This is a genomic window from Candidatus Poriferisodalis sp. (genome assembly GCF_965208555.1).
Lineage (GTDB): Bacteria > Actinomycetota > Acidimicrobiia > Acidimicrobiales > Poriferisodalaceae > Poriferisodalis.
This window is the reverse complement of record NZ_OZ242342.1, coordinates 2,399,761-2,515,103: the sequence shown is the minus strand read 5'-3', so window position 1 is coordinate 2,515,103 and position 115,343 is coordinate 2,399,761. Positions and strand designations below refer to the sequence as shown.

Here is a 115,343-nt window from a genome sequence, read left to right as displayed (position 1 = left end):
CCGTTGCTGATGCGAAACGCGAACCCGCCGATGCCGCCGAGCGGGCACGTGTCTCGATGGAAACGGGCACAACGATGTTCGTCGAAGCCGGGGCGGGCACCGGCAAGACCCGCGCGCTGGTGGAGCGCGTCGTCGCGCTCGTCAGCGGATCCGATCCGGTCTCGGTTGACGAACTCGCAGCGATCACGTTCACCGACAAGGCAGCAGCAGAACTGCGCAATCGCATCCGGGCAGGGCTCGGCGCACAGCTCGCCGACACCCCCGACGGTCCGGATGCGGACCTGCTGCGCAACGCACTCGACGGGCTCGACGCCGCGGCGATCTCCACCCTGCACGGCTTCGCTCGCCGCATCCTTGCCGAGCACGCCATCGAGGCGGGTCTGCCGCCCAGGTTCGAGGCGCTTGACCAGATCGCCAGCGAAGTCGACTTCGCCGATCGCTGGGATCGGTTTACCGACGAGCTGTTCGACGACCCCGCCGCGCGTTGGTCCCTCGAGATGCTCGATGCCGCGGGCGTCGACCTCTCGCAGCTCAACGAGGTCGGCGTGGCGTTCAACGCCAACTGGGACCGCATTCGCTGCGCTGACGAGGTTCCGCAGGCAGGCACGGTGGACGCCATCGACGTGGTGGCGAAAGGGCGCACGCTGTACGACAGGCGTGTCGAGTGCAGCGCGGATGACGACCGAGCCCTAGCCCGCTTTGGTCAGCTCTACGAATTCGTGGCGCGGCTTGCCGCCGCGCGCGACGACGCTCAACGCATCGCTGTCCTGACCGATGCCGAGGACTCCGCGGCGGGCGTGCCGAAGATCGGCAACGTCGGCAGCAGCAAGAACTGGTTCAACCTGTCCAGCATCCGGACAGGCTTCGTCGAGCTACGCGAGCTGTGCTCGCAGATCGCCGCAGCCGCGCTCAGCGATGCCATCGCGCTGATCTGTGATCGGATTGCCCGCTTCACGCTCGAAGCAGCAGGACAGCGTCACGCAGCAGGTCGGCTCGAATTCCACGACTTGCTGGTGCGGGCACGCGATCTGCTGCGGAACTCGCCGACCGCCCGTGCCTCGCTGCATCGGCGCTACGGGCAGATCCTGCTCGACGAATCCCAGGACACCGATCCGATCCAGGTCGAGATCGCAACGCTCATCGCCGGCGATGTCGGCGACAGCGGCGAATCCGGCGGCGTGAGCGGCGCCGACGGTGAGCGCGTCGTGCCCGACTCGTGGTCTGACGTGGGCGTCGCGCCGGGCCGGCTGTTCCTCGTGGGCGACCCAAAGCAGTCCATCTACCGCTTCCGCCGGGCCGACATTGGGCTGTATCTCAATGCACGCACCCGCTTCGGCACCGAGGTTGGCTCGCTGACGAAGCTGCAAGTCAATTTTCGTTCGGCTGAACCGATCATCGACTGGGTCAACGCGGTCTTCGGTGATCTGATCGACGGCGACGAGTCCGGTTCGGGCACGGGCTTGCAGCCCGCGTACACACCGTTGATGTGCTGGCGACCGGCCGTCAGGCCGGGACCGGCGGTGGTGACGCTCGGTCAGATCCCGCACAGCACCAAGCAACAGGGCGGTGATCACACCGCCGCAAGCATCCGTGAGGCCGAAGCCGCCGACATTGCTGCGCTCGTCGGCGAGATGCTCGTCGACGGCTGGCAGGTGGAGGACCGCCACGCCGAGCAGTTGCGGCCCGCGACGCTTGCCGACATCGCCATCTTGGTGCCGACCCGCACCGGCCTCCCCCAGCTCACCCAGGGACTCGCCGATGCCCAGATCCCCTACCGGCTCGAAGCATCCGAGTTCGTGTGGCGCAGCCGCACCGTGCGAGACCTCATGATGTGCTTACGTGCCATCGCCGACCCCGACGACGAACTTGCCGTGGTCAGTGCGTTGCGCACGCCGATCTACGGATGCGGCGACGACGATCTCTACTGCTACCACCGAGCTGTCCGGTCGTGGAGCTGCTTCGCATCGGATCATTCGAAACTTGCGGAGGGCCGCGCCCACCCTGTCGCGCGCGGCCTGGCTCATCTCCGTGAGCTCTACGAGCAGCACACCGAGGTGTCTCCCGCGACCCTGCTCGATCGCCTCGTGCGCGACCGGCGGCTGCTCGAACAGGCCGCAGCCGGATCGCCTCAGCGTGAGGTGTGGCGCCACGTCCGGTACGTGATCGATCAGGCGCGCGCCTGGTCGGAGAGTCAGCAGGGCGGGTTGCGTGGCTTCCTGCGCTGGGCCGAGACCCAAGCATCCGACCGAGCCAAGGTGACCGAGGCAATCCTGCCCGAGTCCGACGACGATTCGGTCAGGGTGCTGACGATCCACGCGGCAAAGGGGCTCGAGTTTCCCATTGTGATCCTGGCGGGACTGGGCGGTGGCAATCGCGCTCGCTCGCCGTCGGTGCAGATCGGCTTCGGGGACAGCGCCTGGGAACGACAGATCGCCGACGGGGATAACGCCGCACGCTGGTCAGGAGCGGCGGCGGTTCGACTGCACAGCGGCGTCGAGACCGGCGGGTTCGAGGCGTGGCGCGAACGGGAGCGTCGCGCCGAGCACTTCGAGCGGATCCGGTTGCTCTACGTCGGCTGCACTCGCGCACGAGACCACTTGGTGGTGTCGCTGCATCGGCCTCAGCCCTCCGACGCTTCGCGCGCGGCGGGCGCCGAGCATCTGCGCACCAGCGCGCAACTCATCGCAGACGTGCTCCCGCCGGCGTCCGCCAGCATCGCCGACTTGTGGGACTACCGGGAAGATCCGACCGTTCGCCTCGAATCGGGGCTGAGCACGGAGCCCGCGGCCGCGCTGCCGCGGGACGCGCTGCCGGACCGCTCGGCGTGGCTCGAGCGTCGCGACCGAGCCGCGTTGGCATCGCAGATCCGTTCGTCGATCAGCGCCAGCCACATCGCCCGTCACCGCCACCCGGAGGATCGCCTGCAACCGGACAAGGACGCCGCCGACAACTCTCTCAGCGCGCGGCAACGACCGCAACGCCGCGGCCGGGGCGGGACCGCCGTCGGAACTGCCACCCACGGTGTGCTGCAGGTCATCGACCTGAGCACCGGCGCCGACCTCGAGCGTCACGTCGCAGCCCAGGCCTATGCGGCGAACGTGCCTCGCTCACAGCACGCTGACATCGACCGTTTCGTGCGATCGGCGCTGGCCAGCGATGAAGTCGACCGAGCACTGGGTGGCCGCATCTGGCGAGAGCTGTATGCCGCGGCGCCTCTGCCGGACTCCGGCGAACCGGGCACCCTTGTCGAAGGCATCATCGACTTGCTCTACGAGGACAGCGACACAGGCAGTCTCGTCGTGGTCGACTTCAAGACCGACGCGCTCGGCGTGATGCCGGATTCTGACGGCGCTACCCCAGGACGAGCCGATGCCTACCGAAGCCAGGTCGCGACCTACGCATGGTGTGTCGAACGCTCAACCGGCCGCCCCGTCGGACGAGTAGCGCTGCTGTACCTCCGTGCGGACGGAACACCGGCCACACCTGACGTGCTTGACGGCGAGGCGTTGCGGCAGGCCGTCGATGCTGTGCCCGCCGAGGCTCTCGATGTTCTGGCTTCGCTGTGACAGCCAGCCAACTCCGAGGCCGCCAGTCGCTCAGAGGGCGCGGGGTGGGGGCTGGTAGCCGCCGGTGAGCTCGCCGATGCGGCGGGCCAGCGCCATGGTGGTGCGGTCGCCGCCGTAGGGGCCGACCACCTGGAAGCCGACCGGCAGGCCCTGAGATGTGAGACCCAGCGGCGGCACGGTTGCGGGCAGGTAGGACATGCCGGTCAGGATCGTCCAGCGGGTCATCTCGATGTAGGGCCGCTCGATGCCGTTTGCTGGGATGCGGCGCTCGGCGAACGTTCCTTCCTGCATGTGATCGAAGGGCGGGTGGAAGCTCACCGGCATGAGGATCGCGTCGTAGCGGGTGAAGAACTCCGCCCACTTGCGGCGGCACTCCTCGCGCGTCATGTGGTGTTCCAGCCAGTCACGATGGCTCGGACCCTCGCCACGACTCGCCAGCGTCATGGCGGCTCGCACCAGCCACAGCCCGGTCTCCCATGCAGGCAACGGATCGATGGCGGGCCGCGCTTCGTGGTCGACGTTCACACCGCTCGCCTCGAGCGCCGCGACAGCCGCGTTCATGACCTCCAGCACATCGCCGTCGACCGGGCAGTAGGGATCGTCGAGCCACGCTGCGACACGCAGGCCGTTCACATCACCAGGTGCCGGCGGCAACTGGGGCACCCACGGCCCTTCGGTGCGCAACAGCACGTCGAACAGCAGCTCCAAGTCGTCACAGCTGCGGGTCAGCGGGCCGAACACGTTGATGTCCGGCTCGGTGGTACCGCCGCGCACGTGATCCAGGTAGCCCGTCGTCGGGATCACGCCGAAGCTCGGCTTGTGGCCCCAGATGCCGTTGTACGAGGCCGGAAAGCGAATCGAGCCGCCGATGTCGGTGCCGATCTCGAAGCCGGTGAAGCCCATCGCCGTCGCAGCCGCAGCCCCACCGGACGAGCCGCCGGGAACCTTGGACAGGTCCCAAGGATTGCTGGTGGTTCCGAACAGGTCATTGAAGGACTGGTTGTCGGCCGACCAGCGCGGCAGGTTGGTCTTGCCGATCACGATCGCCCCGGCAGCGCGGCAGGCCGCCACAACAGCCGCATCAGCGTCGGGAACGTTGTCGGCCAGCTCCCTTGCCCCGCCGGTCGAGCGGATGCCCGCCGTCATCAGGGCGTCCTTCGCGGTGAACGGCACACCGTGCAGCGGCCCGAGTGGCCCGCCGCCCGCCTGCGCGGCATCGGCCGCGCCGGCCCGTTCGAGCGCTGCCTCGAAGTCCCGGGTGACGACTGAGTTGACCTCGCCGTCGAGCCGTTCGATGCGTTCGATGACGTGAGCAGTCAGCTCCCGGCTCGACAGCTCGCCCGCGGCGATGGCCGCCGCCTGTTCGGTCGCGCTCAGCAGTCCCAGATCATGTGCCATGCGCCCATTCCAGCAGTTCGACGGGCGCTGTGTTTCAGGAGTGAGCGGCAAGGTGCCGCGCCATCATCCCGATCCGGCGGTCGCAGTGATCTGCCGGTAGGCATCGATGACCGACGCCAGCTCGGCCGGCGTTGCACCGTGCATGAGCACGGCGTCGCAGCCGAGGTCGATCTGGCGTCTCACGGCGGCGGCGCATTCGGCAGGAGTGCCCGCCCCCATCGGGGCCAGCCACTCATCGGGCAGCAGCGTGCCGATGTGCTCGAGCTCGGCGACTGAGGCCGTGCCGTCGATCGGCGCCAGGAACCTGGCAACCACCTCGTCAGCTCGGAACCGCGCCAGCACGTCAGGGTCCCAGCGATTCACACCGACCAGCACGTCGCCGTAGTACTGCAGGTACGTGGCGAGGCGTCCCACCGTCTTGCGCAGCGCCAGCTCAGCCGGCACCTCGTCGCTCACCACAACAAAGCAGGACCACACCGCCGCGTCGCTCGGATCGCGCCCCGCCTGCTCGGCAGCCGTCTTCACGGCATGCACCGATCGCACCACGGTCTCGTCGGAATAGAACGGGTGCAGGATGACATCGTCGAAACAGCGACCGCCGAGTGCCAGCGTCCGGGGTCCCATCGCCCCGAGCGCCATCGGCAGGTGCTCATCGAGCGTCATGTCGAGCAGCAGGATCGGAACGCGCCCGGTCGGACCGTCGAAATCCGAGATGATCTCGCCCCGGAACAGCCGGCGCATGATCAGGGCGAACTCCTCCAGCTCGGCTGTGGTGACGGGCTTGAGGCCCATGATCTCCTGTGCCACGGCGACGCCGCGCCCGAAGCCCATCGTGAATCGCCCGCCGGCCAAGCTCTGCACCGTCAGCGCGAGCCCTGCGGTGAGCGTCGGGTGGCGGGTGTTGATGTTCGTCACTCCCAGCGTGATGCCGATGGAATCAGTGACCGCGGCAGCGGCACCGCACACCGCACCCGCTTCCTTGCGATTGGGCCGTTCCCCGAGAAACGCCTGGCCGATGCCCATCGCTTCTGCTGCCTGGATCTCGGCGAGGGCATCGCAGGAGTCCAGGGCGTCACCAGGCAGCATGTAGAAGCCCAGCTCCGGAAATTCCTGTTTGGCGCGTGTGTCCTGAGGCATCCGGTCACACTAGGACCGGCCGTCGGCAGCGAGCAGCTACTTGGTGCGCTCGACGATGAACAGCGTCTGCTCGGGTTTGCCGACGACGACTGCCAGGTGCTCGCCGGCCCTGCCGATCTCCCCGTTCACCTGGTCCAATTCCTCATCGGGGATCGGGCACACCTCCCACGTCTGGTCGCCGCGCTTGAGCATCGCCATGCCGTCGCTGACATGCACCGTCGTGGCGACATCCATGATGGTGGTCTCGTGCAGCGCCACAGCCTCGCCGCTGCCGTCGTTCGGGCGACTCCGGGTCAGCTTCACCGCGGGGGTCGTGAGCTTGGGCGGACTGGTGGCCGTCCAGTCCAAGTCGGCGCTGGACGTGGCGGCGGCATGCGCGTCGTGGCGAGCCACGTCCGACCAGTGCGCCGCGAAGCCGCCCTCCAGCGGCGCGTATGGCCAGCTCTCGCGGCGGAGCTCGCCCAGCAGCTCCAGATCGGCGACGAGACTCGCTGCCCGCTCGGTCAGCGTCTCGGGCGCGGAGGCATCGGCGCACTGGTCATCCAGCCACAGGCGCTCGACGCGCTCGAGTTCGACAGCGGTATCGGTGACATGGATCCGGGCATCGAGCAGTTCCCAGCCCACCGCCGGCGGCGTGTCGTCATCAACGCGGACGTAGCTCCAGCTGTCGCCCGTGCGGACCGCCACCACCTGCCTACGGGTGCATTCGAGCGGCCGGACCACCCCAAGCACCGCGATGCGGCCCGATCCGGAGAGATCGACTGCCACCACCTCCATGTCGTCGGGCAAGCCCACCGACTGCCAGTCGACACCGTTGTAGGAGTACCAGTTGTCGGCTGCTCGGGCGACCGCGTGTGCGCCGCTGAACGAGTAGCGCATGTCTGCGCCCTCGACCTCTGCAGGCGGCTTGACGATCGACACCGTCGTGGCGAACACGGCAGCTTCCGGATCGCTCCGGCCGGGCGACGTGGTCTCCCAGTTCTCCGAGTCGCCTGCCGCCTCTTCTTCGAGCACTTCGCTGTCGGCGAGCGTGACTCCCGCCTCTGCGGCCTCCATCTGTTCTGGTGCGTCCTGCAGGGACTCGTCGTCGTCCGGAGCAGCCGCAGCGGCGAGCTCGACTTCGGCCTCGTCGGTCATGTCCTCGTCGGCCATCTCCTCTTCGACGGCGCTCGCTGCGATGCCGGCGGTCGTCGCGGGCATGGCGGCGGCCTCTGCAGCGTCGTCTGAGTCGGACATCGTCGTCGAGAACTCGTCGATGCCGCCGTCGCGCAGCGAAATCACGCCGACCAACGCCACTGCCACGAGAGCGAACGCCCCGATTCCGCCACGCGCAGCAGTGCGCCAGCGTTGCAGCTGAGCAGCCCGCGCCTGGACACCCGCAAGCGAGCCCGAGCCCACCGGCATCGACGACGCTGCGCCTCGCAACCGGTCGCGGAGACGATCCTCGGGGGTCACGACCCGTCCTGGGGGTCGGGTGCTGCCTCCAGCACGTCGCGCAGCTGCTCCAGACCTCGGCTGAGCCGGCTCTTCACGGTCCCGGCCGCGATGCCGAGCGCCTCTGCCGTCTCGGCCACCGACCAGTCCAGGTAGAAGCGAGCCACGATCACCGCGCGGTGCGCGTCATTGAGCGTCGCCAGCGCCCGATCGAGGTCCACATCGCGCGCCCGGTCCTCAGTGGCATGCGGCTGAGCCAGCAATGGCCGCCGTTCGCGTTCCCGCCGGACCCGTCGCAGCCACGACCGTGCCCAGTTCAGTCCGACACGGAAGACCCAGCCCTGCGGGTTCGCGTAGGCACTGACCTGTCCCCAGCGCTGACAGGCCCGCGCGAATGCCTCGTCTGCTGCTTCGGTGCCGAGCGCGCTGTCACGCAGCGCCATCCCGAGCGCCCGCGCCAACTCGTCGCGATGGGCCGCATAGAAGTCCTCGAACCGCATCGCAACCGCATCGAGGGGAGCTGCACCGGTCCCCGATACGCCCTCAGCGGCGCTCACCGTCAGTCCCGTGCGGATCGTGCCCGAACCCATGAGCTCTGAGCCCACGAGCCCTGAATCCATTGGCACTGAACCGATGAGCCCCGAGCCCATCAGCGCCGAGTCGAGCCGCGAGGCAGTGAACGGCAGACCTGCGTCCATCAGTGCCAGATTCATTGCTGCTATGGGCGCGCCAGCCATGCCAAGTCCCCGCGAAGACTGCCTGCCCTCTCAGACTCCCGCCGGACTGTTTCGGTTCCATGAAGATCGTTGCGCCAAGGGGATGGTCGACGCTCACCGTCGCCCGTGTGATCGCTCTTCGGCAGCGAACGCGTCCTCGATCAGCACGCCCGCTCGGCGAAGCGCATCGATCTCGGCACGCCCGGCGCCCAGCCACTCGGCCAGCACTTCGCCGTTGTGCTCACCGAGGTGAGGTGCCAGCGCCGCGGTCGTGATGCCGGAGGTTGCCGATGTCGCTGCGGAAGAGCCCGCGAACCGGTAGGGCGTCTGGGTGACCCGGCGCGTGCCGCCGTCGCGAGCGTCGATCTCGACCGAGGAGCCACGATGGACCGCTGTGGGCGATTCGTGCGCTTCCGCAGTCGTCCGAATGTCACCCCACGCCAGATTCGCAGCGTCGAGGGCCGCCAGCATCTCCGCCCGCGTCGCGAACGAACTCAGGAACGCGTTGATCGCATCGGTCCGGCGCGCCCGCTTGGTCGGGATGTCGGCGTCCGGGGGAGACGGGTCAGCGAGCCCGTGTGTCTGGCTGAGCTGTCGCCAGATCCAGCGGAAGTCGCCGGCAGTGAGGATCGGGCCATCGACGCCTTCCCATACGAGTCCGCCTTGAGATGTGTAGTTGCCGCCATCCAACCCGGCCTGGCTGCCTTCATCGGTTGCCAGGAAGGACTCCAGCATGGCGATGTCGATGTGCTGGCCATGGCCCGTCTGCTCGGCGACACGCAAGGCCGCGAGGACACCGATCGACCCGTGGAGCGAGGCATTCGTGTCGGCTACCGCCAGATAGGGCTCTTGAATCGGTTGCTGATGAATCCGCGCTGTCCGTGCCATCCAGCCCGATTCGCCGTGCAGTACCGCTGCGTACGCCGCTCGCTGCGAGTCGGGACCCTCCTGGCCGAATCCGCTGATCGACAGCATGACCAATGCCGGATTGATCTCAGCCAGCTCTGCGAATGACAGGCCGTGGCGTGCCATGACGCCAGGTCGGAAGTTCTCGATGAGCACATGGGCCTCAGCAGCCAGACGCCTGACCGTCTCGGGCCCGCCCTCGGCGCGCAGGTCGATGCAGACGTTGCGCTTGCCCACGTTCTGCTGTGTGTAGAAGCCGGCGAGCCCGGCACGGTTCACGCCCCACAGGCGCGAGATGTCGCCTTCGGGCGGTTCCACCTTCACGACGTCGGCTCCCAGATCGCTGAGGATGCGGCCGGCGAACGGTCCCGCCAAAACACGGCTCATGTCGACCACGCGGATGCCTGCCAGCGGTCTCATCGACATCTGTTCCTTTCAGCGGTGAGGCTGCTCAGCGAGGCCGGTCGCCGGCGATCGTCACCCGGAGCATGTGCCTGCGCTGGCCGTGGTAGTCGTTCAGCGCGTAGTGCTGGACGCTGCGGTTGTCCCACATGGTCAGCGTTCCCGGTTCCCACCGCACCCGGCACGTGAACTGCTCGCCGACCGCGTGGCTCCACAGCATCTCCAGCAACGCCTTCGACTCGTGCCGGCGCATGCCCGAAATGGCTTCGGTGAACGCCCGATTCACATACAGCGCTTTGGCGCCAGTCTCGGGATGGGTCCGCACCACCGGATGCGTCAGCTGCGCGTGCGCTGCGTCGGACACGTTGACGGTCATCGAACTGCGCTGGCCGGCGTACCGGTCCGAATCGCCTCGCCGCCCGTACTGACGGGCCGCTGAGTGCACCGCGCCGAGACTCTCGGCGAAGCGCTTCATGGTGTCGGACAGCCCCGTGTAGGCCGCCTGCTGGTTGGCGAACAGCGTGTCCCCGCCGAAGCTCGGCACCTCCACCGCGTACAGCGCAGTAGCCATCGGGGGGCATTCCAGGAACGACATCTCCGAGTGCCAGCCGCCGCCGAAGTTGACGGTCTCGTGGGGCTCCTTGATGACCGGCACCACCTCGGGCTCTTCGGAGGTGCCGCCGAGGTAGGGGTGGCGCTCCAGCTCGCCGAACCGGCGGCCGAAGCTCGCAATATCCGCGGCATCCATCTGCTGCTCGCGGATCACCACCACGTGGTAGGCGCACAGCGCTTCCCGGACTGCCGCCGCGCCGGCGGCGTCGAGCCGGTTGACGTCGAGCGCCGTCCCGCCGGCAGCCCACAGCTCGGCGCCCAGCGCGCCGGCGAGCGGCCGGATCTCCATCGGTTCTGGGTTCATCGCATCGTCCTCAGCGGATCGGCCTCCCGCAGGCGCCGTGCCACTTCCCCTGCTGCAAGTATCGCCTCGTTGGGGTCACGACCGCACGGGGTCATGTTCACGTGCCGGCAGCCCGCCTCGAGGTACGGCATGAAGAACTCCACGATGTCGTCCACGGTGCCATAGGGCGTGTATTTCTCGAATGCCTTGAACGGCACGCGATAGAAGCGCTCCAGCTCGGGCGCTACGCATGCCGCCGCCTCTTGGGGGCTGTCGCCGATGCCCACCCACAGCTGGATGCCGTGATCGGGAACCTCGGCCACGGCGTGCGCGACGGCACGCTCCGTCTCGGCGGTCTGTGCAAAGAGGCTCAGTGCCGCCTCGTAGTGCTCCACGGTGCACCAGATGCCCAGCCACCCGTCGGCGAATCGGCCGGCCCGGCGGATAGCGGCATCTGATCGTCCGCCGACATAGGTGGGGATGGGCGGATCGGGCACCGGAATGATCCGGGCCTGCGACAGCGAGAAGAACTCGCCCTGATGATCGACGGTCTCGCCGGACAGCAGTCGCAGCACGATCTCCAGCGATTCATCGGTGCGTCGCCCGCGCGTGCGCGGATCGACGCCGCACAGCTCGACCTCGTGACGGTCATCGCCGCCGATGCCGACGCCGAAGCTGATGCGCCCGGGCGCCATTTCGGCCAGATTCGCGAGCTGTCGGGCGACGGGAACCGGGTGCCGCAACGGCAACAGGTACACGCCGAGGTACACCCCCAGCTCGGGATGCAGGTTGGCAAGCGCCGCAGCAGTCACCATGCCGTCGTTGCCGTGCCCGATGCGGAAGCTGACATGGTCGGCGAAGAACATGCAGTCGATGCCGGCATCGGCGACCAGTTCCACCAAGTGCCGACGTTCGGCCCACGGCCGTGACCAGAGCTTGACGTCGGGCGTGACGCCGACCCGGATGGGCGGCACGTTCATGGCATCGGTCACAGCGATGCTGCCTCCCGGCCTGCGGGCACGTCCCACTGCACCGGCAAGTGCTTGAAGCCGTGCTGGAAGTTCGACAGCAGGCGCTCCGGACTCCTGGCCGGGTCCAGGCGCAGGTTCGGCATGCGCCAGAGCGACTCAGTGAAGATCGCCGACATCTGGCGACGGGCCAGGTGAGCGCCCAGGCAGAAGTGCGGGCCCGCCCCGAAAGTGAGATGGTCGTTCGGGCTGCGTCCGATGTCGAACCGGTCGGGTTCGGCGAAGACGGCCGGATCCCGGTTGGCTGCGACATGGAAGACCACCACCTTGTCGCCCGCTCGCACGGAACGGCCGCCGAGTTCGGCATCGCGTGAGGCGGTGCGGCGGAAGTGCACGACCGGCGGCATGAACCTCAGCATCTCCTCGATGGCGCCGGGCAGCAGTTCAGGGTCGGCGAGCAGCTTGTCGAGCTGCTCGGGATGCTGCAGCAGCGCCCACAGGCCGCCGGGTATGCCATTTCGCAGCGTCTCGTTGCCCGCCACGGCGAACAGGAAGAACATGGTCTCGAACTCTTCGTTGGTGATGCCGCCCTCCGCGTCGTCGGCGGCCAGCAGGATCGACACCACATCGGAGCCGGGGTTCGCCCGCTTGTAGGTCGCGAGATCGTGCGCGTAGGCATACATGTCGGCGAGGCCTTCGCGTGAGCGGGGGTCGGGCAGGCGACCGTCGGGACCAGGGCGGATCTGGGCTCGCACCTCGCACGCCCGCCGCGCCATCTCGGTTCCTGTTGCCGGATCGAAGGCGTCGGAGACCGCGTATTCGGCGTCCTGGTAGCCGATGACCCGATTGGACCAGTCGAACAGCAGCATCCTGTCCACTGAGGGCACGCCCATGATGTCGGCCAGCGTCAGCAGCGGCAGCTCGGCCGAGACCTCCTTGGCGAAGTCGGCACCGCCGCGGTCGACTACCGCGCTCACGAGCCGCTCCGCGCGGGCCGAGATGGTGGCCTCCAGCTCGGCCACTGCGCTCGGCGTGAACGAGCGCATGAGCAGGCGCCGCAGCCGTGTGTGCTGAGGAGGATCCTGGTTGAGCATCATCCGCTGGACAAACTCGAGCATCGCGGCAGTTTGAGGATCGCGGATCTGCGTCCCGCCGAGGTGGGACGAGAACGTCCCCGGGTCGCGCAGCACCCGATTCATCAGCTCGTGGGTGAGCACCGCCCAGAAGCCGGGTCCTGCCTCCCATCCCATGAGCTCCGGCTCGGGCACCCAATGGATCGCCGCGTGTGCTCGCAGCTCGGCGATCAGGTCGTGCGGCACGCCGTCCAGGTAGGTGCGCGGGTCGAACAACGGCGACGGGTCGGGCCCAGCATCGCACCTCGATGCAAGCTCAGTGTCCGAGCGGACGGCATCCATGGCGCTCAGCGTGCCACTTCTTGTTGTCGCTGTGGGCCGCTGGCGGTTCCGGTCGTGCGCTGCGGCGGGCTCGGGGGTTTGGTGATCACGAAGAACAGCATCCCGGCAGCGGTTATGGCAGCGAGCGCGACAAATGCGGTGACGTAGCTGCCGGTCGTGTCGGCCACCCAACCTGCGGCGAGCGGGCCGACGATCGGCCCGATCATCACGATGAGCGAACTCACGCCCATGATCGCAGCGAAGGCTGAAGAGCCGAAATAGTCGGCCCGCATGGCTTGCATGAGCGGTCCGCGCGCACCCCAAGCCAGCCCATGAAAGACGACGGACAGCACCACCACGAACGCGTTGGGAGCCCACGCCAGCAGCAAAATGCCACCGGCGTGCCCGAACATGGCGACCGACGCGATGAGCCGCTTGTTGACCCGGTCGCCGAGGTAGCCGCCCACCGCCATGCCGGCAAGCTGCATCAGCGGCAGCGCCGCCGCGAACAAGCTGGCGTGCTGCAGCGAGTAGCCCCGTTCGGATGTCAGGTACAGCTGCAGGTGCGCCATCACCGCGCCGACCACGATCAGGGCGCTCAGGTGGCCGAACGAGATGGTCCAGAACGCTCTCGTGCGCATCGCCTCCTTCGCCGTGAAATGGACGTCGGTGAGGCCTTCCGCGCGGACCGTCCTCCCATTGGCGACGATCCTGGCCCCGCCGTCGACCTCCTCGCCGAATTCAGCAGGGCTGCCGTCGAGGTACTTGGCCAGCCACCAGGCGACAGCAGCTCCCCCGACGCCGGTGACCGCAGCGGTCGTGCGCCAGCCGAACCACGTGAACAGCAGCACCACGAGCGGGACGCACACGCCGCCCACAGCGAGGCCCATGCCGCCGAGCGCCAGAGCGCGAGCCCGCAGCCGCTCGAACCATCGCACGATCGCAACGGTGACTGTCAGGAAACCGCAGAACGCGCTGCCGACGGCCATGACGAAGAAGGCACCGTAGAACTGCCACAACGAGTGCAGTTGGCTGAACCACACGAAGCCGGCGGCCATGCACACCGCGCCTGCTCGGGTAATGGTCTTGGGCCCGAACCGGTCGATCAGCCAGCCCTGCACCGGCCCCAGCAGCGCCGTCTCGGCGCGATTCACCGCGAACGCGCCCGACAGGGCCGTCTTGCTCCAGCCGTACTCCCGATCGAGCTCCACCAGGTAGGCGCCCAGCGAGTGCATGACGAAGGCACTCTGCAGCCCCTGAATCACTGCCCCTGCACCCACCACCCTCCATCCGCGGAAGGTGGTGCTGCGTTTGGACATCGTTACATCCTGCCTGATGAGGCGGTTGCTGCGTCGGTTCAGACCCCCTCTACAGGCTGATCTAGACTCGTTTTTTCCTCCAGCCACGCACAAGGGACTCCCAAGAGAGCGAGGAGGGCACAACATGGCACGCATGGTGACGGCCGCAATCGTGCAGACGGCCTGGACCGGCGACAAGGAGTCGATGATCGAGCTCCACGAGAAGTACGTGGCCGAAGCGGCCGCCGCCGGCGCCCGGGTGATGTGCTTCCAGGAACTCTTCTACGGGCCGTACTTCTGCCAGGTGCAGGACGCCGAGTACTACTCCTACGCCGAAGCGATTCCCGACGGCCCGACCACCAAGCGCTTCTGCGAGCTCGCCGCCCAGCACGAGATGGTGCTGGTCGTGCCGATGTACGAGCGGGAGCAGGCCGGGCTGCTCTACAACACCGCAGCCGTCATCGACGCCGACGGGACCTACCTGGGCAAGTACCGCAAGAACCACATCCCGCAGGTCAAGGGGTTCTGGGAGAAGTTCTACTTCCGGCCGGGCAATCTGGGCTATCCCGTCTTCGAGACCGCCGTCGGCACGGTCGGCGTCTATATCTGCTACGACCGCCACTTCCCGGAGGGTTGGCGGGCCCTCGGGCTGGCCGGCGCAGAGATCGTGTTCAACCCCTCAGCGACCAGCCGGGGGCTGTCCGCGTACCTGTGGCAGCTCGAACAGACGTCGTCGGCGGCAGCGAACATGTACTTCGTCGGGGCCATCAACCGGGTCGGCGTCGAGCCGCTGGGCGACAACGACTTCTACGGCACGTCGTACTTCGCGAACCCCCGGGGGCAGATCGTCGACGGGGCCGCGTCTGACCACGCTGAGGAATTGGTTGTGCGTGAGCTGGACCTCGAGATGCTCGATGAGGTCCGCAATCAGTGGGCCTTCTACCGAGACCGCCGGCCCGATTCGTACGAACCGCTCGTAGCGCCCTGAGGAGGCGGACTCAGACTGGTTCGGCTTCACAGATCGCGATCTAGGGGGGACACGAAGATGGCGACGCTCATCAAGGGAGGCACCGTTGTCAGCTCGACCGGAGCCGATCCGGCCGAGGTGCTCATCGACGGCGAGCAGATCGTGGCGGTGCTGCAGCCTGGCAGCGACATTGCCGTGGCAGCCGAACGGGGCGCTGAGGTGGTCGATGCCACCGGACGGCTGGTGGTGCCCGGCGGTGTGGACGTGCATACCCACATGGAGCTGCCCTTCGGCGGCACCTACGCCTCTGACACCTTCGAGACTGGGACACGGGCCGCCGCCTGGGGCGGCACGACGACCATCGTGGATTTCGCCGTTCAGAAGTACGGCGAGAACGTGCGCGAATGCCTCGACGAATGGATGGCCAAGGCCGAAGGCAACTGCGCCGTCGACTTCGGCTTTCACATGATCATCGGGGGCGTCGACAACGACTCGCTCAAAGAGATGGACCTGCTGGTCAACGAGGGCATCACCAGCTTCAAGCTGTTCATGGCCTACCCGGGCGTCTTCTACGCCGACGACGGACAGATCCTGCGGGCCATGCAGCAGGCTGCCGGCAACGGCGGGCTGATCATGATGCACGCCGAGAACGGCCTGGCCATCGACGTGCTGGCCGCGCAGGCCTTCGAACGAGGCGAGACTGCGCCGGTCACTCACGGCTACGTGCGGCGCAAGGAGCTGGAGTCCGAGGCCACCCACCGGGCGATCCAGCTGGCCAAGGTGGGCGCCGCACCGCTGTACATCGTGCACCTCTCGGCCGCTGAGGCTCTCGAGCAGGTGGCGCTGGCGCGTGACGCCGGCATGAACGTGTTCGCAGAGACCTGCCCGCAGTACCTGCACTTCAGCTTGGAAGAGCACCTCAACCTGCCCGGTTTCGGGGGTGCCGCCTACGTGTGCTCGACGCCGATCCGCTCCCGGGAGGAAGGCCACCAGGATGCGCTGTGGAAGGGCTTGCGGACCAACGACCTCGCCGTCGTGTCCACCGACCACTGCCCCTTCTGCATGAAGGAGCAGAAGGAGCTCGGACTCAACGACTTCCGGGCCATCCCCAACGGCATCGGCGGTGTCGAGCACCGCATGGACATGATCTTCCAAGGCGTCGTGACCGGAGAGATCGGCTTGGCACGGTGGGTCGAGCTGTGCGCTACCACTCCCGCCCGGATGATGGGCCTGTACCCACGCAAGGGAATCATCGCAGCAGGTTCGGATGCCGACGTGGTGATCTATGACCCCGACCACCGCTGGACCATCAGCGTGGACAACCACCACATGAATATCGACCACTCGGCTTATGAGGGTGTCGAGGTGACAGGTCACGTCGACACGGTGTATTCCCGGGGTCGCAAGATCATTGACGACGGCCAGTACCTGGGTCGCGCCGGCGACGGCCAGTACCTGCCTCGCGGACTCTGCCAGTACCTGCAGTAAGGGGCGGCGTTATCTCCCGGCGCAACGGCGCGTCGGGGCAGCAGATCGGATCGGAGGACTGAGAACATGGATTTTGGCGTCGTTCTCCAGACCGATCCGCCTGCCTGGCGAGTGGTCGACTTGGCCCAGCGGGCCGAGACGCTGGGGTTCACTTACGGGTGGACCTTCGACAGCCATGTGCTGTGGCAGGAGCCGTACGTGATCTACAGCCAGATGCTGTCGGCCACGAATCGCATGATCGTCGGCCCGATGGTCACCAATCCGGGCACCCGGAACTGGACGGTGACCGCCTCGCTGTTCGCCACGCTCAACGACATGTTCGGCAATCGCACGGTCTGCGGCATCGGGCGCGGCGACTCCGCCATGCGGGTGCTGCGCCACGCCCCCACGAGCCTGGCCACGCTGTCTGAGTCGATGACCGTCATCAAGGGCCTGGCCGAAGGCTGCGAGGTGGAATACAACGGCACCCGCCAGCAGCTCCCGTGGTCGTCGGGCAGCCGGCTGGACATCTGGATGGCCGCGTACGGGCCACGAGCGCTGCAGATCTGCGGCCAGCAGGCCGACGGGTTCATCCTGCAGCTCGCAGACCCCCAGATCACCGAGTGGACCGTTGCCGCCGTGCGCAACGCAGCCGCCGATGCGGGGCGCAATCCCGATGACCTCTACATCTGCGTCGCCGCACCGGCCTACGTCGGTGACAATCTCGCCCACCAGCGCGACCAGTGCCGCTGGTTCGGCGGCATGGTCGGCAACCACGTGGCCGATCTAGTCGAGCGGTACGGCGACACCGGCGGCGGGGTGCCCCAAGCCCTCACCGACTACATCGCCGGGCGCGAGAGCTACGACTACGCCTCCCACGGCAAGGCCGGCAACGTCCACACCGACTTCGTCCCTGACGAGGTGATCGACCGGTTCTGCATCCTCGGCGACGCAGACCACCACATCGCCCGCCTTGAGCAGCTGCGTGACCTAGGAGTCGATCAGTTCGCCATCTACCTCATGCACGACGCCAAGGACGAGACGCTCAACGCCTACGGCCAGCGCATCATCCCGGCGCTCAGAGACTGACCGGCCCGTCGTGCAAGCAGCAACTGCTCCAGAGTCGCATTCATCGGCGCATTCATTGGGGGCCGATCCCTCAGCGATCGACGACCCGATTGTCCGGGAGCAGTTCATCAGGCTGCAGGCCGCCCGCGAGCGCCGCCGGGCACGCACCCGCAGCACGGTCCGCCAAGCGATCGTGCTCGTGGTGTTCGTGCTGCTGCTGTGCGTTGCCTACACCGCCTACAAGGCGGTCGGAGCCGCCATCGACGACGCACAGTCGGAGTGGCCGCTGATCGGCTCGTTCCTACCCGAGTCGGGCGACCTGAAGATGCCGCCGGTACTGGACATCGTCTCGGGCATCTTCGCCGAGCCGAGGGGAGCCGGCGAGCCCTTCTGGGCGATCGTGGGCAAGGAAGCCGCCTTCACGCTGCGGGAAGCCGCGGTCGGGTTCGCCATCGGAGTCATCGTCGGTTTGGGCATCGCCATCGTGCTGACGACATCGGGCCGCCTCGAGCGAGCGCTCGTGCCGCACGTCATCGCCAGCCAAACCATCCCGCTGATCGCCATCGCCCCGATCATCGTGATCTGGGGCCGCAAGAGCTTCGACTTCCTGCCCTTCGAGTGGCAGGACTGGATGTCGGTCTCCATCATCGCCACCTACCTGACATTCTTTCCGGTGACCATCAACGGCCTGCGGGGGCTGCAGTCGCCGCGGCCGGAGAACTTGGAGCTGATGGACTCGTACGCGGCGCGCTGGGGGCAGACGCTGTGGCGGCTGCGCCTGCCGGCGTCGCTGCCCTACCTGTTCGCGGCGTTCAAGATCGCAGCGACGGCGAGCGTCGTGGGCGCCATCGTGGGCGAGATCTCGGCCGGCGTCAAAGGCGGCCTGGGCCGCCGCGTGCTGCTCGAGGCGCAGCGCTACACGACCGGGCCCGAGCGCCTGTATGTGGCGGTGCTGGGCGCCGCGGCCCTGGGGATCTTCGTGTTTGCCGTGATCTCGTCGTTCGAGTACGTACTCGTGCGGCGCAAGGGTCAAGAGGCCGTGACATGAGCAGCGCCCAGCCGCACCCTGACGGCAACGGCACCCCTGGCAACGCACCTGCCGCAGTGGACATGGCGGGCGTGTCCAAGGTGTTCAACCCGGGACGCTCCAACGAGATCAAGGCCCTCACCGGCATCGACCTGCGCATCGACCCAGGCGAGTTCGTCACGCTGATCGGGCCGTCGGGCTGCGGCAAGAGCACGCTGCTGCGGCTGATCGCCGCACTGACAGGCGTCACCGAGGGATCGGTTGCCGTGAATGGCAAGGCGGCCGATCAGGCCCGCCTCGACCGCGACTACTCGATGGTGTTCCAGCGGGCAGGCCTGTTCGACTGGCGCAACGTGTCACGCAACATCGAGCTGCCGCTCGAGCTCATGGGCTGGAAGGCGGCCGAGCGCCGGGAGCGCTCAGCCGAGATGCTCGAACTGGTGAAGCTCAGCGAGTTCGCCCGGCACCACCCGGCCGAGCTCTCCGGCGGCATGCAGCAGCGTGTGGCCATCGCTCGGGCGATGTCGTTCCATCCCCAGCTCTTGCTGATGGACGAGCCGTTCGGAGCGCTCGACGAGATGACTCGCGAGCACATGCAGAACGAGCTGCTGCGGATCTGGGCCGAGACGCAGATCACCGTGATCTTCGTGACCCACTCCATCAGCGAGGCCGTGTTCCTGTCCACCAGGGTCGTGGTGATGTCGCCCCGGCCCGGCCGCATCTCGGCGGTCATCGACGTCGATCTGGGCGAGCGCAACGAGGCGACGCGTGACGATCCGGCCTATTTCGCCTGCGTGACTGCGGTGCGCGATGCGCTGCGGGACGGTGACGAGTCGTGAACGCGGCGAAGTCGCTGGGGCGCGCGTGGCTGCCGCCGGTCGTGGCTGCGGCGGCGATGTTCGGCGGCTGGGAGCTGCTGCTGGCGCTGCTCCGCCCCGACGGCTTCGTACTGCCGCCGCCGTCGAGCATCGTCGGCGCGGTGGTCGAGAAGTTCGACGTCATCGTCACTGCCACCGGCGTCACCGGCTTCATCATCGTGACCGGGTTGATCGCCGGAGTGGCAGTCGGAGCGCTCGCCGCGGTGCTGGTCACGGCATTCCGTGCGGCCAACGAGACGCTCACACCGCTGGCCGTCGCCGTGAACGCCGTGCCGATCATCGCCCTGGCGCCCATCTTCAATGCCTGGTTCGGCATCCTGTCGCCCCGCTCCAACCAAGCTGTGGTGGTGGTGCTGGTCTTCTTCCCGGTCTTCATCAACACGGCCCGCGGGCTGGGACAGGTGGAACCCAGCCAGATCGAGCTGATGGAGTCCTACGGCGCCGGGAAATGGCGGATCATGCGCGAGGTGCGCATCCCGAATGCGATGCCGTACTTCTTCACTGCGCTGAAGCTGGGCACCTCGCTGGCGGTGATCGCGGCCATCGTGGCCGAGTATTTCGGCGGTCGTCAGGATGCGCTGGGCAATCTCATCACGAACTCGGCCGGCTTGACCCGTTACGACGATGCGTGGGCCGCGGTGCTGGCAGGTTCATTGGTGGGCATCTGCCTGTACGCGATCGCCGTCGCGCTCGAGCGGCTGGTCATGCCGTGGTACTTCGCAATGCGGAAGGCGGAATGACGCCTCTGTTCGACAAGCGAGGACAACAGAGCCTTTGTTGCATGCCTACAAAGGGGGGGAAACATGCAGGTAAGGAAAACCTTGATACGGACGCTGGCGCCGCTGTTGGCGCTCGGCCTACTAGCCGCGGCTTGCACCGGCGGCGACGACGCGGATGAGCCCGAATTCGAGCCCATCAGCGAGGTGTCGCTGCAGCTGCAGTGGTTCACGCAGGCACAGTTCGCCGGCTACTACGCGGCGCAGGCACTCGGCTTCTACGACGACGTCGGGCTCAGTGTGGAGATCCTCGAAGGCGGCGTGGACATCGTTCCCGCCTCCGTCCTGGATTCCGGCGCTGCTGACTTTGCCGTCTCGTGGGTGCCTCGCGGCCTCGTGCCACGAGAGGAAGGCACCAACATCACCAACATCGCGCAGGTGTTCCAGCGGAGCGCCACGTTGCAGGTGTCGTTCGCTGATGCGGGCATCGGTGCGGTGACAGACCTTGAAGGCCGCACGGTCGGCAACTGGGGATTCGGCAACGAATTCGAGCTGCTCGCCGGGTTGCGCAAGAACGGTCTGGACCCGGACTCCGATGTTCAGCTGGTGCAGCAGAACTTCGACATGCTGGCACTGATCTCCGGAGAGATCGACGCCGCGCAGGCGATGATCTACAACGAGTACGCGCAAGTGCTCGAGACGGTCAATCCCGACACCGGCGAGCTGTACCAGCCCGAAGATCTGCACATCATCGACTGGAACGATGTGGGCACGGCGATGCTCCAGGACGCCCTGTGGGCAGACGCCGACCGGCTCGACGACGACCCGGCGTACTACGACGCGGCGGTCCGGTTCGTGGAGGCATCGCTGCGCGGTTGGATCCACTGCCGGGACAACACCGAAGAGTGCGTGCAGATCGTGCTCGACAATGTCCCGACGCTGGGCCAGTCGCACCAGACCTGGCAGATGAACGAGATCAGCGCGCTGATCTGGCCGTCGCCGCTGGGTGCCGGCATCATGGATCCTGATCTGTGGGCGCAGACCGTCGAGGTGGCCACCAGCGAGGGCATCCTGGCCGCCGAGCCCGACGACGGCGCCTACCGCACCGACATCGCCGAAGCGGCGGTGGCGAACCTGCGGGACGCCGGCGTTGATGTCGTGGGCAATGACTGGGAGCGGATCCCGGTCGTGCTGCTGGAGGGCGGCGAGTAGCCGCTCGCACGCTCAACAGACCGAAGCGGGGTGGCGGCGGTTCGCCCGCCGCCACCCCGCTCGGCCGCGCCTTCGGGAATGCGACCAAAAACCACCGCTCGTGCATGTCCCTTCAAGATGAGCCTCGGCGATTGGCCCACAGGGGCGAAAGCACCGCAAGCTGACCGTCGCAGCGATCCCACAGGTACTCGACGGCAACGTCACGCTGCCAGTTCGGGGTGAGCCGGGGTGCGCGATGTAATGTGCCGCGCACCACGTTGGTCGGACGGCTGATGCCGATACGAGAGTGCCCCATGAGCGACAAGCCGCAACAGTCCAGCGAAGGGCGTTCAAGGTGGTTTCCCGAGCCGGTTCGTCGCGGCCCAAAGTGCGTCGCCGCTGTGATGCATCTGACACCATCGGATAGCGGTCGGCACTACCAGATCGGGCGCTGAGCCGATGCCTGCAAGTACCCCCCCCCCCCCCCCCGTCCGAACTGGGCGAATCAGACCATATGGACCGGTGACTGCCTCGACGTGATGCGCGGCATGAACAGTGCCAGCGTCGATTTGATCTATCTCGATCCGCCGTTCAACTCGAATGCCGACTACTCGGCTCCTATTGGCTCGCAGGCCGCGGGGGCGGCTTTCAAGGACACTTGGGGACTGGACGACATCAACCTCGCATGGCACGGCGAGATCAAGCACGAACAGCCTGGTCTGTATGACCTCTTGAACGCCACGCGTCGAATCCACGGCGACTCGATGATGAGCTACCTGATCTACATGGCGATCCGCGTCATGGAGATGCGTCGGCTCATCGCACCGACAGGCAGCCTCTACCTGCACTGCGATCCGACCGCAAGCCACTACCTGAAGCTGATGCTGGACGACGTGTTCGGTGGGCCGAACTTCCGCAACGAGATCATCTGGAAGCGGACTACGGGGCGCTCCGACGCGCAACGCTTCGGCCGCGTCCACGACGTGATCCTCTACTACTCCAGCGGTGCGGGCACTACTTGGAACAAGCAGTACCAGCCATACGACGCCGAGTACATCTCCGCCAAGTATCGGCACGACGACAGTGACGGCCGAGGCCCGTACCGCACCGGCGACTTGACGGGGCCCGGTGTGAATCCGAACGACGCGCCCCTAGGGGAATGGCATCCCGCCAATATCGGACGATGCTGGTCAGTACCGAGGACGGGCGCGTATGCGGAGTGGATCGACACGAATCTCATTCCTGGCTACCGGAGCATCGATGACGCCGAAGCACGGCTCGCCGCACTGGAAGCCGCGGACATGATCTACTGGTCGAAGAAGGGAACGCCAGAACTCAGGCGTTACCTTGCCGGAGGGCTCGGTACGGCGGCCGGCGATGTCATTACCGACACCCCGCCAGTGAACTCACAGGCGGCGGAACGTGTCGGTTATCCCACTCAGAAGCCGCTCGCACTGCTGCGACGCATTATTGACGCCAGCTCCAACCCCGACGATGTTGTGCTCGACCCGTTCTGTGGTTGCGCGACTGCGTGCATTGCTGCCGAACAGCTGGGCCGTCAATGGGTTGGCATCGACATTTCGCCCAAGGCGGCCGAGTTGGTTGCCATGCGAATGCACAAGGAGATCGGGCTGTTCTATGACGGAGATCACCGCGAGGACATTCCGAAGAGAACCGATCTCGGCAAGCTGCCGAAGTACAACTGCGTTGCCAACAAGAAATGGCTCTACGGAGAACAGGGCGGTTACTGCAACGGCTGCTCCACCCACTTCAAGGCTCAGAATCTGACCGTCGATCACATCATCCCCCGCGCCAAAGGCGGGACTGATCACATTTCGAATCTGCAACTGCTGTGCGGGCACTGCAACAGCGTGAAGGGCGATCGTCCGATGGACTACCTGATCGCGTGCCTCACCGACAAGGGATGGATCAAGCGGCAGTTCGACTACACCGAACTTGGGGAAGCAGCCACTTGACCGTCAACGAAGGGAGGGAGGAATCCTCCCCCTCCAAATGAGCCCGTACGCGCCCGAGGACTACGACTAGAACGACGCCAAGCGAAGGGCGGGCGAACACTCCCCCGCCCATGAACTGACGAACAAGTCACGGCACAGTGGTTCCTGGACGCTCAGCTATGGGAGGGGACGGTTCCCGTCCAAGTGGAACTATCCGCCGCCCTACACAGTCACCGAGACCGCTCAACGAAGGGCGAAGGAGTAGTCCTCCGCCGAGGACCGGGATCGAAGCCCATCGACTCGCCGTTGGCGAACGCTCAACGAAGGGCGGAGAGATATTCCCCGCCGCGGCCTCGCACGCAGACTCCGGGACTCAATCTCACGCAAACTCAGCAGCGGTCAGTGACGGGCTCAATTCCACATGGGCTCGTCGGCTTGGAACTCGGCCGTCCGTACGTTGTCCATGCTGGCACTCGCGGTCTCGTTCCCCACGGAGCAGTGAAGTAACGCCGCGGGCATCTAGTTCTAGCTAAGAGGGACCTCAGCCCGTGAAGCCATCGCCACCCATGTCAGCGACATCTAGCTTGGATCGCGCCAGAGGGCCCGTACTATCGCCTCGGCTGAGCAGGTGCAATGCCGGGGTGGGCGGTGGCAAACGTTGCACAGCGTCACATCTGCGGGCCATCCGTCGTGAATCGCGTACTCGCTGCGGTCGGCTGGATCGGGCCCGTAGAAGCGAGTCGCCCAATACGTGACCTTGCAGAAGCCGGGCAAGTCATTGTCCCGGACCACAGTGTCACTGACCCTCGTGAAGTCGAGCAGTGCCCCGTTGGCGACAGTCATTGCCGGGCCAAGCTTGCTGGCGAAGTAGTCCGCTGCCTGGTGTGCGATCGCCACCATCTCGTCCCAGTCGGGCAGCCGAGACCACCTCGGCACGTACCCCCCGGTCATCGCTGTAAACACCGTGTCCCCTGCGGCCAGCTCGGGCGTCAGGTTGTGCGCGTCGCCGGTGTCGTCGGAGTCGATCCAGCCGTCGTCGTTGATCTTGGGCAAGGTGAGCGTGACTCTGAGACACGGTGTGCTCATGCTCTCACCCCTCGCGGCTGAGGTAGGTGCCGGAACAGCCACGGTGCTCGACGGCAGCGAGCAAACGGTAGCCATCTTCGCCTCCGACCCGGGCACCAAGGCTGCGAAACCCCCATGTCCGATTGCTCTTGTGGACCGCGAACGCGGCAGCCCAGTTTCCGAGGATCCCGCGTAAGCACGCACAGGCACAGCACGGGCGTGGATGTCACACCCCACTCGTACGTTTGTTCACATGACGGGCACCGGCGAATCGGCCTTCAGAGACAGTGCACTGGGCACGTCTGCGCCGGGTGGCGGCAACGGAGCGGGCGGATCTGCATCTGGCGGGGTACGGGTGGATGCTGTGGATGTCGCCGGACTGTGCGGGGAGGGCCTGCGGGCCCGGCTGGGTGAGATCGCTCGGGCCGAGTCGCGGCTGGCGGCGATGAAGGCCGACACGTTGGGCGAGATTGCCCGTCGCAGCGGCGACGGTGCCGCGGCGCACGCTGCGACCAATGCGATGTCGGTCTCGGGCCGCAAAGCGCGCGGCGAGGTGCGTGACGCGGTGAGGCTCGGCGAGCTGGAAGCGACCCGGGAGGGGCTCGCTGCGGGCTCGGTTCCGGTGGGCCATGCGCAGCTGATCGCCCGTGCCGCTGGCGACGCACCGGTCGACGAGGCGTTCCTCGCGGAACGGTCACAGCATGAGGGCCACGACGAGTTCCGTCGCACGGTTGCTCGCCACGTCGCCGAGGTCAGCCGCGACGACGGCACGTCGGTGCTCGAGCGGCAGCGCCAAGCGAGGACCGCCACGATCTTCACCCGCAGCAGCGACGGCATGACGGTGCTGCGCCTTGAGGTCGACCCGGTCACCGGGGCCCGGCTGGGCACGGTGATCGCGGCTGCCGAGCGACGGCTGTTCAAGCACGAAGACCCATCTGCGTCGCGCACTCCCCCACAGCGCACCGCCGATGCTGTCGTAGAGCTCCTCCTCGAGCCCGATGCCAAGCGCCCCACGGGCGCATCGCTGATCGTCGTCGCCGACTACGACACCCTCAACCACCAGCTCACCAACGCACGCCTCACGGATGGCACACCCATCCCCATCGGAGAGATCGCCAAGCTCGCCGTCGACGCCGAAGTGCTTCCCGCGATATTCGAAACCACCAACGGCGACCTGCGCATGGGACGCAGCCGCCGCACCGCCACCGACCTCCAACGCGCCGCCCTTGCACTGCGCGACAAGGGCTGCGTGGGGTGCGGCATCGCGCCCGAGCGCTGCCAGCACCACCACATCGACCACTGGCAGCACGGCGGACACACCGACTACGCGAACCTCCTCACCGTCTGCCACAACTGCCACAACGCCAAAATCCACCAACAAGGCCACACCCCCCGCTGGCACCCCGGCGGCGCCACAGTCCCCGGCCAAGCACCGAACCCCGGCCACTACACACTCGAGCCACCCACCACGCCGCTCAGCGGCTCCATCACCGGCCCCAAGGGCCAACCTGAGCCGCCAGAACCGCGAGCACCCCCGCGCTGACCGTGGGGGACGCCGCCCCGGCCGCAGGAAGCATCGGACAGCTACGAAGCCCCCCCCCCCCCAACCGAGTCCTGCCGGGCAGGCCGCAGCCGGCAAGTCAGTTTGCGGACAGCAAACGCCCTGACCCGAACCTGGGAAGGATGCCGGAGTAGACGCGGCCTCGCGGGTTGCAGAGAAGCGCTTCGGCGGCGAGGCACTGCCTAGCTGGCTGCGGTGAGGACGGCGTGGCAGTCGCGGACGTGGGCGGGAAGGATTGAGGCCGGGCCTACTGGCGCAGGATTGTGTTCGAACCTGCCGCTCTGTCGCCCAGTTGCAGCACATCGAACAAGAGTTGGGCGTGCGCGCTGAGCAACGTAAGGCGACAAGTCCTCGGTTCCCGTGCTCCGGCTCGCTGCACGTACGTGATCCTCAGGGCAGTTTGACCGGAGCCCCCCAACAGACGGTTACTGCGCAGGCCCCTGTCCCACCAGCCGCCGAACTCGCTGAACGGCTGCACATCGACGAGTTCCGCGTGCTCGACCGAGTCCGCATCCACACGCACGCTGCGAAACGGTCTCACGCGAGCCGAGAAACCGCGATCGTCAATCTCGAGCTCCAATCGCATGCGACTGAACATCCACGATGCCGCCACGAACACTGCTGCCAAGGAAATCGAGACCCACAACTGGACTGAGGCAGAGACATCGTCATCAGGCGCCACTGAGCCAAGGACGCCCAAGCCCGCTGCCAGGACCAGCAGAACCGCCACCAGAATCCGCTGGGCGGTGCGGCTGCTGCCGTCGAATTGCTCCACGATGTGGGCGGGCATCGCCGGCCGGTGTTGCGACTTCATCGTCATATGGTGCCGCGGAGGACACATTGCCGTGGCACTTGCTGGCCGCGTACCGTCCCAAGATGAAGTTCGGCGCGCGACCCACAGCGCGGCAGGTGGACCTGCTGCTGGCTGGTGCCGCCACGGTGGCGGTCGGTACAGGCCTGGCGTCGTGGGCGGTGGGCACCGGCTGGGGCCGCTGGCTCACGGTCACGCACGCTCTTGCAGGACTCAGCTTGCTGGCGCTGGCACCGGCCAAGCTGCGGGGTTCTGTGCGCACTGGGCTGAAGCGCCGTCGGGCGACACGGTGGCTGTCGATATTGCTGGGACTCCTGGTGACGGGCACCGTCGTGCTCGGGGTGCTGCACGCCACCGGTGTGTGGCACGGGGTGGGCTATTGGTCGGCATTGTGGACCCATGTCCTGCTGGTGGCGTTGGTGGCACCGCTGTTGGTGTGGCACATCGTCAGCCGGCCGGGTCGGCCCGGAATCGCCGATCTCGACCGCAGGGCCTTCGTCGGCGGAGGCGTTGCGCTCGCAGCAGCGGGCGCCGCTTACTGGGTCCAGCAGTTGGCAGTAGGCGACAACCGGCGCTTCACCGGCTCGCACGAGATCGGCTCGTTCAACCCTGCGGCAATGCCGACAACCATGTGGCTCAACGATCGGTCGCCCAGGGTGGCCGCTTCAGACTGGGAGCTCACGGTCGCAGGCGAGCCGCTGAGTCTTGAGACACTGCACGCTCAGGCGGCGCCGCTGCAGGCAGACCTCGACTGCACCGGAGGATGGTGGAGCCGCCAATCGTGGGACGCGGTACCGCTGGCTGCGCTGGTGCCAGACAGCGACGCGCCCACGCTGGAAGTCACCTCGCTGACCGGCTACAGCCGCCTGTTTCCTGCCCGCGACGCCGCCGACCTGTACCTGGCTGTCGGGTATGGCGGCGAGCCGCTGCGCCGCGGCCATGGTGCCCCCGTACGGCTGGTGGCGCCGGGACGGCGGGGCTTCTGGTGGGTCAAGTGGGTGAGCCGGGTCGATGCCATCGACCGGCCGTGGTGGCTGCAGCTTCCCTTCCCAGCGGAATAGCCGGCCCGATGTCAGGCCGGCAACTCAGATGCCGACGCGGATCATCAGGTTGCGGGGGCCCCGAATCTGGTAGCCGCCCCATTCGGCCACGTCGGGACCGAGCTCGGACGCCAGCTCGAAGTTGGGAAAGCGCGCGAGCCACTCTTCGAGCGCGACCTTGAGCTCCATACGGGCGAGGTTTGAGCCAATGCAGCGATGGATGCCGATGCCGAACGCGAAGTGCCGGTTGTGGGCACGGTCGATGATGACCTCGTTGGGCCGGTCGAACTTGGCGGGGTCGCGGTTGCCTGCGCCGAACGGCAGGTACACCTTGTCGCCGTGGGGAACCGGGCAGCCGCCGATATCGGCGTCGTCGGTGGCGACGATCCGTGCCATGGTCACCGGTGCGTACGCCCGCAGGAACTCCTCGATGGCCGAGTCGAGGAGCTGCGGCTCGGCCAGCAGACGCTCGCGGTCGTCTGGGTCGGTCGCGAGGTGCAGGAGGCTGGCCGAGATCGAACTCCACGTCGTGTCGATGCCGGCCAGCAGCAGCAGGAAGCCGACCCCGGTGATGTGGCGATTGGTGAGCGGGTCGCCATTCGGCAGCCGCATGTCGATGAGCTTCGACGGCAGGTCGTCCGCACGTTCCTGGCGGCGTGCGTCCACGAGGTCACCGAAGTAGCGAAGCACTTCGCGAGTGGCGACGGCGCGGTGGTCGTGCTCTTCGGGCGTGGCCTGCAGCACGGCGACCGCCCAGCGGGTGAACATCGGCTCGTCCGACTCAGGCAGCCCCAGGATGCGGGCAATCACCCGCACCGGGATGTACCTCGAGAAGGCATCTGCAGCATCGACCACGCCGGTGCCGCCCCGGTCCGCCCCTGTCTCGGCTGCTATGACGTCGAGGCGCTCCCGGGCGATGCTGCGTGTGACCTCGACGAGGTCCTCCACCGCCGGGGGCGCGAAGAACGGCAGCAGCATCCGGCGAGCGTCGGCATGGAACGGCGGATCGGAGGTGATCGGCGGCGCCGAGATGAACGAAGCACCCTCGGGCGTCTGCGCTACGGAGCTGTCGCGTGAGCTGAAGCTGTCGGTGTCGTACGCGACCGCCGCAATGTCGTCCCAGGTGGTGGGCAGCCAGCCGCCGCCGTTGCGGTCGCTGTGCGCGACGGGGCATTCAGTACGCAGCTCGTCCCAGACCACTGATGGGTCGGCGATGTACTCATCGCTGAAGATGTCGAAGTCGCGCTCGACGTCACTGCTGTCGGCATCGGTTGTCGTGCTCACGGCAGCCTCCTCGCCCGAGACTCGACAAACCCGGACGGTGCCAGCGTAAGTCAGAGGCGCACCCCGATTTGCATGCTCGCCTTCATGGTGGCCATGACTGCTGCACATTCGGCGGTGCAGTGAGCGAGTTCTAGTCTGAGCGCATGCACTTCAGCCGACCGTCCGAGCCGCGCTTGGAGCCCTTGGAGTGGGCCGCGACGCTTGCACGCGAGGCCATGAAGGACTCGCCCGCATACGTGGTGAACATGCGGGCGACGATGGCACACAACAAGCTCGTGTCCAAGGCCATGGGCATGTTCTCCCAGACCATCCTGCTGAAGTTCGAAGGCGAACTCACCCGGCGGGACGTGGAGATTGCGGTGCTGCGCACCTGCTGGAACTGCGGCTCGGCGTACACGTTCGGCCAGCACGGCCTAGTGGCGCTGGTCGACGGCGTGACCGAGTCCGAGCTGTACGACGCCACCCGGCCCATCTCCCAAGGCAACTGGACGCCTGCCGAGGCCGCCATGCTGCAGCTCGTCGACGACCTGTGCGCCGACGACTGCGTTTCCGACAGCGCCTGGGCCGAAGCAGCGCAGCACTACAGCGCCGCCGACCTGTGCCAGCTGCTCGCCGTGTCGGGCTGCTACCGCATGGTCTGCGGCTTCAACAACAGCGCCGGCGTGCAGCTCGAGGACGGCGTTCCCGGCTGGCCGGCACCGCTTGAAGCGGCCGACTCCTAGGCACCTGCCCGCCCGACCAGCCATGCCGCCGGGCGGTCGCAGCTAGCGTCCGCGCCATGAACTCCGAAACGGGCGCTGCCGGATCCGACGGAGCCTCCGGAGCTGACTCGGGAAACAGCGCCGCCGAGCCGGCGGTGCTCTACGACGAAGACGACACCATTGCCTTCATCACGCTGAATCGACCCGAGCGCATGAACACGTTGACTGAGGGTGTCATCGCCGGGGTGGCGGACGGCATCGACCAGGCGACCGCGTCGAGGAATGTCCGCTCGATCGTCATCCGGGGCAACGGGCCCACCCTCACCGCCGGCTACGACCTCAATCCTGGCGGCGGCAGCGGCTCGACCGGGGATGAGCTGTACGACTCGTGGGGCAGCCCGTACGGCGCCCCAGGCCCCAAGCCGCGTGAAGGCGCCTGGGACCCGGTGCGGGACTGGCAGTTCATGGGCCACAACGTGAAGCGGTTCATGAAGATCTGGGAATGCCCCAAGCCGGTGCTCGGGCAGATCCACGGCTGGGCGATCGGCGGGGCCACCGACATGATCCTGTGCTGCGACCTGCTGTTCATGGCCTCCGACGCCCACATCGGCTACGCCCCGTCACGCATCTACGGCACCCCCACCACGATGATGTGGGTCTACCGGCTGGGCCTCGAGCACGCCAAGCAGTTCCTGCTGTCGGGCGACGCGATCGACGCCGCAACCGCGCACCGCATCGGGCTCGTCGCCTACGTGCACCCGCCCGACGAGCTCGACGAACGAGTCGAGGCGTTCGCCCGGCGCCTCGCCCACATCCCCGCCAACCAGCTCGCGCTCAACAAGCTGCTGATCAATCAGGCTTTCGAGAACATGGGCCTGCGCACGAGCCAGCTGCTGGGAACCTTCTTCGACGGGGTGACGCGGCACACCGAGGAGGCGTACCGCTGGGTCGAGGACTTCGAGACCAAGGGATTCCGCCAGGTCATCGCCGAGCGCGACGCTCCCCATAGTGACTACGGCGAGCGGCCCCGATGAACACGGCAGCAGATGCTCCGGTGCTGGTCCTACTGCACGGCTTGGGCGCCAACCGGCACGTGTGGGACGGCATGGCCCAGATCATCGAGTCAGCGGGCGGCACCGTGTATGCGCCCGATATTCGCGGGCACGGCGAGGAATCTTGGCGCCGTCCCTACACGTTTGGGGCCATGGCGGCAGACGCGGCGGAGGTGCTGCAGCGGGACTTCGGTGGGAGGCGCTACGCCGTCGTCGGGCATTCGATGGGCGGCGCCGTCGCGCTGGCGCTGGCCTCGGGCTGGTTCGGACCGCCGCCTGTTTGGGCAGCGACCATCGGAGTGAAGCTGCGCTGGTCGGACGAGGAGCTGGCTCGCATACCGGATCTCGCAGCGCGACCCCCTCGGCTGTTCGACGACCGTGCCGGTGCAGTCGACTGGTTCGTAAAGCTGTCCGGACTGTTCGGCGTCGTCGAGGCTGACGACGAACGCATCGCCGCTGCAGTCGCGGCTGGCGTGATGCCGGACCCAGACAGCCCAGGCCGCTGGCGGACGGCGCAGGACCCCGCCACCATCGGCGTCGGCCCGCCCGACATGACGGGCCTGCTGCCAGCAGCGAAGTGCGCGGTCGCCATGGCGATCGGCGAGCACGACCCGCTCGTCGCGCCGGACCATCACGCTGACTTGGCCGCGGTCGCAGCGACCAACCCTCACGCAACCGGCGTCACCGCGCCACACGTCTTCGACAGCCTCGGCCACAACGCGATGGTCGAAGACCCCCAAGCGGTCGTCGACTGGCTTGCTGAGATCGGGGCGATCTAGCCCTCTTCGAGCGGCAGCTCTCCGGAGATCTTGACGCACTCGCCGCCGTCGATGTCCATGACGTGCCCGGTCATCCACGTCGCGGCAGCCGAGAGGAACAGGGCCGCCTCGCCGATGTCGGACGGCTCGCCGAGCCGCTTCATGGGCAGCTGGTCGGCGATCATCTGGCCACGCGGCCCATCCCACAGCACCCGCGCAAAATCAGTGCGGATCAGACCCGGCGCGATGCAGTTCACGCGCATCTTGGGCCCCAGCTCGGCGGCGAGCTGACGGGTCATGTGCATGAGCGCATCCTTGAACATGCAGTAGACGCCCAGCGCTTCGGACGTGTGATGGCCGCCGACCGATGCGATGTTGATCACCGAGCCGCCGTGTTCGCCCATCCACATCTGCCTCGCGATCTGCGTCCACTGCAGCGGCGCCCGCAGGTTCACCTCGTAGGTCTTGTCGAGGCGCGGGATGTCGCAGTCCACCATGGGTCCAGCCCAGGGGTTGGTGGCAGCGTTGTTGACCAGGATGTCCAGCGATCCGAAGCGCTCGATGGTTTCGCCCATCACCCGCTCGGCCTGATCGAGGTGGCCGATGTGCGCGGCGACGTAGCTCACCTCACCGCTGGCGGTCTCGGCCAGATCGGCCACGGCTGCCTCGCACTTGTCGGCCTTGCGGCTCGTGATCATCACGTTCGCGCCTGCGTCGGCGAACGACTTCGCGATGCCCTTGCCGATGCCGGCCGAGCCGCCGGTCACGAGCGCGGTCTTGCCATCCAGTCGCAGTTCCATGGTGGACTCCCCTAGTTCTTGCCGATCTCGTTCCACGGGCCGCCGTCGGCACGCGGCTCACGCGGCAGCCCCAGCACCCGGTCACCGATGATGTTGCGCTGGATCTCCGACGTGCCCGCGTAGATCGTGCCCGGCCGGGCGCCCATGAAGGTCTGCACCCACGCCAGCGACGAGAACTCGACGCCGACCGCGTCGGTGTTGATGCCATGCGCTGCGGGATGCCCGCTGGGCGCGGTCGCCTCCATGCCCAGCAATTCCATCGACAGCTCGGTCACCCACTTGTGGTACTCGCTCCACAGCAGCTTGTGCAGCGACGACTCGGGCCCGGGCGCGTTGCCGGCCAGCACGTTGGTGACGTTGCGCTGGCCCATCCACCGCATGATCTCCACCTTGGTGTGCGCCCGGGCGAGGTCCTGGCGCATGAGCGGATCGGCGGCGGCGCCCCGCTCGACGGCCTCAGCGGTGATCCGGTCGAGTTCGTCGCGGAAGCGCAGCGCATCGGTGGTGGCGCCGTGGCCGCGCTCGAAGCCGAGCAGCACGTTGGCCACCCGCCAGCCGTCGTTCACGTCGCCGACCACGTTCTCCTTCGCTGTCTTGGCGTCAGTGAAGAACACCTCGTTGAAGTCGTGGCGGTTGTTGATGTTGATGATCGGGCGCATCTCGACGCCGGGCTGATCGACCGGCACCAGCAGGAACGAGATGCCCCGGTGCTTGGCCTCGGTGGGGTTGGTGCGGCACAGCACGAAGATCCAGTTGGCGGTGTGGCCGCTGGAGGTCCAGATCTTCTGACCGTTGATCACCCACTCGTCGCCGTCCAGCACCGCACGGGTGCCCAGGTTGGCGAGGTCTGAGCCGCTGTCGGGCTCGCTGTAGCCCTGGCACCAGCGGTGCTCGCCCGAGATGATCTTGGGCAGGAAGTGGCGCTTCTGCTCCTCGCTGCCGCACTCGATGATGGCGTTGCCGACCATCGTGATGCTGAAGCCGTCGTTGTTGCCGCCGGTGGGCACACCGGCCTTGGCGAACTCCTCGGCCAGCACGATCCGCTCGACCTCGCTGAGCCCCGCGCCGCCGTACTCGACCGGCCACGACACCGCGAGAAGCTGATTCTCCGCCAGCAGCGCACGCCACTCCTCGACGAACGTTTCGCTCGCCTCCTCGGAGAGCCGGCCCATGCCGCCCCAGTTCTCCGGGAGGTGCTCGGCCAGGAATGCCTGGATCTTCTCCCGGTAGTCCTCGGCCTCGTCGGTATAGGTGGGATCCATCGTTGCGCTCCCCTGTTATCCGCCGCTGAGTCTGCCACGCGACCGGTTGGATAGCTCAGGGGCGCGCCGCGACGGAGGCGGCAGTGCCCTCAGGGCCGGTAGCCGAAGGAACTCGGCCCGGGCCGCAGGATGCGGCGGGCGAGGTCCACCCACTCGCACAGCACCGGACGTGTGTCGCGTGGGTCGATGATCTCCTCGATCTCGAAGAACTCGGCCGAGCGGTGCGGCGAGCGGACGCTGTTGAGCCGCTCCCGGATCTCGGCCAGCAACTCGTCGGGGGTGTCGCTGTCGACAAGATCCTGCTTGTAGGCCACTTCGAGGCCGCCCTCGATGGGCAATGACCCCCAGTCGCCCGATGGCCATGCCACCCGGAAACTGCGGGCACCCGGCTTGTTGTTGGCCGCACCTGCGACGCCGAACGCCTTGCGTATGACGACGCAGGCAAACGGCGCCGTGAGCTGACCCAGCGCCGCGAGGGCAGCCGATCCGAACCGGATCGTCCCGCTCTCCTCGGATTCCTTGCCGATCAGGAAGCCCGGGCAGTCCGCCAGATGCACGACCGGCAGATGGAACGTCGAAGCAGTGTCGAGCAGGCGGATGAGCTTGCGGCAACTGTCCGCAGTCCACCCGCCGCCATAGACGTAGGGATCCTCGCCGAAGATCGCCACTGGCCACCCGTCGAGGCGCGCCAGCCCGGTGACGATCGAGCGCCCCCAGCGACTGCCGATCTCGAAGAAACTGCCCTGGTCGCAGACCGACTCGATGATCGAACGCATCTTGTACACCCGGCGGGGCTCGCGAGGCACGATCGACATCAGCTCTTCGTCGCGGCGTTGCGGGCTGTCACCGGTGAGCACCCGCTCAGGCAGTTCGTCGATGTTCGAAGGCAAGTACGACAGGAACTGTCGTACGCGCTCGAAGGCCTCGGCCTCGCTGTCGACCACATCGTCTATTGCGCCATTGGCCGTGTGAATGTCTGCGTGGCCCAGCTCTTCCTTGCCGTGATCGCCGAGCGACGCCTGCTCGACCAATGCCGGCCCGGCGATCATCATCTGCGCGGTGTCGCGCACGATGACCGAGTAGTGCGCTGTCGCGACCCGGGCCGCGCCGATGCCGGCCACCGAGCCCAGCGCCAGCGACACCGACGGCGCCACCGAGAGGTGGTTCACGATGACATCCCAGCCAGCCAGTTCGGGAATGTACGTGCGGCCCGCCATCTCGATGGACTTGACCGATCCGCCGCCGCCCATGCCGTCCACCAACCGGATGTGCGGCAGCCGCATCTCATAGGCCATCGACTCGGCAGCGTCTCTCTTTGCCGGGATAGTGGCGTCCGATGAGCCGCCCCGCACCGTGAAGTCATCGCCCGACAGGATCACTGGACGGTCGTCGATACGGGCGAGGCCGAAGATGAAGTTCGACGGCGTCAGATGTACCAGGTGGCCGTGATCGTCGTATTCGGCAACGCCCGCCGTCTTGCCGATCTCATGGAACGAGCCCTTGTCCGCCATGGCGTCGATGCGTTCGCGCACGGTCATCTTGCCGAAGAAGTGCTGCCGCTCGACCTTGTCAGGTCCGCCGAGTGCCTCGGCGAACGCTTCGCGGCGGCGCAGTTCGGCGATCTCAGGCTCCCAGCTCATGCGACCCCCGTTCTGGCTGCCCGCCTCTGGTCAGCAGTTCCGCACAGAGCGTACGGCGACGCTACGGGTGCCTGCCGGTGACGCCGAAGGAACTTCGCTCAGCCGGCTGTCGGATCGACCAGCAGCTTGATCGACGTGTTGCGCCTGGTGGCGAGATCGTCGATCGTCTGAGGCAGCTCGTCGAGCGTCACTGTGCCCTGCACCAGCGGGGCCACGCTGATGCGGCCGTCAGCGATGAAGCCGGCCGCGGCGCGCATCTCGTCGAGGGCGAATGCCAGCGATGTGTCCACCGAGATTTCCTTGAACAGCCAGCGGTTGGGGCGGATGGTTGCGTCGCTGCCAGTCACGCCAACGATGCACACCGAGCCGCCGAAACGCACCATGTCGGCTGATTGCTGGATGGTCTGAGGGATGCCGGCGCAGTCGAAGGCGATGTCAGCGCGAAGACCCTCTGTGGCCTCATTCACCGCCTCCCGCATCTCTGTGCCGGGTGCGACGGCCGCATCGGCCCCGAGTCTGAGCGCGAGGTCGCGGCGCTCGGCGTCAGGTTCCACCGCGATCACCGTGCCGGCGCCCGCGAGACGGGCGCACTGGGCGACCAGCAGACCGATCGGGCCGCAGCCGACGACACATGCCACGTCGCCTGCTTGCAGGCGACTGCGACGTATCGCGTGCAGCGCCACCGAAGCGGGCTCGATAACTGCGGCGTCGTCATCGCTGAGCCCCTCGGGCACACGCACCAGCCGGTCCGCGCTCGCTGCCATGAAGGGCGCAAAGCCGCCCGAGGCCGGCGCGTTCTCTCCTATGTAGTACGAGCGCGCCACCGAGCAATAGGCGGAGTGGCCAGCCCGGCATTCAGGGCATCGGCCGCAGCCCGGTGCCAGTCCGCCCGTGACGCGATCACCTGTGCCCACCACGCGAACCTCGTCGTCCACGGCGACGACAGTGCCGACCCACTCGTGGCCGCAGATGCCCGGCGCATAGGGCCAGCCCTCGGCATATGCATGCACATCGCTGCCGCAGATCCCGCAGAGCGAGATCTCCACCAGCGCCTCGCCCGACCCGGGCGTCGGCTCGTCGACCTCCCGCAGCTCGAACTGCTCCTTGCCGGTCACCAGTCCCGTGCGCATGCCACATGGTCGCGCACCGGCCGCATCGAGGCGTCGGCCCATATTGTTCGGCCATGGAATTGAGACTTGACGGGCGCACGGCGCTGATCACCGGGGGCAGCCGCGGCCTTGGCCGAACGATGGCCGAGACATTCGCTGCTGCTGGTGCCTCAGTAGCGGTGGTGGCCCGCGATCAGGCCGTGCTCGACGACACCCTCGGGGCGCTTGAGGCTGCGAACCCGAGCGCTGCTCACACAGCGATCTCGGCGGATGTCCGCATGGCCGACGAGATCGCCCGGGCTCACGCTCAAGCGGTCGCGACGTGCGGGCCCATCGACATCCTGGTCAACAACTCCGGCACATCCAATGCGCGTCCGTTTCTCGAGATCACCGACGAGGACTGGCAGGAGGACCTCGATCTGAAGCTGTTCTCGGCGATCCGGCTGTGCCGCTTATGCATCCCTCACATGCGGAGCCAAGGCTGGGGCCGCATCATCAACACGCTCAACGTCGGCGCCAAGGCGGCGAGCGCGCGGACATGTCCGACATCGGCGAGCCGTGCCGCCGGATTGGCGATGACGAAGGCCCTGGCGTCGGAGTTCGCGCCTGACGGCGTGCTGGTGAATGCGCTCGTCACCGGCCTGCTGGTCACGCACCAATGGCGCACCCGCTGGGAGCGGGAAGGCGGCTACGACACCTTCGACGACTTCGTTGCCGCCACGGGCGAGCGCATCCCCGCCGGACGCATGGGCGAGGCCCAGGAATTCGCCAATCTGGCACTGTTCCTGGCCAGCGATGCCGCCAGCTACGTCACCGGCACAGCAATCAACATCGACGGCGGCCTGACCCCCGTCGTCTAGTTGGGGGCGAGCGCGTCGAACTTGTCCATCAAGCCGGGCGGCGGGCGCCGGGGCTTGCCGCTGTTGTCGCAGATGGCCGCTGTCAGTTGACCCTCCACGAGCACCGCATCGTCGGACTCGCGGATGATCCGCTGCTGCCAGCGCGTGCTGGCGCGCCGACGCTCGACCAGCTCGGTCTCGATGCGCAGCGTGTCTCGGGCCGTCGCCGGAGCGCGGAAACGCACTTCCAGGTTCGTCACCACGATCTGGACGTCTTGATCCGACAGGTCGGGCAAGGCGAGATCGGCAGATTCCAGCGCCAGACAGCGGGCGGCCTCGAAGTACGACACATACACCGCGTGGTTGACGTGGTTGTACGGGTCCAGCTCGCCGAATCGGGGCACGACCTGGGTCGCGTGCGTCGCCATCGGCGGAACGCTAGTGGGGCATCACCACAGGCCGGCTGAGCCGACATCATCGGGGTCGCTCGGTGCTGCCTCTAGCGTTGCGGTGCGTGAGCGTCATCGCAGCGATCGACGTGGGAACCAACTCGTTCCACCTCGTCGTTGCTTCGGTCGACGCCGACGGTCATTTCGAGGTGCTCACACGCGAACGCGAGCCAGTCCGGTTGGGTTCGGGCGGCGAGGACATGAAGCGTCTCGAGCCCGATGCGATGGATCGCGGCATCTCGGCACTCGGCCGCATGCGGCGCATCGCCGATCACGCAGGCGCCGTCAGCGTCACGGCCGTCGCCACCAGCGCGGTGCGCGAGGCCGACAATCGTGCGGAGTTCACCGAGCGCGCCCACCTCGAGGCCGGCGTGGACATCGAGGTGGTCTCCGGAGTCGAGGAGGCCCGCTTGATCCACCTCGGCGTGCTGGCGGCTGTCCCGCTGCTCGACAAACGGCACCTGGTCATCGACATCGGCGGCGGCTCCACCGAGTTCATCGTCGGCGACGGTGCCGAGCCGTTGCTGCTGCGCAGCGTCAAGCTCGGCTCGATCAGGCTCACCGATCGCTTCTTTCCCAAGGGACGAACGCGCAAGCGCGCCGTTCGCGAGTGCCGCATCTACGTCGAGTCGTTCCTCGGCCGCCTGCCGGCCGAGATCGGCGAACTCGGTTTCGAGACTGCTGTCGGTTCCTCGGGAACCATCATGGCCTTGGCACGGATGTGCGCTCTGCGGCGCGGCGATCGCGACAGCCGCACCGGGCGGCTGTCGTTCACTGCAAAAGAGCTGCGTTCGCTGGCGGCGGATCTCGCCGGTGCGACCACACCGGGACGCCGGCTCGACATCGAGGGGCTGGAGGAACGCCGGGCCGACATCATCGTGGGCGGTGCGCTGCTGCTGTCCGAGACCTTCAAGCTGCTCGGCATCAAGCGCATGGAGGTCTCCGACTACGCCCTGCGGGAGGGGATCCTGTTCGAGCAGATGCGGCGAGCGGCTGCGCCGGGGCTGGACCCGTTCCACCGGCTGGAGGATCTGCGGCGCTCGGGCGTGATGTATGTGGCGAACAGCTATCACGAGGACCTCGGCCACGCCGAACACATCACGGATTTGGCGCTGGAGTTATTCGACGGCTTGAGCCCGCTGCACGGGCTAGGCGAGGAAGACCGGGAGCTGTTCGAGGCCGCCGCGCTGCTGCACAACGTGGGGATCTTCATCTCCCACAGTGCCCACCATCGCCACAGCTACTACATCATCCGCAACAGCGAGCACCTCACCGGCTTCACCGAACGCGAGATCGAGATCATCGCCCAGGTCGCCCGCTACCACCGCAAGAGCGCACCCAAATCCAAGCATCCTGAGTTCGCGTCTCTGGGCTCGGCGGACAAGAACAAGGTGCGGTGGATGGCGGCGATGCTGCGCGTGGCGATCGGTCTGGACCGCTCCAACCGTCAGGTCGTGACGCGGGTCCGCGTCACGAACGAGCCTGGGGAGCCCGGCACACACCCCGACGGCGAGCTCCAGCTGGTCGCACGGGTGTCACCCGGCGTCGACACCTCCGTCGAGCTCTTCACGGCTCGGGCCCGCAGCGATCTGCTCGAAGCGGTCACCGGACGCACCGTGGTGATCGAATCCGAGGTCGCGGAAACCGGAAGGGCCACTCATCCCACCAACGGGATGCAGAGCTGCCAGCCGACCAAGATCAGGTCCGGGTCGGTCAGCATCCCGCCGTAGGGCTGCTGGTGGCCCTTGCTGGCCTCGAAGATCTCCGGCCAGCGGCTGCCGTGCCCCAAATGCGCCGCCGCGATCTTCCTGAGCGTGTCGCCAGGCTGCACGATGTACAGGACCAAGTCGCTCTCGGCGGCGGCACCGTCACCGGAAGCTTCATCGCCGTCTTCGGCCTCCAGCGCCGACACACGACCGCCGCCGTCGACGGGATACTGCTCGGCAGTGATCTCGCCGCCGAGGTCCTCAGCGATGTAGTCCGCCAGCGCCTGTTGGTAGGTGACGCCGAGACGGGTGAAGGCGAGGTCACCGAGCGGGTAGCAGTCGCCACCGTTCGCGAGGAAGTCGACCGTCGCCAGCACGACGGGATCACCCTCGGTGACCTCGCCGTCCCGGACGATCTCGGTGCCGTCATCCAATGTGACGCTTCGCAACCGTGTGCCGCTGGGCTCGATGAGCTCGCAGTCGTTCTCGCGATCGACACCTTGAGCGGTGCCGTCAGGGTCGTAGGTCACCGTCATGCCCGAGACGTGCGGGAACTGGCCCGACGAGCGCGGCAACGCGCTCAGCGCTCGTTCGAGCAGCTCTGCCAAGGTGGCACGCGGCACCGATCCACTCACCAGCACGTTGTTGAACGGGGCGATATCCCACGTGGTGCCCACGGTCACCGCGCCTGGGGCGATGACCGAGTCATTGCGCAGCCCGCCGCCGTTCGTGACCGCCACCTGCGGGGCCGGTACGCCAAAGCCCGGGGCGAGATGTGTGCCGCGCACTCGCAGCGCGTCCGCCATCAAGCTGCCGACGTTGGTCGACTGGGAGCGCAAAATCGGCTTGCGGCCCTCCAGCTCGACATCGCTTGTGCCGAGGGGAGTGCTGTCGACCAGCGCCACCTCGGCCGTCAGCGGTTCAACCACGTCGGCCTGCACCATGGCGTCGGGATCGCGGTCGAGTGCGACGCCGATCGAGGAACCCGCAGCCGCGGTGACGTTCCCGTCCGCGTCGAAGGTCACTTCCAGCTTCCCGATGCAGTGGTACGCACCAGGTGCCGTCACCACCGGCACCCGACTGCCTTCTGCGTCGTCGACCCACATCGGGTACGGCGCAACCGGCTCCTCACCGGGCTGGCAGGAGTCGCCCGGATTCGCGAGCAGATCATCGCCGCCGCCCGCAATCACCACGTCCACACCCGTGAGCTCGGCAACCAGCTCCACTTCTTCATTGACGTCTTGCAGGTGGCTGACGAGGATGATCTTGTTGACACCATCCGCCTCGAGCCGATCGGCCTCGGCCTGCACGGCATCGAGGACGGCGCTGACGACCACCTTGCGCGGACTCGAGATGTTCGACAGCCACGGCGTGACCGCACCGATGACGCCGATGCGCTCGCCGCCTGTCTCGATCACCGTCGACGGCGCCACCAGTCCCCGCTCGGCCAACGCAGCCAAGGCGGGCTCTGCCGAGACGTCGAGGTTGGCGCTCAGGAACGGGATGGGCGGGTCGAATCCCTCGATGAAGCGAGCCGTCACATCGGGCCCGAAATCGAAGTCGTGGTTGCCGAGCGCCATCGCGTCGTAGATGCCGCTGAGCGCGACCGAGTCATACATCGGGCCCTCACGGTCGAGCGACACGCCCAGCTCCAGCGAGGCGAGGAAGTTGTCGCCGGACGTCAGCGTCACTACCGGCCCAGCCTCGGCGGCTGCAGCCTGCAGCTCGCGCATCGCAGCAACGAATCTCGCTACTCCCGGGAAACCGGACTCGACGTCGGGCAGCAGCTTCGACTCGCCGTCGTTGTTGTGCAGGATCGTCACCGTCACTGAGCCCGCTGAGATGAGCGTCGGTTCAGCACTCTCCCCTTCGGTCTGGGCACCCGACGGCACTGCGGCCAGCGGCACCGCCAGCAGCACGGCGACGGCCGCCGTCGCCCACCGGATGAGTCCGACGCGGTGCTGGCGCGGTCCTGCATGGTTCAAGTTGCTCACAGCCACCTGCTGCCTCCCCAGTTCATCGGCCGCAAAGTGTCGCAGCTCGGTGTGACAGCGATGCCACGGGCGGGAAACGTAGAGGCAAATGCTCATGGCGCGCGCCGCACAGCCAGCCGCGGCGGTAGCTTGCCGGGCTGACCCGCTCCGGGCGCTCGGTGCCGGGCACCAGACATCACGCTGGGCCACGCCATCGCTCACCGTCTCGAAAGGACGCCGCCGATGTACACCGCGCTCGGCCAGTGGTGCTTCCGCAACCCGTGGCGTGTCTTGGCGGGATGGCTGGGCTTCGCCGTCACCGCAGCGCTGCTCGCCGCCATCATCGGAGCGTCCTACGGCGCAGCGCTGAGCACGCCTGACTCCGAGAGCGACCGCGCCGCCGATGTGCTGGACGCACACTTCGGCGACCTCGGCTCCAACATCGGCGGCTCGATCGTCGTCAAGTCCAGTTCCGGGGTTGACGACCCGGCCGTGCGGTCGACGCTCGCCGAGCTGTTTGTCGCAGTGGATGCCCTCGACGATGTGACCGTCAACTCGCCGTACGACCCTGGCGGCCGCCAGTTCATCGCGCAGCATGGTCCCCATGCGGGCCAGATCGCCGTCGCCGAGGTTCAGATCAGCCGCTCGTTCAACGTCGACGAGGCGGGTGGGCTCGGCGAGCACATCGACGAGCTCATCGAGCGCAGCGGCGTGCGCAAGATCCCCGGTGTGCAAGTGGAAGTCGGCGGTGCGTGGCTCTCCGGACAGGAACCCCCCGAGACCGAGGCCATCGGGCTGGCGTTCGCTGTGTTCGTGCTGATCGCGGCCGTCGGCTCGGTGGTCGCCATGGGCGTGACCGTCGGGACGGCGATCATCGGCGTCGGCATCGGCGCGCTCGGCATCACCGTCCTCAGCAATGTGTTCACGGTGCCCGACGTCGCGCCGACCCTCGGTGTGATGATCGGGCTCGGCGTCGGCATCGACTACGCGCTGATCATCCTCAACCGCTACCGCGAGTGGGTTCGCAGCGGCTTCGGACCGCTGGACGCCGTGGGTGCAGCGCTGGATTCCGCAGGCCGTTCGGTGGTCTTCGCCGGTGCAACCGTGGTGGTATCGCTGCTGGGACTGCTGCTCATGGGCCTGCCCTTTGTCGCCGGAATGGGGCTGTCTGCAGCGATCACCGTCGCGATCGTGATGGCGGGATCGATGACCCTGCTGCCCGCCGTGCTGGGGCTGATGCGGAACCGCATGACCACCACCAGGGTCCGCGGCATCCTCGCAGCGTCGCTGGTGTCGGTGGCGCTGCTGGGATTCGGACTCGGCATCCGGCCCCTGCTGGCGGCGATTCCCGTCGCGGTCGCCGTACTCGTGGCGGGGGCCGTCGGCGGCCCTCGCAACCCATTGAGGCGGATCCTGCATCACCGGCAGCCCAAGCCGCTGCGTGCCACCGCCTGGTACCGGCTCAGCCGGGTCGTGCAGCGCCGGGCCTGGCTGTTCGCGCTCGGCGGAACCGCCGTGCTGGTGCTGGCCGCCGCCCCGGTGTTCGCCTTGCGTCTCGGTTTCTCCGACGAGGGCAATTTCCCGCCCGACAGCACCACGCGCCAGGCCTACGACCTCATCGCTGACGGCTTCGGCCCGGGCGCGAACGGCCCGCTGCTGATCGTGGCCGAGACATCCGGCAACCAGGACCTCCTCGCGCTGTTGGAGCTGACCGATGCGCTGAACCGCACCGAAGGCGTCGTGGCTGCCTCGCCCCCGTTCCCGAGCCCCGACGGTCAGGCGGCGATGATCCGGGTGCTGCCCGCAACCGGTCCCCAGGACGCCGACACCGAGACGCTCGTCCACACGCTGCGCGACCAAGTCATCCCGACGGCGATGGGCGGAACCGGCGTCGATGCGCTGGTCGGCGGCTCGGTGGCCTTCCAGATCGACTTCAGCGACTATCTGGCCGGACGCATGCTGATCTTCTTCGGAGCGGTGCTGGGGGCGTCGTTCCTGCTGCTGATGGCCGTGTTCCGCTCGCTGGTGGTGCCGCTCAAGGCGGTCATCATGAACATGCTGTCCATCGGCGCGTCCTACGGCGTGCTGGTGGCCATCTTCCAGTGGGGCTGGTTCGGCAGCGTGCTCGGCATCCAGCCGGCGCCGATCGAGCCGTTCATCCCCATGATGCTGTTCGCCGTGCTGTTCGGGCTGTCGATGGACTACGAGGTCTTCCTGCTGTCTCGCATGAAGGAGGAGTACGAGCGCACGGGCGATCCGGTCAACTCTGTCGCCGATGGGTTGGCTGCGACCGCCAGGGTCATCACGGCAGCGGCAGCGATCATGATCGTCGTGTTCGGCAGCTTCGTGCTGGAGGAGGAGCGTGTCGTCAAGCTGTTCGGCCTGGGTCTCGCGACGGCGATCGCCATCGACGCCACCCTCGTGCGGATGCTCATCGTGCCGTCCACGATGGAGTTGCTCGGCGCCCGCAACTGGTGGCTGCCGGCCTGGCTCGACCGCATCATCCCCAACCTTCGTGTCGAAGGCGAATTGCCCGATATCGGGCATGCCGACGACGAGGATCTTGAACCCGAGCACGTCGAGCACGTCGAGCAGCTCGAACACGGCGAAGAGCCCGAGCACGCGGGCTGAGCGCGCCGGCTGGACGCATCGCAGTCAGTCGGTGGCGAAGCCGGCGACCTCGGCGCCGCTGGCGCGCACCAGCTCGTCGGGCGTCAGTTCGAACACCGTGTCGGGTGTGCCCGCTGCAGCCCACACGGTGTCGTAGCTCAGCAGCGCAGGATCTACGACCGCCCGCAGCGGCCTCGCATGTCCGAATGGCGGCGTGCCGCCGATCGCGTAGCCGGTGGACTCTCGCACGCCGTCAGCGTCAGCCCGCGAGATCTTGCCGCCGAGCACGGTGCCGAGCCGCTTGGTGTCCACCCGGTTGGCGCCCGAGGTGAGCGCCAGCACCGGCCGACCCTCGCAGAGGAACACGAGCGACTTGACAATCTGGCCAAGCTCGCATCCCACCGCAGCGGCCGCCTGTTCAGCAGTGCGGGTACCTTCGGGAAAGCGCAGGATCTCCGGCGTTATCCCCACGAGGGACGCGCCCGCGAGGAAGCGCTCGCGGGCACTCGAACGACCGGGGCTTGCGTCAGGACCCCTATCGGCTGGCGACACCGGTCCGGCTACTCGGCCCAAGCCTTTACCTGCGAGATCACGTCCAGGGGATTCTCGGTCTCAGGCGGGATGGTGATGTCCAGGTAGCTCACGCCGACCGAGCGGTACACCTCGACTCGTTCCTTCACACGTTCGGGATCTCCCGTGAGACTGGCACGGTCCACGTAGTCGTCGGGCACTGCGGCGAATGCCTCGTCACGCTTGCCGGTCAGGAACAGGTCTTGGATCTTGGTGGCCTCGTCGACATAGCCGTACCGCTTGAACAGGTCGTTGTAGAAGTTCTTGTCGCGAGCGCCCATGCCGCCGACGTAGAAGCCGACGTTGTCGCGCACTCCCTTGCGCACCGAATCGACCATCGCGCCATCACCCAGCGCCACAGTGCCCCCCGCCACGATCTGCAGGTCGGCCAGGTCGTCGGAACGCTTGGCGCCGCCAGCAGCGAGCGACTCTCCCCACACGTCGTTGAACTTCTCGGGAAGGAAATGGATGGGCTGCCAGACCTCGGCCAGCTCGGCGGTCATCTCCACGTTGCGGGGTCCGATCGACGCCACCGCTATCGGGATGTCCCTGCGGAAAGGTTTGGCCATGAGCTTGAGCGGCTTGCCCAGGCCGGTGCCCCCGTCATAGGGCAGGCTGACGGCGCTGCCCTCATGAACGACCTTGTCACCAGACCAGACCTTGCGGCAGATCTCGATGACATCGCGAGTCCGTCCCATCGGTTTGCTGAACGGCACCCCGTGCCAGCCCTCGATCACCTGGGGTCCCGAGGTTCCCAGGCCCAGGATGAAGCGACCCTCTGACAGCGTGTCGATGGTCATCGCGGTCTGAGCGATGATGGCGGGGCTGCGTGAATAGATAGGCAGGATTCCGGTCATGAGCTGGATGCGCTCGGTCTTGGCGGCGACATACGCCAGCGTCGACACCAGGTCGAAGCCGTAGATCTCGCCGCCCCAGATCATGTCGACGCCTGCGGCTTCGAGATCGGCCACGTGCTGGGTGAGCCGCTTGGGATCCAAGCTCGCACCTGCGCCGATTGCCATGGATATCTTCATCGTCGTACCCCTTTTGTCAACGGCGCGCATGCTAGGAGCAACTGCGTTGCTCCGACAGCGCAGGCAACGCCGCTGCCATGACGGGGCAAGAACTTGGAGGATCGGTGCAGCACGACGACGAAGCCGCTGACGAGGTTGCCGACGAGATCATCGACACGCTGCGCCGCTGGGTGGACGACGTCGTCGTGCCCGGGTCGTCCGCGCTGGAGCTGGCGGACGAGTACCCGACCGAGATGGCCGAACAGATGGAGGACTTCGGCCTGTTCGGCGCCACCATTCCCGAATCGCACGGCGGGCTCGACCTCGACCATGTGACCTACGCCCGGGTGATCGAGGAGCTCTCGCGGGGATGGATGTCGCTGGCGGGCATCGTCAACAGTCATCTCATCTGCGCCAAGCTGATCGACCGGTTCGGGACCGCTGAGCAGCGGGACAGATCACTCCCCCAGATGGCCACCGGCAAGCTGCGCGGCTGTTTCTCGCTGTCGGAACCTGACAGCGGCTCCGACGCGGGCGCTCTGCGCTGCCGTGCGGTGCGCGACGGCGACGAGTTCGTCATCAACGGCACCAAGATGTGGGTCACCAACGGCGAGCGCGCGGGCATCGTGGCACTGCTGGCTCGGGTTCCCGAAGGCGACCCGTCGGGCAGCTCGGGCATCACCTGCTTCCTGGTGGACAAGACGCCGGGCAAGCACTCGGGCGGCATCACGGTGAGCCGCAAGATCGACAAGATCGGCTACCGCGGCCTCGAAACTGTCGAGATGTCCTACGTGGACCACCGGATCCCTGCCGACCGTGTGCTCGGCGGCGATGAGGGCATCGGGAATGGCCTGCGCTGGGCGCTCGCTGCATTGGAGCTGGGGCGCATCAACGTGGCAGCCCGAGGGGTGGGCGTCGCGCAGGCTGCCTACGACGCCGCGGTGGCCTACGCGAAGCAGCGAGAGGCCTTCGGCAAGCCCATCGCCAAGCATCAGGCCATCGCCTTCAAGATCGCCGAGATGGCCACCAAGCTGCACGCTGCGCGGCTGATGACCTACGACGCGGCTCGCAAGGCCGATGCCGGCGAGCGGGTCGACTTGGCCGCAGGCATGGCCAAGCTGTTCGCCTCGGAGACCGCTGCAGAGCTGTCGCTGGATGCGATGCGCATCCACGGCGGGAACGGCTTCTCCACCGAGTACCCGGTGGAGCGCTACTACCGGGACGCGCCGCTGATGATCATCGGCGAGGGAACGAGCGAGATCCAGAAACTCGTCATCAGCCGCGCACTGCTTGCCGACGACTGACGCGGCCGAAACATCTAGCTTGACGGGCACGCACGTGGAGGCATGAGCAATGGCTGATCGCAAGTCGTTCTGGGCGTGGTGCCTGGAATCGGAAGAACCCACCGACGCCGACCGGGCGGAGCTGGCCAAGAAGCTCTCGGCCCAGTACGGCACCGAGATCGTAGCCAAGCCGGTCCCGTCAGTGGATGACGCGGATCTGCGCCCGTCGCGCATCACGATTCCCGACTCGGTGGCCGGCTGGTGCTCGACCAGCACCTACGACCGGGCCCGGTACGCCTACGGCGCCCACTTCACCGAACGGGTCCGGGCGTTCAACCTGGACTTCCCGAACCCGCCCGACGTGGTGACGCACCCGCGCAACGAGACCGAAGTGGAAGCGACACTCGACTGGTGCGACGCCCAGGGTCATATCGCCGTGCCCTACGGCGGCGGTTCGTCGGTGGTGTGGGGCCTGACGCCACCGGAAGATCGCGGACCCACCGTGGTGATCTCCTTGGACCAGCTCGATCAGGTCCTCGAGATCGACGACGTGTCGCGGGCTGCGCGCATCCAGGCCGGCGTGTTCGGCCCACACCTCGAGGATCAGCTGCGGCCCAGCGGGCACACCCTGCGTCACTTCCCCCAGTCGTTCCGGTTCTCGACGCTGGGCGGCTGGATAGCGACCCGCTCGGGCGGCCACTACGCCACCAATCACACCCACATCGACGACTTCGTGGAGTCGACCCGGATGATCACGCCGTCGGGCTGGTGGGAGTCGCGCCGGCTGCCCGGCTCGGGCGCAGGCCCCAGCCCCGACCGCATGGTGATCGGCTCGGAAGGCATCTACGGCATCATCACCGAAGCGTGGATGCGCATCCAGAAGCGCCCCACCTTCCGCGCCACGGCCGGCATCACGTTCCCGTCATGGGAAGCGGGCTACACCGCGGTGCGGCACTTGGTCCAGGCAAAGCTGTGGCCCGCGAACCTGCGCATCCTCGACCCGGCCGAAGCCGGTCGGGCCGCGGGCATGGACGGTGAGCACGCGCTGGTCATCGTGTCGTTCGAATCGGCCGAGCTGACCCAGCGTCACAACATCGCCCAAGCGGTCGAGATCGCACGTGAATGTGATGGGCACGTACCGGATGACGAGATCCAGATCGACGACGGGACGGGAACGCCGACCGGGCGCGGCGGCGCGGTCGGTGCCTGGCGCAACGCGTTCATCGGCGTCGGCAACGGCGTGGAGACCTCGCTGGGCCTGATCAATGACACGTTCGAGACTGCCATCACCTGGGACCAGTGGCCTGAATTCGATGCGGTGGTGCGTGAGAAAGTCGGTGCAGTGCTGGCAGAAGTCTTCGGGCCGCACCATTCGCTGTCGTGCCGGTTCACCCACGTCTACACAGACGGACCGGCGCCGTACTACACGTGGTCGGGCATGGGCACCCAGGGCGGCGAGATCGAGCAGTGGCAGATCGTCAAGGACGCTGCCAACGAAGCACTCGAAGCTGCTGGCGGCACCTGCACACACCACCATGCGGTGGGCCGGATGCACCGCCCCAACGCGTACGACCGCCAGCGCCCGGAGTTGTTTGCCGAAGCGATCCGGGCCGCCAAGAAGCGGCTCGACCCCAACGGCATCCTCAACCCCGGCGTCCTCATCGATCCCTAGATCAACAGCAGCTCAGCGAACGCGACGAGCGGCCGCCGCTGCCGGATCATTCCGGCGGCGACGGCCGCTCGCTGTCGCTAGATCAACTGCAGCTGTGAATCAGCGGCAGCCCTGATCCTGATGCGGCGCCTGCCTAGCGGCAGCCGCCGTTGTCCTTGTCCCAGGCGCAGTTCGGAGAGCCGCCGTTCACGTCCACGATGTCGCCGACGATGTCCCACGTCTGCTCCGCCGCGTCGTACTGGCTGAAGTCCGAGCCTTCCACGTAGTACCCATCCACAGCGCCGTCGGCAGCGAAGTTGATGCCGTCGAGCAGCAGCGGGTGGTAGATGTCCAGCGACCGCGCCGCCAGGATGAAGTTGGTCCTGGTCAGGCCGCCCGGCAGCTCCGCAGCCACCCGGATCGCCTCCGTGTGCGGGTAGGCGAAGTAGTAGCCGGTGCCGAGCAGCGAGATCTCGGGATCGAGCCCGCGATCGGCCAACTCGCTCCGCAGGAACGAGATGAACGGCTCGTCAACGTGCTTCGGATCAGTGGAGTCCTTGACACCGCCGCCCACGATCCACCAGTCGTCAGCCGAATCGCCCGCCGGCGCCATGTAGGCCGCCACGGCCTTGCAGACCGACGGCGTGAAAGCCACGGACAGGTCGTCGAGCAGGCCCGAGGCGTCGACCTCTTGAATCGCAAGCAGGCACGGGTTGCCGGCAGTCATCGAGATGAACACGTTCGGGCTCGCTGCCGCGATGGTCGTGACCTCGTTGGTCAGCGTGGGAGCGGCCGGGTCGTGGCGCACCGGGATGAACTCGCTCACGACGTCGGGGTTCGCATGCGCATAGGCCTCGAAGCCCAGCTCATAGGCCAACCCGAAGTCGTTGTCCATCACCAAGCCGGCCACCTTCACCGGCAGCTCGTCGGCGAGATTCTCCTTGATCCAGTTGCCCCACAGGATCGCCTCAGTCGAGTACGACATCTGCAGGCCTGTGGTCCACGGATGGTTCACCGGGTCGCCCCAGGCCGGGTGACCCGTTGCCACCATGACCTGCGGGATGCACTCGTCGTTGATCTGGTCGTACACGGCCAGCGTGTTCGGCGAGCCGAGCGTGTGCAGCGCGAAGACGTTCTCCGACTCGATCAGCTCGTCGATGAACTCGATGGTCTGGGCTGCCACATAACCGTCGTCACGGGAGATCAGCACCATGTCCTTGCCGGCTACGCCGCCGGTCGCGTTGACGTACTCGTAGTAGTTCTCCCAGCCAACAGTGATGTCGCCGTATGCAGCCAGATTGCCCGACTTCACCGTCGTCTGACCGATGCGAATCGTGTCCTCGGTGATGCCGGTGGTATCGGACCAGTCCGCCGGGCACTCGTTCATGTCGATCTCGAAGCCCGACGGCCCCCGCAGGATGCCGTCGTCGCCGACGCCCCACTCTCCGGACTCGATGCCGGCAGTGAGCTTGTCGACGATGGCCTGACGCTGTGCAGCGGCCAGCTCCCAGATTCCGTCGATCGTGGACAGGTCGAAATCGTCAGGGTTGACGGCCGTCATGTCGTCAGCCATCTCCTCGTCGGCCATCTCCTCGTCTTCGGCGGCGTCTTCCTCCAACGCCTCCTGGGTGATGCCGCCGCCGATGGAGCCTTCGTCCTCCGGCTCAGCCTCGTCGGCCATCTCCTCGTCGGCCATGTCCTCATCGGCCATGTCCTCATCGGCTGTCTGCGTGCCGGCGTCCGTGGTGCCGTCGCCCGCATCGTCGTCGTCACCGCCGCCGCACGCAGCGGCGAGAAGCGAGAACGCGAACAGCAGCGCCAGCAGGCGCCATAGCCGTCGGTGTGATCCGGTCATATGAGACTCCTTGATGTGTCCCCGCACCAGCGACCGAACGGCCCACTGACGCCCAATAGTCCCGCCGAAGCTAATCGCTTGCCGCATGTCGTGTTGCCGCGACGAGCGGCCGCCGCTGCCGAGATCAGATCCCGGCAGCGACGACCGCTGCGTCGATGTCAGTCAGGAAGGACTAGCTACAGCCCTAGATCAGCGGCAGCCGCCGTTGTCCTTGTCCCAGACACAGTTGCCTGAAGCGCCATTCACGTCAATGACGTTCGAGACAACCCAGGAGTGGTTGGACGAGTCGTACTGGCTGATATCCGTGCCCTCGATCGGGAAAGCATCGGCGTTGCCGTTCATGGCGAACGTGATGCCGTCCAGGAAGATCGGGTGGTGGATGTCGATCGCCCGCACCGCCAGGATGAAGTTCGCCCGGTTCAGGCCTGCGGGGTTGTTCGCACTTGCAGGCAGCTCGGCTGCGATGCGCAGCGCCTCCACGTACGGGTAGCCCAGCATGTAGCCGTTGCCGAACATTGAGATGGTGGGATCGAGGTCATTGGCCTCGAGGCTCTCGATGATGAAGTCGATGAATGCATCGCTGCCGATGAGCGCCGGGTCGGTGGTGTCCTTCACACCGCCGCCCACGATGTACCAGCCATGGCCGTCATCGCCTGCCGGGGCAATCCAGCTAGCCGGGGCCTTGCACACCGACGGCGTGAACGCCGCCGAGATCTCGTCCTTCAAGCCGGACGCCGCAACTTCCTGGACGGCCAGCAGACACGCATTGCCTGCGGTCATCGAGATGTAGACGTCCGGATCGCTTGCGGCGATGGTCGTGATCTCATTGGTGATCGTCGGCGAGGCCGGGTCGTGGCGCACCGGCACGAACTCCGACACCACGTCGGGGTTGTTGTGCGCGTACTCCTCGAAGCCCAGCTCATATGCGAGGCCGAAGTCGTTGTCCATCACCAGACCGGCCACCACGACCGGCAGCTGGTCGGCAAGGTTCTCCTTGATCCAGTTGCCCCACAGCACGGACTCGGTCGAGTACGACAGGATGCTGCCCGTGGTCCACGGGTGCACCTCGGGGTCGCCCCACGCGGGGTGCCCGGTCCACACGAACGGCTGCGGGATGCACTCGGCGTTCAGCGTGTCGTACACCGCCAGCGTGTTCGGCGAGCCCAGCGTGTGGATCGCGAACACATTGTCGTTCTCGATCAGCTCATCCACGAACTCGATGGTCTGTGCCGCCACGTACGCGTCGTCGTAGGACTTCATGACCACATCGCGGCCGGCGATGCCGCCTTCGGCATTCACATGCAGGAGATAGGTCTGCCAGCCCAGGCGGGCGTTGCCGTACAGCGCGAGGGTGCCTGACTGCGGACCGGTCTGGCCGAGACGGATCTCCGTGTCGGTGATGCCCTCGGTGTTGGACCAGTCTTCGGGACACTCGTTGAGGTCGATGACGAAGCCTTCCGGGCCGCGGAGGACGTTGTCCTCGCCGACGCCCCACTCGCCGGACTCGATGTGAGCGGTGATCCGCTCGACGACCCTCGCACGGCGATACTCGGCCTCTTCGAAGATGCCCTCGATGGTGGAGCGGTCAAACTCCATCATCATCTCCTCGTCGTCCATCATTTCGTCGTCGTCGGCCATCTCCTCTTCTTCAGAGGCTTGCTCGATGACGTCCTGGCTGAGGCCGCCGGCTTCTTCCTCCGGCTCGTCGGAGGCCATTTCCTCCTCTTCGGCCATCTCCTCTTCGTCGGCCATCTCCTCTTCTTCGGCCATGGCCTCGGTGGTCTGGGTCTCGCCGGCGTCGTCATCGCCGTCGTCGCCACCGCAAGCGGCCGCTACGAGCGAGAACGCGAAGAGCAGCGCTAGCAAGCGCAAAAGGCGGTTCTTGGAAAGTTGCATGGGTTCCCTCCTCGGTGGAACATCAGCCACCGCGGCATCGCAAGTTGACGGCGAGCAACCGGAGCCCCTGTCACAAGGACCGCTGTGGCGGTGCGCGCGAGAGTAATCGCGTACAGCAAGGCGTTTCCCGCCGGGGTGCGACGATCCCGTGACAATCCCCCACTGCGTCTTCTGTCGCCTCCGCAGCGGGCGCAGGCAGGCGTGCACGGCATAGCGTGTCGCCCCATGGAATGGGGAGTCACTCTGCCGCACTTGGGCCGCGTCGGTACTCGCGACGGGCTCACATCGTTCGCCTCGGAAGTCGACCGGCTCGGCTTCGCCTCGGGCTGGGCATCCGATCATGTCTGCTGGCCCGCCGAGCTGGTGTCGAAGTACCCGTACTCCGACGACGGCTCGTTCCCGGCACCACCGAAGACGGGCTGGCTCGACCCCATCGGCACACTGCTGTTCGTCGCGGCGGTCACCGAGAACCTGCGGCTGGGCTTCAGCGTGCTGATTTTGCCGTACCGGCCGCCGGTGGAGACGGCGAAGCGTCTGGCGACCATCGACGTGCTGTCGAACGGCCGGCTCATTCTGGGCGTGGGCGTGGGCTGGATGCGCGAGGAAGCCGAAGTGCTGGGCATGCCGTGGGATCGCCGTGGCAAACGCTCAGACGAGCAGCTGGAGGTGTTCCGCACGCTGTTCGCCGAGGACGATCCGAGCTTCGACGGCGAGTTTTATTCGTTCCCCGCTGTCGGCTTCGAACCCAAGCCCGTGCAGGATCCGGTGCCGGTGTGGGTCGGCGGCAACACCGCCGCTGCCTACCGGCGCGTGGCACGCCATGGGCATGGCTTCCATGCAGCGTTCGAGACCCTCGACGACGTCGCTGCAGGCTGGAGCCAGGTGGGTGACGCGTGCGATGCGGTGGGCCGCGACCGCAGCGAGATCACGCTGTCGCTGCGCTACTACCTCGATCCTGCGTCGGCGATGAAGCCAGCAGTGTCGGTCGCAGGCAGCACCGAGCAGATGATCGACATGGTCGGCCAAGTCGCAGAAACTGGAGTGACGCACTTCGTGCTCGACCCGGTGGCGCGAGGCGGTATCGAGGGCCGCCTGGATGCGCTGCGGGCCTTCATGGCCGACGTCGCGCCTCACTTCTCGTAGCTCGGGACGTCCACGCGCGTCCCGCCGTCGGCCCACGGGCAGACTCTCGCCGTGCTGTGGGGTTCGGGGCTGGGCAAGTCGTACCCGCCGCGGCGGCTGTTTGCCGGCGTGGACGTACAGCTCGCGGCCGGTCGACGCATCGCCTTGGTGGGCGGCAACGGCGTCGGCAAGACGACCCTGCTGGAGATCCTGACCGGCATCAACGAGCCCGACGAGGGCGAGGTCCACCGCCAGAGCGGGCTGACACTCGGCTACCTGCCCCAAGAACTCGACGAGATCACCGAGGGCACCGTGCTCGACGCGACGATGGCCGGAACGGGCGACGTCACCGCGATGACGGCTGAACTTCGATCGCTGGAAGCGCGCCTGGCCGATGTCGACGCGCCGGATCACGACGAGGTGCTCGCGCGCTACGGCGAGCTCGAGGCCCACTTTCGCCAGATCGGCGGCTACGGCTTCGAAGCAGAGGCTCACCGGGTGCTCGCCGGCCTGGGCTTTGCAGCCGACGATGCGCAGCGCCCGGTAGCGCAGCTCTCGGGTGGCTGGCGGATGCGGGTGGCGCTCGCCCAACTGCTGCTGGCGAAGCCCGACGTGCTGCTCGCTGATGAGCCCACGAATCATCTCGACGTGGACTCGGTGGCGTGGTTGGAGGATCAACTCGCCGCCTGGGAGGGCGGGCTGCTGTTTGTGAGTCATGACCGTGACTTCATTGACGCCGTCGCCAACCGTGTGATCGAGATGGACGGCACGACCGCATACGAGCACGTCGGCGGCTTCGCCGAGTTCGTCGTGGCCCGCGAGGAGCGGATTGCGGCCGCTGAGGCAGCTGCGGCGCAACAGGCTCGCCGGCGCGCTCACACCGAGCGATTCATCGAGCGGTTCCGTTACAAGGCCACGAAGGCTCGGCAGGTGCAGAGCCGGATCAAGGCACTGGCGAAGCTCGAACCAGTCGAGGTCCCGACCCGCAAGGAGCTGGCGGCCCGCTTCGGTTTCGGCACGCCGCGGCGCTCGTCGCGGGTGGTCGTCGAGATGATCGGCGCTTCGGTGGGCTATGCCGACGGCGACGCGCCGGTGCTCGAAGAAGTGGACCTCGTCATCGAACGCGGCACCAAGGTGGGGGTCGTCGGTCCGAATGGCGCAGGCAAGACGACACTGCTGCGGGTGCTGCAGGGCGAATTGGGCGTCCTCGGCGGCGAACTGCACCGCGGCCGCAACGTGGACATGGCCACGTTCGCTCAGCACCTCGCCGAGGTCATGGATCCTCGACGGTCAGTCGTGGAGGAGTTCACCGCCTCGGTGGGCGATCAGCCCGGACGGAATGTCCGCACGATGCTCGGCGGGTTCGGGTTTCCGGGCGACGCGGCGGACCGCAAGGTGGCGGATCTCTCCGGCGGCGAGCGCACCCGACTGGCGCTCGGCATCACGATGGCGAACCCGGTGAACCTGCTCGTGCTCGACGAGCCGACGAATCATCTCGATCTGCCGAGCTGCGATCTGCTGGAGGATGCGCTGTCGGTGTACCCGGGCACGGTGCTGCTCGTCACTCATGACCGCCACCTCATCCGCAGCGTCGCCGACTCGCTGATCGTGGTGCGCGACGGCACCGCCACCCTGCACCCTGGCGTCGACGAAGATCTGCTGCGGCCGCCGGGGCTGAGCACAAGGCGGACCGCTGGCGGCAGCACCGGCGGCCGGACCGGCGGGGATCAGGCCGAAGGCGCACCTGAAGCACTGACATCCCGGTCGGCCGCGGCCGAGCGCCGCCGTGCAGGAGCCAGCAGGCGTCAGGCGGCCCACGATGCGACTGCGGACCTGCGCAAGGAGCTGGCCGCGGCCGAGCGAGCCTGGGAATCCGCCGAGCACCGTGTCGCCGAGCTGCAGGCGCTGCTCGGCGAGCCGGCTACCTATGACGACCCCGAGCGTGCGCGCCAGGTCGCCGAGGACTACGGCACTGCCAAGTCCGAGGCCATGCGACACATGAGCGAGTGCGAGTCACTCCAGCGACGCATCGACCGCACCGCGGCGGAGCTGTAGTCACCGGAGTTCGTGAGCGGCTCTCGGCGCGCGCTCAGCGCCGCTCGGGGCGCGCCGGTTCAGGGTCGTTGCGCGCAACCATCGAGAGGAGGGGCGACGGCCACATGGTCAACGGCCACGGCACCAGCGCTGCCGTCGGCGTGCTGCGAGAACGTGACCAAGCAGGCCGTCTCGTTCGACGGCGTGCCCATGGGAGCACCCGGATACCAAGCGAGGACATCGCCGACCGAGACATCGGTGGTGACATGCCAGTGGCCGAGCGCCACATAGTCGGCCCCCGTGGCCTCGATCTCTTCGGCGGTGATCGGCGATGACCGGTGCGCGTCGTCAGCGTTGCGCTGGAAGTGCCCGTGCCCTGCAGCGATGAACCAGCCATCGTCAGGGCGCGCCGGCACGCCTGCAAGGGGCCGGTACTCGGAGTGGTGGGCGTCCATCGCCCGACCCCACAGCGTCAGGTCGTGCTCGCCGAAGTGCAACACCGCGCCCTCGGGGTCGTCAAGAAAGATCACCCCGGCACCGGTGACTTCGAGCCGGTGCTCATGATCCGCATGTGTCCCCCACAGCGACTGCTCGTCATGGACGTCGTGGTTGCCGGGGATGATGACCACTGACGCATCGACGCGACCGAGCAGCTCCATCGTGTGTGCGACGTCGGAACGCTTCAGCCGGGCGTGGTCGAACAGATCTCCCGCGATCAGCAGGACATCGGCTGCATGTGCCACGGCAGTCGCGGCGATGGCATGGATCGGGCACTGGCACACGTCGCGGTGGCTGCCATGCGGCCCGCGCACGTGCCCGATGTGCACGTCAGAGGTGTGCAGGACGCGCAACTGGCGCCCGGTGCCGGCCTCAGTCGCCGACGGCTCGGTCAGCTCCCTCACAGCGAGACAGCTTGCCACGGAGGCGACACATCCCGTTTGGCAGCTATACGTCGATACGTCACCGGCGGGCGGTACCTTCGACACGGTGCGGATCCTGGTGACCAACGATGACGGAATCTCCTCCGAGGGATTGCACGTGCTGGCGAGCGCAATGACTGCGCACGGCGATGTCGTCGTGGTCGCACCCGATTCCGAGTACTCGGGCGCCGGCGCCGCGATCGGTCCGCTGCATCTGATGGACCCTCAGGTGCACAAAGTGCGCTTCGACGGCGTCGCCGATGCTTGGGCGGTCTCAGGGGCGCCGGCACTGTGCGTGATGTTCGCCCGGCTGGGTGCCTTCGGTCCGGTGGACCTGGTCGTGTCAGGGATCAACCCGGGCGCCAACGTCGGCCGTTCCGTGTACCACTCCGGCACCGTCGGCGCGGTGCTGACGGGCCGCAACGGCAATATCCCGGGCTTGGCGGTGAGTCAGACCGTTGAGGGATTCGGGGTTGAGGGCCAAGGCTGGGAAGACGCCATCGCAGACCAGAAGTGGCATGCGGCGGCCGAGGTTGCCAGCGTTGTGCTCAGCGGGCTGCTCGCGGATGAACACGAATCGGCGTGGGCAGTCAACCTCAATGTGCCGAATCGTGAGGTCGCCGACATGAAAGGCTGGCGGTTCACCGAAGTGGGCACCCTGCCGCCGCGTTCGATCACGTCGGTGAGCCTGGAGCCGCATCCCGACAACGCAGACGCGTTCCGAGTCGCCATGGAGTGGGGCGACGCAGTCGACATGCCAGCCGAAGTCGACACCGGCGCCGTCATGGGCGATTTCGTCTCGGTGTCGTTCCTGTCGCGTCTCACTGCCCTGCCGGCGGCGGCTGACTCAAAGCTCGCCGCCTGCCTCGACGGCCTGTTCTGAACATCCAGCCGAGCGGCTGATCAGGCCGTGAAGCGCCGGGTCACCCGGAAGTTCCGCACCAGCATCACGACGGCCGCGATGCCGAGCGCTACGGCTACCCACGCTCCCCAGGTCGCGAGATCGGCATAGGAGCGGTGCTCTACCGCCAGGCCTGAGCTCACGCCGGCGGCCGCGCCGAGTGCCGTCATCAGCACGTCGGCGGTGGCTTGCACGCTGACGCGGCGCTCCAGCGGAAACGACGCCGTCAGCAGCGCACTGGCGGACACCACGCAGCAGCTCCAGCCGATGCCGATGAGGAACAGCCCCAACAGCAGCCCCGTCGCGTGAGAGGCATCGGTGTTTGCGGCCAGTGCAGCGCCGACGGTGAGCACGAGCGCACCCGCAACGATGATGACCTGACCGCCGACACGGTCCACCAGCCAGCCCACATACGGCGAGAACGCAAACATGCCGGCGATGTGCAGCGAGAGCATGACGCCGATGATCAGCGGGTTCTGGCCGCCCTGGGACATGTGGATCGGCGACACGGTCATGACGCCGATCATCACCGCCTGCGACAGCATCATTCCGATCAGCGCAATGGACGCCACGGGATGGGCCAGGATGCGGCCGGCCTCGGCCAAGCTCGGCAGCTTGACGCTTGTCGAGCCTGCGTCTGCAGCCACGACGTGCAACGGATCTGGGCGCAGACGGCGCCAGATGTTGACTGCTGCGAGACCGAAGAGACCCAGCGTCATGGCGTACGGCAGTGCGAAGCCGCTCAACCCCTCGGTGTCGGCGAAGAGGCTCTTGAGGCCGAGCGCGACGGTGGGCCCCAGCACCGAGCCGACCGTGCTGGCCCACAGCACGAGGCTGATGGAGCGGGCCCGGTTCTCGTCGGTCGCGAGGTCAGCACCGGCGTAGCGCGCGGCCAGATTGGCGGCTTGGCCGGTGCCGATCAGCACCATGCCGGCCACCAGCATCGAGTAGCGGCCGGTGAACGCCGACAGCAGCGCCAGCGTGCCGCCGATGGCGCCGGTGGAGTAGCCGGCGGCGAGTCCGGCGCGGCGGCCGTGCCGGGCCATCAGCGCGGCGAGCGGGATGCCCGCGAGCGTGCCGCCGATGCTGAGGCACACGGCGGCCAGCGAGGCCTTCGTCTCACTGCCCGTCATCTGGTCGGCGAGCAGGGTGGCCGCGGCGAACGACGCCGTCATGGCCAGCCCGCCGGGGATCACCCCGAGCTGCAGCACCCGGATGGTGCGGCGTGCCAGCTCGTCGCGTTCGGGCGAGCCGGGGAGGTATGCAGCCCCGTCGCTGCCCCCCGACAAACTCTGCACCATCGACCTAGCCTCCGGATCGGCCGGCCGGTGTCACGGCGAGGCCGATTGCGAACGCTACTGCGGGTCACCGAAGCGCGTCGGGATGAACTGGCAGGAGAGGAGTGCGAGATGCGAGACATCACCGGTTGCGTGGCGATGATCAGCGGTGCGAATCGCGGCATCGGCGAAGCCATCGCCGCGGCACTGCACGCGGACGGCTGGGCGCTGGCGCTGGCTGCACGCGATCTCGCTTCGCTCGAAGCCTCGGTATCCCGGTACCGCAGAGATCAAGGACCGGCCGTGACGCTGCACCGCTACGACGCCATCGAGGACGGCGCCGCCGAGCGATGGGCTGCAGAGACGATGTCGGCGCACAGCCGGATCGACTGCCTCGTGAACAACGCGGGCGTCGCACATCCCGATGCCCTCGAAGAGCTGACTGAGGACACGTTGGACGAGATGTGGGAGGTCAACGCGAAGGGGCCGTTCCGCATGATCCGTGCCACGCTCGACCACCTGCGCAGCAGCGGAGAGGGCCGCATCGTGAACGTGATCTCGATGTCGGGCAAGCGAGTGCGCGGCACGTTCGCACCGGGGTACGCCATGAGCAAGCACGCCGCGATGGCGCTGCACCACTCAGTGCGTCACCTGACGTTTCCCGATGGGATTCGCTGCACGGCCGTGTGCCCGGGCTATGTGCAGACCGACATGACCTCGGGCTTCGGCGTGGACCCGTCGATCATGATCCAAGCCGACGACTTGGCCCAGGCCCTCGCGGCCATCCTGCGGCTGCCCAACACCGCATCGGTCGCCGAGCTGCTCGTCACCACCGAGCCTGAGACGATCGCCTAGCGGGCTGCCTGAGGGCGGCGGTTGATCTTCAAGATGGCTTCGTCGCTGCCGTCGTGGAACGTGCCGAGCCACTTGTCGAGCGGCACGATCGCCGTTCCGTAGTTGCAGTCGAAGTACCGGTGGTGGAGTGTGTGGAAGCGGTCGCCGCCGGCCACGGTGCGACCGCCGGCCACGACGAAGCGGTCGAATCCGGAGTGCGACGCTGCCGGTGACAGCAGGAAGTACGTGGCGGTCAGCGTGATCACGTAGGGGTTCGCCGGGATCAGCAGGAACATGAGCGGCGCCGAGAGGTACAGCACGTGCTCGAGCGGGTGCATCGACACGCCCGACCACGGGCCGATGTTCACGTTGCGGTGGTGAAGCGAATGAGCCCAGCGGTACAGGTGCTTGGTGTGGAGCAGCCGGTGGTTGGCGTAGAAGTGCACCGAGCCCAGCGGGAAGATCAGCAGCGTCAGCGCCGCGGTGTAGCCCAGTGCCAGCAGGCTTCCGCTTGCCGGAACGGTCCAGATGAGATCGTTGGCGTACAGCCACAGCATCAGCGACTCGTACAGCGCCGCGACGGAGCAGGCGCTGGCCAGCGACCAGAAGACGTTGTCACGCGTCTGGTTGCGGAACAGGAACGGGCGGCGACCCACCGACAGCCATCGCTCGTCGTACTTGTGCTGGGTGTCCTGGCTGCGCCGGATGAACAGCCACCAGTGCAGACCGCCTGCCACCGCGATCATCAGCGCCACGTTGCGCAGGTACACCAGTGCGACGGCCCACGCCGCTGGTGTCGCAAAGTTCTCGAGCGACGGCGTGAGCCAGTTCCACGCCGCCACGCCCACCGCGATCCACAGACCGCCCTGCCACCACAGGAGCTTGGTGACCGTCCAGCGCGCCATGGCCAGCGGTCGAGGCGGCCGGTCGTACAGCGGCGGGAGCGTCACCTCCCCGATCCCCACGACGCGAAGTGTACGACTGCCTCCCGCCGGGTCCAGCGCTGCAGCGTGATGAGCAGCGCGGAGGCTGTTTTGCGGCTCAGTCCCAGATTGCTTCGTGGCTGTCGAGGTCGAAGAAGTGGAGGTTCTCGACGGTGACTGCGATCTCGACGGGCCCCCCGGCGCGGCAGGCACTGCGAGGGTCGAAGCGTGCCACGGCGTCAGCATCAGACACATCGTCAGCAGCGTCAGGATTGCCTGGATCCACACGGGCGGCGTCGAGCGCGAAGTGAATCACGATCTCGCTGCCGAGCGACTCGGTGAGCTCGACGGTTGAAGAGATCGTCGCGCCGTCGGCCGTGCCGGCAGCCAAGGACGCGTCCTCGAGGTCCTCGGGGCGGATGCCGACGACGATCTTGCGGCCCTCGTAGCTCGCCAGCGCAGGGCGCTGATCGAACGTGGCCTCGGGGAGCGTCAGGGACTCGTCTCCCAGCTGCAGCTCCCGGCCCTTGAGCGTGGCTTCGTACAGGTTCATCGACGGCGAGCCGATGAAGGCAGCCACGAAGACGTTGTCGGGGCGGTCGTAGAGATGCTGCGGTGTGTCGACCTGCTGGAGACAGCCGTCCTTGAGCACGGCCACCCGGTCGCCCATTGTCATGGCCTCGACCTGGTCGTGGGTCACGTAGATGGTGGTCACTCCCAGCTGGCGCTGGAGCCGTGAGATGTCGGCTCGCATCTGCACACGTAGCTTCGCGTCGAGGTTGGACAGCGGCTCGTCCATGAGGAATGCCGCCGGCTCGCGCACGATGGCACGTCCCATCGCGACGCGTTGACGCTGGCCGCCCGAGAGCTGCGAGGGCCTGCTCGCGAGCTGATCGGTGAGCTCGAGCATCTGGGCTGCCTCAGCGACGCGTGCAGCGACCTCGGCCTTGGGGACTTTGGCCAGCTTGAGCGCGAAGCCGATGTTCTCGGCCACCGTCATGTGGGGGTACAGGGCGTAGTTCTGGAACACCATCGCGATGTCCCGGTTCTTGGGCTCGACGTCATTGACGACGCGCTCGCCGATCCGCAGTTCGCCGTTCGTTATCTCCTCGAGACCCGCAACCATCCGCAGGGCGGTGGATTTTCCGCAGCCGGACGGACCGACGAGCACGACGAACTCGCCGTCTGCGACTTCCAAGGCGAGCTCGTGGATCGCCTGAAAGCCGTTCGGATAAACCTTGTCAATCTGGTCGATGGTGATCGATGCCACGGTGCTGACTCCTCGTCGGCGTGGGTGATCAGGGGATGCGGGTGGGTGAGGCGGCAGCTCGCGACTCCGCAGACCGATGCGGCCACAGCTCGACGCTGGCCTCAATGCTGGCGATCGCTGCCGAACGGCTGAACAACAACTCGCTCGTGTCGGCATCGAGCTCGTCGCCAGCCACCACCGAAGCACCTTCGCCCGCCGTCACCACCAGCGACGGGCGGCCCTCAGCCAGCCGATAGATCACTGGCACGCCGCAGTAGGTGAACCCCAACGTGCCGGCGCCGAGCTGCCCGTCGGGCCCAAGCGGCGTCCACGGTGTCGAAGCTTGCAGGAATTCGTCGGGATCGAGCAGCAACGGACGGAAGCGCACCCGCCCATTGCGCACTTGCACCCCGAGCTCCCCCCAACGAAGCAGGATCCCGTCCTTGGCGGCGCCAGTCATCCCAGGCTGCTGTGCACCCGCACCCGCAGGCGTGTGCGAGTACGGCTCGAGCGGGAAAGCGCCGTGCTCACTGGCCGACTTCAGGAAGCCGAGACCGGCCCGGATTCGGCGGTAGTGGTCGATGAGCCGGTCGATGAGGTCGCCGTCGGCGCCGCTGTCGACTGCGACGGTGATCTGACGCTGGGTTGCGACCAGCAATTTCATGACCATGTGCCAGTAGATCGAGCCGAGGCCCTCGTAGCGGTACATCGTCTGCGCACGTCCGATGAACGACTGGTGGCCGAACACTGCTTCGTATGCCGAGGCGATCTCCGCGCGCTCTGCTGCGCTGATGCGTGACGCCGACTGCAGCTCGTCGAGCGCACCGCCGAGCTCCCGGCTGCTGGTCAGCCAGCTCGCGAACCGGATGCTGCCCTCCGCGTCTTGCTCGAGCAGCTCGGTGCGGCCGTTGAGCACACCCCGCAGCTCGGGTGTGATCCGCTCCGGCGGCACACGATTGCGCTCCATGAAACCCGGTCGCGTGTCACCGGGATGGAGCAGAAACGATCGCCGGTCGGTCTGATACAGGTCGCTGGCAAACAGCGAGTCGAGAATGCCGGCAGCCGCCGCGGGGCTCGTCGTGTCCGATCCCATCACGGCTACCTGCCCTTCGAGCATGAGCGGCAGCGACTCCACACGGGCAACCCCGGAATCGAAGGTCACCAGGCGGTATGCGTCGACGAGGTCGTCGGGCCGGCGAGCAGCCTCGGTGACCGCGTCGAGGTGGGGGTGCACTGCGGACACCAGACGGCGCAGGCGAGCCAACGGGGTGGGCAGCGGCGGCTCGGGCAGTTGGTCGTAGATGCGGGCGCGGAATTCCTCGAACGCCGTGCCCAGCCGATTCGAGAACGATCGGCGACTGCTGTCGTCGAGCTGTTCGGGATCGGCGAGATCGGCGTGCTCCTCGCAGATTCGCAGTATCTCCTCGAGCCATATGGCTACCGACGGGCTCAGAGGAACAGTCTCGGCGTCGCAGTCGGCGAACAGGCTGTCTATGAAGGCGAGGTAGTCGCTCAGGTGAAAGACGGTGACCACTGACAGGCCGATGCCCGCGAGCGCGTTGTTCGCGTCGTTCCACTCGGGCCGTTGCGCGTTCAGCCAGATGCCGCCGCCGGGCACCAGGCTGGAGATCTTCGCCAATGCCGGCAGCAGCAGCTTCTCCGCGAGCGATACGTGATGCACACGTCCGCCTTCGTCGAGCACGAGCTTGCCGTCGGCGCCGAGCCGCCGGGTCCGTTCGTCAATCTGGGCTTGGGCATCCGCGTCGAAGCGCAGCGTGCGTTTGGGGTCCGCGACCATGGCCCGGTACGGGAGCATGCGGTACGGGACGTTCGCCGACGCGTAGCCGACCCACCCGAGCAGCGATTCGAGCAGACCGGGTACGTGGCGGCGAGCGAGCTCCAGCAGGCGGTGCAGGTAGACGATCTGGTGATCGCCCCAGTAGCCGAAGTTCGACCAGTAGCCCTCGTCGGGCATCTCCCAGTCGACGCCGTCGCTGGTGATCCGGTACGGGTTGTGGCCGTCGCAGGTCGAGGCATTCAGGAACTTGGCCACGACTGCATGGGCCAGCATGGGAAAGCTGGTGACCAACGCCTCCCAGTTCTGGAAGATGTCACGCCAATTGCCCTCGTAGGCGAAGTTGGACGACTCGCCGTCAGCACCGATGCGGAATTCGTTCCATGGCCTGCTCGGATCGCCGTGGCGGCGGCTGAACGACAGCGGCAGGTACTCGTCCACCAGCCGAAACAGATCCGTGTCGTCGACGACGGCCCGATGCAGCTCGCCCAGGCCGACTGTCGTATCCCCTCCAGCGGTCTTGGCCGCGAACCGTTGCGCCGCATCGGTGTTCCGTGCGGTCACGAACTTGCCGACGTCGGCGACCTCGACGCGGTAGTCGTCGAGCGGCACTCCCCCGCGCATGCAGTTGTAGAGAACGTTCGAGTAGTGGTTGATGTCGACGCGGCGATCTGCGGTGCGCTGCAGCCCGTCGGCGGAGGCCACGAGCCGCACGAGTTCGCCTCGCATTCGATCGACCGAGGCCCCGAGTTCCGGCCGAGGATCGGGTGTCTCCCCCAGCCAGCGGCGGAGCTGTGCGACATCGGCATGGGATCGGGAGGTATCGGCGACCGTGACCCATTCCAGAGGTGTGCCGGGCTCGAGCCGCGCAGCTCCGGCGAGCAGGAACGACCCCTTGCGGCCGGTCACCAGGTGCTCGGGCTCGAGCGCGTGGCCTGAGCGGAACAGTCTCACCTGCCGATCGGAAAGGACGACTTGGGCGCCGCCGAGTCCGCGTGACCACACCACCGCGGCGTGCAGCGACTCAGCCGGGTCGGGACGGTCGCTGATCAGCGCCTCGAGCGTGAAGAGTGCGAGTTCCGTTTCGCCGTCGTACTCACTGCGACGGTAGGCATCCACCAGCGTGCTCGACTGCTGCTGCACCGCCAGCTCGACGCCTGAGGGAAGCACGTCGATCAGCCCGTCGAGCACTTCCACATCGATGGCGGCGCGGTCTGGCGAGCGGGTGAGCTCGCAGCTGCGCACGAAGCCGTACTCCGGCGTAGCGGACCATGTGTAGCTGAAGGTGAGTCCGAGATCGTCGTGCTGCTCGGTGAAGCGGAGCTGGTCTCCTTCCACGGTCTTGGCGATGGTGCGACGCACCGAACCCATCGGCGCGTGCGGTGCGAACGGCTCCCAGAGATGACCAGCACCTCGTATCAGGGTGAGGGGACCCGTCCGGCCGCCGCTGCGATGCAGCCGGTCATCGGTCTCATAGGGAAACAGCGCCAGATCTGCGCTGTAGCGGCCTGCGGTCAGCGCTCCGCTCGATGACACGAACAGCCACAGGTCGCCGAGCGTGACCACGTTGATGAGAAACGGCTCAGCGTGGTCGTAGTCGGTGATCCGGTACCACTCGCGCCCGTCTTCGGTGCAGATCTCGCCGGAGGGCTCGACGATGGCGGGTGCATGAGTCATTCGGTTACGCCCCCGCCCCTGAATCTCGCTGGTAGACGCGCACGTAGTCCACATACATCTGCACGGGGAACTCCAGGTCGAGGGCGATGGGGCCCGGGAACAGCCCGCCGACGGCCAAGTTGAGGATCAGGAAGAAGTCGCCGTCGAAGACCCACTCCCGGTTGCCCACCCCGGTGCGCGGCAGGTCGTAGTACATCTGGTCGTCGTAGAACCATCGGATGCCGTCGTAGTCCCATTCGATTGCGTAGGTGTGGAATTCGTCGGCGATCGGGTAGTCCTGGCGGAACCACTTGGACAGCCCGAGTGCCCCTGCATAGCCGGGTCCATGCACGGTGCCCAGAATCAGATCGGGCTCGCGGCCGACGTACTCCATGATGTCGATCTCGCCGACGAAGGGCCAGCGGTGCGCTTCGTCCTCGGCCCGGTGAATGAAGTCCGAGCCGAGCATCCAGAACGCCGGCCACAGCCCGGCCCCGGCCGGCACTTTGATCCGCGCTTCCATGCGCCCGTAGGAGAACTCACGCAGCCCCTGGGTGAGCATCCGGGCCGAGGTGTAGTAGGAGTTCTCGTACTTCTCCTGGTGGGCTTCGATCATCAGCAGCCCGTTCGAGACGCGGGCGTTTCGGGGGCGCGAGGTGTAGTACTGCGCTTCGCCGTTGCCCCAGCCCCAGCCCCCGATGTCATAGGTCCAATTCGACAGGTCGATCTCGTCGCCGTCGAACTCGTCGTGCCACACCAGTTCCCAGCCCGGCTCGTCGCGGATCGGGATGGGGGGCGGGGCCTCGATGGCCGGTGTGAATGCCTCGGTGGTAGTTGTGGGCGCGGCCGTGGTCGCGGCAGCGGTGGTGGTTGCTGCTGCCGTGTCCGGTGCGGCGGTGGGGGGCGTTGCCTCCGATTCCGCTGTCGTCGAGCCAGCGCAGGCGCTTGCGACGAAGGCCACGCACAGCGCAGCGCTGACCCAACGGCCGGCGGAGCCCAAGCAGTTCCGGCGTTTCGACATCAGCCCTTGACCGCCCGCGCCCAGAAGCGTCTTGCGTCGCACCATCAGCCCTTGACCGCGCCTGCGGTGAGTCCCGAGATGATGTAGCGCTGGAGGAACAGGAACAGCACCAGCATCGGCGTCATCAGGATGAGCACGGCAGCGGCCAGCGCGGGCCAGTTGCTGCCGTACAGGCCCTCGAACACGATGAGGCCTCGTGTCACGGGGTACAGGTCCTCGCTGGTCAGGTAGATGGTGGGCAGCACCAGCTCGTTCCAGATGCCGATCGCATGCAGCACCGTGACCGTCGCGATGGCGGGACGGATCAGCGGCATGACGATCTTGAAGATGAAGCGGTAGTAGCCGCAGCCGTCCACGGCCGCCGATTCGTCGAGTTCCCGCGGGATCGACTTGATGTAGTTCACGAGGATGATCAGGCCGATGGGGTTGACCAGGAACAGCAGGATGAACCCGGTCCGGGTGTTGAACAGGCCGAGGTTCAAGATGAGCTGGAACTGCGGGATCAACGCAGGCGGCAGGAACAGCGCCACGAGATACAGCAGCAAGACGTACTTGGCGCCCTTGAAGTAGCCGCGGGCAATCGGGAAGGCCACCAGTACCGAGGTGAAGACGCAGATCGCCGTCGCCACCGCGGTGTAGAAAACCGAGTTCACCAGGTAGCGGGCAATGTTGGCCTGCTCCCACGCCTCGACGAAGTTGTCGAACCCGAAGGACTCCGGCAATCCCGTCGGGTTCTTGAAGAACTCGGGCAGCGTCTTGAACGACGTGAGCACCAGCATCAGCATCGGCCCGACATAGAGCGCGGTGAACGCCAGCAGGATCGCGTAGGAGAAGATCTTGCGCCTGCGGGCGGCAGTGCGGCCGCTGCGATCCACCTGGGGCCCCTCGCCCGGTTCCGTCCCGCCGGCGCCGACGCTGGGACTGGTTTGGCTGACGACCGTCATGACAGGTACTTCTTCTCACGCCGGCTGACGAAGGCATTGGCGGCCAGCGCGATGATCAGCACCAGCATGAACAGCGCGATCGAGGCCGCTGCCGCATAGCCCTGCCTGAACGCACTGCTCACCGAGCCCGAGGTCTGCCCGAACCCTTCCGCGAAGACGAGGTAGCCGAGCACCTGGGTGCCCGGCCGGTAGCCGATCAGCACCAGGAACAGCTGCCACGCCTGCAAGGAGCCGACGATGTTCAGCAGGAAGTTCGTGTTGACCGCCGGCGTGAGCAGCGGCCAGGTCACGTTGCGGAAGAGCTGCCAGCCGCTCGCCCCGTCGATGCGCGCTGCCTCATAGAGGCTCTCGGGGATGGTCTGCATGCCGGCCAGGAAGATCACCATCGTGATGCCGACATTGGCCCAGATCTGCACCACGATGACCCAGGCGAACGCTTGGCGGGGCTGCCCTCCGAGGAACTCCGAGCTCCAGCCGATCCACGAGAACATCTCCGCCACCGGTCCGCCCCCCGGCAGCAGGAACAGCTTCCAGATGAGGCCTTGGATGGCCACGCCCAGGATGACCGGCATGAAGAAGATCGTGCGGAAGATCGTCCTGCCGCGCAGCCGGGTGTTCAGCAGCACCGCGAGCAGCAACCCGAGACAGAACTGGATCGTGGTGACGAAGAAGCAGAAGATCAGCGTGCGCCGCAGCGCGGCGATGTTGTCGCGGGATGCGGCGCCCCGGAAGAGGAACTCGTCGTAGTTCTCGAACCCGAGCCAGTTGATGGCGATGCCACGGATGCCGGTGGCATCGGTGAACGAGTACACCGCTGTCGCCAGCGACGGGCCGACCGCGATGAGCAGGTACAGCCCGAACCCGGGCAGCAGCAGCAGGATCGGGGCCGCGCTCTTCCATCCACGGGCAAACAGGTAGTCGCGTGTGACGATCTTCATGCGACCCGTCGCCTCCGATCAAGGGAGGGGGTGCGGGCATCCTGCCTATCCGGACAGGACGGACAGGATGCCCGCACCGCTGTAGGGAGGGCTCTTGAACTCCTCGGCAGAACTAGTTGGCGTCGAGACCGGCCTGCAGGTCGGCTTGGGCCTGGGAAGCCAGTGCGACGTGGTCTGTCCACTCGTTGAAGGGTGAGAACCACGCAGCTGCCTGTGAGCCGTTCGCCCACTGGCCTGCGCCGGCCGGTGCTACCCAGTACTGCTCGAAGCCGACCCGGTAGTTCGCCAGGAACGGAGCGACCTCGCGGCCCAGGTGGGTGTCGAGCACGGCGGTCGGCTGGGTCGGGATGAACCCGACGGCATTGGCGAACGCCTGGTAGTTGTCAGGCGCGGAGAAGGCCTCGAGGTAGGCGAGTGCTGCTTCGGGGTGCGGCGTGTCGGCCGCAATGGCCCAGCCCTGGTCGTACTTGCCGAACAGGTACTGGTTGTCCTCGGCATTGTCGCTGCCCGGGAACGGGACATAGGTCCAGTCGAAGTCGGGCTCCGCGCTCTCGAGGGCAGGTGCCTGCCACACGCCGGTGGGCATGAAGGCCACGTCGCCGGCTGCGTAGCGGGGCGGACCGGCGTCATGGGACAGCCCCGTCACGCCCTCTTCGAGCATGTCGGAGGTGTAGATCTGCATCCGGCGGAACATCTCGACGGACTGGTCGTTGTCCCAGGTGATGTCTCCTGTCCACAGGCCCTCGACGAGCGCCTCCTGATCGGGATACATCGCGCCGAGCAGGCCGTACGCGCCGACGAACACGGGCCAGCCGTCGGCACCGCCGACGGTCATGCACTCGTTGCCGGCGGCCTTGACGACCTCGCAGGCAGTGACCAGCTCGCCCCAGGTGGTCGGCACGTCGAGGCCATTGGCCGCGAGCAGGTCCTTGTTGACGAACATGCCGCTGTAGGAGACACGGCCGAGGTTGATGGAATAGACCTTGCCGTTGAACGAGCCGGCGTCGGCGATGGTGGCCTCGTCGTAGTTGTCGACGAACGGCTGCCCGGTGATATCCATCAGCAGCCCCGCCTCGATGAGCGTCTGCCAGTTAGGCGGCACGGCACCGGACATGTAGGCCTGCGCGGCGTTCGAGAAGCCGAAGATGCCGACGACGTCAATGTCGCCAGCCGACAGGCGGGTCTGTGTCGCAATGGACAGGTCGCCTGCCTCGACGACCGAGAGGTCGATCGTGATGTGCGGATGCGACGCCTCGAACGACTCGTTGAACGCTTCCATGAACTCCACCATGGGCGGGTTCTGGTGGACGAGCACGCGTAGCGTGACATCTTCCTGCATCTCCGCTTCGGGCTCGGGCTCTGGGTCGGCGGGCGCCTCAGTGGCCGCTGGGGCTGGAGCCGCAGTGGTCGCACTCGAGTCGCCGTCGTCGTCGCTGCCGCACGCGGCCCCTATCAGGCCGAACGCGAGCAGGACGGCACAGAGCCGCCAGATAGTTATTTTCTTCATGGGGTTTCCCTTTTGGTTGTGACCACGCTGGGTGTGGCCGGGTGTGTGGTGGACAGATCAGTGGTGCGGGTGAGCGGACCACCGCCGCAGGCCCAAGGCGCTGAGCGGGCGCGGCGGGCGGCGTGGCCGCTCTCGAATCGGCCGTCGTTATGGGAGCGCTCCCACAACAGTGCAAACTTCGGAGCGGCGGGCGGCGACTGCACGTTCAGGACGCCCCGGCCGGTGCGGCTGCTGGCAACGCAGCGCCGCAGGTTTCTCGAATGACGAGCTCGGTCGGGAATACCACCGACTCCGCGCTGGTGAGCTGGCCGTCCAGCACCGACTTCAGCAGCCAGACCGCTCGCTCACCCACCTCTTGCACCGGCTGAGCCACCGAGGTGAGCCGGGGCACAACCATGTCGGCGGGGATGATGCCGTCGAAGGAGACCACGGCGACGTCTTCGGGGCACCGCAGATCTGCCTCGCGGATCGCCTGCAGCGCCCCGACCGCCATGCGGTCCGAGCCGACGAAGACCGCATCGGGACGGCGCTCCAGCAACTCAGCCATTGCTCTGCGGCCGGCGGCCTCGGTCCAGTCGCCTTCCCTGATGCGGCCGTCGATGCTGAGACCCGCTTCGGCGAGCCCGTCGAGGAAGCCGCTGCGGCGGTCCACGCCTGCGCTGGTGTTCGAGGGCGGTGCGATGAGTGCAGGGCGCTGGCGCCCGAGCTGCGCAAAATGCAGTGCTGCAGACCGGGCACCGCCGCGGTTGTCGGCATCGACGGAGAAGACCGCGCTCAGATTGTCGGGCCGGCCGATGACGACGAATGGCATGTTGGCGTCACGCAAGTGGTCGATCAGCGGGTCGGCCATGCGCGTCGCCGTGACGATGACGCCGTCGACAAGTCCAGGATTGACGACCCGGGAGATGATGGCGCTCTCGTCGATTTCGTCACCGAAGACGAACAATGCGAGGGTCATGTCGAGGCCGTTCATCGCATCGCTGGCGCCGAGGATCAGTCGCCCGAAGTACGGGTCGTTGAAGAGCGTGCCTGCTTCGCTCGGGATGACCAGGCCGATCACCCCGGTCTGACGCGACGCCAGCGATCGAGCAGCGGCGTGGGGCCGGTAGCCGGTTTCCGCGATGACGGCTTCCACCCTCCGCTTGGTCTTGGCGCTGACGTTGGGCTCGCCGTTGACGACACGCGAGACCGTGGAGCGCGAAACGCCAGCTCGACGGCCGATTTCTTCCAGATTGAGGCGTGCAGCCATACAGCTCCTTTGGGAGCGCTCCCAGAACTTAGTCAGACCAACGCAACGTTGTCAAGCTCAAGCTTCCAAGCAGTTTGCGGCGTCTGATCACCCTGCAACCGAACGGAGTCCTAGCGTTTCACCGATGGGCGACACACCTGGGGCTGATGCTTCGAAGGCTGACTGGCGTCGGTGGGTTCGGAATCACCGGCAGACAGTCTCCGCGGCGCCGACAGCGGCCGTGGTGGCAGGGCTTCGGACGTTCATCGAGGCATTCGACGAGCGCTCGGCTGCCGTCGCCGGTCGGCCCGTGCCCCCGGGAGCCAATCTGATCCTCTTCTACCGGGCGATGCCGGACGAGCTATCACTGGACAGCTTGGCAGACGCCGCCGGCTGGCAGCGCTTCGCGGTCACCCGCACTCCCCCGGCCGGTCCGCTCACATTGCACCCGGCCATCGGGGCGATGGAGCAGCACCGGTACGGCTTCCCGCAGCCCACGGCCGACGCATTCGAGTTGCAGCCCCGGCACATGTCGCTGGCACTGGTGCCCGGCGTGGCCTTCGACCGCCACGGCACCCGGCTGGGCCACGGCGTCGGCTACTTCGACGAGTTGCTCGCCAGGCTGCCCGAAGACTGCCCCCGTGTCGGCGTGGCCCTCAGAGAACTCGTCTTCGACCGGCTGCCTTCCGAGCCTCACGACGTGCCGATGACCCATCTGGCCACAGAGGACGGCGTCGTCACCGTAGAGCCCTAGTCGCCCGGCGCAACTCATGGGTCGTCGGCTACCTCGGTCGTTCCAGGCCGGTTCGGGCTGCTTCGACGACGGGCCGCCGGTGGCAGCCCTCGAGATGATCATTCACGATGCCCGAAGCCTGCATGAGCGCGTAGCAGGTGGTCGGGCCGACAAACCGCCAGCCCAGCTTGCGCAGCGCCGTGCTGAGGGCAGTCGAGTGGGGCGTCGACGGCATCGAGATGAGTGATGGGTAGTCGACGACCGCCGGTCGATCCTCGGGACCCGGCTCGAAAGACCAGAAGAATGCAGCTAGGCTGCCGTGCACCTCGATCGTGTCGAGGGCAGCACGGGCGTTGTTGATGGTCGCTTCGATCTTGCCGCGGTGCCGCACGATCCCCGCATCGTTCAGCAAGCGCTCGATGTCTGCCTCGTCGAAGCCGGCCACCACCTCGAAGTCGAATCCGGCGAAGGCTGCCCGGAAGTTCTCCCGTTTGCGCAGGATCGTCAGCCACGACAGCCCCGCCTGGAAGCCTTCGAGGCACATCTTCTCGTAGAGGCGCACGTCGTCGACCACCGGCATGCCCCACTCGGTGTCGTGATATGCCTCGTAATCGTCGTGGCCTTCGCCCCACCAGCAGGCCAGCGAGCCGTCAGCCCGCCGCCTCAACCCCTCTGGTACTTCGGCGGCTCGGCTCACGCGGCGGCGGCGACGGCCTCTGCGATGGCGTCGTTGGTGGGTGTCGGGCCGTAGAACATCATCGTCGTGCGGTCGGCGAAGGTGTTGCGCTCGGCGATCTGGGCACCGACCTCGGCGGGCGTGCCGGACACCACGATGAGATCCAGCAGATCGTCGTCGATGAGGTCGCTCATCTCTCGCCAATTGCCCTGCTTGGACAAGGTGTTCAGACGCGGCTGCAGATCTTCGTAACCATGATGATCGAGCGCGCCCGCATAGGCGGGTGTCGACCCGTAGAACGCGAGCTGGCCAGCGGCGGAGCGGCGTGCCTTGTCGATCTGCTCGTCGTTCTCGCCCATCGCGACAATCGTCAGGCATGCAACGGTGACCTCGCCGACGTCGCGTCCTGCCGATTCGGCGCCCGCTGCCATCGCCGGCAGCGTGACATCGGTCATGAACTGGGCGGTGTGGAACGGATGCACGAAGAACCCGTCCGCCGCCGCACCGATGACCTCGACCATGCGGGGACCGACTCCGGCCACGTAGATCGCCGGCGGCTCCATGCCGATGGGACCCGGGTTGAAGAACGGCGTCATGAGCGTGTGGGTGTAGAACTCGCCTCGGTGGTTGAGCCGCTCGCCGGTCTCGAAGGTGTGCCAGATGGCGCGCACCGCCTCGATGTACTCACGCATTCGCTCAGCGGGGCGTGACCACTGCTCGCTGTAGCGCTTGGTGATGTGCGGTCGGATCTGCGTTCCGAGCCCCAGGATGAAGCGGCCGCCGCTCATGCGGTGCAGGTCCCACGCGGTGACGGCGCACGTCATCGGGTTGCGAGCGAACGCAACCGCAATTGCCGTTCCGAGTTCGATGCTCTCGGTGCGCTCTGCCGCCAGCGCCAACGGCAGGAATGGGTCATGCGACGCTTCGAACGACCACGCCGCCGACAGTCCCATCTCCTCGAACTGCGCTGCTTCGTCTGCGCAGCCTCCCGGAGTCGACGCAGTCGTCGCACCGTCGATCCGATGCTGTGCTGTTCCGGTCGTATTCATTGAATGGGCCTCCTGGTCGCTCTCAGCTCGCGGCTCGCTGACAAGTGCCTGTTGTCGAACCGGGTGAATCTTGCCCTATCGGGGGTCCATAGGCTGCGGCGTCGTGCGGCACCGTCCGGATCGGCTGTTCCTGCTGACAGGCGGCGTGCAAGGCTTGGCATTCTCGTGGGGCCTGCCAGCGATGGTCTGGTGGGTGGTGGATCTGCGGCTGTCGCCATTCCGGCTTGCGGTGCTCGGCACCGCGCTGGTGCTGTCGATTCTCGTGACCGAGACGCCGACTGGCGTGGTTGCTGACCTCTATAGCCGCAAGTACTCCGTGGTCGCGGCCTACGTCGTGATGGGCGCGGCAATGGCTTTGGGCCCCGTCACCGAGCTGTTCGGCGTTCTCGTCATCTGGCAAGTGCTGTGGGGTGTCGGCTGGACGCTGCAGAGCGGCGCTGCCACAGCGTGGATGACCGACGAGCTCGCCCACCACGCCTCACATTCGCACCGCAGTGCCGCGCTGATGCCCGTCGAGTCCTCGACCTCGGGCGACGACACCGAAGCAGATGACAGCGGCAGCACCCGCAGCGATCACAGCCGCCAGGTGGACGGGCTCATCGTGCGCCATGCCATCTTCCGTTCCGTGGGCGTCATGGTCGGTCTTGTCGCCGCCACCGCCATGGGCGCCTGGTCGGTCCGGGGGTCGATGGCCGTGATGGGGATGCTGGCGATCGCAGCAGCCGGCTACCTGGCCATCATGATGCCCGAAGCCGGGTTCGAGTCGCCGCGGCGCCGGGCCAGCGGCGCACCCAGACCCGCCCATACCAGCGCTTGGAAAGACGCGATCGCGCTCTGGAAACGAGGCGCACGGCTTGTCCGTCGCAATCCGTCGCTGCTGGCAGTGACCCTGTCAGCCACGATCGCCGCCGGAGCGTGGGAAGCCAACGATCGTCTCTCCGCCCTGCGGCTGTTCGATCTGGGCCTCACCCAGCTCGATGGCCGGGAGGCGGTGCTGTTCTTCGGCGCAGTCTGGTTCGTCATGTCCGCACTGGCGATCCCGATGATGGCGTGGCTGCGCCGGCGCCTTGATCAAGCCGACCAGCGAACCGCTCGGCGGGACGCCTTCCTGCTCGCGCGATTCCTGACGATCGCCGCAGCAGGCGCGCTGGCGCTGGCGCTGAGCCCGTGGTTCACGATCGCTCTCATCGGCTGGGCCATTCTCGACGTGGCCGGCGAGACGGCGTACTCGCTCACCGAAGCGATGGCGAACCGCCACACCGACTCGTCAGTTCGCGCCACGGTGGTCTCATTCGTCGGGCAATCCCAGGCGGTGGGAGAAGTGTCGATCGGCTTGGCCTTGGGAACGGTGGCGCAGATCGTCTCAGTGCCGTTCGCGCTGGCGATCGCTGCAGCGCTGTTCGCCGTCTCCGCAGCGCCAGCAGCAATCGTCGGGTGGCGCACGGACGGTGCCGTGCAGTGATCCGCAGCGCCGGAGGGAGCCGAGGATCAGGGTCGGTCAGGCTCTGTCAGCCTTCGCCCATCTCAGCCATGGCGGCTTCCGAGCGGCGTGCCATCTCGTCGGCATCGATGTCTTCGATGTGGGTCGCGAGGTTCCAGCGATGGCCCCACGGATCCTCGATCATGCCGGAGCGGTCGCCGTAGAACTGGTCCACGATCGGCCGCACCTCGGTGGCGCCCGCCGCGAGCGCAGCCGCATGTGTGGCGTCGACGTCTTCCACATACAGGCTCAGTTGCATCGGCGAGCCGCCGTAGTGCTTGGGCGAGTGGAACTCCATCTCCGGAAACTCGTCGGCCACCATGATGAGCGAGTCGCCCAATTGCAACTCCGAGTGGCCGATCTTGCCGCCCATGTCGATGCGCATCCGCTCGGTAAAACCCAGAATCTCGGTGTAGAACGCGATGGCGTCTGCGGCACCGTCGATGCTCATCGACACCGAGATGCGCGGGTAGTCGTCGGGGATGGGATTCACCATCGTGCTCTGCTCCTGGGTTCGAGACGCCCGGCGGATGGGCCGGAGCGTTCGTCGGTGCGGCCCGCCGGTCTGCGGGCGCAGCCCGAAGCTAGTGCGCTAGCAGCACCTTGACGGCCTGCTCTACCGCCGTTGCGGCCCGGGCTTCGAGCCCTGCGTCATCGGCGCTGGCGATGGGGTGCTCGATCACGGTGAACGGATGGTCCGGCACGCCCTGCACCCGAGCCATCAGCTCGGCGGCACTCACAAAGGCACTGGTCATCACGCTGATCGCAGGCACGCCGACCCGTTCGGCAGCGACGGCGTCGTGCAGACTGCACGACGAGCAGCTGCCTCAGTCGCCCACGCCGGCCAGCACGGCGTCCCAGCCCATCGCCTCGGCCAGCAGCTCATGCTGGGCAGGCGCGCTGTAGTTGGGCTTGATCCGGCGGATCACCTTGGCCACGCCGTGGCGGTCGCGCAGGAGCCGTTCCATGTGGTCGAAGAACGGCCGGGTGTTCTCCTTGCCATTCGAGATGATCCCGATGGTGGCGCCTTCGAGCGTGGCGAGCCGCGCCGGTGCTGCGAACCCTTCCGGATCCTGTTCGTGAGTCGGGTTCAGCAGTTCCACCCTGCCCTCCTTGTTGGCCTGAGTCGACAACTTGCCTCGGCGAGCACCGGTCAGCTACATGCTGCCATGAGCTGATCAGTGTCAGCCATTGATGTTGTCGAAGCCTGCGTACAGGAATTCGAACACCGCGCCAGCGGGGTCGCTCGCCGCGACGATCTCCGCGTACGGCAACGAGGCCCCGCCGAACGCTGCGTCGTTCCAATACGGATCACTGCGATCCACCTCGCCCCACGGCCCCACGTAGGCGTAGGGGAAGGAGTGCCCAGCATCACCGGGCGACAGGCCATAGGTGGCCCGTGTCTCAGCATCGCCGATGGCCGTCGCAATGTCGAAGTGCCCCGGCCAGAGCTGGATCTCGTCGGGCTCGACCGTGTCGGGCAGCTCGTGCAACTGACCGAGCGCCCGCTTGCCGAGACGGAACCACGCCGCCAGGTGCGCGCCCATCTCGGGGCTGACGCGCAGCCAGCGATCGGGATCGCCCAGTTCGGGGCTGTCGTGTTCGCGCGCCTCGGTACCGGGCGACACACCCGCGAACGCTGCTGCTGCATTCAGCGTGGTGATAGGCATGGCACGCTCCACGCCGCCCTCGGTGGCGAACAGCTCATCGCCGTCGACCCACACCTGGCACTCCATCTCACCAGCACGGCCCATCGTCACCTGGAAGACCGGCGTGCCGAAGCCCACCTCGAGGCTGCGCAAGCCGAACCGGCCGGTGGCCGCCCAGCGCGCCTCGCCGAGCACGGCATACGCCAGCCGGTGGTAGTCCTCGACCGACGCGAGGTAGTGGTCTGGCAGCTCAGCTAACAGCCCGGAGTAGCCGGTCGCCGGCAGTTGCGAGCTGCGGACATCGTTCATGGTCGGAGTTTGGCGCGACTAACGGCCTGATTGGTCGCGTAGATCAGCTGATCTCGCAATCCACGCAGGCGCCGACCGCCACCGTGGCTGCGTGGCTTCGGGTGCCGAGCCAGGGCGGGATGACCGCTGCGAAGCCGCCTGCCGGCCCGCCTGCGGCAACGATCAGCAGATCTTCCGGCGATTCGAGCGCCGGATAGGTGCGCTCGGCACGGTCCTTGACGACCGCTCCCTTGCCGACGGCCGCCCAGTCGCCTCGGCGCACCTGGGCCCGCTCGTACACGCAGGCAGCGATGTCGTGCTTGGTCCAGCCGGCCGTGTCGAAGTGGGTCCGCAGCTGCGGGGGCAGCACTACCACGTAGTTGCCCGGCCAGATGGAGTAGTTGAGCTGGTTGGCGCGAATCTCAGCAGCGAGGGTCTCGCACAGTTCGGCGGGGTCGGTGGTCCACTCGTTCATGACCTGTCGGGGCGCCATCGAGGCCACTGCGGTCACCGACGACACATGGCCTCGCTCGGCGGGTGCGGTGCCGAGCCGCTGATCGCCCAGCGACACCCAGCCGGTCGCCTCCTCGTCCTCGGCGATGCAGTAGCCGAGCTTGCCGGGATGGCCGAGGGTGGAGCGGTCGATGCCGCCAGGCCTGACATCGAGCACGTTGGCCAGCACCAGCCGCACTGCCCGTGCGATGACGGCGCGCGACCGGTCGGCTCCCCCGAGCACGCTGAACGTGGCGTCCATGGCCAGCTCCTGCCGGATGGGGCCGTTGACGATCAGCAGCACCGCGCACCCGCCCGTGGACGCCGTGGGCCCATGGAGGCCGAACTCGGGTTGCAGCAGGGCCGTGAGGGCAGTCACGACGACCGGGAAGTGCGGCGGCAGGCATCCCGCCATGACGGCATTGACGGCTGCTTTCTCCGCGGTGATGGCCCGTGCCCGCACCGGCTCGATGCCGATGAGATGATCCGGCGGCAGCATCGCCCAATCCAGGCACGCCGCCACAGATTCGTCGGTGGGCGGCACCACGGGTAGCCCGTCAGTCCAGCCGCGCGAGTGAAACGCCTCCTGTGCCTCGAAGAGGTCGTCGACCGTGACCCGGCCCGATGCAAGCTTCACCGGCAAGACCCTACGCCTCGGTCGGTTGGCGCGGACCGTCAAGGGCCAGTGTGTCTAGCTCCGTTCCAGCCAGCCCGACAGGACGCCACGCGAGTCATCAGACGCCGGACCGACTGCGTTGGCGAGCACCCGTGACGACAGACGCTCGAACGGCAGCGACTGGAGCCACACCCAGCCGCTCCCCGACACGGTCGCAAGGAACAGACCCTCGCCGCCGAAGAACATCGACTTGAGGTTGCCGGCGCGCTCGATCGAGTACTGCAGCGACGGTTGCATGGCGACCAGGCAGCCGGTGTCGAGCCTGACAGTCTGATTGTTGAGCTGAATCGCTCTGATCGATCCGCCTGCATGCAGGAACGCCATGCCATCGCCCGACAGGCGCTGGAGCACAAACCCCTCCCCGCCGAAGAGTCCGGTACCGATGCCCCGCTGGAAGGCGATGTCGATCTTCGTCCCCAGTGCGGCGCACAGGAATGCGTCTCGCTGGGCAATGATCTCGCCGCCCATCTTGGCCAGGTCCACCGGGATGATCTTGCCGGGGTAGGCCGCAGCGAACGCCGCCTTGACCTTGCCGTGCCCACCGGTGTTGGTGAAGTGGGTGATGAACAAGCCTTCGCCCGTCATGGCTCGCTTGCCGGCCGACTTGAGCTTGCCCCACAGGCCCGCATCGGGCTCGGAGCCGTCGCCCATCTTGGATTCGAACGTGACGCCGTCCTCGAGGTACATCATCGTGCCGGCCTCGCCGATGACCGTTTCGCCGGGGTCCAGCTCGACCTCGACGAACTGCAGGTCGTCACCGAAGACTTCGTAGTCGACTTCGTGGCTTTGCATGGAGGGGGCTCCTGAAATCTGAGCCGCGGCCGAGCGCGCGCGGCGCCTGTGCCCACCGTACCCGTCGGTCTCATGAAGTCCGGGACGCGATTCATGCTGAGATGCAGTTGCTCCTGAGGCGCGGTCGAGCCCGGGACGCGGGCGAACCCGGGGCGCGGTTGATGACTCCGTTCGGGCTGCCGGCTTGACTGTGTCGACGGCTCAGTCTCAACGGCTCTGATCAGACGCCGGTCTCAGGCTGCAGCAGCCGCCAAGCGGTCGCCGCCGACGGGCAGCTTCGACAGGTCGATGTCGTACAGCTCGGCCGAGTTATTGCAGAGGATGTCGCGCTGCTGCTCCGGCGTGAGGTGCGCCGAGTGCTCGTCCAGCAGCTCCTGGCTCCACGGCCAGGTGCTGTCTGAGTGCGGGAAGTCGTTCGCCCACAGGAGCCGCTTGTGGTTGACGTCGTTGACCATCTTGAAGGCGACCCAGTCGTCTTGGAACGTGGTGTAGATGTGCTCGCTGAAGTACTCGCTGGGCAGCTTGGAGAGTTCCTGTCCCGGCGGCAGCCAGTACCGGTGGCGCTTGTAGGCATGGTCCATCCGGTACATGTAGTGCGGCACCCAGCCGGCATCGGCCTCCACGCAGACCACCCGCAAGCCGGGATTGCGCTCGAACACTCCCCCGAACACCAGCGTGCCCATGATGTCCTGGTTGGCCCGGATGATGGTCATGAAGGCGTTCGCCTTCGGACCCCGAGGCCGGCCTTGGCCGCGGCTGGTGAGGATGTGCCACGACACGGGCAGATTGAGGTCGACAGCGGCCTGCCAGAACGGATCCCAGCGGGGGTCGTCGAAGTCGAACTCCGTGTGCGGGTTGCCCGACATCATCACGCCGCGCATGCCCGCTTCGGCCATGGCCTCGATGTCGCTGATGGCCTCTTCCACCGAGCGGAGTGCGGTCTGGCCCACCGCCAGCAGCCGGTCGGTGTCCACCGAGCAGTAGTCGGCGATCCACCGGTTGTAGGCGTCCATGGCCGCCTTCTTGTAATCCGGATCGGAGTGGTTGCACAGCACCATGCCCACCGACGGGTAGATCACCTCAGCAGAAACACCGTCGCGATCCTGGTCGGCGGTCCGCGTGGCCGGGTCGTAGCTGCTGGCCGGCAGCTCCTCATACGCCGCGCTGCGCTTCAGCTCCTCAGGTTTCTGACCGGCGGCGGCGATGAGGCCCATGTCGATGGTGCGCTTCATGCCATCGATGACATAGACGTCGCCGCGCTCCTCGGTCCACTCCACCCGCGGCGCGACATCCCGCCACTTCGGCTCGATGTAGTCGACGTAGGTGTTGCGCGCCTCAGCGATGTGCGAGTCGGCCGAGATGATTGGATAGTCGACGTCCACGTTCCCCTCCAGGTCCAGCCCCGCTGGGGAGCGTACCTACGGCGGGCCAGGCGCCGCTGAGATCAGGCGGAGCGCCGCCGCATTCCCTCCTCGGCCTCGCGTACTCCCCCGAAGAAGTCGTCGTCGGGCGCAGAACCCACAGTGGCGTGCATCGTTCGCCGCTCGCTGTAGGCCCGGCTCACCGACGCGAATGCCTCGCCGACACCTTCGTCGGAGGCCTCATAGTTCTGCACGTTTCCGGGCTCGACTCCCAGCCGAGCGCCCTCGAAGTATGAGTCTTGGTTGGCACCCATGAAGACGAACGCCCAACCCTGCTCGCGCCGGCTGCTGATGAGCCAGTGGATATCGGCCCAAGCGAAGTCGGTGCTTGCGTTCTCAAGGCCATCGGTAACGATCACGACAGTTTGATCCTCGGGCGCCTTGCCAGATTTGCTGCGTCGCTTCGCTCGCTCATCGGCCCGCCCGATCAGCGAGCCGATCGCATCCAGAAGAGGCGTCGCGGCGCGGGGGCGATACTGCTCCACTGACAGCGGGCACGCCTTGTTCACCGGCACAGCGTCGGCGAGGATCTCGAACGGATCCTCGGAATCGAACTGGACGAGGGTGATCTTGCACTTGCCAGGCAGAGCGGCCTGTTCCGCGATGAGCCTGTTGACGCCGTGCACGACCGCTACCTCAAGGCCAGACATCGACCCGGACCGATCAAGCAGCATCCACGCCTTCGACCGGTCAGATGTCGACCCCTTGCCGCCCTTCTTGCTGGCCTTGGTCTTGCTGCGACTCGTGGCCTGCTTGCCGCTCGTGGCGTTCTCGGTACCCGTCGCCTGCTGTGTTGGTTCAGCCGCAGCTCCGCTCTCGCCGTCGCGCGCCCACGGTGCCGTGCTGCTCCGCTCGAGCTCTCCGTTTAGCCCACCGTTGGTTGATGATGTTCCCATTCTCTTTCCTCTCATCCAGACCCCGCCTCGTCCGCTGAAAGAGCCGATCTCGCCGGGTTGCGGGGCCGCTGATCGGCCGCCGCCTGACTGGTATCCAAGGTAAGGAGGGGGTGTTACATCAATGCCCTGAGGGCCAGCAGAGCAGCTGTGAGGCGCGGAAGCCCGCCTCGCCCGGGGTTGGGCGCCGCGGCCCGTCTCGCTCGGTTTAGGGGCCGCGGGGTTGGCGGGTGGTTTGCTGCGGTCTGGTTGCCGGTTCGGGTTCGGTTGTTTGGGTGGTGGTCCAGGTGCCGTCGGGTTGGGGGACCATTGTGTGGCCGTGCTGGTGGAGATGATGGTGGTGCCGGTGGCACAGCAGCACCAAGTTGTTGAGGTTGGTGGGGCCGCCGTGGGTCCAGTGGTGGATGTGGTGGGCGTCGCAGCGTGAGGGCGGCTGGTTGCAGCCGGGCCATTGGCAGTGTTTGTCGCGTGCGATGAGCAGCCGTCGCAGTCTCGATGGCACGGTGCGGCTGGATCGGCCGACGTCGGCGGGTCCGCCGGGGCCGGCGAGGATCATGGGGATGATCTCGGCGTCGCAGGCGAGGCGTCGCACGATCTCGGGCGGCAGCTCGACCCCGGCGTCGGTGAGGCCCATGGCGTCGGTGCGGCCGCGCAGGGCGTCGAGCTCGATCAGGATGCTGATCTGCGCGGGCGGCAGCTTGCGCCCGATCGCTGCTTCGTCGCCCGCAGCGGGCTCGTGTGTCGGGAGGCGATCGCGTCGGCTGCGTGCGCGGAGCCGGTCGACTGCGGCGGTGTCGGTGAGGGTGATGCCCGCCAAGACGTAGGCGAGAACGTCGGCGTCGCGCTGGGCGGGGGTGCGGCGCCCGCTGCGGACCTGCTTGTCGTCGAGCCAGTACTGGCGACGCAGCGCCTCGAGATTGGCTTCGACCGCGGCGCCGACCTCGGGGTCGAGCTTGGCCCACAACCGCAGCATTCCTTCGTGGTCGCGCTGCCAGCCCGCGCTGCGAGCCTGACGCTGCCGCTCGAATCGCTCCATCGGGGTCTCGACTGAGTGGTCGGCCTCGGCCTGGCGCACCCGGCGGCGGGTGGCGTCGGTGTCCTCGCCCGCCGCGGCGGCCACCAGCTCGGCGCGCACCCCGTCAGGCACACGCGCGTCGCACAGTGCTTCGGCTTGGGAAGCGTTGATGCCGCCCTCCGACAGCGCCTCCAGCACCACGCCGTGCTCGCGGGCCTTCTCGGCACCGCGGACTATGCGGCGGGCGTCACGCTCGGACACCCCCGCCGCGTCGCGCAATGACAGGTGCGGTGCGGCATCGGGCGCCGCACCCGAGCGGCTCAACGCATCCAGCGCGCCCAGCACCTCGGCCCGGTAGCCCGCCAGCCGGTTCGCCACCCGCTCGATATCGCCCAGCACACCCAACAGCGCGTCGCGCCCCAACCCCGCCAGCGTCTCACCGCTCAACCGACACAGCAACAACGACGCCGACGGGTCGACAGTGGCGCCGCCCACGTTGGGGCTGCGGTCGGGGCCAACAGGGCCGCCGTCGGGAGCTGGATCGGTGGTGAAGAGCTCAGCGGACGCTTCTTCGGCAGCGCCGCGTTCAGCGCCCACAGCAATGCCCTCGCCAGCTCGCCGGGCCCCGCCAGAGCCGTTCCTCAACATGGGAACAACCGTACGAAGGGGGTGTCACACGAATGGCGCACGGCCCGCCCGTCAGCCGCCCAACCCGTCGCAGCGTGTGAGGCGACCGTCAGACGACCTCTTCTTCGTAACCTCGCCAAAATGAGTCGATCTGAACGAATTCAGGAGGAGTCGACGTCTCCCAGTCCCACTGCAGAAACCGCGGACCCCGACGACACCGACCGGATCAAACCTGAAGGAACTGAACTGGGCCTCGAGAACGTTGACAGCGGACGGGTCAAGAAGATCTCGGATTCCGCGCTTGCGGCCGGCAGGCAGGGCGGACGAGCCGTTGCCGCTGGCGCACGGTGGCTGCTCGACTCCACGTCTGAGCGGACAGCGCAACTGTTCGCCGCAGCCCAAGGACTGGTGGCAAGCGACCTGTCACCTCAGTTGAACGATCTGGTGCAAGCAGCCGTGAAGGGCAAGGCCACCATCTACGACAAGGCCATGGACGCCGAGTACCTCGCAACCCACATCGGCGGCGGATACCACCGCCTGTTCGATGGCGGTCACACCCTCTGGGGGGCGATCAAGGAGACTCACGGAGCGTCACAAGACGACACCCTCCTCCAGGAAGCACTCGGCGGGATGCAGGGCCTGCTTCGAGACGTGTCCACACCGAAGGGTCTGCCCCTGGCCAACTGGGACAAGTCCACGTACGACTCCGTTGCAGGCTCGCTCCAGTCAACCTTCGGCATACCCAAAGACTGGTTCTACGACCTGAATTCCTACGACGTCGGCGAACTGCTGGGCGGCACCGTCGGCGTGGTCTCGCTGATTTTCGGCTGGAACACTGCCGAGACCGAGTCATTCGCGAGCCTTGCAGCGGGCATGGGCATGTCGGCAGCCGTGAGCGCGAACCCACTACTGCTAGCGGTGTCGGTCGTCGCCTTCGGGCGCGCCTTCCACAAGGCGAACCATGCAGACGAGTACGTCGAGCTGGCTGAGGGCGGGCTCAAGGGCGCAATCGGCACCGGGGCCAGCCTGGGCGCCATTGCGCTCGTCGGCGTCGCTGGCGGTCCCGCTGGCGTTGCGCTGCTCGCGGGTGTCACCGCCGGAGTGCTCGCGCACGTCGCGACCGAAGACGTGACGTTGAATGCAGTCCACAGCTTCGTCAAGGAAGACGCGGCGACGGTGGTCCGCCAAGTCTCTCAACAGGCCATTGCCTTTGGCGATGTCATCGGGGACACGGCTGCTGCCGCAGGCCGTGGCGTCGTAAGCGGCACGGCGGCTGCGGGCAAGTTCGTCGCGAACTCAGCGTCGACCGCCGGGCGATTCACGGCCGAACAGGCAGTCGCCTCCGGAAAGGCAACGGCCGGAGCGGCGGCTGCAGCCGGAACAGCAACGGCCGATGCTGCGCGGGCTGCTGGCCGCGCTGGCGCAGCCGCGACCACGGCGGCGCGGCGAGCCAGGGCTCTCGTTGACCGCGACGATTCCGAAGATCCGGAGGTAGCTCAGTAGATCTTGGAGTCGGCTCCCGTGGTCGCCTCGCCCACACCGGACTCGCGGGCGGTGCGCAGGTCGCGGGCGATGCCGCGACCCAATGCCATGGCGTCGCCGGCGACGGTCTGCATGCGGTAGCCCTTGCCACGCCGATCGGCCGACAACGCCGCCGTCGAGTGGATGCCGGCCACCACGCCGTGAGCGGCACAGCGTTCAGCGATGTGCTCCAGCGCGGCCTTGTAGTCGGCATTGTCGTCGGTGTAGCCAGGGCCGTAGCCGTAGCTGATGGACAGATCGGCCGGCCCGACGTAGATCGCGTCAACGCCATCGATCGCCAAGATCTCATCGAGCGCCTCGACCGCCTGTCGGGTCTCGATCATGGGAATGCAGGCGGTGGTGTCGTTCGCCACCTCGAAGTAGTTCTCTCCCGCCGCAGCCCGGGCGGCCACCAATATCGGGCCGAAGCTGCGAGCACCCAGCGGCGGGTACTTGCATGCTGCAACTGCCGCCTGCGCTTCGGCGACCGAGTTCACCATCGGAATCACGACACCCCGAGCGCCGGCATCCAGCACTCGCCCGATGATGCCCGGCTCGTTCCACGGCACCCGCGCGATGGGTGTTCCGCCGCCCATCTCCACAGCCTGGATCATCTCCACAGCAACCTGATAGTCGGCCACGCCGTGCTGCATGTCCACGCAGACGTAGTCGAAGCCGGCACGCCCAGCGATCTCGGCCGAATGGCTGGAGGCCATCGACAGCCAGGTGCCCAGCGTCTCGCCCCCGGAGGCCCAAGTGTCCATCATCGTGTTCGGCATGACTGCGTGCTCAGGCCTCGAAGATGTCGCGCAGGATCGCGTTTTCCTGCGTCTCAACAAGCGGAGCGATCTCCTTCACGAACTCAAGCCACTCGGGGTCCTCGAAGAGCGCCTTGCGCTTTTGGGCCCTCTCCTCGAGCGTGTCGTAGCGCCACATGTGGATGATCTCGTTAATGCCGCCGAACTCGGTGGTGTAGTAGCCGACGGGCTCGCCCAGGAACTTGCGCTGCGCCTCGTAGCCCTTCTCGAAGTACACCTTGACCCAGTGCTCGGGTGCGCCCACCTTCAGTCGGTAGCGCCGCATCTCCACAAAGCTCATGACCGTCTCCTTCGAATCGGGGGCAGCCGCACCGTAGCGCGCAACCCCCTCGCTCAGCCCCGGAGGTCGCGGACTCGCTGCGCCTTGCCTTCCGAGCGCGGGATTCCTTCGGGCTCGACAGTGCGGACGTCGACGGCGATGCCGATGCGCTGGCGCACCGTGCCGACGAAGTCCGCAGCAATCGCCTCGTGGTCGCCGGTGTCGGGCTTGGGCTCCAGCACCGCCGTGATGCCCTCCATCCGGCCCTGGGAGTGCACCTCGAGGAAGAAATGACCGGTCAGCCTCGGATCTGCGGACACCAGCTCCTCGAACTGGCTCGGGAAGACATTGACGCCACGGATGATGAGCATGTCGTCGCTGCGTGCAGCGACCCGTCCCATGCGACGCATCGAACGAGCCGTGCCAGGTTGCAATGAGCAGATGTCGCGGGTGCGGTACCGGATGACCGGCATCGCCACCTTGGTCAGCGATGTGAACACCAGCTCGCCCGTGTCGCCTTCGGGCAGCACTTCGCCCGAGTCAGGGTCGATGACCTCGGGATAGAAGTGGTCCTCCCAGATCGTCGGCCCGTCCTTCGTCTCCACGCACTCGTTGGCGACACCGCCGCCGATGACCTCCGAGAGGCCGTAGATGTCGACGGCGTCGATGCCGAAGGCCTCCTCGAGCTCGGCCCGCATCGCCTCCGACCACGGTTCCGCGCCGAATATCCCCACCCGCAGCGACGTCGACGCCGGGTCGATGCCCTGGTTGCGGAACTCGTCGGCGACGACCAGCGCGTACGACGGCGTCGCGCACAGCACATCGGCGTCGAAGTCCACCAGCAGCTGCACCTGCCGGGCCGTCTGCCCGACCGAGGCCGGCACCACAGTGCACCCGTACTGCTCGGCCCCGTAATGCGCACCGAGCCCGCCGGTGAACAGCCCGTAGCCATAGGAGACATGAACCACATCGCCCGGCCGCACACCTGCCGCCATCAGCGAACGCCCGAACACGTGCGCCCACATGTCCAAGTCGGACTGCGTGTAGCCGACCACAGTCGGCTTCCCCGTGGTGCCCGACGAGGCATGCACTCGCAGCACCTGCTCCCGCGGCACGGCGAACATGCCGAAGGGGTAGTTCTCGCGCAGCTCGGTCTTGGACGTGAACGGGAAGCGCGCCAGGTCGTCGAGGGTGCGCAGATCGGACGGGTGGACGCCCGCCTCGTCGAACAGCTGCTGGTATGCGGGCACATGTGCGTAGGCGTGCGCCAGGCTCCATTTCAGCCGTTCGAGCTGGAGCGCTCGGATCTCCGGGATCGGGGCGTTCTCGATGGGATGCAGTCCCCGCCCTGCGGTGGGCTCGAACTTGGGCATCTGGCGGTTCCTCCCCACTCGGATGACGCTGGGTTGGCCGGTTCGGGAACCAGCCGGTTTCCTAGTGTTGCAGTCTGTGCGGCCGCTGCGACAAGAAGCGGTGAACCGAAAGGACCCCGAGTCCCGATGACCGACTTCCGTTTCACGATCCTCGTGGTGCCGTACATGCGCCGTCGCGGCGAGCAGATCGGCCTGGCCGGGTCGATGCCTGAGCGCTGGCAGACCCTCATGGATCACATCCGGACCCAGATGCAGTTCGCCGAGTCGGTCGGCTACGACGGCTTCGCCATGACCGAGCAGCACATGCAGGTGGAGGGCATCGAGACCACCACCAACCCGCTGTTCTGGGACTACTTCGTGGCCCAGCACACCGAGCGGATGCGGGTCGGCCAGCTCGGCATGAACCTCACCGCCGTGAATCCGATCCAGCTCGCCGAGAACATCGCCATGCTCGACCACTTCACCGGCGGGCGCACCTTCGTGGGCTTCACTCGCGGCAACACGCCCCGCTGGACCGGCACGTTCGGCCAGCACCTCGGCATCACCTCCACCGAGTCCGACAAGTCGGAGGCCGACCAGCGAAGCCGCCGGGCCCTGTATGAGAACTGGCACCTGGTGAAGTCGCTGTGGACCCAGGACAAGGTGTCGATCCAGGGCGAGTTCTGGCAGGCCCCGCCCGAGATGGAGTGGCACTTCCCGCCCACCGACGACTTCGACCCGACGGCAGTCGACGAGAACAAGACGCTGCGCGAGATCGGCATCGTGCCCCGACCGCTGCAGCAGCCGCACCCGCCGGTGTACGCGCCGTTCAGCTACAGCATGGAGACCTCGAAGTTCTGGGCCCGCGAGGGCGGCAAGATGGTCAGCTTCGTAGCCCCCGAGCGGCAGAGCTTCATCGGCACGGCGTTGGACATCTACCTGGAAGAAGCGCAGAACTCGGGGCGTGACACCACAGCGGCCGATGCGCTGGCGATCGGCGGCCACCTCACGATGGGCCGCACCCCAGCCGAGGCCGCGGACCTCTATGACGGCTTCGAGGAGCTGTTCAACTGGGCATACAACGCACCGCCCTACGTGGTGCCGATGGGGCGCGTGTGGCGAGGCAGCCGGGAAGAAGAACTCGACCACGTGTCCTCGCTGCACGAAGAGTTCGGCGTCACCGAGTTCTTCCTGTGGCATCACGTCGGCTACTTCACCCAGGACCAAGAACTGGCCATGCTCAACGAGTTCGCCGAAGGCGTCATCGCCCCCCTGCGAGCCCGCTCCTGAACTCGGCCTGCGAACAGTGACGCGCGCAACCGGCTGCAGCCGACTCAGCGGCGTCGCCGCCCTCGACGCCCGCCCCCACGCCGTCGCCGTGGCGATGGCATTCAAGGTGGCGCTGGCGCTGTGCTTCGTGGTGGCCATCGCGGTGCCGCTCGACCATCTCGAGGGCAAGGGAATGGCGTTTCGCTTCCCTCTGTTCATGCTGTCGGCGGTGGTGGTGCCGTTGGCATGGCGCGGACGGTTCCGGCCGTACCCGGCCACTGCCGACGTGCTCATCGTTGCCCCGTTCCTCATCGACACGCTCGGCAACCTGGCCTACGTCTACGACACGTTCGACGCCACCGACGACGTGCTGCACACGCTCAACTGGATCCTGCTCGTCGGGGCGTTCCACGCCTGGCGCTACCGCCGCGGCGGGAGCGCTGCGCGCCCCTCACGCAGAGATGCCTGGCTGCTCGGCGCCGGACTCGGAGCGCTGGCCATCGTGGGCTGGGAAGCGGCCGAGTGGATCGTGGCCGAGACCGGCGCGGGCGGCGGGCTCGACCTCACCTACGACGACACGGTTGCCGACCTCGTGCTGTCCACCGGCGGCGGCGTGATCGGCTCCGCGCTCGCCGTCACCCTCTTCCCGCAGCAGCCCCGATAGCTGGAACGGATCGGCCCCCCCGGCGCCGACTCGGCAGCGCTAGAGCGAGCGGAGGCGCTCGATGGCGGCGTCGAGGACGTCGTGCTGCTTGCAGAAGGCGAAGCGGACGAGGTGGCGGCCTTCGTCGACGTTGTCGTACATGACCACGTTGGGCACTGCCGCGACGCCGATTCGTTCTGGCAGGCACCAGCAGAACTCGACGCCGTCGTCGTGCCCGATCGACCGGATATCGGCAGTGATGAAGTAGGTGCCTGAGGGCTCGAATACCTCGAGGCCCGTCGAGCGAAGGCCCGCTGACAGGCGATCCCGCTTGGCGCGCAGGTCATCAGCCTGGCCGGTGAAGTAGTCGTCGCCCAGGTCCAGCCCGGCGGCAATCGCATGCTGAAACGGCCCACCGCTGACGTAGGTGAGCCATTGCTTGGCTGTGCGCACTGCCGCCACCAGCTCCGGACGGGCGCACACCCAGCCGATCTTCCAGCCGGTCACGGCGAAGGTCTTGCCGCCGCTGGAGATGGTGACGGTGCGGTCGGCCATGCCGGGCAGCGTGGCGATGGGGATGTGCTCGCCGTCGAACACCAAGTGCTCGTACACCTCGTCGGTCACCACGATGAGATCGCGCTCGACGGCCACTGCCGCAATGGCCTCCAACTCGGCCCGGCTGAACACCTTGCCGGTCGGGTTGTGCGGGCTGTTGAGCACCAGCATTCGGGTGCGCGGCGTCACCGCCGCCGCCAACTCGTCCGGATCGAACCCGTAATCCGGCGGGCGAAGCGTAACCACCTTGCGCACGGCGCCTGACATGGAGATCACAGCGCCGTACAGGTCGTACCACGGCTCGAACGTGAGCACATCGTCGCCGACCTCGGTCAGCGCCAAGATGCTCGCGGCCAGCGCCTCGCTCGCACCGGCCGTGATGAGCACTTCGCTGTCCGGGTCGACATCCATGTCCCAGAAGCGCTTCTGGTGCCGGGCGACTGCCTGCCGCAATTCCGGAATGCCGATGCCAGGCGGGTACTGGTTCGCGGTACCGCTGCGTATCGCTGCGACCGCTGCTTCGAGCACTTCGGTGGGCCCGTCGGTGTCGGGGAAGCCCTGGCCGAGATTGATGGCACCGGTCCGCACCGCCAGCGCCGACATCTCAGCGAAGATCGTCGACTGGTAGCCCTGCAGGCGCGAACTCAAGTACGGCAGCCGTGCCATGTCGCGGAGGCTAGGCGGCTACTGGTACGAGACGAACAACGGCGACGGTGTCTGGGCGAGTACTTGTTCTGCCGTGGGTGTGGGGAAGTCCTCGTCGTAGAAGTTCTTCCAGCCCCAGTAGAAGCGGTGGGCGTCCGGCTCGCCGGTCAACGCATTCCAGGTGCTGAATTTCGTGTTGATCGGGCCCTGCCCGTCCATGTGGATCATCACCGCGAGTTCCGCTGGGGTCTCGACGAGCTCGCGGTTGGTGATCATCGAGAAGCGGAACTGGTGCAGAATCAGCAGCTTCTGCGGCAGTGCCTCCTCACGGACGAGGCCGGCCAGCCACCGGACCACCTGGTTGACCTCTGCAGCATCGACCGTGCCGATCTGCTGCAGATGCACCTCGCCGGGCCGCAGACGCCATTCGGGGTCGAGCGCTAGCCCCACATGCGGGAGTCGCAGGAATTCCTCATAGTGCTTGGCCTGCGTCAGAAAATCGGTCCGCCCTGACTGCAGGTCCAGCACTACGTACATGTCGTTGGCGGCCGCCGCCTCGATCCACGGCCTGATGTCGTCGAGAGCGGTCTCGTTGGAGTAGTCGCCGTCGCGGCCGGCCCTGGCTGACGCAACGGTGGCGATGATCTCGAAGGCGAGCACCACGTCCGCTCCGTCGGCGTCATAGCCCTGCGCGATGGAGGCCAGGCGCGCCACCCCTTCGGACGGATCCTGCTCTCCCAGCACACCGAGCTGCGATGTCGCCGGGTGGCCGTACATGGCCACCAGGCGGCGAGCGCGGCCGGGCTCGAACATGAGCAGGCCGCCGCCGGGCACTTCGTCGCCGCGGCGGATGACCTCCAGCTGCCACGCAGCATCGGGGCCGAGGTCCGCGTGCAGCTCGACAAGCGCAGCGTCGCGCAGCATCTCGCGTTCTGCTTCAGGCAGAGCCCGCAGATCCTCGCCCGCCGCCACGGGCACCGCCGCTGCGTGGACTTGCCTCCCGATGGCACCGAGCACCGCAGCCCGCTCGGTGCCGCTGACAATCCACACACGCTGGTGGGGCGCCTCTCGATGCGGCAGCGCTGCGGTTGGGTTGACGGGAACCCACTCGACCTCGAAGCCGGCAAGCCGTTGAGCGAGACGCTGCTCATTGAGACCCGCCGCCACGATCCGTTCCGGGGCGAGACGCTGTAACTCTGCCATCGGCACTGCGGTCATCGGCTCGGCTGCCGACCACGACTCGATCAGCAGCAGCGGTCCGCGAATCCCGCGCGCGGTCAGCGTGAGAATCGCCTCTGCGTCGTCGGCGAACGCCAAACCGATCTCGTCGGCACAGTCGTAGAGCGCGCGCGATATCTGGACGCTTGCGAGCACTGCATCTGCGGTGTCGATCGCCAAGTCGTTCGCCGCGTCCTGCGGCGAGCAGTCGCGAACCGTCGCAGCAGGCGCGAGCGGCTCGGAAGTCGCCGACGCCGCAGGAGCCGCGGTCTCGGCAGCCGCGCCGGCATCCGCTCGGGCCGAAGCGGCAGGTTCGGCTGTCTCCTGCGTCTCCCAACTGCTCGGCAGGCACCCGTACGCGAGCACGGCGAGGACGACGGTGGCGAGCACCGCGCCGGCGGTAATCGGCCGGGAGCCGTGCTGGCTGGCCGGCTTGGGATAGCCGATCGATGCACACTCGGCAGCCCGCAGAGGTCCCGTCACGTCCGGAGAAACTATTGAGCGAGACGGCAATACTGGCGGCATGCCGACACCAGAGCTGAACCCCCATGTGCCCGCCCGCTATGACACCACCGCTGTCGACCTCGCGTCGGTCGACGGCGTGCTGTCCACCACCCGCTCGGTGCGGCTGCGGCTGGACCTCGAGCGTGAGGTCCCGCACGACCTGGTGCTCGACTGCATTGACGTGGCCGAGCAAGGACCCGGCGGCGGCAACCAGGCCAGCCGACGGTGGCTGCTGATCCGCGACCCAGCCCAGCGGCAGGCGATCGGCGACATGTACCACTCGGTCGTTGGCGCATTCATGCAGCGAGGGCGCGATGCGACTGCGGGCACCGGGCACCCGATGGAGCAGGTGATGAAGTCGGCGTTCCACCTCGCGGAGCATCTGGCCGACGTGCCGGTCATTGTCATTCCCTGCGTGTGGGGAGTTCACGACAACAGCGGCAAGCCAGGCCTGTTCGACTCGGTGCTGCAGTCGGCCTGGAGCTTCTGCCTCGCGGCTCGTGCCCGAGGCCTGGCCACGGCCTGGACCACGGCCATTCTCAACAAGGAAGACGAACTGCGCGAGGTGCTCGGCATCCCAGAAGGGGTCACGCCAGTGGCACTGCTGCCGCTGGCCTATGCGAAGGGCACCGAGTTCGGCTCGGTGCCTCGCCGGCGCGCCAATGAGATCGCCTACGTGGACGGCTGGGGTCGCACCTGGGAGGCCCGTGGCGAAGAATCGGCGGCCCGATCACTGGGCGAGGGCCCTGGTGCCACCGTGGAGATCGATATCGACGCACCCGCCGAACGCGTGTGGGAGATCGTCAGCGACATCAATGCCGGCGCTGACTTCTCCGAAGAATTCGTGCGCGCCGAGTGGGCGCCCGGCTATGACGGTCCCGCACAAGGCGCCAAATTCATCGGCCACAACCAGCATCCCGCCATCGGCGAATGGAACATCGATCTCACCGTCACCGAGTACGAGCCGAATGTCCTCTTCGGCTGGGCAACGGGCGAGACCGAAGAGGTTGCCGGCGCCCGCTGGCGCTACGAGATCGACGTGTTGCACGGCCAGCGCTGCCGCCTGCGCCACACGGTGCGCATCGGTCCGGGCGAGTCCGGCCTCACGATGGCCATCACGGCGATGCCCGACAAGGAGCCTCGCATCCTGTCCCGCCGCCAGGACGAGCATCTGGCGAATATGACGCGCTGCATCGAGGGCATCAAGGCACTCGCCGAGGGCAGCATTTGAGTTCAGCCCAAACGACTGGCCGCTGGGCTCCGAGCCCCACCGGCGACCTGCATCTGGGAAATCTGCGGACCGCGCTGCTGGCGTGGCTGTTTGCCCGTTCGGCCGGCGGACGGTTCCTGTGGCGATTCGAGGATCTCGACGGTGCCGTGCGATCCCAGTTCTATGAATCGCAGCTGCGCGACGTAGCTGCGCTCGGCCTCGACTGGGACGGAGAACCGGTCCGCCAGAGCGACCGCTTGGACCTGTTCCGCGACGCCATTGCGAACCTGCGCGAGCGCGATCTCACCTACGAGTGCTTCTGCACCCGGCGCGAGATCGCCGAAGCCGCAGCTGCCCCGCACGGACCCTCACCCGAGGGTGCGTACCCGGGCACCTGCCGGCAGCTGTCGCGTGTCGAGCGCGAACAGAAGCGTGCGAGTGGTCGACCCCCAGCGCTTCGGCTGCGGGCCGGTGCCGACGGCGTCGGGCCTACGGAGCTGACCGTCACCGACCGCCAGTTCGGCGACTACACGGGCATCGTCGACGATTTCGTGCTCCAACGCGGCGACGGCACCCCCGCCTACAACCTCGCAGTGGTCGTGGACGATGCCGCCCAAGGCATCACCGAGGTCGTGCGCGGCGACGACCTGCTGCCGTCAACCCCACGCCAGGCACATCTGGCCGGCCTGCTCGGACTCCACGCTCCCTCTTACGCCCACGTCCCGCTCGTGCTCGGCCCCAAGGGCCGCCGCCTCGCCAAGAGAGACGGCGCTGTCACGCTGCGCGACCGGCTCGCTCTCGGCGAGAGTCCGGTTGACGTGCTCAACCTGCTGCTGTCAAGCCTCGGATTCGAACGCGTGGAGTCCGTCGAGGACCTTGACATGGTCGGCCAGCACTTCGATCCGGCATCGCTCCCACGACAACCTTGGGTCTACGAGCCCCCTACTCCATCACCCGCAGCTGCCCAGGGATGAACATGTTCTTCAGCTTGCGCCCAGGGAACACCGGCGCCAACGCGATGGCAGCCAATGCCAACACGAACGACAGCGCCATCTCCCACCAGCTCACCGACACGATCATGCCGATGTCGGGAATCGCCGCCGGCATCTGGAACAGCGCCATCCACAGCAATATGGCGTAACCGAACAGGCCGCCGAGCACCACCGCAACGACGCCCAGCAGCAGTCCCTCCACCGAGAGATTCGCGATCACCCGTCGCACGGGAATCCCGTAGGCGAACATCGTCGCATGGTCCCGGGAGCGCTCGTCCACGCTGATGTTGGCGGTGTTGAACGCGATCAGCATCACGAGGAAGATCACGAAGATCCGCGTGATGAAGAACACGCCCTGGGATTGCTGCAGCGAATCCTCCAAGGACTGGAAGGTCTCGCCCAGGCCCTGCACCAAGGACACGCCCGTGCCGCTGCCGAACAGCGATCGCTTCACGTCGTTGAGGCTGCTGCCGTCAGCCGGCACACCGGTCACGATGTTGGCGAGACCGCCGAAGCCCCACGTCGAGGTCTGCGAGAGATCCATGTAGGCGTTGAGCCGCAACGGATGCGGATGGATCGCATCCACCGGCAGTATGCGAGTGCTGTGGGTGAACGCTCCGTCGACGAGCGCTGGATGCGTCACGACGACGTCGTCGCCGATCCCCACGCCGAGGTCGCGGGCGGCCTTGTCGGCGAGCACGATGCCGGGCGCTCCCCGAGACAGCGAGCCCTGCGTCGCGGTCGGCGTCCACACGGTGCTGCCGAAGTCGACAAAGCGGACTGCGAGGTCGAGCTGGACGGTTTCGTCGACGCTTCCGTCCGGCTCGGCAGCGGTGACATTGGCTCCCAGCACCATGGCCGCCTCGCCGGATTGCACCGTCGGATTGGCGAGCACGTCTTGGACCTGTGGTGAGTTCACCGGGTAGAGGGAGTCCATCTGCACGGTGAAGCGGTCGGGCTCGCCGCCGAGCAGTTCTTCGTTGCCGTCGTCGAGCGTGGTCGTGAACGTGCTGCCCAGCCCCAGCATGGCGAACATGATCGCAAGACTCATGGTGAAGGTCAGCAGCGTCAGGAAGGTCCGGCGGGGGGCCCTCATCAGGTTGCGGAACGGCATTCGCTCAAGGCTGCGGCCGGGCAAGGGGATGCGGCTGATGATGGGCCCGAGGCTCCCGCCCCGCGATGACAGGTGGCTCGAGCGGATCGCGTCGACTGGCTTCACGCGGACGGCGCGCACGACGGGCCAGAGCACGGCAAGCACCGGCACGGCGAACCCGAGCGCCATGGCCTGCCCGTAGATCCCAGCTTGGAAGGGCTGCTCGAAGATCGGCAGCCACGCGACTTCCTGCACGACGCTCACCGTCTGCAACGCAATGGCGTAGCCGACGATGACGCCCAGGATCATGCCGATGATGCCGATCTGCAGGCCGATCAGCAACGGCCGGATGACGATCGACCGGGGACGCTCCCCGACCGCCATGGAATTGCCGATTTCCCGGCGCTGCGCTTCGACCATGCGCGCGGAGAAGTTCAGCGCAGCGAATGCTGCTCCCACGAAGAGCAAGAGCGAGATGGCGTTGTAGATGCCCTGATCGATCTCGGGTGAGCCGGTCAAGCCGATGTACGATGGCGTGGCCTCGCGGGTGAGGACATCGAGCAGCACACCGTCCTGCGATGCTGCGGTTTCGATGAGCTGCTCGGTCACCGCCGCAGCATCGGCACCGGGCTCCAGGGTCATCACGAGATCGTTGACGGCACCGGTGCGGCCCGAGATGTCCTGCGCGGCAGCCAGCGGAGCGAACAGCACGGCGAGGTTGGATTTGCCGAGCGACCCGTTCCCCTCGATGATCAGGAAGAATTCGGGTGACACGGCAGCGCCGACGTAATCCACGTCGATATCGCCGCCGACAGTCAGCGTGCCGTTCGTCGGCAGGTCCCAGAAAGTGGCGAAGCTCCGGGTGACCAGCACCTGCGGTGTTGCGGTTCCCGACGCCGGACGGGCAGCGTCGTCGATCAGGTAGACGTCGTTGACCACGGATTCGCTTCCCGAGACGTCCATGCCCACGATGCGCCCATGCACCAGCAATTCCTCGCCGTCGGCGACGGTTTCGACCTGGGTGTCGAACAGGAGGCGTTCGTTGTAGCGGTCGATGCCGTCGATCTCGCTCGCAATGCGGGCGAGCGAGCCGGCAGGCACGTCGCCGCCCTCGCTGACCGTGGCCCGCAGGTCGTACATGCTGGTGGCCTCGAGGCTCTTGTCAATGGAGACGAGGCGCCACTGCGTGACGCTCGAGAGCCCTGCGTACAGCCCGATGCCGATCGCGAGCGTGAAGCCGATAGCGACTATCTGGATCCAGCGTCTACGCGCGTCCCGCAGCGACCACCGCAGCCGGAGGAGCTTCATGCCCGGGGCCTACCAGCGCAGCTCGGACAGCGGGGTCTTGCCGCCCTCTGGCGGACCGTCACTGATGATTTCCCCGCTGCTCATCTCCACGACGCGATCGGCCATCCGGGAGATCTCGCGGTTGTGCGTCACCACCAGCACTGCCCTGTCCTGGTTCGCCTGCTCGGCGAGCAATTCGAGAATCTGGGCGCCGGTCTTGAAGTCGAGCTCGCCCGTGGGCTCGTCCGCGAGCAGCACCGGGTTGCCGGTGGCCAGTGCTCGAGCGATCGCCACCCGTTGCTGCTCGCCGCCCGAGAGCTCATGCGGAAAGTGCCCCAGGCGGTGGCCGAGACCGACGGAGTCGAGGATGTCGGCGGGACTGGCCGAACCGTTCTTGCCGGAGACGTCCATGCCGAACTCGACGTTCTCGGTTGCCGTCAGGCCGGGGAAGAGGTTGAAGCTCTGGAAGATGAAGCTGACCGTCTCACGCCGCAGCGCAAAGAGCTCGCTGCGGCTTGCTGTGGTGAGGTCGCGTCCCCCGACGACCACCTTGCCGGATGACGGCACGTCGAGGGCACCGATGATGTTGAGCGTCGTGGTTTTGCCGCTGCCAGATGCACCGAGGACGACCACGAACTCGCCGGTGTCGACATGCAGGTCAATGCCGGCCAGCGCTGTCACCAGCACGGGACCGACTTCATAGTGCTTGGTGACGCCTTCGAGATCGATCACGGCTCAGAACTCCTCGTCCACCAAGAAGACCGACTGCGCTGACCCTACGCGCATCTCGAAGTCTCCTGCGCGCATTGGATGCCGTCAGCAGCTCGGCCAGTAGCTGAGCGGCCGCTGCTCGGGCGGCGGCACCGAGCGGTTGGCCAGCATCCGGATGTCGGAGATGAGCACGCGGCGGGTGTCGGCAGGGTCGATCATCTCGTCGATGCGCATGGTGCCTGCCGCCTCGTAGGGGTTGGTGGCCTCGGCGACTTCCGCCACGAGCTTGAGGCGCTCGGCCTCACGCTCGTCGGCATCAGCGATCCGACCCAGCCTCGAGCCGAATGCCACGTTGACGCCGACCTCGGGATCCATGAAACCGATCTCAGCGCCGGGCCAGCAGTAGATGCCATGGCTCGGCATGCGGGAGCCGTTCATGGCCTGCCACGCCATCCCGAATGCCTTGCGCAGGCACACGGTCAGCGTCGGCGCGGACGCGTTCTGCAGCGCGTGCATCATGCGGATGCCCCAGTGCAGCATCAGGTCGTGCTCGACGCGCTTGCCCACCATGAATCCGGGCACGTCCACGAGGAAGACCATCGGGATGTTGTACGAATCGCATACGGTCGCAAGCCGGATGACCTTGTGGCAGGCCTGCGGGTCGAGCGTGCCAGCGGAGAACATCGGATTGTTGGCGATGACGCCCACCGGGTAGCCGTCAAGACGGGCCAGCGCGCAGACGACGTTGCGGGCGTAGTTCGGCTGCATCTCGAAGACCGACCCCGGGTCGCAGATGCGGGCCACCACCCGCCGCATGTCGTAACCCCGGGTGCGGCGAGCCGGCACCATCTTGCCGAGCTCGGGGTCGGGACCGTCATCGCCGCATGGTTCGGCGCGCGGTGCCGGCTCCCAGGCGTTCGTCGGCATGAACGACAGCCATCGCCGGATGGCCGCGTACCCCTCCTCGTCGGTGTCGACGCCGAGGTCGATCTGCCCGGTGATGCGGGAGTGCACGTCCACGCCGCCCACGTCCTCGAATGAGATCACCTCGCCAGTGGCGATCTCGAAGACCTTCGGCGAGGTGACTGCCAGGCACGAGCCGCGCACCATGACGACGTAGTCGCTCATGGCCGACAGGAACGACGAGCCGCCGAAGGACTGGCCGCAGATCATGGTGGCCATCGGCACGCGGTGACGTCGCTGCGCCATCTCGAACATGGCGCCCGGCTCGGAGATTCCCTCCGAGCCCATCAGGTCGGGAATGCGGCCGCCGCCCGTCTCTCCGAAGTGCACGATGGGAATGCCCATGGTGAGTGCGCGGTCGTACAGGCGGGACTCCTTGCGGGTTCCGACAATCGCGCTCGATCCGCGCAGCACGGTGATGTCGTCGCCGAAGACCGTCACGGGGCGCCCGTCGACTTCGCCGTGGCCGCCGACCTTGCCGTCTCCGGGGGTGATGTCGCGCATCTCCGGCCGGATCGAGCGGCTGAACGTGCCGATCTCGCGGAACGAGCCGGGGTCCAGCAGGGCGTCGATGTGCTGGCGGATCGTCTTGTCGCCCTCTGTGTTCATGGCGCGTACTTTCGATGCGCCGCCCATGTCTCGCCGGATGACGTCCGCTCGAGCGTGCAGGTCGGCCGCGCGCTCCTCGTTGCTGATTGCGTCGCCGTCGCCGTACTCAGCCATCGCTCGCCTCCCTTGATTCGAGTCCAGCGGGATGTGCTCGCGAGATCTCAGGCATCGGCATAGTCCGCCAGGATCTGCCCGTACGTCTCGCCGAGCTGGGGCGGCCGCCGCCCCGGCACCATCACCTGGCTGACGCCGAGCTCGACCAGCTGATCAAGGTGGGCACGGTCGGTGGCGCCGGTCGTCCACATCTCCACTGCGTCGGGGTCGCGTCCCGCAGCCTCGGCATACCGGCGGGCGGACTCGAATAGTTCCGCCAGCACCTCTGCCGGCCGTTCGGCCGGGAAGAACACATCGCCGAGCTCGCCGGCGCGCCGCGCTGCGCGGTCACTGTGGCCGCCGACCAAGATGGGCACCGGCTGCTGGATCGGCTTGGGCTGGGAGTACACCGGGTCGAAATCCACGAACTCGCCGTGGAACTCGGCTTCGTCTTCGGTCCACAGCACCCGCAGCGCTTCGATGTACTCGTCGGTGCGGGCACCCCGGCGGTCGAACGGCACGCCCAGCGCATCGAATTCCTCACGCAGCCAGCCCACGCCGATGCCGAAGTCGAAGCGTCCGCCGCACAAGCGGTCCAGCGAAGCGATCTCCTTCGCCAAAATCAGCGGATTGCGCTGGGGCAGGATGAGAATGCCGGTCGCCAGCCGGATGCGTGTCGTCACAGCCGCCGCGTATGTCAGCCAGATGAGGGGATCGGAGTGGTCGAGCTGGCTGGCGCCCTTGAAGAGCCGGCCGCCCTCGTCATAGGGATAGGTCGAGCTGTACGACTTCGGCACCACCACGTGCTCGATCGCCCACAGCGAGTCGAAGCCGACTTCTTCTGCAGTCTGGGCTGTTTCGCGTGCGGCAGCGCCATCGACGTTGCCCATCAAGTTCGCCGAGATCAGGCCGAATCTCATGCACTGTCCCCCGTTCGCTGCGCCCGGGTGGCGCGGCGGCGAACATCATGGCCGATCAGCGCCGCCCATTCCTGCGGGCGTGCGGGCACTCAGGCCCGCCTGGGTCTGCTAGGCGGCAGCCGTGGCGAGTTCGGTGGCTGCGAGGCCGACGGGCGGGGTGTCCCATTCCTTGAGCACGGGCAGCACCTCGGTGGCGAACAGGTCGCGATTGCGGCGGGCCTCGGTCCAGGTCATGCCGGCAAAGCTCAGATTCGGGAAGAAGGCCGCCATGTCGATCTTGTCCCTGATGACCTGGATCTTCTCGAGCACCTGATCTGGAGTGCCGAACGGCATCAGGCGGGCAAAATCCTCGGCGGCGCCACGCGCTCCGTGACGATCGATGTACTTGGAGATGCCCTCGTAGAACTCGTAGCCCTTGACGCCCTCGTGCGGCCGCTTGGGGCCGAACTCGTAGTGCTTCATGACCGTGCCGTAGTAGTTGCAGATGTGCTCCATCGCCTTCTCCTCGGCCCGATCGGCTTTGGTGTCAACGAAGCAGAACCCGCCCGACAGCGGCGGGGGCGGCGGTGCGGTGTGGTGCTTGACCCACTCGCCGTGATAGGCGGCGAAGTCGGCCTCGACGATCTCCCACGGCTTCTGGGGGATCACCAGCAGGCCGATGCCGAGCTGTGCCATGAGCGGCATGCCCTCGGGCGACACCGCGGCGGCGTAGGTGCGGCCCTTGAAGGAGTGCTCGGGCCGGGGACGGATCTCGCGACGGGGCTGTTGCACGAAGTCGCCGTCGTGCTCCACGTATCCCTGCTCGAGACCCTCGATGAGCATCTTGGCGTACTCCAGGAATCGCTCCCGGCTGGAGTTCATGTCCACCCGGAAGCCCTCGTATTCGATCCGCGCCAGGCCGCGCCCGATTCCCAGGATGAGCCGGCCGTCGGAGAGGTTGTCCAGCACGGTCACCTGCTCGGCGACGCGCATCGGGTCGTGCCACGGCAGCACGATCACCGCGGTGCCGAGCTGCAGGTTCGTCTTGCCGGCCACCCACGTCAGGAATTGCACCGGGTCGGGACACATCGTGTAGTCGGTGAAATGGTGCTCCACCGTCCAGATCGAGTCGAAGCCGAGATCCTCGGCTTCCTCGACCATGCGGATCTCCTGCTCCCAGACCTCGCGGTCTGAGAGTGCGTTCTCCGGATTCTGGAAGACGGCCGAGTAACCGACGTGCATGACGTGCCCCCTGGGTCCGGCCGCCGATGTCGGGGCCAAAATCTAATGTTAGGCAGATTCTCGATCGGCCGCGGCCGTCGGCACTGCAGCCTGCGCGGGCATCGCCGGGCGGACGGCCACCGCCAGCCCATGCACGACCGGAGGCCGGGCGGTTAGCGTCAAGCCGGCTCGGATCAGGAGAAATCGGTCATGGAGACGACGGCGGTAGCGCGCAGCATGCGCGGCTCAGTGGGAATGCTGGCGATGGACTGGCTGATGGACCCCAGCACGCTGGAGAAGGCTGCGCAGCGCGGCATGGCAGAGGGCCTGGGCGCATACGCAACCGGCCGGCTGGGCGTGCTCGGCGAGTGTCCCGTCGACAACGTGGTCGCAGCAGCGTTCTTCTGGAATCCCGACACCATGCGCTCGGCGGCCGAAGCGGGCCGTGCGGTCATGAGTCCGTCGCAGGGGGCGCTGATCTGGGCGGACATCTGCACCGAGTACGGCGAGAAGCGGCTCGCCGGGATGGAAGGCGCCGAGCGTTTAGGCGAACTGCTGGAGCGGGTTGTGGATGCCGCAGTCCCCCAGGGTGCGCCGACCTTCGTCGGCTGGCGGGACATGCCCCGGCCTGACGAGCCCGGTGCCGCACATGCGTTCTTCATGGCGCAGTGCATGCGCGAGCTGCGCTTCGGCCGGCACGCCGTCGCCGTCCAAGCGCTGGGCATGGGTCCCCTGGAGGCGATCCTGTCAGGCCCCGCGGGTGAGTGGAACGCCGAATTCTTCGGCTGGCCCAAGCCCTATCCCGATGTCAGCCACCTTGCCGACGCCCGCGACGAGGTCGAGTCGCTCACCGACAAGCTGCACGCACCCGACTTCGAGTGCCTCACGCCCGATGAGCGCGCCGAGGTGCGCGAGCTGGCAAAGGCCGCTCGCTTTCACAACCCCGACGAGTAGCTCAGTCGGCGAGCAAGTCTTGGTGCTCGCCGAGACGTGGTGCTCGTGTGGCGCGCCACGGTGTCGCCGAGAACTTGTAGGGCGCGCCCGGGTACGTCACTGCGGTCCCGTCGTGATCGATCTCGACGGGGAAACCGCGGGTCACGAAGTGCTCGTCGGCCAGCATCTCCTCGGGCGAATACACGATGCCGCAGGCGAGGCCGATGGACTGCAGACCGGTGAACAGCTCATGGGCGCCGAGTCGCTCGGCCAGGAAGTTGACGGTGTCGCGTCCGGCGCCGAAGATCTCGGCGCCGAGCGGATCGGCGTCGAGGTGCAAGATGTCGATCTGCTCGTAGTCCTCGCCGAGCGCCAAGAGCTCCGTGTAGGGGCACTCCTCGAACAGCCCGAGCTCGGCGACCCACGTGGCCAATGCGGCGAACTCCGGGCCGCGACGGGGTGGGACGCCGGTGTTGAGCCAGCGTCCGTCGGCGCACTGCACTTGGGTGGCATCTGTGATCTGTGGCAGTGCGTGGCGGCCTGTCTGGCGCTGCACCTCGATCTGCTGATTCAGCCAGAAGTAGGTCGCGAACTCGCAGGTGGCATTCGCGGCAGCGAGCATGGACACCTCGATGAGCTGGCCGCGACCGGAGTGCTCGCGCCACATGAGCGCCGCCATCAGCGTGACGACCGCGTACTGGCTCGCCATGTGCAGGCCTTGGTTCCCACCGCCTCGCACGGGCGGGATCGTGTGGTCGTCATAGCCGCAGGACCACACCGGTCCGCCCTCAGCCAGCACGGTCAAGTCAGTGGCCGGCGGGTCGGGACGGTCACGCCCGTTGTGGGTGATCGACACCCAGATGGTGCGTCGGTTTCGCCCTCCGAGCTGACCCCAGTCCAATCCGAGCGCGTCGAGTCGACCGAGCGGCTCGGCTTCGATCACCACATCTGACGTACCGACCAAGCGTCGGAAGTCATCCGCGCCGTCCGCCGTGTCCAGGTCGAGCACCACCGAGCGCTTGGACGTGTTGTAGTGCCACCACCACAGCGCCTGCTCCGGGTCGGGCTCGTCGCCGGCGAACGGCTCGTAGGCGCGCATCGGCGACCCGCCCGGCGGCTCCAGCACGATCACGTCCGCGCCCATGTCGGCGAGCAGCTTTCCGGCGAGGGCGCATCGTTCCGAGGTCAGCTCGATGACCCGAAGCCCGTCAAGGGGCCGGCGGCCCGGCGAGACAGAGTTGTCGGGCGCAGCCATCAGATGACCCCTTCGGCTGCCAGCTCGGCGATCTCATCGTCGCTGCGCCCGAGCACATCACCCAGCACGTACCGGTTGTCTTCGCCCAGGCACGCAGCGCCACGACCGATCGCCCAGTCGGTTTCCGACAGACGGACTGGCAGGCCCTCGACCCGCGTGTCGCCCACCTCGCTGTGCGGCACGGTCACCCACATGCCCCAGTCGCTCGTGCGTGCGTCGCCGTCGATGCGCTCGCTCGGGCGCAGCACCGGCGCTGCGGGAATTTCCGCCTCGACCAGCTGGTGCCCGACGGCGTGCTTGCTGCGATTCGCGGTCCAGCCGCCGACGAACCGTTCCAGCTCGTCTTCGTGGGCCAAACGACCGGCGAGACGCTGCCAGCGCTTGTCGCCGGTCCACGGTTCGCCGACCACGTCTGCGAAGCGCTGCCAATCCTCGTCGTCGCGCACGGCGATCGCCACCCACTCGTCGTCGCCGTCGCAGGCGAAGATGCCGTGCGGCGCCATCGCCGGCGATGGGGACCGGTTGCTGTTGGGCATGCTGCTGCGCCGGGCCGGGCGGCCGTTTACCGTGAAATCCAGCGACGCGGCGCCGTGCAACGTTCCCGCTGCCTCGGTGCAGGCCAGATCCACCCACTGGCCCTCGCCGGTGCGACGCCGGTGATACAGCGCCATCAGGATCGCGATCGCCATGTAGTAGGCGCCTGTGTGGTTCATGAACGAGTAGCCCCATCCCGCCGGCGGCTGGTCTGGCAGCCCCGACTGGAACGTCAGGCCGGACACGGCCTGCGCGATCGGTCCCCATGAGCGGAAGCTGGCGTAGGGCCCGTCTGCGCCGAACCCGCAGTTCGACACATAGACGATGTCGGATTTGATCCGGCGCAGCGCCTCGTAGCCGAAGCCGAGCCGTTCCATCACACCCGCAGCGAAGTTGTCGGTCACCGCGTCGCTCGCAGCCACCAGTTCACGCAGCAGGTCCTTCGCCCGGTCGTCCCGCAGGTTGAGCGTGATGCCGAGCTTCCCGGCGTTGTGGTTGTTGAACGACCCTCCGGCCTCGATGCCGCGATGCTCGCCGACGAAGGGCTGCGTGCCTCGCAGGATGTCCCAGCGACCCTGCTGGACCGGATCTTCGATGCGGATCACCTCCGCACCGAGCTGGGCCAGAATCTTGGTGGCGCCGGCGCCGGCCAGCTGACCGGTGAAGTCGCAGATCCGGATGCCGGCGAGGGCTCCCGGCTCGGGCTTCGGCCAGACGGGTGGGCGGTGATCCGGCCCGATCACGGCACGAGGTCGCGCATGGGCGTGCGGGCTCGGCCCGGTTGGCTCGCCAGCGCCCGTGCGCGCTGCTGGCAGTCCTCGAGCGCATCTCGCAGCGTCGCTGTCCACGCTGTCATGTCGGGTCGCCTGGCGCGGCCGCCGTCCGGCCCTGCCGGCGGATCGAGGGGCTCTCCCACGACGATCGCTACCTGCGTCCGCTTCGGGAACTTGGCGCCGCTGGGCATCGCCTCGCGTGTGCCCGCGATGCCCACCGGCAGCACCGGTGCCCCCGACTTCGCTGCCAGCCATGCCGTGCCGTCGAAGACGGGGCCGATGTCGTCGGAGGGCTGTCGTGTTCCTTCCGGGAAGACCAGCATGGCCTCTCCGTCGTTCAGCAATCCGAGCGCCCCACGCATCGCGTCGAGGTCAGCCTCGCCGCGCCGCACTGGGAACGTGCCGATCGCCCTCATGAACCAGCCGAGCGGCTTGGGATGGAAGAGCTCTTCCTTGCCGAGGTAGCGCACTCGACGCTGTGTGAGGCCGCCGATGAGCGGACCGTCGAGGTGGCTGCGATGAACCGGCGCGTAGATCAATGGGCCGTTCGCCCGCAGGCGCTGCTGGCCAGTGGCACGCACCCGGTAGATGCGAAACAGCAGGATGCGTATGAGGCCCCGCGCCGCCCGCCACGCCAGCATCCCGGCAAGACCGTCATCGGCCAGCAATCCGCCCGGGCCGCGCAGCTTCCATCTGCTCACCAGTCGTGCCACACGGAGATTCTGGCGTCTCGCGTGCGATCCGCGACGATCCAGAATCGGTGATGTCACTACGCTCGTGCTCGCCGAGGGCGAGGATGACGACGATGCCGGTTCCTTCAGACATGGTGGGCGAGACGATCGGGCCCATCGTCCACGACGTGGACGAGCGCTGGACCATGGCCTACTCGGCGTCGCTGGGCGACACCCATGACTGCTATTTCGACACGCTCACCGATGACGGCGTGGTAGCGCACCCGATGTTCGCGGTGTGCCCGGAGTGGCCGGTGATCGTGGCGGGCCGGGACATCTCGGATCGCTGGGGCATCTCGCCCGACGAGGTGCGGCGCTCGGTGCACGCCACGCACGACCTGACCGTGCACCGGCTGGTGAGGCCGGGCGACCGCCTCACCACCAGCCTCACGTATTCGGGCGTCGAGCAGCGCAAGCCGGGCACGTTCCAGACCATGCGCATCGACACGATCGACGCCGATGGCAGCCCGGTAGCCACGACGTATCAGGGCGGGATGTACCTGAACGTCGAGACCGCCGGGGATGACAGGCCCGACGCGAACGCGCCTGCAGAACCGGACTTTGGGGAGCTGCCTGCCGAACCGCTCGCCGAGATCCCCGTGCACGTTGCGCACGGTGCCGCGCACAGCTACACCGAGTGCGCCCGCATCTGGAATCCGATCCATACCGACGCGGCGGTCGCAAAGAAGGCGGGACTGCCGGGCATCATCCTGCACGGAACCGCGACGCTGGCATTGGGCGTGTCGGCCGTGGTCGATGCCGTTGCTGGCAGCGATCCGTCGAGGGTGCGCCGCATCGTCTGCCGGTTCCGCGCCATGGTGCTCATGCCGTCGACCATCACGGTGCGCATCTGGGACGAATTCCCAGTCACGGATTTCGGCCCGGCGACCCGCGCCGTGCGCTTCGACGTGCTGAACACCGAAGGCGGCCCCGCCGTGGACCGAGGCGTCATCCTGCTCAGCTAGACGCCGGCTCGTCGAGGGTGGAGGGGATCTCAGGGCTGTAGAGCCACGACGCGAGCAGGGCCACAGCTTCGGGCCCGCCGCGCTGCGCCACGATCGCCATGAATTCGGGCGTGGTCGCGGTGCCCCCGGCTGATTGCCGGTAGTGGTGCCGCACGATCTCGAAGAACGCCTCGTCGCCGAGGTGACGGTGCAGAGCGTGCAGGGTCAACGTGGACCGCTGGTACACGGACGGGAAGTCGAAGAGCTGCTCCACGGCGACGCTGCCGGGCGGCACAGCTCTCGCGCCGCGTGCCGCCTGCAGCTCGCCGGCCATCAGCGCGCCGATGTCGTAGCCCCTGTGGTCGGCGAGATACAGGAAGGCCAGGTAGTGCGCGAAGCCCTCGTTGAGCCAGATGTCGCTCCAGTCCCCCGGCGACACCGAGTTGCCGAACCACGCGTGCGCCAGCTCGTGGGCGATGATCAGCGGGATCAGCGTCTGGTTGCCGTGCAGCGAGAGCGTTTGATTCTCCATGGCGAAACCGATGCTGAACGGCAGCACGAGCGTGCCGTAGGCATCGAACGGGTACGGGCCGAGCAGTTCCTCGAAGAACGCGATGGCGCCAGGCGTCACTGATAGGGCCTCGAGGGTGGCCTGCCGCTGCTCGTCGGTGAGCGAGCTGGGGATGTAGTCGCGGATCAGCAGACCGTCGCGGGTCGCCTGTTCGTGACGTTCGAAGGGGCCGATGTACACGGCGGCCAGGTAGGTGGCCATGGGATCGTCCGAGTGCCACGTCGCAGTTCGACGACCGCCCGCGACGGTCTCGCTTACCAGCAGTCCGTTCGAGGCGGCCGTCAGGTGCTCGGGCACGGTAATGGCGATGGTGTAGGTGGCTTTGTCGGTCGGGTGGTTGTTGGACGGGAACCACGACATCGAGCCCGACGGCTCGTTGGCGGTGTAGATGACGCCGTCCTGGTTGAACCAGCCGATCCGGGCGAACGGCACACCTGGGTCATCGATGCGCTCCGGCACGCCGGAGTACGCCACTTCCACGACGAAGCCGACGCCGGCGGGCACCGGCGCACTTGGCTGCACAATCAGCTCGGTTCGCTCACGCGAGAACTCCGCTGCGACGCCGTCCACCCTCACCGCACTGACCTCAAGGCCGGACAGGTCCAGGTAGATCGTCTCGAGCTCACTGGTGGACACTGCGTGGACGGTCGCGACGCCGTCAAGGGTGTTGGCGTCCGGATCGACATCAAGCACCAGGTCGTAGTGGGTGACGTCGTAGCCGCTATTGCCCAGCCACGGGTAGAAGCTGTCGCCCGCGCCCGCACCGGGCGGGGGGGCCGATTCCTCTTCTGCCGGCGGCGGCGCCACTGTCGTCGAGGTGGCAGCCGGTTCGGTGACGGCTGGTGCCGTTGTTGCAGGCGCGGGCGTCGCTGTCGTGGTCGGTGGTGACGTCGCTGCCGTGGGCGTTTCGGCCACGACCGCGGCCGTCGTCGGGGGTGGCAAGGCTGTTTCGCCACGCTCGTCATCGGTGGTGCTGCACGCCGAGAACGCCAGCGCAACGGCAAGCGCTGGAACGGCCGTCTTCATCCATCTGCGCATCGGCGTCACTCTTGCAGACGAAGCCGACGAAACGACATCACCCCGGTGCTCGGCTTGTGGGCGTCCGGAGACACCCCAACCAGGACCGTCAGCTCAGCTCAGGTGTTCGGCAAAGTGATCGAGGGTGCGCTGTTTGGCCAGCGCTGCGGCATCGGGGTGGAAGCTGGCCCGGGCGTCGCAGTTGAAGCCGTGATCGGCACCGTCGTAGATGTGCACGGCGATGTGATCCCAGCGCTCGGCGATCGCATGCACGTTCTCCAGGGGGATGCCATGGTCCTCGGTGCCGAAGTGCAGCAGCAGCGGAGCGGTGGGCCGTTCGTCGAGGTGCGGCATGATCTGCCCGCCGTAATAGCCGGACGCCGCGGCGATCTTGTCGGCCAGGCGGGCTGAGGCCATGTAGCACATCGATCCGCCCCAGCAGTAGCCCACGATGCCGACCTTGCCGCCTTCGGCGGCGCAGTCAGCCGCTGCTGCGATGTCGTCCATCACCTGATCCACCGTCAGGTCGTCGAAGGCGATCCTGCGTCCCACGTCGATGCCTTCGGCGTCGTAGCCCAGCTCGACGCCGCCGCGGACACGGTCGAACAGCGCCGGTGCCACGGCCAGATAGCCGTCGGCGGCATAGCCGTCGGCCACGCTGCGGATGTGGTCGTTCACACCGAAGATCTCCTGCACGACCACGACGCCGCCCTTCGGCGGCCCCGAGGGTTCGGCCCGGTAGGCGCTGAAGGTCGTGCCGTCTGAAGCTGTCAAGGAAATCGTCTGTCCCATGGCGCCAATGTCTAGCGGCCCCTGCACTGTCGATGTCATGACTGCCGCGATCTTGGCTGGCTCGGCCGAGTTTCCTAGGGTGCTGCGCCATGGAGAACGTCGGTGCAGCATGCAGCGAGCATGACCTCGTCGCCGAGCGACACCGCTGCGAGCGGTGGTTCGTCCGCAGAGGCCTGCCGCACCTGATCCACGACTACTCCGCAAGTGCCGACGTGCTCACCCGTGCCGCGCCGTTCCTGGCACTAGTGGTGTTCATCGAATTCTTCTTCGTGTTCGGAGACCGCTGGACGGGGTGGGCCCAGGCAGCCGTCTTCGTGGTGGGCCTAGCGGCGATGGCGGGCGTTGTGGTGCTCGTGAATCTCTTGCGTGGACGACGTCTGTGGCAGCTCCCCGACCGGTTCGGCATCTGGGAGGTGCTGGCCTACCTCGTGCTCGGGGCCGTCTTCGCCGGTCTGGGATCGTCCGATTCGGTCATCGTCGATGCCGCATTCGCCGCAGGCTTGAACGCAGTGCTGCTGGTCAGCGCCTACGTCGTGACCAGCTGGGGTCTGCTGCCGATGGTGCGATGGTCGGTGGGCCAGCTCTGGCGTCAAGTGGGCCAGGTCATGACGCTGCTGGCCAAGTCGCTCCCGATCCTGCTGGTGTTCTCGGCGTTCATCTTCCTCAATGCCGAGATGTGGCAGGTGGCCAATGACTTCACGCTGCCGTTCTTCGGGATGATCGCCGCGCTGCTCGTGGCCGTCGGGGCGCTGTTCGTCATCATCTCGGTACGGCGCCTTGCCGTGGACATGGCCCGCTTCTCGTCGTGGGCCGATGTGCGCGCTCGCTGTGCAGACACGCCCATCGCGAGCTTGGTCCCAGCGGATGATTCCCCGGCCCCAGACTCGCCGCCTCTCGGCCGTCGGGCTCGATTCAACGTCAGCCTGCTGCTGTTCGTAGCCCAGAGCATCCAGATCGCGCTGGTGGCGGTGATCGTCACGTGCTTCTACGTGCTCTTCGGCGTGTTCACCGTGCGCGAGAGCACCCTGCTGCAGTGGACAACGCTGAGCCAGCTCACCTGGGAGGACTCCTGGGTGGTGAGTCTCCCGCTCTGGAGCGGAGAACTGCTGTTCAGCCGCCAGCTCGTGCTGGTGGCAGCCTTCATCGGGCTGTTCTCCGGGCTGCAGTTCGCCGTGTCGGTCGTGCTCGACTCCAGCTACCGCTCAGAGTTTGCCGAGGACATGACCGACGAGCTGCGCGAGGCCCTCGCCGTCCGAGCCGTCTACCACCGAACCCTGGTCGCCAACACGCCCTAGACGTTCGTGGGCCTAGAAGAGGCCCATCCTGCGTTCGACGTTCATGGGGCTACGAGAGCCCCATCCTGCGTTCGACGTTCATGGGGCTACGAGAGCCCCATCCTGCGTTCGACGTTCATGGGGCTACGAGAGCCCCATGAAGCGGCGGGCGTTGGTGTAGACGACCTCGTCGCGCAGAGCGCTCACCTCATCGTCGAAGCCCGCGAAGGTCTCGTTGAGCTCGTCCAGCGCGCCGGGGAACGTGCAGTCGTAGTGCGGGTAGTCCGAGCCCCACACGACGGTGTGCGCCAGGCCCATCGCGGCGACCTGCTCGAAGGCCTCGCCCTCGCCGGCCTCCATGGTCACGAAGCACTGCTCGGAGAAGATCTCGGTGGGATCCCGCTTCAGCCGTGGGACGAGGTGGCCCATGGCCTCCTTGTGCTCGTCCAGACGATCCAGCCAGTACGGCAGCCAGCCCAAACCGGACTCGAAGAAGCCCACCCGCAGCATCGGGTGATCGTCGAGCACGCCGGAGGCCACCATCTCCATCACCGAGGCCATCTGCTCGAACGGGTGGCACACCATGTGGACGTAGAACTGGTTCTCGTAGCGGGTCTTGGCGAAGCTCGGCATGGACGAGCCGAAGCTGCCGTGGATGCCCACGGTCAGGTCGTGGTGCTCGGCCGCCGACCACACGCGGTTCATCTCGTCGGAGAACAGCTCCATCCCTTGATACCGCTCGGGCCGGAACGTGATGCCGGTCAGCCCGGCATTCGCTACCTCTTCGATCACCGCGACCGCTCCGTCGACCGACTGCAGCGGGCAGACACCCATGCCGAACAGCCGGTTCGGGTCTTCCGAGCAGAAGTCGGTCATCCAGCGGTTGTAAGCACGGGCATTCTCGACGGCAATGTCTGGGTCGTTGATGTCACCCGAGATCAGCATGAGCGAGGGGAACATCAGCGCCGCGTCGAGGCCCTCGTCGTCCATCACCGACAAGCGAGCGGCCGGGTCGTAGCTGCCGGGCACGATGTCGTCCCAGGTGACGTCGGTGCCATAGGCGTGCGGGATGCAGGCCGACGCGATGCCGTTGCGCAGCTTCTTGCCCTCGACGAACATGGCGTCGCTGCCGTCACCCATGATCCGGCACTGCGCGATCAGATCCCGATACTTGGGATCGGCGTACTCCTCCCACACCGACGTCGGCTCGGCGATATGGGCATCCGCGTCGTAGACCGGCACTGTCCCGTCTGATGCCAGCGGCCCCGCGCTCTTACGTTCCTGAGTCATGGCCATAGTTGGGCCTCCCCTGTCGTCCCCGATACGACGCGTCCATTCTGCCCCACTCCCGAGGCCCGGCGCTCAACGATCAGGCGGAGGCTGAAGCTCCCTCGCTGACACCGGTCATGAGCAGGCCGACACGGTCGGTGGTGGCCTCTGAGCGAGGCAGATCGCACATGGCCTGGCCTTCGAAGAGCACGACGACCCGATCCGAGAGCTGCAGGGCCTCGTCCAGATCCTCGGTGATGAGCAGGATCGCTGCGCCGGCTGCGCGTTTCTCCAGCAGGCGCTCGTGCACGTACTCCGCTGCGCCGATGTCGATCCCGCGGGTCGGCTGGGCCACGACGAGCACATCGGCGTCGGCCGAGAACTCGCGGGCGATGACGACCTTCTGGATGTTCCCGCCCGACAGGTGCGAGGTCTCGGTGCTCAGGGCCGGCGTCTTCACTGTGAATCGGCGTACCAACTCCCAGCAGCGCTCAGCAATCGTTCCGAACTGGAGCAGCCCGGCGCGGGCGAAGGGCGGCTTGTGGTAGTCGACGAGCATCAGGTTCTCCGACACGCTCATCTCGCCGACGGCACCGTGGCGCATGCGTTCCTCGGGCACGAACGCCACGCCGCGCCGGCGCACCTGCTTCGGCGACGGTGCGGCGATGGTCTCTCCGGAGACCTGCACGGTGCCGGACTCGATGGGTCGCAGGCCGAAGATCGCCTCGGCCAGCTCCCGCTGCCCGTTGCCCGACACGCCGGCGATGCCGACGATCTCGCCGCTGGCCACGTGCACGGAGAAGTCGTCGAGCGAGATGTTCCCCCGGTCGCCGCGGACGTGCAGGCGATCCACGACCAGGCGCCGGTCGCCGGTGTCCTGATCAGGCACCTCGCGGCCCAGCTTCACCTCCCGCCCTACCATCATCGAGGCCAGGCCTTCACGGGTGGTCTCTGCAGGCGTGGTGCGCCCCACCACCAAGCCGTCCCGCAGCACCGTGATCTGGTCGGAGATGACCATGACCTCGGCCAGCTTGTGGGAGATGAAGATAAGCCCGCGACCCTCATCGGTCAGCGATCGCAGCGTCGCGAACAGGTCGTCCACTTCGGGAGGCGTCAGCACCGCGGTCGGCTCGTCGAGCACCAAGAGCCGCGCGTCCCGGTAGAGCGCCTTGAGAATCTCAGCCCGCTGACGCTCGCCGACGGCCAGCTGCCAGATGTACGCATCAGGGTCGATGGCGAGCCCATGGCGTTCGGACACCTCCATCAGCCGCTCTCGCACAGGACCCATGTCCGCCAGGCCCCGGCGACCGTGCAGGCCCAACGCCACGTTCTCGGCCACCGTCAGCGTCGGGACCAGCATGAAGTGCTGGTGGATCATGCCGACGCCGTGGTCGATCGCAGCAGCCGGCGAGGGAATCTCGACCGGCACTCCCTGGATCTTGATCTCGCCCTCGTCGGGCCGGTACAGCCCGTAGAGGATCTTCACCAGCGTGCTCTTGCCGGCCCCGTTCTCCCCCAGCAGGGTGTGCACCTCGCCGGGCTGCACCACCAGGTCGACGTTCTCGTTCGCGATGACGCCCGGGAAACGCTTGCTGATGCCGGTCATTTCCAGCATCGGCGAAGCCGGGGCCTGGCTTGCCGCCGTGGCCCCGGCTGGTCGATGCTGGCCGTTCAATGTGACCTTGCCTACTGGCCGGTCGAGATCGAGCCGTCCGCGATGCCGGCGATGACTTCCTCCGCAGCCGCCTGGATCCCGGCATCGAGGCCATAGCCGTCGTTGAACTCGATCACGATGCCTCCATTGGCGAGCGTGGCGGTCATCACCTCGCCGCCGAGCGTGCCGCTCTCGATCTTGTCGATCATCTCGTTGAGCAGCACCTCCCAGTGGTACACCTGCGAAGCCACCACAATGCTCTCGCCGAGCGCCGTCTGATTGGCCTGAGTGCCAAACCACGCCACGCCGTGCTCGTTGGCGACGCCGGTCGCACCCACGACCATCTGCGCCGAACCGGTCAGCACGTCGGCATCGTTGGAGATGTGGGCCTCGGCCGCTTCGGCCGCCAATGCCACATCGCTGAACGAGTCGGTGTACACGATGTTGGTGGTCACCGACGAGTCCTGTGCAGCGACACCGGCCGCGAATCCGTCGACGTACAGCTTGGCGTCGCCGACCTCGATCGGGCCGATCACACCCACGACACCCGTGCCGGTGATCTGGGCTGCAACGGTGCCCGAGACGTACCCGCCCTGATCGGAACGGACCGTGTAGGCGAAGACGTTGTCGAGACCCTTGAAGTCAACGGCCGTGCCCCATGCGAACGAGGTGTCCGGGAAGTCAGGTGCGATCTCCTCGAGCGGACCGCCGTACTGGCTTCCGTGCGCGATCACCAGGTCGAAGCCGTCCTCGGCATAACCGCGAATCGCCGCAGCGGCCTCCTCCACGATGAATGTGCCGTCGGTTACCGCTACTTCGATCTCACGCGTCTCGCCGACCGCTGTCACTGCGTCGACCATGCTCTGCGTGAACGCCAAGTCGTTGCTGGCGCTCGGCGCCACGATGGCAATCCGAATCGGACCTGTGTCTTCCTCATCGGCACCGGTGCAGCCCGCAGCGAGCAGCAGTATGACTGCGGCGACCGCTACGAGCTTGGCTACGAGCGATCTGCGTGTGGTTTTCCTGAACATGTGTTCCCTCCCGGATCGGCCCCGTCGCGAACTCTCGCCGAATCTGTGCGCTGCCTTACGGCGCGGCTCAGCGGAGCCCCGGGCCTGCAGGCGATGCTAGGCGACCCCGAATAGGCGCGATGCTCCCGTGCCCGCAATGCCTTACGCGGCCCCACATACGGGCACTGGTGCGGCCGTCGTCAGCTGTCCCGTTCGAACGGAACCGTCAGGGCTGACGGCGCCCCGATGCGACGGCTGACGAGCACGAGCACCACGATGGTCAGGATTGCGGGCGCCATCGCAGCAATGGTCGAGTTGGCACCGACGATGATGCCAAGCGTCTTGAGCTGCAACACGGTGGACGACACAACGCCGAACAGCAGTGCTCCCGCCATCACCCCGCTGGAGCGCCACGCCCCGAAGTACACGAGTGCCACGGCGATGAACCCCTGTCCTGAGGTGAGGTTCTGCTGGAAGATGCCGACGTCGAGCGCCAACGTGCCGCCTGCGAGGCCGGCCATGACGTTGCCGATGATGATCGCCTGCGTGCGCACCACGTTGACGCGCACGCCCAGCGTGTCAGCCGCCTCAGGCGTCTCGCCCACGGCCCGCACGTTCAGGCCGAACGTGGTCCGGTTCATCGCGAACCACACCACCGGGACCAGTGCGAACGCGACGTAGGTGAGCATGTTGTGGCTGAACAGCAGCTCCCCCACTACCGGCAGGTCCGAGAGCGCGCCCATGTCGAGGCCCCGCAGGCCGTCGATCGGCACCGGAGTGCCCACTTGCTGGCGGAACAGCAGATCGGTGAAGCCCAGACCGAATAGGAAGATGCCGATGCCGCTGATGCCCTGAGTGGCGTGCATCACGACGGTGATGAAGGCATACACCACACCCATTGCCGCCCCGGCAGCCATGGCCGCAATCACGCCAGCTACGACACTGCCGGTCCGCAGCGCCGTGATGTAGGCGGCGTACGCGCCGATGAGCATCACGCCTTCGACGCCCAGATTCAGCACGCCGGATCGTTGGCCGATGGTCTCGCCCAGCGCCGACAGCAGGAACGGCGTCGCCAGCCGGATGCCGGACGCCAGCGTGGCAACGAGCACGCTCACGGTGAAGAAATCGCTCACGCCCGGCCTCCGTAGCTCGAGACCTCGCCCGCCCACGTCCTGAGCCGATCACGCAGCCGCAAGCTGCCCACCACGAACACCACGACGACGCCGTTCAGCGCCACCACGAGCGCGGCGGGTACTTGGACTGCCCGTTGCATGTCGCTGCCGCCGGTGAGCATCCCTCCGAAGAGGAACGACGCAGGCACCGTGAAGATCGGATGGAGCGCGCCGAACAACGCCGCCACGATGCCATTGAAACCGGCGTTCTGGGTGAACGCTGCTGCACCGCCCTCGCCGATGAGGCGGTGCGACTCGCTGCCGAACACCAGCACAGCTCCAGCGATGCCGCAGCAGGCGCCGCTGAATGCGAGCGCTTGCGTGACGCTCTTCTTGACGGCCATGCCGGCGTACTGGGAGGCGTCCGGGTTGTGACCGACAGCGCGCAATCGCATGCCGAGCGCACTGCGGAACAGCAGGAGATAGCCCAGCACCGCGACCAGGATCGCGATGAGCACGCCGATGTGCAGCCGCGTGCCGCCGGGGAGCAGCGGCAAGTCGGCGTTGGGGCTGAGCCGGCGCGTCTGCTGGATCTTGATGGCGCCCGGCTCGATCAGGAGATCCTGAAGCAGGAAGCTCAGGAAGTGGAACGCGACGAGGTTCATCATGATCGTGGACAAGATCTCGTTGACACCCGCGTATGCCTTGAGCGCCCCAGGGATCGCGCCCCAGAATCCCCCGCCGATCGCCCCCGCCACGATCACCATGGGCACCAGCAACACCCGCGGCACGTCGTCGAACGCCATCGAAGTGACCGTGGCGGTGATCGCGCCCAGGATGATCTGACCCTCGCCGCCGATGTTGATGACGTCGGTGCGGAATGCGATGCAGATACCGACACCGACGAGGGCCAGAGGCATGGCCCGCACCGCGGTGTCCGCAAGATTGTCGGCGCTGCCGAATGCACCCGTGACCAGTTCGCCGTAGGCCACCAGAGGGTTTGCGCCGAAGGTGAGCAGCATGATGGCGCCCACCAGCAGGGCGGCGACCGCAGCGAATGCAGGCACAGCAACGCCCACGAAGGGGCGCATCAGCCGCGCCAACCGGCCGGCGGCTAGGTCGCCTGACGCGTCTGTGCCATCGGCTTGTGGTGCTGTGAGC

95 protein-coding genes (2 of these 95 only partly in view) are annotated in these 115,343 nt (G+C 67.1%); 33 read left to right on the top strand and 62 right to left on the bottom strand.

Translation table 11 applies throughout. The features are described 5' to 3' along the window. A protein-coding gene (locus ACOGXE_RS11575; protein WP_419931068.1) for a UvrD-helicase domain-containing protein crosses the window boundary here: on the top strand, positions 1 to 3,566 show its 3' portion. 46 nt of this gene lie to the left of the window's left edge; 3,566 of the gene's 3,612 nt are visible here — the last part of the coding sequence; its start codon lies beyond the left edge, outside the window; its stop codon occupies positions 3,564 to 3,566. 30 nt (positions 3,567 to 3,596) lie between these two features. On the opposite strand, the gene ACOGXE_RS11570 is transcribed toward ACOGXE_RS11575, so the two are convergent. The 9 genes from ACOGXE_RS11570 to ACOGXE_RS11530 all read right to left on the bottom strand — a co-directional run bounded on the left by ACOGXE_RS11570 (position 3,597) and on the right by ACOGXE_RS11530 (position 14,135). Further along, positions 3,597 to 4,964 (bottom strand): amidase family protein, encoded by a 1,368-nt coding sequence (locus ACOGXE_RS11570; protein WP_419931067.1) that lies wholly within the window; start codon positions 4,962 to 4,964, stop codon positions 3,597 to 3,599. A gap of 63 nt (positions 4,965 to 5,027) precedes the next feature. Next, positions 5,028 to 6,101 (bottom strand): TIGR03857 family LLM class F420-dependent oxidoreductase, encoded by a 1,074-nt coding sequence (locus ACOGXE_RS11565; protein ID WP_419931066.1) that lies wholly within the window; start codon positions 6,099 to 6,101, stop codon positions 5,028 to 5,030. 36 nt (positions 6,102 to 6,137) lie between these two features. After that, complete coding sequence (locus tag ACOGXE_RS11560; RefSeq protein WP_419931065.1) at positions 6,138 to 7,556, bottom strand: hypothetical protein; 1,419 nt, start codon at positions 7,554 to 7,556, stop codon at positions 6,138 to 6,140. Continuing rightward, positions 7,553 to 8,233, bottom strand: coding sequence for an RNA polymerase sigma factor (locus ACOGXE_RS11555; RefSeq protein WP_419931064.1), 681 nt, complete (start codon positions 8,231 to 8,233; stop codon positions 7,553 to 7,555). Before ACOGXE_RS11555 ends, ACOGXE_RS11560 begins: the two co-directional genes overlap by 4 nt. 132 nt (positions 8,234 to 8,365) lie before the next feature. Then, entirely contained in the window at positions 8,366 to 9,577 is a 1,212-nt protein-coding gene (locus ACOGXE_RS11550; protein WP_419931063.1) for a CaiB/BaiF CoA transferase family protein, read from the bottom strand. A gap of 31 nt (positions 9,578 to 9,608) precedes the next feature. Continuing rightward, positions 9,609 to 10,475 (bottom strand): TauD/TfdA dioxygenase family protein, encoded by an 867-nt coding sequence (locus ACOGXE_RS11545; protein ID WP_419931062.1) that lies wholly within the window; start codon positions 10,473 to 10,475, stop codon positions 9,609 to 9,611. Beyond that, positions 10,472 to 11,446, bottom strand: coding sequence for an LLM class flavin-dependent oxidoreductase (locus ACOGXE_RS11540; protein WP_419931061.1), 975 nt, complete (start codon positions 11,444 to 11,446; stop codon positions 10,472 to 10,474). Before ACOGXE_RS11540 ends, ACOGXE_RS11545 begins: the two co-directional genes overlap by 4 nt. Beyond that, the gene (locus ACOGXE_RS11535; RefSeq protein WP_419931060.1) at positions 11,443 to 12,837 is read right to left on the bottom strand and encodes a cytochrome P450; all 1,395 of its coding nucleotides are present in this window, start codon (positions 12,835 to 12,837) and stop codon (positions 11,443 to 11,445) included. The genes ACOGXE_RS11540 and ACOGXE_RS11535 overlap by 4 nt, the downstream gene beginning before the upstream one ends. Before the next feature lie 5 nt (positions 12,838 to 12,842). Next, on the bottom strand, positions 12,843 to 14,135 hold the full coding sequence (locus ACOGXE_RS11530; RefSeq protein ID WP_419931059.1) for an MFS transporter: 1,293 nt from the start codon (positions 14,133 to 14,135) through the stop codon (positions 12,843 to 12,845). A gap of 133 nt (positions 14,136 to 14,268) precedes the next feature. Between ACOGXE_RS11530 and ACOGXE_RS11525 the strand changes: the two genes are divergently transcribed. The 8 genes from ACOGXE_RS11525 to ACOGXE_RS11490 all read left to right on the top strand — a co-directional run bounded on the left by ACOGXE_RS11525 (position 14,269) and on the right by ACOGXE_RS11490 (position 23,404). Continuing rightward, a complete protein-coding gene (locus ACOGXE_RS11525; protein WP_419933515.1) occupies positions 14,269 to 15,102 on the top strand; it encodes a nitrilase-related carbon-nitrogen hydrolase in 834 nt (277 codons plus the stop codon). A gap of 57 nt (positions 15,103 to 15,159) precedes the next feature. Then, positions 15,160 to 16,569 (top strand): dihydropyrimidinase, encoded by a 1,410-nt coding sequence (gene hydA, locus ACOGXE_RS11520; protein WP_419931058.1) that lies wholly within the window; start codon positions 15,160 to 15,162, stop codon positions 16,567 to 16,569. Positions 16,570 to 16,635: 66 nt separating this feature from the next. After that, the gene (locus ACOGXE_RS11515) at positions 16,636 to 17,637 is read left to right on the top strand and encodes a TIGR03842 family LLM class F420-dependent oxidoreductase (RefSeq protein WP_419931057.1); all 1,002 of its coding nucleotides are present in this window, start codon (positions 16,636 to 16,638) and stop codon (positions 17,635 to 17,637) included. Positions 17,638 to 17,692: 55 nt separating this feature from the next. Further along, positions 17,693 to 18,664: an ABC transporter permease gene (locus ACOGXE_RS11510; RefSeq protein WP_419931056.1), complete on the top strand. Its 972-nt coding sequence runs from the start codon at positions 17,693 to 17,695 to the stop codon at positions 18,662 to 18,664. Then, positions 18,661 to 19,482: an ABC transporter ATP-binding protein gene (locus ACOGXE_RS11505; protein WP_419931055.1), complete on the top strand. Its 822-nt coding sequence runs from the start codon at positions 18,661 to 18,663 to the stop codon at positions 19,480 to 19,482. Before ACOGXE_RS11510 ends, ACOGXE_RS11505 begins: the two co-directional genes overlap by 4 nt. Then, positions 19,479 to 20,261: an ABC transporter permease gene (locus ACOGXE_RS11500; protein ID WP_419931054.1), complete on the top strand. Its 783-nt coding sequence runs from the start codon at positions 19,479 to 19,481 to the stop codon at positions 20,259 to 20,261. Before ACOGXE_RS11505 ends, ACOGXE_RS11500 begins: the two co-directional genes overlap by 4 nt. A gap of 63 nt (positions 20,262 to 20,324) precedes the next feature. Next, positions 20,325 to 21,449, top strand: coding sequence for an ABC transporter substrate-binding protein (locus ACOGXE_RS11495; RefSeq protein ID WP_419931053.1), 1,125 nt, complete (start codon positions 20,325 to 20,327; stop codon positions 21,447 to 21,449). Positions 21,450 to 21,976: 527 nt separating this feature from the next. Next, positions 21,977 to 23,404: a DNA methyltransferase gene (locus ACOGXE_RS11490; protein WP_419931052.1), complete on the top strand. Its 1,428-nt coding sequence runs from the start codon at positions 21,977 to 21,979 to the stop codon at positions 23,402 to 23,404. Positions 23,405 to 23,962: 558 nt separating this feature from the next. Here ACOGXE_RS11490 and ACOGXE_RS11485 read toward each other — a convergent pair. Next, a complete protein-coding gene (locus tag ACOGXE_RS11485) occupies positions 23,963 to 24,469 on the bottom strand; it encodes a hypothetical protein (protein ID WP_419931051.1) in 507 nt (168 codons plus the stop codon). 232 nt (positions 24,470 to 24,701) lie between these two features. Here ACOGXE_RS11485 and ACOGXE_RS11480 point away from each other — a divergent pair, with 232 nt between their 5' ends. Beyond that, complete coding sequence (locus tag ACOGXE_RS11480) at positions 24,702 to 25,991, top strand: DUF222 domain-containing protein (protein WP_419931050.1); 1,290 nt, start codon at positions 24,702 to 24,704, stop codon at positions 25,989 to 25,991. 265 nt (positions 25,992 to 26,256) lie between these two features. Here the strand turns inward: ACOGXE_RS11480 and ACOGXE_RS11475 are convergent, their stop codons facing one another. Then, positions 26,257 to 26,823 carry a hypothetical protein gene (locus ACOGXE_RS11475; RefSeq protein ID WP_419931049.1) on the bottom strand — a complete coding sequence of 189 codons (567 nt, stop codon included), beginning with the start codon at positions 26,821 to 26,823 and terminating at the stop codon, positions 26,257 to 26,259. A 62-nt stretch (positions 26,824 to 26,885) separates the two neighbouring features. On the opposite strand from ACOGXE_RS11475, the gene ACOGXE_RS11470 reads away from it, so the two are divergent. After that, on the top strand, positions 26,886 to 27,881 hold the full coding sequence (locus tag ACOGXE_RS11470) for a molybdopterin-dependent oxidoreductase (protein ID WP_419931048.1): 996 nt from the start codon (positions 26,886 to 26,888) through the stop codon (positions 27,879 to 27,881). Between the two features lie 24 nt (positions 27,882 to 27,905). On the opposite strand, the gene ACOGXE_RS11465 is transcribed toward ACOGXE_RS11470, so the two are convergent. Continuing rightward, complete coding sequence (locus tag ACOGXE_RS11465) at positions 27,906 to 29,144, bottom strand: cytochrome P450 (RefSeq protein ID WP_419931047.1); 1,239 nt, start codon at positions 29,142 to 29,144, stop codon at positions 27,906 to 27,908. A 143-nt stretch (positions 29,145 to 29,287) separates the two neighbouring features. Between ACOGXE_RS11465 and ACOGXE_RS11460 the strand changes: the two genes are divergently transcribed. The 3 genes from ACOGXE_RS11460 to ACOGXE_RS11450 are packed head-to-tail and all read left to right on the top strand — an operon-like array spanning position 29,288 to position 31,676. Beyond that, positions 29,288 to 29,866, top strand: a complete 579-nt coding sequence (locus ACOGXE_RS11460) for a carboxymuconolactone decarboxylase family protein (protein WP_419931046.1) — start codon at positions 29,288 to 29,290, stop codon at positions 29,864 to 29,866. Positions 29,867 to 29,922: 56 nt separating this feature from the next. After that, entirely contained in the window at positions 29,923 to 30,879 is a 957-nt protein-coding gene (locus ACOGXE_RS11455; protein ID WP_419931045.1) for a crotonase/enoyl-CoA hydratase family protein, read from the top strand. Further along, positions 30,876 to 31,676 (top strand): alpha/beta fold hydrolase, encoded by an 801-nt coding sequence (locus ACOGXE_RS11450; RefSeq protein WP_419931044.1) that lies wholly within the window; start codon positions 30,876 to 30,878, stop codon positions 31,674 to 31,676. The genes ACOGXE_RS11455 and ACOGXE_RS11450 overlap by 4 nt, the downstream gene beginning before the upstream one ends. Here ACOGXE_RS11450 and ACOGXE_RS11445 read toward each other — a convergent pair. The 4 genes from ACOGXE_RS11445 to ACOGXE_RS11430 form a co-directional block, all read right to left on the bottom strand. Next, entirely contained in the window at positions 31,673 to 32,455 is a 783-nt protein-coding gene (locus tag ACOGXE_RS11445) for an SDR family oxidoreductase (RefSeq protein ID WP_419931043.1), read from the bottom strand. The two genes, ACOGXE_RS11450 and ACOGXE_RS11445, sit on opposite strands and share 4 nt — an antisense overlap. Positions 32,456 to 32,466: 11 nt before the next feature. Continuing rightward, entirely contained in the window at positions 32,467 to 33,717 is a 1,251-nt protein-coding gene (locus tag ACOGXE_RS11440; RefSeq protein WP_419931042.1) for an acyl-CoA dehydrogenase family protein, read from the bottom strand. Positions 33,718 to 33,806: 89 nt separating this feature from the next. Continuing rightward, a complete protein-coding gene (locus ACOGXE_RS11435; protein ID WP_419931041.1) occupies positions 33,807 to 35,357 on the bottom strand; it encodes an acyl-CoA carboxylase subunit beta in 1,551 nt (516 codons plus the stop codon). A 98-nt stretch (positions 35,358 to 35,455) separates the two neighbouring features. Beyond that, positions 35,456 to 36,487 (bottom strand): zinc-dependent alcohol dehydrogenase, encoded by a 1,032-nt coding sequence (locus ACOGXE_RS11430; protein ID WP_419931040.1) that lies wholly within the window; start codon positions 36,485 to 36,487, stop codon positions 35,456 to 35,458. Between the two features lie 53 nt (positions 36,488 to 36,540). On the opposite strand from ACOGXE_RS11430, the gene ACOGXE_RS11425 reads away from it, so the two are divergent. After that, positions 36,541 to 37,326 (top strand): SDR family NAD(P)-dependent oxidoreductase, encoded by a 786-nt coding sequence (locus ACOGXE_RS11425; protein ID WP_419931039.1) that lies wholly within the window; start codon positions 36,541 to 36,543, stop codon positions 37,324 to 37,326. On the opposite strand, the gene ACOGXE_RS11420 is transcribed toward ACOGXE_RS11425, so the two are convergent. Continuing rightward, positions 37,323 to 37,733 carry an acyl-CoA thioesterase gene (locus ACOGXE_RS11420; protein WP_419931038.1) on the bottom strand — a complete coding sequence of 137 codons (411 nt, stop codon included), beginning with the start codon at positions 37,731 to 37,733 and terminating at the stop codon, positions 37,323 to 37,325. The genes ACOGXE_RS11425 and ACOGXE_RS11420 overlap by 4 nt on opposite strands. A gap of 86 nt (positions 37,734 to 37,819) precedes the next feature. Between ACOGXE_RS11420 and ACOGXE_RS11415 the strand changes: the two genes are divergently transcribed. Next, positions 37,820 to 39,484 carry an HD domain-containing protein gene (locus tag ACOGXE_RS11415; protein WP_419931037.1) on the top strand — a complete coding sequence of 555 codons (1,665 nt, stop codon included), beginning with the start codon at positions 37,820 to 37,822 and terminating at the stop codon, positions 39,482 to 39,484. On the opposite strand, the gene ACOGXE_RS11410 is transcribed toward ACOGXE_RS11415, so the two are convergent. Continuing rightward, positions 39,412 to 41,454, bottom strand: coding sequence for a 5'-nucleotidase C-terminal domain-containing protein (locus tag ACOGXE_RS11410; RefSeq protein WP_419931036.1), 2,043 nt, complete (start codon positions 41,452 to 41,454; stop codon positions 39,412 to 39,414). The genes ACOGXE_RS11415 and ACOGXE_RS11410 overlap by 73 nt on opposite strands. Positions 41,455 to 41,676: 222 nt before the next feature. On the opposite strand from ACOGXE_RS11410, the gene ACOGXE_RS11405 reads away from it, so the two are divergent. After that, a complete protein-coding gene (locus tag ACOGXE_RS11405; protein WP_419931035.1) occupies positions 41,677 to 44,064 on the top strand; it encodes an MMPL family transporter in 2,388 nt (795 codons plus the stop codon). Positions 44,065 to 44,088: 24 nt separating this feature from the next. On the opposite strand, the gene ACOGXE_RS11400 is transcribed toward ACOGXE_RS11405, so the two are convergent. Together ACOGXE_RS11400 and ACOGXE_RS11395 are read right to left on the bottom strand one after the other, a co-directional pair. Beyond that, positions 44,089 to 44,514 carry a YbaK/EbsC family protein gene (locus ACOGXE_RS11400; RefSeq protein ID WP_419931034.1) on the bottom strand — a complete coding sequence of 142 codons (426 nt, stop codon included), beginning with the start codon at positions 44,512 to 44,514 and terminating at the stop codon, positions 44,089 to 44,091. 89 nt (positions 44,515 to 44,603) lie between these two features. Next, positions 44,604 to 45,647: an LLM class F420-dependent oxidoreductase gene (locus ACOGXE_RS11395; RefSeq protein WP_419931033.1), complete on the bottom strand. Its 1,044-nt coding sequence runs from the start codon at positions 45,645 to 45,647 to the stop codon at positions 44,604 to 44,606. 77 nt (positions 45,648 to 45,724) lie between these two features. On the opposite strand from ACOGXE_RS11395, the gene ACOGXE_RS11390 reads away from it, so the two are divergent. Both ACOGXE_RS11390 and ACOGXE_RS11385 read left to right on the top strand, forming a co-directional pair. Beyond that, a complete protein-coding gene (locus ACOGXE_RS11390; protein ID WP_419931032.1) occupies positions 45,725 to 46,930 on the top strand; it encodes an acyl-CoA dehydrogenase family protein in 1,206 nt (401 codons plus the stop codon). 49 nt (positions 46,931 to 46,979) lie between these two features. Then, on the top strand, positions 46,980 to 48,581 hold the full coding sequence (locus ACOGXE_RS11385) for an FAD-binding oxidoreductase (RefSeq protein ID WP_419931031.1): 1,602 nt from the start codon (positions 46,980 to 46,982) through the stop codon (positions 48,579 to 48,581). Positions 48,582 to 48,714: 133 nt separating this feature from the next. Here the strand turns inward: ACOGXE_RS11385 and ACOGXE_RS11380 are convergent, their stop codons facing one another. Further along, on the bottom strand, positions 48,715 to 50,415 hold the full coding sequence (locus ACOGXE_RS11380) for an ABC transporter substrate-binding protein (RefSeq protein ID WP_419931030.1): 1,701 nt from the start codon (positions 50,413 to 50,415) through the stop codon (positions 48,715 to 48,717). 189 nt (positions 50,416 to 50,604) lie between these two features. Continuing rightward, positions 50,605 to 52,311 carry an ABC transporter substrate-binding protein gene (locus tag ACOGXE_RS11375; RefSeq protein WP_419931029.1) on the bottom strand — a complete coding sequence of 569 codons (1,707 nt, stop codon included), beginning with the start codon at positions 52,309 to 52,311 and terminating at the stop codon, positions 50,605 to 50,607. A gap of 225 nt (positions 52,312 to 52,536) precedes the next feature. Here ACOGXE_RS11375 and ACOGXE_RS11370 point away from each other — a divergent pair, with 225 nt between their 5' ends. Then, complete coding sequence (locus ACOGXE_RS11370; RefSeq protein ID WP_419931028.1) at positions 52,537 to 53,454, top strand: LLM class F420-dependent oxidoreductase; 918 nt, start codon at positions 52,537 to 52,539, stop codon at positions 53,452 to 53,454. 51 nt (positions 53,455 to 53,505) lie between these two features. After that, on the top strand, positions 53,506 to 55,488 hold the full coding sequence (locus ACOGXE_RS11365; RefSeq protein ID WP_419931027.1) for an ABC-F family ATP-binding cassette domain-containing protein: 1,983 nt from the start codon (positions 53,506 to 53,508) through the stop codon (positions 55,486 to 55,488). A gap of 59 nt (positions 55,489 to 55,547) precedes the next feature. Here ACOGXE_RS11365 and ACOGXE_RS11360 read toward each other — a convergent pair whose 3' ends face one another. Next, positions 55,548 to 56,369 (bottom strand): metallophosphoesterase family protein, encoded by an 822-nt coding sequence (locus ACOGXE_RS11360; protein WP_419931026.1) that lies wholly within the window; start codon positions 56,367 to 56,369, stop codon positions 55,548 to 55,550. Positions 56,370 to 56,454: 85 nt separating this feature from the next. Here ACOGXE_RS11360 and surE point away from each other — a divergent pair, with 85 nt between their 5' ends. Continuing rightward, on the top strand, positions 56,455 to 57,270 hold the full coding sequence (gene surE / locus ACOGXE_RS11355; RefSeq protein WP_419931025.1) for a 5'/3'-nucleotidase SurE: 816 nt from the start codon (positions 56,455 to 56,457) through the stop codon (positions 57,268 to 57,270). A 20-nt stretch (positions 57,271 to 57,290) separates the two neighbouring features. Here surE and ACOGXE_RS11350 read toward each other — a convergent pair whose 3' ends face one another. Next, positions 57,291 to 58,589 (bottom strand): MFS transporter, encoded by a 1,299-nt coding sequence (locus ACOGXE_RS11350; RefSeq protein WP_419931024.1) that lies wholly within the window; start codon positions 58,587 to 58,589, stop codon positions 57,291 to 57,293. 108 nt (positions 58,590 to 58,697) lie between these two features. On the opposite strand from ACOGXE_RS11350, the gene ACOGXE_RS11345 reads away from it, so the two are divergent. Further along, entirely contained in the window at positions 58,698 to 59,420 is a 723-nt protein-coding gene (locus tag ACOGXE_RS11345; RefSeq protein ID WP_419931023.1) for an SDR family NAD(P)-dependent oxidoreductase, read from the top strand. Here ACOGXE_RS11345 and ACOGXE_RS11340 read toward each other — a convergent pair. From ACOGXE_RS11340 to ACOGXE_RS11305, 8 genes are all read right to left on the bottom strand, one after another. Beyond that, on the bottom strand, positions 59,417 to 60,364 hold the full coding sequence (locus tag ACOGXE_RS11340) for a sterol desaturase family protein (RefSeq protein ID WP_419931022.1): 948 nt from the start codon (positions 60,362 to 60,364) through the stop codon (positions 59,417 to 59,419). The two genes, ACOGXE_RS11345 and ACOGXE_RS11340, sit on opposite strands and share 4 nt — an antisense overlap. A gap of 76 nt (positions 60,365 to 60,440) precedes the next feature. Next, positions 60,441 to 61,592 carry an ABC transporter ATP-binding protein gene (locus ACOGXE_RS11335; RefSeq protein ID WP_419931021.1) on the bottom strand — a complete coding sequence of 384 codons (1,152 nt, stop codon included), beginning with the start codon at positions 61,590 to 61,592 and terminating at the stop codon, positions 60,441 to 60,443. A gap of 28 nt (positions 61,593 to 61,620) precedes the next feature. Next, positions 61,621 to 65,043: a hypothetical protein gene (locus ACOGXE_RS11330; protein WP_419931020.1), complete on the bottom strand. Its 3,423-nt coding sequence runs from the start codon at positions 65,041 to 65,043 to the stop codon at positions 61,621 to 61,623. Positions 65,044 to 65,047: 4 nt separating this feature from the next. Continuing rightward, the gene (locus tag ACOGXE_RS11325) at positions 65,048 to 66,088 is read right to left on the bottom strand and encodes a glycoside hydrolase family 16 protein (protein ID WP_419931019.1); all 1,041 of its coding nucleotides are present in this window, start codon (positions 66,086 to 66,088) and stop codon (positions 65,048 to 65,050) included. Continuing rightward, a complete protein-coding gene (locus tag ACOGXE_RS11320) occupies positions 66,088 to 66,987 on the bottom strand; it encodes a carbohydrate ABC transporter permease (protein WP_419863814.1) in 900 nt (299 codons plus the stop codon). The genes ACOGXE_RS11325 and ACOGXE_RS11320 overlap by 1 nt, the downstream gene beginning before the upstream one ends. After that, on the bottom strand, positions 66,984 to 67,925 hold the full coding sequence (locus tag ACOGXE_RS11315) for a carbohydrate ABC transporter permease (protein ID WP_419863813.1): 942 nt from the start codon (positions 67,923 to 67,925) through the stop codon (positions 66,984 to 66,986). Before ACOGXE_RS11315 ends, ACOGXE_RS11320 begins: the two co-directional genes overlap by 4 nt. 112 nt (positions 67,926 to 68,037) lie before the next feature. After that, a complete protein-coding gene (locus ACOGXE_RS11310; protein ID WP_419931018.1) occupies positions 68,038 to 69,432 on the bottom strand; it encodes an ABC transporter substrate-binding protein in 1,395 nt (464 codons plus the stop codon). A gap of 205 nt (positions 69,433 to 69,637) precedes the next feature. Then, entirely contained in the window at positions 69,638 to 70,681 is a 1,044-nt protein-coding gene (locus ACOGXE_RS11305; RefSeq protein ID WP_419931017.1) for a LacI family DNA-binding transcriptional regulator, read from the bottom strand. Positions 70,682 to 70,805: 124 nt separating this feature from the next. Between ACOGXE_RS11305 and ACOGXE_RS11300 the strand changes: the two genes are divergently transcribed. Next, a complete protein-coding gene (locus tag ACOGXE_RS11300) occupies positions 70,806 to 71,414 on the top strand; it encodes a 5-formyltetrahydrofolate cyclo-ligase (RefSeq protein WP_419931016.1) in 609 nt (202 codons plus the stop codon). A gap of 28 nt (positions 71,415 to 71,442) precedes the next feature. Here ACOGXE_RS11300 and ACOGXE_RS11295 read toward each other — a convergent pair whose 3' ends face one another. After that, complete coding sequence (locus ACOGXE_RS11295; RefSeq protein WP_419931015.1) at positions 71,443 to 72,090, bottom strand: DNA-3-methyladenine glycosylase I; 648 nt, start codon at positions 72,088 to 72,090, stop codon at positions 71,443 to 71,445. After that, positions 72,087 to 73,118 (bottom strand): TIGR03617 family F420-dependent LLM class oxidoreductase, encoded by a 1,032-nt coding sequence (locus ACOGXE_RS11290; protein ID WP_419931014.1) that lies wholly within the window; start codon positions 73,116 to 73,118, stop codon positions 72,087 to 72,089. The genes ACOGXE_RS11295 and ACOGXE_RS11290 overlap by 4 nt, the downstream gene beginning before the upstream one ends. 103 nt (positions 73,119 to 73,221) lie before the next feature. On the opposite strand from ACOGXE_RS11290, the gene ACOGXE_RS11285 reads away from it, so the two are divergent. Then, the gene (locus tag ACOGXE_RS11285; RefSeq protein ID WP_419931013.1) at positions 73,222 to 74,580 is read left to right on the top strand and encodes a hypothetical protein; all 1,359 of its coding nucleotides are present in this window, start codon (positions 73,222 to 73,224) and stop codon (positions 74,578 to 74,580) included. 46 nt (positions 74,581 to 74,626) lie between these two features. Here the strand turns inward: ACOGXE_RS11285 and ACOGXE_RS11280 are convergent, their stop codons facing one another. The 8 genes from ACOGXE_RS11280 to ACOGXE_RS11245 all read right to left on the bottom strand — a co-directional run bounded on the left by ACOGXE_RS11280 (position 74,627) and on the right by ACOGXE_RS11245 (position 82,472). After that, positions 74,627 to 75,094 carry a VOC family protein gene (locus ACOGXE_RS11280; RefSeq protein ID WP_419931012.1) on the bottom strand — a complete coding sequence of 156 codons (468 nt, stop codon included), beginning with the start codon at positions 75,092 to 75,094 and terminating at the stop codon, positions 74,627 to 74,629. 88 nt (positions 75,095 to 75,182) lie between these two features. Next, positions 75,183 to 75,701, bottom strand: a complete 519-nt coding sequence (locus ACOGXE_RS11275) for a UGSC family (seleno)protein (RefSeq protein WP_419931011.1) — start codon at positions 75,699 to 75,701, stop codon at positions 75,183 to 75,185. An 81-nt stretch (positions 75,702 to 75,782) separates the two neighbouring features. Beyond that, the gene (locus ACOGXE_RS11270; protein WP_419931010.1) at positions 75,783 to 76,556 is read right to left on the bottom strand and encodes a hypothetical protein; all 774 of its coding nucleotides are present in this window, start codon (positions 76,554 to 76,556) and stop codon (positions 75,783 to 75,785) included. A 43-nt stretch (positions 76,557 to 76,599) separates the two neighbouring features. Then, positions 76,600 to 77,664, bottom strand: a complete 1,065-nt coding sequence (locus ACOGXE_RS11265; protein WP_419931009.1) for a hypothetical protein — start codon at positions 77,662 to 77,664, stop codon at positions 76,600 to 76,602. A gap of 54 nt (positions 77,665 to 77,718) precedes the next feature. Then, positions 77,719 to 78,495 (bottom strand): TIGR00266 family protein, encoded by a 777-nt coding sequence (locus tag ACOGXE_RS11260; RefSeq protein WP_419931008.1) that lies wholly within the window; start codon positions 78,493 to 78,495, stop codon positions 77,719 to 77,721. A 233-nt stretch (positions 78,496 to 78,728) separates the two neighbouring features. Then, positions 78,729 to 79,877 (bottom strand): amidohydrolase family protein, encoded by a 1,149-nt coding sequence (locus ACOGXE_RS11255; protein WP_419931007.1) that lies wholly within the window; start codon positions 79,875 to 79,877, stop codon positions 78,729 to 78,731. Positions 79,878 to 79,939: 62 nt separating this feature from the next. After that, the gene (locus ACOGXE_RS11250) at positions 79,940 to 80,812 is read right to left on the bottom strand and encodes a vWA domain-containing protein (RefSeq protein ID WP_419931006.1); all 873 of its coding nucleotides are present in this window, start codon (positions 80,810 to 80,812) and stop codon (positions 79,940 to 79,942) included. Positions 80,813 to 81,017: 205 nt separating this feature from the next. Continuing rightward, positions 81,018 to 82,472 carry a DUF222 domain-containing protein gene (locus ACOGXE_RS11245; protein WP_419931005.1) on the bottom strand — a complete coding sequence of 485 codons (1,455 nt, stop codon included), beginning with the start codon at positions 82,470 to 82,472 and terminating at the stop codon, positions 81,018 to 81,020. Positions 82,473 to 82,592: 120 nt separating this feature from the next. Between ACOGXE_RS11245 and ACOGXE_RS11240 the strand changes: the two genes are divergently transcribed. Then, positions 82,593 to 83,954 carry a hypothetical protein gene (locus ACOGXE_RS11240; protein ID WP_419931004.1) on the top strand — a complete coding sequence of 454 codons (1,362 nt, stop codon included), beginning with the start codon at positions 82,593 to 82,595 and terminating at the stop codon, positions 83,952 to 83,954. Here ACOGXE_RS11240 and ACOGXE_RS11235 read toward each other — a convergent pair. Genes ACOGXE_RS11235 through ACOGXE_RS11225 form a run of 3 tightly spaced genes read right to left on the bottom strand, consistent with a single transcriptional unit; the run spans position 83,948 to position 86,422 of the window. Beyond that, positions 83,948 to 84,751, bottom strand: coding sequence for an HpcH/HpaI aldolase family protein (locus ACOGXE_RS11235; RefSeq protein ID WP_419931003.1), 804 nt, complete (start codon positions 84,749 to 84,751; stop codon positions 83,948 to 83,950). The genes ACOGXE_RS11240 and ACOGXE_RS11235 overlap by 7 nt on opposite strands. Before the next feature lie 10 nt (positions 84,752 to 84,761). Continuing rightward, positions 84,762 to 85,070 carry an NIPSNAP family protein gene (locus ACOGXE_RS11230; protein WP_419931002.1) on the bottom strand — a complete coding sequence of 103 codons (309 nt, stop codon included), beginning with the start codon at positions 85,068 to 85,070 and terminating at the stop codon, positions 84,762 to 84,764. 53 nt (positions 85,071 to 85,123) lie between these two features. After that, positions 85,124 to 86,422: an AMP-binding protein gene (locus tag ACOGXE_RS11225; RefSeq protein ID WP_419931001.1), complete on the bottom strand. Its 1,299-nt coding sequence runs from the start codon at positions 86,420 to 86,422 to the stop codon at positions 85,124 to 85,126. Between the two features lie 126 nt (positions 86,423 to 86,548). On the opposite strand from ACOGXE_RS11225, the gene ACOGXE_RS11220 reads away from it, so the two are divergent. Further along, positions 86,549 to 87,691 (top strand): LLM class flavin-dependent oxidoreductase, encoded by a 1,143-nt coding sequence (locus ACOGXE_RS11220; RefSeq protein ID WP_419930999.1) that lies wholly within the window; start codon positions 86,549 to 86,551, stop codon positions 87,689 to 87,691. A 16-nt stretch (positions 87,692 to 87,707) separates the two neighbouring features. Beyond that, the gene (locus ACOGXE_RS11215; protein ID WP_419930998.1) at positions 87,708 to 88,334 is read left to right on the top strand and encodes a hypothetical protein; all 627 of its coding nucleotides are present in this window, start codon (positions 87,708 to 87,710) and stop codon (positions 88,332 to 88,334) included. Between the two features lie 39 nt (positions 88,335 to 88,373). Here ACOGXE_RS11215 and ACOGXE_RS11210 read toward each other — a convergent pair whose 3' ends face one another. Next, positions 88,374 to 89,534 carry a pyridoxal phosphate-dependent aminotransferase gene (locus tag ACOGXE_RS11210; RefSeq protein ID WP_419930997.1) on the bottom strand — a complete coding sequence of 387 codons (1,161 nt, stop codon included), beginning with the start codon at positions 89,532 to 89,534 and terminating at the stop codon, positions 88,374 to 88,376. A gap of 18 nt (positions 89,535 to 89,552) precedes the next feature. Then, a complete protein-coding gene (locus ACOGXE_RS11205; protein WP_419930996.1) occupies positions 89,553 to 91,214 on the bottom strand; it encodes a hypothetical protein in 1,662 nt (553 codons plus the stop codon). Positions 91,215 to 91,254: 40 nt separating this feature from the next. Between ACOGXE_RS11205 and ACOGXE_RS11200 the strand changes: the two genes are divergently transcribed. Together ACOGXE_RS11200 and gluQRS are read left to right on the top strand one after the other, a co-directional pair. Next, a complete protein-coding gene (locus tag ACOGXE_RS11200) occupies positions 91,255 to 92,466 on the top strand; it encodes a nitroreductase family protein (protein WP_419930995.1) in 1,212 nt (403 codons plus the stop codon). Further along, a complete protein-coding gene (gluQRS, locus tag ACOGXE_RS11195; RefSeq protein ID WP_419930994.1) occupies positions 92,463 to 93,419 on the top strand; it encodes a tRNA glutamyl-Q(34) synthetase GluQRS in 957 nt (318 codons plus the stop codon). The genes ACOGXE_RS11200 and gluQRS overlap by 4 nt, the downstream gene beginning before the upstream one ends. On the opposite strand, the gene ACOGXE_RS11190 is transcribed toward gluQRS, so the two are convergent. The 5 genes from ACOGXE_RS11190 to ACOGXE_RS11170 form a co-directional block, all read right to left on the bottom strand. After that, positions 93,388 to 95,838: an FtsX-like permease family protein gene (locus ACOGXE_RS11190; RefSeq protein WP_419930993.1), complete on the bottom strand. Its 2,451-nt coding sequence runs from the start codon at positions 95,836 to 95,838 to the stop codon at positions 93,388 to 93,390. The two genes, gluQRS and ACOGXE_RS11190, sit on opposite strands and share 32 nt — an antisense overlap. A 9-nt stretch (positions 95,839 to 95,847) precedes the next feature. Further along, on the bottom strand, positions 95,848 to 96,549 hold the full coding sequence (locus ACOGXE_RS11185) for an ABC transporter ATP-binding protein (RefSeq protein WP_419930992.1): 702 nt from the start codon (positions 96,547 to 96,549) through the stop codon (positions 95,848 to 95,850). Between the two features lie 84 nt (positions 96,550 to 96,633). After that, positions 96,634 to 98,214 carry an acyl-CoA carboxylase subunit beta gene (locus tag ACOGXE_RS11180; RefSeq protein ID WP_419930991.1) on the bottom strand — a complete coding sequence of 527 codons (1,581 nt, stop codon included), beginning with the start codon at positions 98,212 to 98,214 and terminating at the stop codon, positions 96,634 to 96,636. 47 nt (positions 98,215 to 98,261) lie between these two features. After that, positions 98,262 to 99,113 (bottom strand): LLM class F420-dependent oxidoreductase, encoded by an 852-nt coding sequence (locus ACOGXE_RS11175; protein WP_419930990.1) that lies wholly within the window; start codon positions 99,111 to 99,113, stop codon positions 98,262 to 98,264. Between the two features lie 108 nt (positions 99,114 to 99,221). Continuing rightward, complete coding sequence (locus tag ACOGXE_RS11170; protein ID WP_419863783.1) at positions 99,222 to 100,334, bottom strand: LLM class flavin-dependent oxidoreductase; 1,113 nt, start codon at positions 100,332 to 100,334, stop codon at positions 99,222 to 99,224. 189 nt (positions 100,335 to 100,523) lie between these two features. On the opposite strand from ACOGXE_RS11170, the gene ACOGXE_RS11165 reads away from it, so the two are divergent. After that, positions 100,524 to 101,267, top strand: coding sequence for a helix-turn-helix domain-containing protein (locus ACOGXE_RS11165; RefSeq protein ID WP_419930989.1), 744 nt, complete (start codon positions 100,524 to 100,526; stop codon positions 101,265 to 101,267). Between the two features lies 1 nt (position 101,268). Here ACOGXE_RS11165 and ACOGXE_RS11160 read toward each other — a convergent pair whose 3' ends face one another. Genes ACOGXE_RS11160 through ACOGXE_RS11150 form a run of 3 tightly spaced genes read right to left on the bottom strand, consistent with a single transcriptional unit; the run spans position 101,269 to position 104,521 of the window. Next, positions 101,269 to 102,501, bottom strand: a complete 1,233-nt coding sequence (locus tag ACOGXE_RS11160; protein ID WP_419930988.1) for a CaiB/BaiF CoA transferase family protein — start codon at positions 102,499 to 102,501, stop codon at positions 101,269 to 101,271. Then, the gene (locus ACOGXE_RS11155) at positions 102,501 to 103,778 is read right to left on the bottom strand and encodes a CaiB/BaiF CoA transferase family protein (protein WP_419930987.1); all 1,278 of its coding nucleotides are present in this window, start codon (positions 103,776 to 103,778) and stop codon (positions 102,501 to 102,503) included. The genes ACOGXE_RS11160 and ACOGXE_RS11155 overlap by 1 nt, the downstream gene beginning before the upstream one ends. Next, positions 103,775 to 104,521 carry a lysophospholipid acyltransferase family protein gene (locus tag ACOGXE_RS11150; protein WP_419930986.1) on the bottom strand — a complete coding sequence of 249 codons (747 nt, stop codon included), beginning with the start codon at positions 104,519 to 104,521 and terminating at the stop codon, positions 103,775 to 103,777. Before ACOGXE_RS11150 ends, ACOGXE_RS11155 begins: the two co-directional genes overlap by 4 nt. Before the next feature lie 92 nt (positions 104,522 to 104,613). Between ACOGXE_RS11150 and ACOGXE_RS11145 the strand changes: the two genes are divergently transcribed. Next, positions 104,614 to 105,504 (top strand): MaoC/PaaZ C-terminal domain-containing protein, encoded by an 891-nt coding sequence (locus tag ACOGXE_RS11145; RefSeq protein WP_419930985.1) that lies wholly within the window; start codon positions 104,614 to 104,616, stop codon positions 105,502 to 105,504. On the opposite strand, the gene ACOGXE_RS11140 is transcribed toward ACOGXE_RS11145, so the two are convergent. Together ACOGXE_RS11140 and ACOGXE_RS11135 are read right to left on the bottom strand one after the other, a co-directional pair. Next, complete coding sequence (locus ACOGXE_RS11140) at positions 105,497 to 107,080, bottom strand: M1 family metallopeptidase (RefSeq protein ID WP_419930984.1); 1,584 nt, start codon at positions 107,078 to 107,080, stop codon at positions 105,497 to 105,499. The two genes, ACOGXE_RS11145 and ACOGXE_RS11140, sit on opposite strands and share 8 nt — an antisense overlap. A 105-nt stretch (positions 107,081 to 107,185) precedes the next feature. After that, the gene (locus ACOGXE_RS11135) at positions 107,186 to 107,863 is read right to left on the bottom strand and encodes a dienelactone hydrolase family protein (RefSeq protein ID WP_419930983.1); all 678 of its coding nucleotides are present in this window, start codon (positions 107,861 to 107,863) and stop codon (positions 107,186 to 107,188) included. 89 nt (positions 107,864 to 107,952) lie between these two features. Here ACOGXE_RS11135 and ACOGXE_RS11130 point away from each other — a divergent pair, with 89 nt between their 5' ends. After that, positions 107,953 to 109,158 (top strand): hypothetical protein, encoded by a 1,206-nt coding sequence (locus ACOGXE_RS11130; protein ID WP_419930982.1) that lies wholly within the window; start codon positions 107,953 to 107,955, stop codon positions 109,156 to 109,158. Between the two features lie 123 nt (positions 109,159 to 109,281). On the opposite strand, the gene ACOGXE_RS11125 is transcribed toward ACOGXE_RS11130, so the two are convergent. The 5 genes from ACOGXE_RS11125 to ACOGXE_RS11105 all read right to left on the bottom strand — a co-directional run. Continuing rightward, positions 109,282 to 110,427 (bottom strand): amidohydrolase family protein, encoded by a 1,146-nt coding sequence (locus tag ACOGXE_RS11125; protein WP_419930981.1) that lies wholly within the window; start codon positions 110,425 to 110,427, stop codon positions 109,282 to 109,284. Between the two features lie 79 nt (positions 110,428 to 110,506). Further along, positions 110,507 to 112,021, bottom strand: a complete 1,515-nt coding sequence (locus tag ACOGXE_RS11120) for an ABC transporter ATP-binding protein (RefSeq protein ID WP_419930980.1) — start codon at positions 112,019 to 112,021, stop codon at positions 110,507 to 110,509. A gap of 71 nt (positions 112,022 to 112,092) precedes the next feature. Beyond that, positions 112,093 to 113,091 (bottom strand): BMP family protein, encoded by a 999-nt coding sequence (locus ACOGXE_RS11115; protein ID WP_419930979.1) that lies wholly within the window; start codon positions 113,089 to 113,091, stop codon positions 112,093 to 112,095. Between the two features lie 179 nt (positions 113,092 to 113,270). Continuing rightward, entirely contained in the window at positions 113,271 to 114,203 is a 933-nt protein-coding gene (locus ACOGXE_RS11110) for an ABC transporter permease (protein WP_419930978.1), read from the bottom strand. Then, positions 114,200 to 115,343 carry the 3' portion of an ABC transporter permease gene (locus ACOGXE_RS11105; protein WP_419930977.1) on the bottom strand. 5 nt of this gene lie beyond the right edge of the window, so only the last 1,144 of its 1,149 coding nucleotides appear in the window; its start codon lies off the right edge, out of view — the gene reads right to left on this strand; its stop codon occupies positions 114,200 to 114,202. The genes ACOGXE_RS11110 and ACOGXE_RS11105 overlap by 4 nt, the downstream gene beginning before the upstream one ends.

Excerpts from the sequence above, each read along its gene's own strand:
- ACOGXE_RS11570 (WP_419931067.1), bottom strand. The coding sequence starts at position 4,964 with ATGGCACATGATCTGGGACTGCTGAGCGCGACCGAACAGGCGGCGGCC.
- ACOGXE_RS11565 (WP_419931066.1), bottom strand. The coding sequence starts at position 6,101 with ATGCCTCAGGACACACGCGCCAAACAGGAATTTCCGGAGCTGGGCTTC.
- ACOGXE_RS11555 (WP_419931064.1), bottom strand. The coding sequence starts at position 8,233 with ATGGACGCAGGTCTGCCGTTCACTGCCTCGCGGCTCGACTCGGCGCTG.
- ACOGXE_RS11550 (WP_419931063.1), bottom strand. The coding sequence starts at position 9,577 with ATGAGACCGCTGGCAGGCATCCGCGTGGTCGACATGAGCCGTGTTTTG.
- ACOGXE_RS11545 (WP_419931062.1), bottom strand. The coding sequence starts at position 10,475 with ATGAACCCAGAACCGATGGAGATCCGGCCGCTCGCCGGCGCGCTGGGC.
- ACOGXE_RS11535 (WP_419931060.1), bottom strand. The coding sequence starts at position 12,837 with ATGGATGCCGTCCGCTCGGACACTGAGCTTGCATCGAGGTGCGATGCT.
- ACOGXE_RS11530 (WP_419931059.1), bottom strand. The coding sequence starts at position 14,135 with ATGTCCAAACGCAGCACCACCTTCCGCGGATGGAGGGTGGTGGGTGCA.
- ACOGXE_RS11525 (WP_419933515.1), top strand. The coding sequence starts at position 14,269 with ATGGTGACGGCCGCAATCGTGCAGACGGCCTGGACCGGCGACAAGGAG.
- hydA (WP_419931058.1), top strand. The coding sequence starts at position 15,160 with ATGGCGACGCTCATCAAGGGAGGCACCGTTGTCAGCTCGACCGGAGCC.
- ACOGXE_RS11515 (WP_419931057.1), top strand. The coding sequence starts at position 16,636 with ATGGATTTTGGCGTCGTTCTCCAGACCGATCCGCCTGCCTGGCGAGTG.
- ACOGXE_RS11505 (WP_419931055.1), top strand. The coding sequence starts at position 18,661 with ATGAGCAGCGCCCAGCCGCACCCTGACGGCAACGGCACCCCTGGCAAC.
- ACOGXE_RS11495 (WP_419931053.1), top strand. The coding sequence starts at position 20,325 with ATGCAGGTAAGGAAAACCTTGATACGGACGCTGGCGCCGCTGTTGGCG.
- ACOGXE_RS11490 (WP_419931052.1), top strand. The coding sequence starts at position 21,977 with ATGAACAGTGCCAGCGTCGATTTGATCTATCTCGATCCGCCGTTCAAC.
- ACOGXE_RS11485 (WP_419931051.1), bottom strand. The coding sequence starts at position 24,469 with ATGAGCACACCGTGTCTCAGAGTCACGCTCACCTTGCCCAAGATCAAC.
- ACOGXE_RS11480 (WP_419931050.1), top strand. The coding sequence starts at position 24,702 with ATGACGGGCACCGGCGAATCGGCCTTCAGAGACAGTGCACTGGGCACG.
- ACOGXE_RS11475 (WP_419931049.1), bottom strand. The coding sequence starts at position 26,823 with ATGAAGTCGCAACACCGGCCGGCGATGCCCGCCCACATCGTGGAGCAA.
- ACOGXE_RS11470 (WP_419931048.1), top strand. The coding sequence starts at position 26,886 with ATGAAGTTCGGCGCGCGACCCACAGCGCGGCAGGTGGACCTGCTGCTG.
- ACOGXE_RS11460 (WP_419931046.1), top strand. The coding sequence starts at position 29,288 with ATGCACTTCAGCCGACCGTCCGAGCCGCGCTTGGAGCCCTTGGAGTGG.
- ACOGXE_RS11455 (WP_419931045.1), top strand. The coding sequence starts at position 29,923 with ATGAACTCCGAAACGGGCGCTGCCGGATCCGACGGAGCCTCCGGAGCT.
- ACOGXE_RS11450 (WP_419931044.1), top strand. The coding sequence starts at position 30,876 with ATGAACACGGCAGCAGATGCTCCGGTGCTGGTCCTACTGCACGGCTTG.
- ACOGXE_RS11445 (WP_419931043.1), bottom strand. The coding sequence starts at position 32,455 with ATGGAACTGCGACTGGATGGCAAGACCGCGCTCGTGACCGGCGGCTCG.
- ACOGXE_RS11440 (WP_419931042.1), bottom strand. The coding sequence starts at position 33,717 with ATGGATCCCACCTATACCGACGAGGCCGAGGACTACCGGGAGAAGATC.
- ACOGXE_RS11435 (WP_419931041.1), bottom strand. The coding sequence starts at position 35,357 with ATGAGCTGGGAGCCTGAGATCGCCGAACTGCGCCGCCGCGAAGCGTTC.
- ACOGXE_RS11430 (WP_419931040.1), bottom strand. The coding sequence starts at position 36,487 with ATGCGCACGGGACTGGTGACCGGCAAGGAGCAGTTCGAGCTGCGGGAG.
- ACOGXE_RS11425 (WP_419931039.1), top strand. The coding sequence starts at position 36,541 with ATGGAATTGAGACTTGACGGGCGCACGGCGCTGATCACCGGGGGCAGC.
- ACOGXE_RS11420 (WP_419931038.1), bottom strand. The coding sequence starts at position 37,733 with ATGGCGACGCACGCGACCCAGGTCGTGCCCCGATTCGGCGAGCTGGAC.
- ACOGXE_RS11405 (WP_419931035.1), top strand. The coding sequence starts at position 41,677 with ATGTACACCGCGCTCGGCCAGTGGTGCTTCCGCAACCCGTGGCGTGTC.
- ACOGXE_RS11395 (WP_419931033.1), bottom strand. The coding sequence starts at position 45,647 with ATGAAGATATCCATGGCAATCGGCGCAGGTGCGAGCTTGGATCCCAAG.
- ACOGXE_RS11390 (WP_419931032.1), top strand. The coding sequence starts at position 45,725 with ATGACGGGGCAAGAACTTGGAGGATCGGTGCAGCACGACGACGAAGCC.
- ACOGXE_RS11385 (WP_419931031.1), top strand. The coding sequence starts at position 46,980 with ATGGCTGATCGCAAGTCGTTCTGGGCGTGGTGCCTGGAATCGGAAGAA.
- ACOGXE_RS11380 (WP_419931030.1), bottom strand. The coding sequence starts at position 50,415 with ATGACCGGATCACACCGACGGCTATGGCGCCTGCTGGCGCTGCTGTTC.
- ACOGXE_RS11375 (WP_419931029.1), bottom strand. The coding sequence starts at position 52,311 with ATGCAACTTTCCAAGAACCGCCTTTTGCGCTTGCTAGCGCTGCTCTTC.
- ACOGXE_RS11370 (WP_419931028.1), top strand. The coding sequence starts at position 52,537 with ATGGAATGGGGAGTCACTCTGCCGCACTTGGGCCGCGTCGGTACTCGC.
- ACOGXE_RS11350 (WP_419931024.1), bottom strand. The coding sequence starts at position 58,589 with ATGGTGCAGAGTTTGTCGGGGGGCAGCGACGGGGCTGCATACCTCCCC.
- ACOGXE_RS11345 (WP_419931023.1), top strand. The coding sequence starts at position 58,698 with ATGCGAGACATCACCGGTTGCGTGGCGATGATCAGCGGTGCGAATCGC.
- ACOGXE_RS11330 (WP_419931020.1), bottom strand. The coding sequence starts at position 65,043 with ATGACTCATGCACCCGCCATCGTCGAGCCCTCCGGCGAGATCTGCACC.
- ACOGXE_RS11325 (WP_419931019.1), bottom strand. The coding sequence starts at position 66,088 with ATGGTGCGACGCAAGACGCTTCTGGGCGCGGGCGGTCAAGGGCTGATG.
- ACOGXE_RS11320 (WP_419863814.1), bottom strand. The coding sequence starts at position 66,987 with ATGACGGTCGTCAGCCAAACCAGTCCCAGCGTCGGCGCCGGCGGGACG.
- ACOGXE_RS11315 (WP_419863813.1), bottom strand. The coding sequence starts at position 67,925 with ATGAAGATCGTCACACGCGACTACCTGTTTGCCCGTGGATGGAAGAGC.
- ACOGXE_RS11310 (WP_419931018.1), bottom strand. The coding sequence starts at position 69,432 with ATGAAGAAAATAACTATCTGGCGGCTCTGTGCCGTCCTGCTCGCGTTC.
- ACOGXE_RS11305 (WP_419931017.1), bottom strand. The coding sequence starts at position 70,681 with ATGGCTGCACGCCTCAATCTGGAAGAAATCGGCCGTCGAGCTGGCGTT.
- ACOGXE_RS11300 (WP_419931016.1), top strand. The coding sequence starts at position 70,806 with ATGGGCGACACACCTGGGGCTGATGCTTCGAAGGCTGACTGGCGTCGG.
- ACOGXE_RS11290 (WP_419931014.1), bottom strand. The coding sequence starts at position 73,118 with ATGAATACGACCGGAACAGCACAGCATCGGATCGACGGTGCGACGACT.
- ACOGXE_RS11280 (WP_419931012.1), bottom strand. The coding sequence starts at position 75,094 with ATGGTGAATCCCATCCCCGACGACTACCCGCGCATCTCGGTGTCGATG.
- ACOGXE_RS11270 (WP_419931010.1), bottom strand. The coding sequence starts at position 76,556 with ATGAACGATGTCCGCAGCTCGCAACTGCCGGCGACCGGCTACTCCGGG.
- ACOGXE_RS11260 (WP_419931008.1), bottom strand. The coding sequence starts at position 78,495 with ATGCAAAGCCACGAAGTCGACTACGAAGTCTTCGGTGACGACCTGCAG.
- ACOGXE_RS11250 (WP_419931006.1), bottom strand. The coding sequence starts at position 80,812 with ATGGGAACATCATCAACCAACGGTGGGCTAAACGGAGAGCTCGAGCGG.
- ACOGXE_RS11245 (WP_419931005.1), bottom strand. The coding sequence starts at position 82,472 with ATGTTGAGGAACGGCTCTGGCGGGGCCCGGCGAGCTGGCGAGGGCATT.
- ACOGXE_RS11240 (WP_419931004.1), top strand. The coding sequence starts at position 82,593 with ATGAGTCGATCTGAACGAATTCAGGAGGAGTCGACGTCTCCCAGTCCC.
- ACOGXE_RS11235 (WP_419931003.1), bottom strand. The coding sequence starts at position 84,751 with ATGCCGAACACGATGATGGACACTTGGGCCTCCGGGGGCGAGACGCTG.
- ACOGXE_RS11230 (WP_419931002.1), bottom strand. The coding sequence starts at position 85,070 with ATGAGCTTTGTGGAGATGCGGCGCTACCGACTGAAGGTGGGCGCACCC.
- ACOGXE_RS11225 (WP_419931001.1), bottom strand. The coding sequence starts at position 86,422 with ATGCCCAAGTTCGAGCCCACCGCAGGGCGGGGACTGCATCCCATCGAG.
- ACOGXE_RS11220 (WP_419930999.1), top strand. The coding sequence starts at position 86,549 with ATGACCGACTTCCGTTTCACGATCCTCGTGGTGCCGTACATGCGCCGT.
- ACOGXE_RS11210 (WP_419930997.1), bottom strand. The coding sequence starts at position 89,534 with ATGGCACGGCTGCCGTACTTGAGTTCGCGCCTGCAGGGCTACCAGTCG.
- ACOGXE_RS11200 (WP_419930995.1), top strand. The coding sequence starts at position 91,255 with ATGCCGACACCAGAGCTGAACCCCCATGTGCCCGCCCGCTATGACACC.
- ACOGXE_RS11190 (WP_419930993.1), bottom strand. The coding sequence starts at position 95,838 with ATGAAGCTCCTCCGGCTGCGGTGGTCGCTGCGGGACGCGCGTAGACGC.
- ACOGXE_RS11180 (WP_419930991.1), bottom strand. The coding sequence starts at position 98,214 with ATGGCTGAGTACGGCGACGGCGACGCAATCAGCAACGAGGAGCGCGCG.
- ACOGXE_RS11175 (WP_419930990.1), bottom strand. The coding sequence starts at position 99,113 with ATGAGATTCGGCCTGATCTCGGCGAACTTGATGGGCAACGTCGATGGC.
- ACOGXE_RS11170 (WP_419863783.1), bottom strand. The coding sequence starts at position 100,334 with ATGCACGTCGGTTACTCGGCCGTCTTCCAGAATCCGGAGAACGCACTC.
- ACOGXE_RS11165 (WP_419930989.1), top strand. The coding sequence starts at position 100,524 with ATGGAGACGACGGCGGTAGCGCGCAGCATGCGCGGCTCAGTGGGAATG.
- ACOGXE_RS11160 (WP_419930988.1), bottom strand. The coding sequence starts at position 102,501 with ATGGCTGCGCCCGACAACTCTGTCTCGCCGGGCCGCCGGCCCCTTGAC.
- ACOGXE_RS11145 (WP_419930985.1), top strand. The coding sequence starts at position 104,614 with ATGCCGGTTCCTTCAGACATGGTGGGCGAGACGATCGGGCCCATCGTC.
- ACOGXE_RS11140 (WP_419930984.1), bottom strand. The coding sequence starts at position 107,080 with ATGAAGACGGCCGTTCCAGCGCTTGCCGTTGCGCTGGCGTTCTCGGCG.
- ACOGXE_RS11135 (WP_419930983.1), bottom strand. The coding sequence starts at position 107,863 with ATGGGACAGACGATTTCCTTGACAGCTTCAGACGGCACGACCTTCAGC.
- ACOGXE_RS11130 (WP_419930982.1), top strand. The coding sequence starts at position 107,953 with ATGGAGAACGTCGGTGCAGCATGCAGCGAGCATGACCTCGTCGCCGAG.
- ACOGXE_RS11125 (WP_419930981.1), bottom strand. The coding sequence starts at position 110,427 with ATGACTCAGGAACGTAAGAGCGCGGGGCCGCTGGCATCAGACGGGACA.
- ACOGXE_RS11120 (WP_419930980.1), bottom strand. The coding sequence starts at position 112,021 with ATGCTGGAAATGACCGGCATCAGCAAGCGTTTCCCGGGCGTCATCGCG.
- ACOGXE_RS11115 (WP_419930979.1), bottom strand. The coding sequence starts at position 113,091 with ATGTTCAGGAAAACCACACGCAGATCGCTCGTAGCCAAGCTCGTAGCG.